Source organism: Enterococcus sp. M-BR2, assembly GCF_056612775.1.
Window position 1 is genome coordinate 1,242,501 of the sequence record NZ_CM152743.1, and the last position, 115,343, is coordinate 1,357,843.

Here is a 115,343-nt window from a genome sequence, read left to right on the forward strand (position 1 = left end):
AACCTTAGTCATTCGGTGGACAGGATTCTCACCTGTCTTTCGCTACTCATACCGGCATTCTCACTTCTAAGCGCTCCAGCAGTCCTCACGATCTGCCTTCGACGCCCTTAGAACGCTCTCCTACCAATACACCTAAAGGTGTACTCCACAGCTTCGGTAATATGTTTAGCCCCGGTACATTTTCGGCGCAGGGTCACTCGACTAGTGAGCTATTACGCACTCTTTAAATGGTGGCTGCTTCTAAGCCAACATCCTAGTTGTCTGTGCAACCCCACATCCTTTTCCACTTAACATATATTTTGGGACCTTAGCTGGTGGTCTGGGCTGTTTCCCTTTCGACTATGGATCTTATCACTCACAGTCTGACTCCCGGATATGAATGAATGGCATTCGGAGTTTATCTGAATTCGGTAACCCGAGATGGGCCCCTAGTCCAAACAGTGCTCTACCTCCATCATTCTCAATTCCGAGGCTAGCCCTAAAGCTATTTCGGAGAGAACCAGCTATCTCCAAGTTCGTTTGGAATTTCTCCGCTACCCACACCTCATCCCCGCACTTTTCAACGTACGTGGGTTCGGTCCTCCAGTGCGTTTTACCGCACCTTCAACCTGGACATGGGTAGATCACATGGTTTCGGGTCTACGACTACATACTCAAACGCCCTATTCAGACTCGCTTTCGCTGCGGCTCCGTCTCTTCAACTTAACCTCGCATGCAATCGTAACTCGCCGGTTCATTCTACAAAAGGCACGCCATCACCCATTAACGGGCTTTGACTTGTTGTAGGCACACGGTTTCAGGTTCTATTTCACTCCCCTTCCGGGGTGCTTTTCACCTTTCCCTCACGGTACTGGTTCACTATCGGTCACTAGGGAGTATTTAGCCTTGGGAGATGGTCCTCCCGGATTCCGACGGAATTTCTCGTGTTCCGCCGTACTCAGGATCCTCCTAGGTGTCTTCCACATTTCGTCTACGGGGTTTTTACCCTCTTTGACTGACTTTTCCAAGTCATTCGACTATCTGAAAGAACGACCATATTGGAGTCCTACAACCCCAACAAGCAAGCTTGTTGGTTTGGGCTTTTCCCGTTTCGCTCGCCGCTACTCAGGGAATCGAATTTTCTTTCTCTTCCTGCAGGTACTTAGATGTTTCAGTTCTCTGCGTCTACCTCGAATGTGCTATGTATTCACACAATCGTAACATCCTATTAAAGATGTTGGGTTCCCCCATTCGGAAATCTCTGGATCATAGCTTACGTACAGCTCCCCAAAGCATATCGGTGTTAGTCCCGTCCTTCATCGGCTCCTAGTGCCAAGGCATCCACCGTGCGCCCTTATTCACTTAACCTTATCAACCTTACGGTTGGGTTTTGATCCTTCTTCTAGCGATAGAAGTTAGATCAAGAAAATAAGCAATTGAACTTATTAAAAAACTCTATCCAGCTCACAAATCAGCCTGTGCGGCAAAAAGATCGATCGTCTCATAAAATCAAAGATTTCATGGTCGTCCGCCTATTTTGCTTCAGGCTAAACAATTTGTTTAGCTTTCAAATTCAACGCGGTGTTCTCGGTTTGTATTACTTACATTTACTTCAAATATCCAGTTTTCAATGAACAAATTTAACAACTAATGTTGTTAATGGAGCCTAGCGGGATCGAACCGCTGACCTCCTGCGTGCAAAGCAGGCGCTCTCCCAGCTGAGCTAAGGCCCCGTTTTAAATTGAGAGTAAACCTCTCAAAACTGAACAAAGTAAAAACAAATTGTGTAGTCTCCGTAATATTCCTTAGAAAGGAGGTGATCCAGCCGCACCTTCCGATACGGCTACCTTGTTACGACTTCACCCCAATCATCTATCCCACCTTAGGCGGCTGGCTCCAAAAAGGTTACCTCACCGACTTCGGGTGTTACAAACTCTCGTGGTGTGACGGGCGGTGTGTACAAGGCCCGGGAACGTATTCACCGCGGCGTGCTGATCCGCGATTACTAGCGATTCCGGCTTCATGCAGGCGAGTTGCAGCCTGCAATCCGAACTGAGAGAAGCTTTAAGAGATTAGCTTAGCCTCGCGACTTCGCAACTCGTTGTACTTCCCATTGTAGCACGTGTGTAGCCCAGGTCATAAGGGGCATGATGATTTGACGTCATCCCCACCTTCCTCCGGTTTGTCACCGGCAGTCTTGCTAGAGTGCCCAACTGAATGATGGCAACTAACAATAAGGGTTGCGCTCGTTGCGGGACTTAACCCAACATCTCACGACACGAGCTGACGACAACCATGCACCACCTGTCACTTTGCCCCCGAAGGGGAAGCTCTATCTCTAGAGTGGTCAAAGGATGTCAAGACCTGGTAAGGTTCTTCGCGTTGCTTCGAATTAAACCACATGCTCCACCGCTTGTGCGGGCCCCCGTCAATTCCTTTGAGTTTCAACCTTGCGGTCGTACTCCCCAGGCGGAGTGCTTAATGCGTTAGCTGCAGCACTGAAGGGCGGAAACCCTCCAACACTTAGCACTCATCGTTTACGGCGTGGACTACCAGGGTATCTAATCCTGTTTGCTCCCCACGCTTTCGAGCCTCAGCGTCAGTTACAGACCAGAGAGCCGCCTTCGCCACTGGTGTTCCTCCATATATCTACGCATTTCACCGCTACACATGGAATTCCACTCTCCTCTTCTGCACTCAAGTCTCCCAGTTTCCAATGACCCTCCCCGGTTGAGCCGGGGGCTTTCACATCAGACTTAAGAAACCGCCTGCGCTCGCTTTACGCCCAATAAATCCGGACAACGCTTGCCACCTACGTATTACCGCGGCTGCTGGCACGTAGTTAGCCGTGGCTTTCTGGTTAGATACCGTCAAGGGATGAACAGTTACTCTCATCCTTGTTCTTCTCTAACAACAGAGTTTTACGATCCGAAAACCTTCTTCACTCACGCGGCGTTGCTCGGTCAGACTTTCGTCCATTGCCGAAGATTCCCTACTGCTGCCTCCCGTAGGAGTTTGGGCCGTGTCTCAGTCCCAATGTGGCCGATCACCCTCTCAGGTCGGCTATGCATCGTGGCCTTGGTGAGCCGTTACCTCACCAACTAGCTAATGCACCGCGGGTCCATCCATCAGCGACACCCGAAAGCGCCTTTCAAATCAAAACCATGCGGTTTCGATTGTTATACGGTATTAGCACCTGTTTCCAAGTGTTATCCCCTTCTGATGGGCAGGTTACCCACGTGTTACTCACCCGTTCGCCACTCTTCTTTTTCCGGTGGAGCAAGCTCCGGTGGAAAAAGAAGCGTACGACTTGCATGTATTAGGCACGCCGCCAGCGTTCGTCCTGAGCCAGGATCAAACTCTCATAAAAAGTTCGAACAATCTTGCGATTGTTAAGCTCAATTTGTTTGCTAGCATATTGCTTGCTTGTTAAAAATGTTTGTTGTCTTGAATTGAATCAAGACGCCCTACACATTTGGTTTATCTTACTTTGTTCAGTTTTCAAAGGTCTAATCTTTTTGTTTCAACAACTCTTTAATCTTATCAGATCCAGAAGAGAATGTCAACAACTTTTTTTGTTTTTTTCTAAATACCTTTATCGCTCATTAGCAGCGACTTGATTATCATACCATTTCATTTGTTATTTGTCAATAACTTTTTTGAAGTTTGTTTCGATAAAATCAAGCTTTATAAACTTCCTCATCTAAGCGACTTCGTTATTATAACATGATATCAAAAATGCGTCAACACTATTTTTTATAATTTTTAGCGACACCTTAAAGGAATCATTTAGAACAAATAATAATATAGCAATCTCTTTATAAAATTGCAATAGAAAATTTCCTATTTTTCTTTATTATTTTTAAAGACGAATATTAAAGTATTTTTATTGTTTTTTGTTCACCTAAAAGCTATTTACAATTTACCAACGAATGTTATTCTATTTTATTGTTCGCTAAATTTCTTTATAATGACCATCCCAAATTTCTTATCTGCTTGTATTTGGCTTCTTCTTTCTTAATGGATAATATAAAAAAACAAGCAAAGCACATGCTTTACTTGTCTTCTGTTTTTGCGATAGGAATAAAAATTCTAAAGATAGTCCCTTGCCCAACTACGCTTTCTGCTAAGATACGACCTTTGTAGTTTTCAACCAATTGTTTTGCGATAGACAATCCCAGACCATTTCCGCCCTTCGTTCTAGCCCTCGCTTTATCCACACGATAAAAACGATTGAAGATCTTATTAAGGTCTTCTTTGGGTATTCCTTCACCAAAGTCCTGTATAGCAATCTCAAATTCATTCAGAGTAGAAGAAATAGAGATATGGACTTCTTTTCGTGTAGTTGAATATTTTACTGCGTTATCCAATATGATAATAATTAATTGCTCAAAGTGATTACGATAAATTTGCAGGGTCACTTCTTTTGTCAAATCATCATCTAAAGTAATCACATAGTCTGGGTATAATATCTTGAAATTATTATAAACTTGATAGGTGACTTCTTTTCCTTTAGTTGTTTCATTTGCATAATGGACATCTACTTGTTCTGCTCTAGATAAGTCTAGCATCTCTTGAACTAAGCTTTTCATGCGGCTGATTTCTTGCATGCTGGCGCTTAATGATTCTTCCAATATTTCAGGATCATCTTTCCCCCAACGTTTTAGCAGACTAAGATGCCCTTCAATGATTGCTACAGGAGTTCTTAACTCATGAGAGACGTCTTCCACGAACTGCTCTTGTTGTTCGATATACAAACGCATGCGGTCAAGCATCTCATTGAATATTTCAGCTAAATCTGCCAATTCATCATTCGTGTCGATTTCAGGCATGTGGATATCTGATTGCGGATCTTTACGTATAGTATCCATTGTATCTCTGATTACCTTGAGTGGTTTCAAGAAGTAAGAAGATAAAAAGAAACCTAAAATACTACTTAAAATCAAAGAAACGACTTCTAAAACAATAAGAGTCAATAATAGCTTATTTCGGATATCATAGAAAGAAGATAATTCATAGAAGCTTTGCGCATAACCAATCTTTTCTCTTGTTCCTTTAGAATATATAGGCTGTATAGATAAAAAGCCAGTTTTCCCTTCTAGTGTAACAATCGTTGGCACTTTACGTGTTGTTTGGATCAAGTTTCGACTGTTTTCGTGAGTTTTGAAAATCAAGTTCTCATCTAAATCATACACATAAAGATCCATCGAAGGCTGCCCTAGCTCAGCTATAAAGGAATCAATCTTCATTAAGTTTCCTTCGACCAGTGAAGTATGATCTATGACCTCATCTCCGTCATTTGTCGCTTTTGTCAGATTACGATACGTATTCACTAATGTCAGTTCTTCATCCGAGTTAGCCAAACGAGAGGCTACTTCTGAAATCGTACGTTCTACATTGTTTCTTTCTTTTGCAACAATCAGATTGATAGATGATTTATAGGTAATGACCGCAAAAATTGTAAATACGACGAATATGAAGAAAGAACTCGCAAAGGCCCACTTGATTGTCAAGGAGGGCCCTTTCAGTTCTCTTTTTTCCGATTTTTTCGGCTTTATCACGAGCGCATCACATAACCTGTTCCGCGGACAGTTTGGATATAGCTTTCCTCCCCTGGAACGTCAATTTTATTGCGAAGATAACGAATATATACATCCACTACGTTTGTTTCAACTTCCGTTTCGTATCCCCACACTTTATTTAGTAAAACATCACGTGCTAATACCACGTTCACGTTTTCCATTAAAGTAAGTAGCAATTCGTATTCTCTTTTTGTTAGTTCAATTACTTCGTTTCCGCGACGTACGACACGGTTTTCTTTTTCGATAGTCAAATCACGATAAGTAATAGTGGTTTGTTTTGCCACATTTTTGTCACCTTCAATATCGATTCGACGCAACAATGCTCGAAGACGCGCTAATAGTTCTTCGATAGCAAATGGTTTGACGATGTAGTCATCTGCTCCATGGTCAAGTCCCGATACACGATCAATTACAGAATCTCTTGCAGTCATCATAATGATTGGTGTATTTTTGACTTGGCGTACGCGTCTGCAGACTTCTAAACCGTTCAATTCTGGAAGCATCAGGTCCAACAATATGGCATCCCACTCATTATTTAATGCCGCATCTAAACCAGTACGACCGTTGTAATGGACTTCTGCGTTATACCCTTCATGCTTCAACTCTAGCTCGACAAATCGAGCTAAGTTCTTTTCATCTTCAATGATTAGAATATTACTCATTTATTATTTTATCCTTTCTATCTACTGGCTTTTTAAAAACTCTATCATTATACCGATAATCTGCTTAAAAATCTATAGTCATTTTATCATGAATAGCAGTTTTAAAAAAGAGCTGAAGTCTACTCATAACAATTGACTTCAGCTCTTTCGTCCTCTTTTTATTTTCTCATTTCCTAACAGCCGAAAGACTATTATTCTTCATGGTACCATGAGTAATGGAAGATTCCTTCTTTGTCGACACGTTCATATGTGTGTGCGCCAAAGTAATCGCGTTGGGCTTGGATTATATTTGCAGGCAGACGTTCTGCTCTGTATGAATCGAAGTAAGCGATGGCTGATGAGAAAGTTGGTACAGGTACGCCAGCTTGGACAGCCAAGGCAACGACGTCTCGGACTGATTGCTGATATTTTTTCGTGATTTCAACGAAATAATCATCTAGCAATAAATTTTCGATCTCAGGATTTTTGTCATAAGCATCCGTGATTTTTTGCAAGAATCGAGCTCGGATGATACATCCAGCGCGCCAGATTTTTGCGATTTCGCCAAATGGCAAATCCCAATCAAATTCTTTTGAAGCGACACGTAATTGAGCAAATCCTTGAGCATAACTCATGATTTTACTGAAATACAACGCTTCTCGGATTTTTTCGACCAATTCTTTTTTGTCTCCTGTGAACTCAAAATCGTTCGTGCGAGACAAAATTTTACTTGCTTGTACGCGTTCTTCTTTATAAGCAGAAATGTAACGAGCAAATACAGATTCAGTAATCAATGGAAGTGGCACGCCTAAGTCAAGCGCACTTTGGCTTGTCCATTTACCTGTTCCTTTATTTCCAGCTGCATCAAGGATCACATCTACGACTGGTTTACCTGTGCCTTCATCGTCTTTTCGAGTCAGGATGTCAGCTGTGATTTCGATCAGGTAGCTGTCTAATTCACCTTGATTCCATTCTTTAAAGATATCAGCCATTTCTTCTACTGAAAGGTCTAAAATATTCTTCATCAAGTCATAAGATTCAGCAATCAGTTGCATATCTCCATACTCAATACCGTTGTGTACCATTTTCACATAGTGTCCGGCTCCGTTTGGGCCAATATAGGTAACACATGGTGCTCCGTCTTCTGCTTTTGCAGAAATTTGCTCTAAGATTGGTGCAACTAGCTCATACGCTTCTTTTTGTCCACCAGGCATGATTGAAGGTCCTTTTAAAGCTCCTTCTTCACCGCCGGAAACGCCTGTACCGATAAAGTTAATACCAGAGTTGGCTAATTCTTCATTACGACGCATCGTATCTTTAAAGAATGTATTTCCTCCGTCAATCAGAATATCGCCTTTATCAAGGTGAGGAAGCAACTCTTGGATTGTTGCATCTGTTGCTGGTCCTGCTTTGACCATCAGAAGAATCCGACGTGGTTTTTCGATTGATTCTACAAATTCTTCGATTGTGTACGTTGCTTTGAAATTTTTATCTGGGTGTTCTTCTACTACAGCGGTTGTTTTAGCCCCTGTACGGTTGAATAAGGCCACTGAATAGCCGCGGCTTTCTATATTCAAGGCTAGATTTTTACCCATAACGGCCATACCGACAACGCCGATTTGTTGTTTTGACATATGAACTCCTCCTACATACGGGATTTCTCCCTAATCTCTTACATTATAGCTTAACACGGCTACATTGCAAACTAAAGAACAACATATTTTTTATTTACCGCTTATAAAAAAATAAACCTCAAGGCTCCATGGTTAGCCTTGAGGTTTTACATTTTCTAATTAAAATGTATTAAGCTTCTTTTGACATTACGTCCTTACCATCATAGTAACCACAATTTGCACATACGTGATGGCTTTTTTTCATTTCACCACAGTTTGGACATTCGTTTAATCCTTTGATTGTCAACTTGTAGTGTGTACGACGTTTTGCTTTTTTAGCTTTTGATGTTCTTCTAGCTGGTACTGCCATTTTGCTACACCTCCTTGTAAAGTCTTGCACCTATAATAGATACAATATATTCCAATCTTACTTGTTATCGTCGTTTTTTGATTCAGAATCAAAAAGTTCAGATAGTTTTGCAAGACGAGGATCAATTTTATTCTCGGCTTCTTCCATTTTTCTGCGTTGGTATTCTTCTTCGGAAACAACTTCCCAATCATTGCCTTTTGGAAGTTCTGTTGCTGCTTCCTCTTCTTTCGTCAATACCCGCATCGGAATCGCCAATAAGATGTTGTCTTCAATTGACTCTGCTAAATTCAATAACGGACCTTCAATCAGCAAAATCTCATCTGCAGACATTTGCTCATCTCTGCTTTGGAATTGTTCTTCTGTCATGAATACTTCGTCTACAGAAAAATCCATCGGCAGTTCAACAGGTTCTAGCGAACGTGTTGAAGGAACTGTCAAAGTCGTCTGCACAGTGTAATGAACGATATAGCCTTTCTTATCAACTGAGACCAAACCTTCGACTTCCACTGGCGCAACATCAAGTATTAAATTGTCTCGCTTCATGAGAGCGGCTTTCAAGTCGAGCGTCTCATGAAAAGTTAACGGTGTCTCCTGGTATTTTCTCAATTCCAATAAAGACCATTTCATTTTTCATCACTCCTAAGCAACAAAAGCAATTATACAGGGCAAAAACCATGTTGTCAATGAAATTTTCTTGACACCTTGCAGTTCATAAAAAAACAGAAATATCTTTAACAGAAAGCCTCTGTTTGCTATCATCTTCAGAATCATTTACAATAATCATTATTCTATCAAAGGAGCGGATGATCTTTATGAACACGAAAGATATTGAATACTACGTCCAAATCGTCAAACAAAAAAACTTTACGAAAGTGGCTAATTATTTCCGTGTGAGCCAACCTACTATTACATATGCATTACAACGTCTTGAAAAAGAGTTTGACGCCGTACTTATCACAAGAGATCGTTCGCATCACGAATTAATCGTCACACCTTCTGGAAAGCAGCTGTTTCTCCATGCACAAACTATTCTCCAAGAGATTTCTACTGCAAGGGCTGAAATCACTCAGTTACAAAAGAAAAAGCTGCGTTTTGGCTTGCCGCCTATTATCGGCAATGAGTACTTTCCAAAACTGTCAGGTTACTTTATTAAGCATGAGTTGATGAATCAGATTGAAATCACCGATGGAGGCTCTCGGGACTTATATGGAATGATCCGTCAAGGGAGGATCGATTTAGCCGTATTAGGCTCAACACAGCCAATCGTAGATCAATATTTAGAAACAGAATTGCTTTTGGATAAACGTTTCATGATCGTCGTTCCGCCTACTCACCCTCTGGCCCAGCAGAAGGCGGTCTCTTTCAAAGATATATCAGATGAACAGTTTGTGTTATTGAACGAACATTATGTCCACCCAGCAGCATTCACTAAACTTTCTAAACAAACACACACTCAACCAAAAGTTGTTTATCAAAGCAATGATTTGACGATTTTAAAGAGTATGATCCGTGAAAATGTTGGTATCGGTTTTTTGACAGAGATTGCTGTACATCCTGAAGATCATTTAGTTTGCCTCCCACTTTCAGACGAAGTTCAGCCTCGCTTCTTGATTTCATTGGCAAAACGAACACAACAGCTTGTCACACCGCTTCAAGAACAAGTAGTCCAAGTCATCCATGAATTCGTTACAGCACAAAAAAACAGCTCTTCGTAAATGAAGAGCTGTTTTTATTTTGTATTAAGCTAAATTAGATAGCTGTTGTTTCGCCACGGTAAACGATGCCGCGACGTGAATCAACAGTAATCAATTCGCCATCAGTAATTGTTGTTGTTGCGCCTTTAGCACCAACGATTACAGGAATATCTTGTGCAATTCCTACAACTGCAGCGTGAGAAGTCAATCCGCCTTCTTCAACGATAACAGCAGCTGCTTTTTCGATTGCAGGCATGTATTCTTTGTCAGTTGATGGTACAACTAGAACCATTCCGTCTTTTGCTTTTTTTACAGCTTCTTCAGCAGATGAAGCAATAACTGCATTTGCAACGACAGATTTTTGTCCAACGCCTTGAGCTTCTAATAATTTAGAACCAATCATTTGAATTTTCATCACGTTAGTTGTTCCGCGTTCGCCAACTGGTACACCAGCAGTGATCAAGATTAAATCGCCTTCTGATGCGAAACCTAATTCAACAGCTTTTTTAGCTGCTAGTTCAAACATTTCATCAGTTGTTGATGGTTTTTCAGCAACTGTTGGGTAAACACCCCAGTTTAACATCAAACCACGTTTTGTGCGTTCGTCAAAAGTAACAGCCAAGATATCTGCATCTGGGCGATATTTTGAAATCATTTTTGCAGTGTAGCCTGATTCAGTTGCAGCAACGATTGTTTTGACCCCTAGATTTTTTGCAGCACGAGCTACAGATAAACCGATTGTTTCAGTTACATCTGTTTTATCGAATTCGTTCAATTGGAATGTACCTAATTCTGATAATGCATTTTCAGCTTCTTGGTCGATACGTGCCATTGTTGAAACAGCTTCAACTGGGTAGTCTCCGTTTGCAGATTCACCAGATAACATTGTTGCATCTGTTCCGTCAAATACAGCATTGGCAACGTCAGAAGCTTCCGCACGTGTTGGACGTGGGTTTTCTTGCATTGATTCTAACATTTGTGTAGCAGTGATAACTGGGATACCAGCAGCGTTACATTTTTTGATGATACGTTTTTGAACCATTGGTACTAGTTCAGCTGGGATTTCCACACCCATATCTCCACGGGCAATCATAACACCGTCAGAAACTTTGATGATTTCGTCAATGTTGTCGATACCTTCTTGAGATTCGATTTTAGGGAAGATTTGAACATGAGTCATGTCTTTTTCTTCTAAAATTTCGCGAATATCTAGAACGTCTTGTGCTTTACGTACAAAACTTGCAGCGATAAAGTCGATATCGTTGTCTAAACCAAAACGAATATCATCAGCATCTTTTGGAGTAATACCTGGCAAACTGATAGAAACGCCTGGTGCATTTACTCCTTTACGTGATCCTAGCATACCTGCATTTTTAACTTCTACGACTAATTCACGGTTTGCTTCGTCTTTTTCAATGATTTCCATGTCGATCAAGCCATCATCGAATAAAACGTGTCCGCCTACGTGAACATCGTCAAATAATCCTGGGTAAGTAACCGCGATTTTTTCTTTTGAACCTACATGTTCAGGATCCATAGAGATGCGTGTTTGATCTCCTACTTCAAATTTGATGTATCCTGCACGACCAAAATCAGCTTCTGTTGTGCCTTGAACAGTTGTACGGATTTCAGCTCCTTTTGTATCTAAAAGAATACCGACATCTTTTCCTGTCTTTTTAACTGCTTCACGGACCATAGTCATACGTGATAATTGTTCTTCATGGTCACCATGAGAAAAGTTAAAGCGGAAGACATTTGCCCCAGATTCAATCAATTGAGAAATAATTTCTACTGAGTTACTTGCTGGTCCTAATGTACTAACGATTTTGGTTTTTTTCATTTAAAAAACTCTCCCATTCAATTTTGTTTATTTAAAGCTGTACACAGCTTAAATAGCTTGGTTTCTTTCACTCTTAAAATGAAAGTGAATTATTTAGATCATATAATGATAAGTCTGGTTTATGCTTGTTGTTTTCTAGTGTATCAATGATGTCAGCTGCAACGATTTCGTTGTCATGGATACCGACACATAATCCACCTTTTCCTTCTTGAAGCAATTCGACAGCGTAAGCACCGAATTTACTTGCTAAGACGCGGTCGCGTGCGCTTGGTGCTCCACCACGGACAACGTGTCCCAAGATAGATACACGTGTATGATAGTCGCCAAATTCTGAAAGTTTTTCAGCGAATTCATTTCCGCCCATTACACCTTCAGCCAAGATGATCAAGCAATGTTTCTTCCCACGATCACGGCCTTCTTGGATTTTTTTAGCAACTGAAGCCATATCAAAATCATGTTCTGGGATGATGATTTCATCTGCTCCGCCAGCTACACCTGACCATAAAGCGATGTCACCTGCATTGCGTCCCATTACTTCGATAACGAATGTACGAACATGAGAAGTCGCTGTGTCACGAATACGGTCAATTGATTCTAGCACTGTATTGATTGCTGTATCAAAACCGATTGTGAAGTCAGTACCAGGAATATCATTATCGATTGTTCCAGGAATACCTACTGCTGGGAATCCACGTTTTGTCAAAGCCATTGCGCCATGATAAGAACCGTCTCCTCCGATAACCACTAGACCTTCGATCCCGAATTTTTTCAATTGTTCGATTCCTTTTAATTGACCTTCTTCAGTTGCAAATTCTGGATAACGTGCAGAATACAAGAATGTACCACCACGTTGGATCTTGTCACCTACATCTGCCACATCAAGACGACGAATATCTCCAGCAACTAAACCGGCAAACCCATAATTGATCCCGTATACTTCCAGTCCTTCGTAAATACCTTTACGAACAACGGCACGAACAGCTGCATTCATTCCAGGTGCGTCTCCGCCACTGGTCAAAATTCCGATGCGTTTCATAATAAACATTCACCTCATTAAAATACTTTATCCTAAGTATAACTTAGGTTTACAACCATTTTTGCGTTAACCACGACTAACATTCTAACATTATTTTTCTCGCTTGTCTTGATTTACGGATAAAAAAATGAAAAAAAATGAAAGCAAGTAGTATTTTTTACCGTAAGTTATTTGAAAACCACATTATCTTCGCCAAGTAGAGAAACAAGTTGTCCCTTTATACTCTTGCTGTCATCCACCCAATAAGCATCTGACAGAACAACTTTTCGTTGTGTTTTTTCGTGGTACATAATTACTGGAATATATCCTGGGTGTTTCTGAAAAATCCCTTGTAATTGTTTCATTATCTCAGGGTCTTCCCGTTCTTCTGTTATACGCAAATAGCACGTTTGTGAAGGATACTGTGTTTCTAACTGACGAGGATCAGCAAAGCTTTCTCCAATCAATTGTAGTTCCTGGTTATATTTGCTGATTTCGCTACGCCCTTGAACAAAAATCACTTGATCAACTGCAAACAGGTTACGATATTTTCGATAAAGAGTTGGAAAAACCGTGACAGAAATTTCTCCGCTACTATCGGTTCCTTCCACGAAGGCCATCAGTTCGCCTTTTTTTGTCCGAATCTCTCTAACTTCCTTTATCATCAATAGTAAATTGACTGGTTGATTAGGAACGATATCTGTAATCAGCTGAACCTGTTTAGCTAAACGAAGCCGGTCAAACCCTTCTGCAGGATGTCCTGACAAATAAACACCTAAGTATTCCTCTTCCAGCTTCAGTCGTTCTTCTAGTGTATAGTCAGCAACTTCTTCTTCTTTTAATGCCATGATTCCTAGCAAATCTAGACTGCCACCGCTGTAAACGATATTTTGGATTTTTCCTTCGAGATCAAGCATCAACTGTTTCCTGTTAGGAGATAATTCATCAAAAACACCTACTGCTGTCAGTGATTGCAGTAACTCTAATTTCAGCCACCGCTTATCGATCCGTATGAGGAATTGATCTACTGACTTGAACGGACCATTTTGTTTTCTTTCATTCAATACATCTTCTACAAAATCACGTCGGATGCCTTTTATCGCTGTCAGCCCGAATCTGATTTCTTCCTTATTGACCAACTCAAAACTATAATTGCTTTGATTGATGGATGGTGAAGAAAGTTTGAGTTTATTTTTACGTGCTTCTGCAATATATTCTTTCAATTTCGTTGTGTTATGCCGAACAGAATTCATTAGACTGGTAAAGAAAGCTCCTGGATGATGAGCCTTTAGATATGCCATTTGGAATCCCACGAAGGAATAAGCAAATGCATGCGACCGATTGAATCCATAGTTTGCAAATTTTTCAATATATTCATATACAGTCACTGCTGTTTTTTCCGAATATCCTTGTTGTAATGCTCCTGATACAAAATGCGACTTTTCTTCATCTAATACGTCTTTTTTCTTTTTACTAACTGCCCGCCTCAAAATATCTGACTGTCCTAATGTAAATCCAGCCATAGTCGAGGCAATCTGCATGATTTGTTCCTGATAGACAATCACCCCGTATGTGTTTTTCAAAATCGGGATCAGTGAATCATCGGGGTAGCGAATGGCTTCTTTTCCTTTTTTTCTGGCAATGAAAGTATCGATATTTTGCATAGGACCTGGACGATACAACGCATTGACTGCGGCAATATCTTCGATGTTTTCTGGTCCTAATCTTCGTAAAACGTTTCGAATACCAGCGGATTCAAATTGAAATACTCCTGAAGTTTCGCCTCGTTGAAACAAGAGTAGCGTTTTTGCATCATTTAATGGGATCTCTTTTAATCGGATTTCCTGCCCTTCTACTCGCTTAACAGCCTTTAAAGTAAAATCAATAATCGATAAGTTACGTAGTCCTAGAAAGTCCATTTTCAAAAGACCGATGGCTTCTACCTCATTCATCGTATACTGAGTCAGAAAAGCTTCATCAGAACCGCGTTGGAGCGGTACTAATTCAAGTAGATTCCTATCGCTGATAACTACCCCTGCTGCGTGAGTCGAAACGTGTCTTGGCAATCCTTCTAAAATCACTGCGGTTTTGAATAAAAGTTGGTTTTTTTCGCTTGCCTGAACTAATTCTACTAGTTGACGCGATGTTTTGTAAGCTTGGGTCAATGTGATTTTCAGTTGGTTTGGTATTGCTTTTGACCAGCGGTTTGCTTCACTTTGTGACAGACCAAACACTCTAGCTGCATCTCTAAGAACCATTTTTGCAGCCATTGTACCAAATGTCGCGATTTGCGCCATGTGATATTGTCCATACTTTTCTCGAACATAATTCAATACTTCCTCACGTCGGTTGTCAGGAATATCCAAATCAATATCCGGCATCGTAAAACGTTCAGGATTTAAAAATCGTTCGAATAGCAAGTCATACTCTAATGGATCCACATCTGTGATTTCTAACACATAGGCTACTAATGAACCAGCAGCAGAACCACGGCCTGCACCGGTAACGATTTTATTTCTATGAGCAAAAGCCATTACATCCCATACGATCAGGAAATAATCATCGAATCCCATTTGATGGATGACAGATAACTCATAGTCCAAACGTTCTCGGTACTCCTTTGTATAATCAACGATCCGATGTTCTACTTGCGAGTAGCATAGCTCTCTTAAATATTCTCCAGCTTGTTTTCCCTGAGGGACGGGATAATGCGGGAGTAATTTCTGATGAAACTGAAATTCAAATGAAATCGATTCAGCTAAGCGCTGAGCACCTATTACAGCTTGTGAAAGACCTGCTTCTTCGAATCGTTTGATCATTTCTTGTTCTGAAATCAGGTAACCATTTGCTGATGGTAAAGGTGCAGATAAACTTTCTAAAGGCATCTGACTTCCCTCTTTGATATGCTTCATCACTTCAAGCGCAAAAAGGTCTTCTTGCTGTAAACTAGCGATTGGATGCAATGCACAAAGCGGATAATTTTCTTTTGTCACATACTGATACCATTCAGGCAATTGATTAGGCGTGTTTTCTGACAAGCCGATATAAAAATCTTTAGTAAAAACATTTTCAAGTAAAAACTGCCAATGACTGAAAAAATGTTCCTCTTTATTGAAAGCCTCAGAAACAGAATGAGTTGCCGGAACGACAAACACTAGATGGTCGGTTTCTATCATATCATCAAGTGCCATTTTTTCTTGGATAATTTTTCGACTGGAAAGTTTCATCAGTTGCTGATAACCTGTCTCATCTTTTGCGTACGCAAGCAAACCATAATTTTTTTCTTCATAAGTATAACTAAGATGTAATCCAATGATTGGCTGTATTTCTTCTTCTACACAAATACGATAGAATTCAGGTGCACCGTATAAGACATCTTTATCCGTTATGGCTAATGAAGTGTAGCCTTGTTTTTTTGCTTCTTGTACATATTCTCGAATACGGATCGTACTTTGTAAAAGAGAATAAGAAGTAATTGTATAAAGTTGTGGGAAAAACATCTTGCATTCCGCCTTTTTTTTCGTTAAAATTCACTAGCGTTAAAAGGTATGATCCTTTTACTTTCATTAAATAACAAGTGCTGAAGTTAATTGTTCTGCTTCATTTGCTTGCTTCTAGTCTATAGAAATGAGTTCTTTCACAAGAACTCGAATTTTATTGAGATTTAGTCTCGTTTCTTTACATTCAAAGAAAATCTGGTAAAATTAAGATAGAAAAGAGGTGTTCTTTATGCGATATATCGTTACATTATTCTGGGCTGTCGTTCTAGGTCAAGTAGTCGGTTATATTGGTGCTGCATTAACAAGCGGAACATATGATTTTACTTTGACAACAATCATTTCATTAATTGCGGGTGTCATTATCCTTTTGATTGGTGCAGTTGCGCCAAGAAAAGAAACCTCTGCCCATTCGTAAAAAACCAGCCAAGAGCTTGAGATATCTCAAGCTCTTTTTTATTTCCAATTTTCACCACTATTATAATCTACTGCGAAGAACTTTACGAAAATTGAATAGAGAAAGAAGAATATTTGACAGGACGAATAAACTTGTCACAATAAAAACAGCACTGTAATTATAAGCATGCGCAACTGTCGACCCCAACATGGGTCCTAGAACCTGTCCAAAGTTACTGAACATCTGATTATAGCTATAGATTCGGCTAACCCCTTCTTGTGGCGTGATTTTACTGATCAGTGTATTGACAGAAGGCATCAAAGCACCAGTTGAAAAACCTAAAATAAAACGAAGTATACCTAATTGGAGTGGTGTCGTGACAAACGCCATGGGCAAATAACAGCAAAATGATAAGATGAGTCCGCCAATTAAAACTTTTTGATTCCCAATCTTATCCCCTAGTTTTCCTAGTTTTGGTGAAGAAAAGACTGCGGAAACACCAGCTATCGAAACAATCAAGCCGCTGACAAACAGGATATTTTCTGTATTTCCGCTCAATTCACGAATATATAAGGTCAAAATAGGGCTGATCGTAGTGATCCCTATCTGTAAAATCAAGGTCGTGATGAAGAGACCAATCAAAATAGAGAGATGATCCATTTTTGAAAAAATTTCTTTGGTGCTTATCAGATCTTTTTTCTCGATTGGATGGAAATCTTCTTTGACTAAGAAGATGGTCAACACCGTTGTGATCATCAACAAAGCCCCTGTGATCAAGAATACATTTTCCATACCAAACCACTGAGCCAATGCACCGCCCATAGAAGGTCCGATCAGATTTCCCGCAATCGCTCCGGTGGATAATGTTCCTAATGCCCATCCGCTCTTTTCTCTAGGCGCTTGTGAAGCAATCATTGCTGTTGCATTTGGAATATACCCAGACAAAATCCCGTTCCAAAAACGCATGATCAAAAGCCAATACGCGTTCGGCACAAAAGCTAAAGAACCCATCGTCAACGTCATCCCAGCTGCTGCACGGATCATCATGAGTTTTCGACCTTTTCGATCAGCTAGATTTCCCCAGATTGGTGCAACCACGGCAGATGCAAAAGCAGTAACAGAGATTGCTAGTCCCGAAAACAATTCGATTTGATCTTTTGGTGTTCCTAGTTGCTCAACATAAACTGGTATGAATGGCATAACTAAACTAATACTTGCACCAGTGAAAAAACAGCCAATCCATGCAATCACTAAATTTTTTCTCCAATTAATCTTCATCTATCATCCCTCTTTCGTCTCTTTTATCATACCTATTTTCGAATAAACAAGCAACGATCTCGCCAGTAAAAAGAGAAAAATCCCGCAAAGATTATTTTATATGTAACGTTCTTTTTATGTAAAAAAAAAGAGACCGGAAAAAATGCTGTTCCAATCCCTTCTCTTTATTTAAATCGTTGCTAGAATGATGAAGTTGATGATGAATAAAATATCAACAATCCACAAAGCAACAGAAACTTCATTGAATTTTCCTTTGATTACTTTGACAATTGTATAGAAAATAAATCCTGCTGCAATCCCATAAGAAATGCTATAGCACAATCCCATAAAGATCGATGCAAAGAAGGCTGGTAAAGCTTCTTCCATATCTAGCCATTTGATGTCTGCGAAAGAAGCCATCATCATTACTCCGACCAAAATCAGTGCTGGCGCAGTTGCTTGATTTGGTACAATGGCGATCAGCGGGGAGAACAGACTACTTAATGCGAATAGCACTGCCACTACTACTGAAGTCAAACCAGTACGTCCGCCGGCCCCGATTCCAGCTGCAGATTCGACATAAGTTGTTGTATTTGATGTACCAAAGATAGCACCTACGGAAGTAGCGATTGCATCGGCAAATAGCGCTTTATCCATTTTTGTTTTGAACCCGCGACCATCTTCCAATGCAATCTCGTCCTCTTTTGAGAAAATACCTGTGCGGCGTCCTGTACCGATAAATGTTCCGATTGTATCAAATGTATCAGATAAACTGAATGCGATGATCGTCATCAATACTTGAGGGATCTTGGAAGAATCACTGAATAAAGATTGCATTCCTTCAGAACCAAATGCTGCACCGAACGTTGTTCCTAATTCTTTAAATGAATTGCCTAACGAATTCGTTTGCCAATCAATGGAACTTAAATCAACAACACCCATAAAAATCCCAAGGACTGTGGTCGCTACGATACCGATAAGAATAGCACCACGGACGTTTTTTACAACTAAAATGGCTGTCAGTACCAAACCAATCACAGCTAACAAGATAGGTGCGTTGTCAAAGTTGGCTAACGCGGGAACGATTCCGCCATTTATCGTAACATTTGTTGCTTTTCCACCTTCAACGACAGAACTCGAAATAGCAGATTGGTCTGCTGAAAAAGATAAAAATCCTGCATTTTTGATCCCGACATACGCAACGAAAATACCGATCCCGCCACCAATCGCATGTTGAAGACTTTCAGGAATCGCCCGAATGATCATCTTTCGGATATTTGTAACAGTAATAAAAATATTGATTAATCCGCAAATAAAAACCATTGCCAAGGCTTGTTGCCAAGAATAGCCAAGCCCGAAAACGACCGTAAAAGTGAAAAATGCGTTCAATCCCATACCAGGTGCCTGAGCATATGGTACATTCGCGAACAATCCCATGACTAGCGTACCAATGATTGATGCAATGATTGTGGCTAGAAATACTGCTTGGAACGGCATACCTGATGCTGATAAAATCGTCGGATTTACGAATAAGATATAGCTCATGGCAAAGAATGTCGTTACTCCCGCCATTATTTCAGTTGATACATTTGTATTGTTTTTCTTTAAACCGAAAAACTTTTCCATAAAAAGTTCCACTCCCTGAATTTTTTTCTGATGGAAAACTATAATAATAAAAAATATGCAAAATATGGCAAATCCATCGAACAATTTCAAATTATATAGACGTTTCATTCGTTTTTCAACGTTTTTTTAACAAAAAAACCGAAAACAATACTTAATGTTCGTGTTTAACTCGTATTCATTTATTTACATAGCCATAACTGTATTTTTTGTTAGGAATAACTGATTCCTCTTGTTAATTAACTAAAATATGCTAGACTAAAACAAATGCTAGTTGAGGAAGGAAGGACCTTTATTGAATAAAAAATTAATTGCCATCGATCTGGACGGAACCACCCTCAATCAAGATTCGATGATTACCTCTAAAACAAAAGAAACCCTGAAAAAAGCAATCAATGCTGGTCATCATGTCAGTATCGCTACTGGACGCCCATTTCGAATGAGCCATCAATTTTACCAACAATTAGAGTTAACAACACCGATGGTTAATTTTAACGGCGCACTGGTGCATATCCCTAATCAACATTGGGATGGCGAAAGAGAAACATTGATTAATCGTGAAATTGCTTTTGAAATCTTATCGCAAAAAAAACAATTGAATTTAGACTTTATCGCTGCTGAAAATCGGGATACTTTTTTTATCGACAGCTTTGACTTCTTTGATGAAAAAATTTTTGCTTCTTCACGTCCTGGAGAAAAAAACTTGCTTTCTCCTAAAAATCTGACGACAAATCCTACATCTTTGCTTGTCCGAACAGACAAGCGTTTTGCAGAAGCTGTATCTGCTGAATTAACACGTCAATTTGGCAGTTATGTGGATGTTCGTACGTGGGGCGGTCCTACGGCGATCTTAGAGATTGTTTCAAAAGGAATACAAAAAGCAAAAGGTGTGCAAGAGATTGCTAACTACCTATCTATTGATCAACAAGACGTGATTGCTTTTGGTGATGAGCATAACGATTTGGAGCTGCTGGATTATGCAGGCTGGGGAGTGGCTATGGCTAATGGTACTGATCAGCTCAAAGGCATCGCAAATGATGTCACTCCTTTGAGCAATCAAGAAGACGGTTTAGCTGTTTATCTGGAAAAATTACTTAAACTACAATAGAGAATTAGATTCCACTAAAAAAGGTTGTGACAATTTTTGTCACAACCTTTTTTGCCGAGTAAACGGTGCTCAATCAGCTGTCCTTCGGTATTAGCTCAAAAACAGCAAAATATGAAAATCTATTTTCCCATTTTGTTTCTCTAATACTCAGATCAGGGTGCTGATTTCACACCCTCTTGATAAATAGTGTTCAAAAGCCAGTTTCTCGGTATGAAGTCAAATTTAAGCAAAAATATGAGAAGCTATTTTCACAAAATTTTTCTTCATACTCGAAACTAAGTGGCTTTTTCACGACCTCTTTTTTATTTTGCCATGAACATATCATAATACGCGTCCATTATTTCTTTAGCAATCGTCAAGTTCATGTGGTCTTGTTCATCTAATAAGTTCGGCAAGACCACACTGATTGCGATTTCCGGATTGTCTGTTGGTCCGTATGCCACGATATTACTATTGACTGTCGTAATATCTGGGTGACCTTCCGCAACCGTTTCTGCAGTTCCTGTTTTTGCAGAAAGGTCCATTTTCGCACTGGCTAATGGTTTAGCTGTTGTGTAAGGGTCGGTACCATGAACAACCTGATGGAATCCTTCACGGAGGATTGCCATATTTTCTGCAGATATATTGACCGTATTTTCTACTGTCGTGCCAATTTCTTTTTTCACTTCACCTAAATTCCCATTTTCGTCATTGCCATAGATTGCTTTGACTAGGTGAGGCTGTACTCGTTTCCCGCCATTAGCGACTGTTGAAGCATATTGAGCTAATTGGATCGGTGTATATGTGTCAAACTGTCCAAATGCCAAATCGGTAAAGTTACCAGGAGTATACCATTCTTTGCCATTATCCGCATTGAACTTCTTCATATACTCAACAGAGCGTGAAATCCCAGGAGATTCATTCGGCAAATCAATCCCAGTCGTTGTACCAAGACCAAATTCTTTGAAAGAGTCTCTCAATTGTTGATAAGCTTTAGCTTCTTCGTCTAAACTAGGTAGTCCCATTCCAGGAGTATAGTCTAGTCCTAGCATCTTTAATGCCACTTTGATCATATACGTATTGGAAGACAATTCCAATGCTTTGACTGCATCAAGAGCAACTTGTCCGTTTCGGTTAAAGACAGAGCTTTTTTCTGAAGCACCTTGTAGACGAATCGGTTCATCAATCAACACTTGATTCCCGCTGATCGCGTTACTTGCCCAACCTGCTGTCAAAGTACCAGCCTTGACTACAGACCCTGGAGCAAAGGCGCTAGTGATCGTACCCAAAGCATTCTCGGTGATTTCCTTGGAACCTTGCTCATGACTGAAACCAGTCATGGCTAACACTTCTCCTGTCTGAGGATTCATGGCTACTGCATAAGCACCAGGCGAGTACTGTGCTTTACCATTATTGATCAATGTTTGATAATTTCTTTTTAAGATTTCTTCTACTTTTGATTGGAATTCTGCATTCATCGATAACATTAAATTAGAACCTTTTTCCCCAGAGAAGATTTCTTTTTGATTCGAAACATTGCCTTCATTATCAAGAGAAACTTCATATTGGGTTTTAGTTCCTTGTAGGACATCTTCATATTGTTTTTCCAAATAACTTTGTCCCACACGATCATTTCGAGAATAACCTTTTGCTAAATACTTCTCTGCTTCATCTGCCGGAAGTCCTTGTTTTTCAGTCGTCACACTACCTAAAATACTTTTCAGTGAATCTGCTGCGTTATATTCGCGTGTCCAGTCTGTGCCTGTCGAAACTCCTGGAAGCTCAGAAGCACGTTCCGCCACAACAGCTAATTCTTGGTCAGTAACACCAGAGTTCTTGATATAGACCGTGTTTAATTCATATGCACTGTTCATCCGTTTAAAGATGGTAGCGATCTTTAATTGTTCCTCGTTTAAGTTGATCTCATCATCTGTTACTTTATTGACCATCGCGCTGTATTGTTCGCTGTTTCCTAATTGCTTTTCTTTTGCCGAAAGTCTTTTTGTGACTTCCTTCAAATGTTCCGGATCAGCCAGCCAAAAATCTTTTTTATCTCTATCTGTCAGATTTTCATCTGCCGGCACATCAATCAGCGAGTTCAGCTTCGTTGCGATTTCAAGTAGATCTTTAGCCGTCACTTGTGTGCCCCTCGTATAGGTGATTGCCTGATTCGCTTTATTTGTGACTAACGCTTTTCCTGTGGAATCGTAGATCATTCCACGAGGGGTACTTTCTTGGACTGTAATCGTAGAAGTAGATTTCACTCGCGCTTCCATCTCTTCACCATTCACGATCTGCAAATAGCCCAATCGAGCAATCAACGCAACAAATAACGTAAATATAATGAAAAAAAGAAAATTTAAGCGAAAAGGAACATGCGACCGGCGAAACGTTTTGTTTTTAGGCTCTTGTGCCCCTTTTCTTATTTTTTCTATCCAAGAAGTATTTACTATTTTTTTCATAAAATCTTTCATCATTTCCTATCCTTCCGCCTATTTACATTCATGCTTCATTGTACCCAAAAACTTCTTAATAAAAAAGAAAAAATGAGCGGAGCAAGAAATTCTTTACCTAATTTCAAGATAAAATCAACTTTTTGTTTCACAGCAAACCTCTGAAGTTGCATATCCAACTATTTTTTTCATTAAAAACTAAACTTATTTTTGAAAATTATGCTTTCTAAAGTCGTGAAACACTTTAATAGAACATTTCTTTGTGGAAAACTATAAGTTGTTATTCTAAAAAAACTTATATCAAAAATAGTAAGGTAAATTTAGTTTTTTTATTTTGAATCCATAAAATAGTCTTGAATTGCTTCTCTTGTTTTTTTCACTTTTTCACTAAGTGATTCGTTTTTAGCCATATAAAAATAAAAAATGATATCAATCGTAGCGAATTGGGCCAAAAGTGAATTGGTTGCCGCACTTCGATTGGTGATTTCTTTTGGTCTTGATGTTTGTACGAGTACATCGGCTATCTTGCTAAGTGGGTTATTTCCAAATTGCGTCAACGCAATGATCTCGATATTCATATTTTTTGCTAGCTCAGCTAATGCAACTACATCTGCGCTTCTCCCTGAGTTCGAAACAAGCCAAAGTACTTTCTTCTTCTCATTGCTGACAAGTTGTGGGAGCAAGACATGGATATCTTTTTCAAAAATGATGGGCTTACCGACACGAGACCATTTTTGCAGAATGTCTTCTACCACTAAAGAAGAGGCACCCACACCATATAAAAAAACAGACTCAGCCGTTTCCAAACATTCTACGACTTTTTGGATCGTTTCTTCTTCCAGAATATCTACTGTTTCTTTTATCGCTACTTGCGCATTGTTCCCAAGTTTGTTTTTGATAGAGTAAAAGGACTCATTTGCTTCGATATCGCTAAATCCTTCATCGATTCCAGTCTGTAATTCTGTTGAAATCGTGATTTTGAAGTCCGTCAAACTTTGAAACCCGATTTTTTTTGAAAAACGTACAACTGTCGGCGCACTCAAACCTGAAGCCTCCGCTAATTCATTAGCTGTCATTGTGGGGACCTTCTCAATATTTCCAATAATGTAGTTGGCCAACTTTTTTTCTGCTGAAGAATAATCTTCCATCATACTTTCAATACGACTAATTACGCTCATAAGTTCCTCCATCCTTTTAATAATCGTCTATGTAAGTATACCATATCAGTTCCTTGTTAACGGTCGTGTACTGGATAAAAAAACAAAAAAACAATCCGCACAATAGGATAGCTCATTCCATCAATCCCGCAAATTCTATTGTCCATCTGTGGGATTGTGGAATATCTGTTCTCTATTATTTGGATTGTTTTTTTATTTAGTGCTTTTTTATAGATGATTTATCTATTTGTTTTCTCTGCTGTAATTTTTGACTTCTGCTTCCATAGCATCAATAAAGATATTCAAATCTTCTACAGCTGTTTCTTTGCTTCCGTAACGACGTACATTCACTGTTGCATCTTCCAATTCTTTATCACCGACAACTAATTGGTAAGGAATTTTTTGTGTTTGAGAGGCACGAATCTTATAGCCCATTTTTTCATTGCGGTCATCGACTTCTACACGTAAACCTTTCATTTGCAAGCGTTCTTTGATTTCATAAGCATAATCGCCATGTGCATCAACAGAAACAGGGATGATTGTCGCTTGTATTGGTGCTAGCCATGTTGGAAAAGCGCCTTTGTATACTTCTGTCAAATAGGCGACAAAACGTTCCATCGTAGAAACGATTCCGCGGTGGATAACCACTGGACGATGCGTATTTTCTCCATCTTCTCCAACATATGTCAAATCAAAGCGTTCCGGCAATAAGAAGTCTAATTGTATAGTTGACAATGTTTCTTCTGTCCCAAGTGCTGTTTTGACTTGGACATCTAATTTTGGTCCGTAAAAGGCTGCTTCCCCTTCTGCTTCAAAGTAATCTAGCTCTAATTCATCCATAGCAGCTTTCAGCATTGCTTGGGCTTTTTCCCACATTGCATCATCATCAAAATATTTATCTGTATTGTTTGGATCGCGGTAGCTTAAGCGGAAACGATAATCTGTAATATTGAAGTCAGCATATACCGCGACCATCAATTCAAGCGTACGCTTAAATTCATCTTTGATTTGGTCAGGACGAACAAATGTATGACCATCGTTCAACGTCATTTCTCGTACACGTTGTAAACCTGACAAAGCACCTGATTTTTCATAACGGTGCATCATTCCTAATTCAGCGATACGAATTGGTAATTCACGGTAAGAATGGATGGCGTTTTTGTAGACCATCATGTGATGAGGGCAGTTCATTGGACGAAGAACAAGCATTTCGCCATCTCCCATATCCATTGGCGGGAACATGTCTTCTTGATAATGATCCCAGTGTCCAGATGTTTTGTACAACTCAACATCTCCCATGATCGGTGTATACACATGTTGGTAACCTAGACTAACTTCTTTGTCTACGATATAACGTTCGATCGTGCGTCGGATTGTTGCCCCTTTTGGAAGCCAGAATGGCAAACCAGAACCAACTTCTGGAGAAACCATAAACAAGTCAAGTTCTTTCCCTAGTTTACGATGATCTCTTTCTTTTGCTTCTTCACGCAGACGGATATATTCTTTCAAAGCTTTTTTATCAAAAAAGGCTGTTCCGTAAACTCGTTGCATCATTTGATTGTTTGAGTTTCCACGCCAGTAAGCACCTGCCACTGATAATAATTTGAATACTTGTATACGACCAGTAGACGGAACATGTGGTCCACGGCACAAATCGATGAATTCACCTTGTTGATAGGCAGTAATCACTTCTTCTTCTGGCAATTCACTAATCAGTTCTACTTTGTACGGGTCACTTGCAAAAATTTCTAATGCTTCTTGTTTCGAAAGAACACGGCGTTCGATTGGCAGATTTTCTTTGACGATTTTCATCATCTCTGCTTCGATTGCGGGAAGATCTTCTGCAGTTACTTGATTTTGTCCATTGTCTGTATCATAGTAAAACCCTGAATCAATAGCTGGCCCAACACCAAAGTGGATATTTGGATAGAGGCGGCGCATTGCTTGAGCCATCAAATGAGCTGCTGAATGTCGGACTAATCCAAGTGCATCTTCATGGTCTGGTGTGACGATCTCAATACTTGCATCTTCCTCGATTGGACGAGTCAAATCAATAAGTTTGCCGTTCACTTTACCAGCTAAAGCTTTTTTTGCTAAGCTTTTTGAAATACTTTCAGCGATGGCCAATGTTGTTGTACCAGCCTCAAATTCTTTGACTGCACCATCTGGAAAAGTAATTTTTATCATAATAGTTTCCTCCTTGAAATGTTTTGATTGATCAGATCATCAAGCTGAAAAACAAAAAATCCTAGCATCTCTTGAAAAGAGATACTAGGACGAAAAGTTCGTGGTTCCACCTAATGTTCAAACGCACATGCGTTCCTCAAACGTTGTAACGGTCCGACCGCCCTTGCTTCAACAAGGGTTTCGAAAGTGGTCATCCTTTGGTTTTCTCCTGGAAAAGTTTCAGCCTAGCTTTTCCTCTCTTATCGAAGACTCTCAAATTCAGTTGGTTTTCTCATCAATCAATTATGTGTTTATTTAACCACTAATAAATAGAAAAATCAAGTGTGAAACCAAACTTATTTTTTCCATTCCCCATTTACACCGTATGTTCCTTTTTTCATCTCGTTGATGATAACATGGATGTGTTCTTTTGGTGCTTGCGTGTTTTTATGAACAGCTTCCGTGATATCTTTCATCATATTTTCTAATTGTTCCGGACTGCGACCTTCTACTAATTCGACATGTACGAATGGCATAATGTTCTCTCCTCTTTCTGATCGTTCTTTTTTCATCTCGATTCTATCATACTATGTTTGTCTTGGGTACTGAATCCGGAAAAATGGCTGGGTCTTTTTTTGCTCTCAGCGCACTCAGGATAGAGACCGTATCCACGACTTCTTGCAAAACAGCCCCGAATAACGCAGGAACCAGACCCGTACTTGCTATTAACATCAAAAAAATACAAATAAAGATGCCAATCAGTACAGATTGTTTCGCTATTCTCATCGTATCTTTTGAGATCACTACTGCTTTTGCTACACGCAAAAGATCATCTTTCAAGATGACCGCATCTGCACTTTCACTAGCAGCTGTAGAACCATGAGCGCCCATTGCAATGCCGATATCTGCAGCAGCAAGTGCTGGTGCGTCATTCACACCGTCTCCTATCATCGCCACAGGTCGTTGATCTTTAGGGATACGTTCTAAAATGGTCAGTTTATCTTGAGGCAAGCAATGAGCATGTACAGAATCTAATTTGACTTCCTCTGCAATCGCTTGAGCAATGGCTGATCCATCTCCGGTAATCATCATCAAATTTTTCACACCAAGATTTCTTAGCTCTTTGATTGTCCTTGCTGCTTCTGAGCGAATCTGATCCGAAAATAGGATGGTTCCTGCAAAGGATTGATCAATGGCTACATAGATTGCTGTTTCAGAAGTCTCGATTTCTTCCACTGAAACAAAAGAAGCGCGTCCAATCTTTACGTCATGATTATTGACTACTGCTTGGATTCCTTGACCTGTCACTTCTTTCAGTTGACTAACAGGATACAGTTGGCTGTTTTTCACGTTGTTCACTAACGAACGAGCTAAGATATGGCTAGATTCCTGTTCTGCACTTGCTGCATACATAAGTAGCTCTTCTTTTTTCATTCCATTGACTGGTTGAATCGCCTCTACTTCTAATATTCCTTTGGTAAGCGTTCCTGTTTTATCAAAAGCAATCGTTTTTGTACGTGCGAGCTTTTCAATCGTTGTTCCAGTTTTAACAACAATCCCGTTTTTACTTGAACGGCTCATCCCAGCAACTAAAGCGATCGGCGCAGCTAAAATCAATGGACAAGGCGATGCTACGACCAATACTTCTGCAAAACGCAAAGGATCTTTTGAGAACCACCAAGAAATACCGCCAATCAAATATGCGATCAATGTAAAGGGAACCGCATAACGATCAGCTAAACGGACGAATCGGGCAGGTTTTTCTTTTGATTCTTCGACTAATTTAATGATCATTTGATATTGGCTATCTGCAGCGCGTTTTTCAGCAATCATTTGGATTGATCCGTCTCCATTTAAAGACCCAGACATGATCTGATCTCCAGGTTTCTTTGTTTCTGGACGAGACTCTCCTGTCAAAGAAGATTCATCGACTGATGATTCTCCTTTGATCACTCGACCATCAACTGGTACAAGCTCGCCAGGCTTGACTAGCAGCTGATCATCCACATTTATTTCATCAATTACTATATCCTGCCATCTTCCTTCTTTGAATCGATGGGCGATTCTTGGGGTGTTGTCTAATAAAGATTGCAATTCTTTACCTGCTCGTTTATTCGCGTAATCTTCTAGACTATCTCCACCTGTAAGCATGATCAATATCATCAAACTAGCCCAATATTCTTTGACGGCTAATGTTGCAAGGATTGCGGTAATCGCTAATATATCTACACCATATCTTCCTGAACGCAATGTTTTGATCATTTCCAAAAACATCAAGAAGGCGAGAATCCCTCCAGTAAATGCAACAATCATAAAAGCAAGTCCCGGCTGATGGAAAACAAATTCACTTAACAAAGCTACTCCGCCAATAAATAAAGTAAGTAAAAATTTTTTAAAATGTGTCATAGTTTCTTCTCCTCTTTTTTGTGACTTAGAGGTTAGTCATCTTCAATTGCCTCTCTTTCTCTTAAGCATAGTCCTTGCTTAACACTTTTTAAAACAATAGGCCTTAATTGAAAACAACTATCACTATCAGCGTTTCCAATAGTCGCCAGTCCGACAAACGAATCTATCGAGCAAAGAGGACTTTTTTCGATTCATCCGTTAAAAAGTACCTTTTTTCGAAAAACTGTGCTATACTTTTAATTCGTTATTTACGGCGGAAGGAGCAAACATGTGATGAATGAGAAACAACTAGAACAAACGCACGTGGATGAAACGATCGAACTAATCCAGATCGAACAAAATATGCTGGATACAAAACAACGAGAATTGACTCAAGAAATGAATCATTCGACAAAAGACACAGCTAATCACAAGATTCGAGCTGGTTCCAATGAAGCTTTTTATGAATCTGCTGTTGAATATCGTCAACATGAGCAAGAATTGCTTTTAAAATATCATACTCTTGAGGCGCAGCAAAAACGCCTACAAACGTTGTCTGTTATGAAAGATAGTCCTTACTTTGCCCGTATCGATTTTAAAGAAGACCGTGAAACAGAAACATTGTATCTAGGTATCGCTTCTTTAAGAGATCTAGCAGAAGAAACAATTGTTATTGACTGGCGCGCACCAATTGCCAACCTTTATTATGAAGGTGAGATTGGTCCCGCATTTTATGAAACTGAAACAGATAGAATAGATGTCGATCTGCAGTTGAAACGACAATTTAAAATCCAAGAAGGACGTATTTTATCTATGGTAGATACGTCGGAAGTAATCAACGATGACTTTTTGCTAGAGATATTGGACGAAGCATCAAGCAACCATATGAAAAATATCGTCTCTACGATACAAAAAGCACAAAATGCAATCATTCGGGACACAACAAGTAAAGTGATGCTGATTGAAGGAATCGCCGGAAGCGGAAAAACGTCTGCTCTGCTTCAACGTATTGCTTTTCTGTTGTATCATAATCGCAAATGGCTAGAGGCAGAAAACGTGCTTCTATTTTCACCAAACCATTTGTTTTCTGATTATATCTCGACTGTATTGCCTTCATTAGGTGAAAGCGGTGTGCCTACACAAACATTCAAAAATTATATTTCACAGCTGTTGCAAGAGTTTTCTTTAGTAGACGAACAGCAACAGGAAAGTGGTTTTTTGCTAGGCGAAAAAGATCCGATACAAGTGATGAAAAGCGGATTGACCTTAGTGAATCAGATTGATCGCTATATCCAAAGCATCACAAGCTACGGTCCCTTGTTCCGTGATATGAAAATAAATGGCCGTACGATCCTATCAAAGGAATCGATTCGCCAATGGTATAAAGAAACAAATGAACAACTTCCCTTGCATCACAGACTCTCTCTATTACAAACAAAACTACTGAAAAAATTAGGCGGTCTGCAAAAAGATGAAACACGTCAGCAATGGGTCAAAGATCTCGCGGAAGAGCAGCTCCAAGAACTATACGCAACAGATCCTAATCTTGAATATACAGAACAAAAGGAGCGTTCCTTACGTAAAAAACTGGCTAACCAAATCGTACGTAAACGATTCCGTCGAATTCATCGAGGAATCATGAATTATCAATTTGTCAATATAACGAAACAATATCTCCACTTTTTACAAACTGTGCCACTTTCTCTTCTGACACGGCATAAAATCAGCGAGACCAGATGGCAAGAACATTTAGCAACTATTCGTACACATTTGCGTCAAAGAGAGTTGCCCCAAGAGGATGCTGTCCTATTCTTTTTACTGATGCGCCGAACATATCCGGTGACGGTCACACACAAAGCTCGCTATATCTTTATTGATGAAATGCAGGATTTCGCACCATCACAAGTCGCATTGTTGCAAGCCTTGTTCCCAAAAGCAAATTTGACTTTCTGTGGAGATCTAAATCAAAATGTCTTTGGAAATGAAACGATTGTGGGATCATTGGAAGAACTTTTCGTGGACCGTGAAGTTACCCGTTTCCAATTAACGACAAGCTATCGCTCCACAAAAGAAATCACTGATTTTGCTAATCACTTTATTGCAAAAGAACATCAAGTAGAGACTACAGCAAGAAAAGGCGATTTGCCTTTGCTCATCCAAGGAACAACTGATGATGACAAACTGAATTGGTTAGCAAATACCATTCGAACGACTCAGGGAAAAGCCCGGTATTGGCGTACAGCAATCATTGCTAAAACCCAAGAAGAATGCGAGACTCTTTATGCTCAACTGCCAGACGAGTTGAAACAACAAGTCCAGCTGATTTTAAATGAGAGTGATTTTATGAAGCGTTCCATTATTTTACTTCCGGCCTTTTTAGCAAAAGGTCTGGAGTTTGACCGAGTTTTCTTGTGGGATGTAGATGCAGATCATTTTTCTTCTCAACAAGACAAATTGATCCTTTACACCATGTGTACACGTGCGATGCATGAATTGACACTTTTTACCTCCAATAATGAAAGTCCTTTGTTAAACAATATAGATATTTCATCTTATGAGAAAAAAGTATTGTAACTAAAAAGACAACTGCTATCGTCAATGTTAGCAGTTGTCTTTTTAGTTACAGTAATAATTGCAGAAAAAGTAATTTCATCATTTAAGGTCATTTATTCTATATATAAATCCAAATCTGTTTCAGGATATTTTAATTTGACAAGCGAAATAATCATTTTCAGTTCTTCCATGTTTTCTGGATATTCTGGGTCAAATACCTTGCTATGACGTCCGATGCCGCCATTGTCGATCAATCGGTAAATTCGGTTCCATTCAATGAACTGATCGATTGATTGGAAATTGCTGATTGGATACCCCCCACAATCCAAAATCTCTGATACACGAAATGCTAGGTATGCACTATCGACCACTTTATTTTTTTTCGTATCTATCTTCTCATTTCTTTCGATGAGAATTTTTTCAGGATGATGCTTTAAGCTCCACTCCAATAGTAGAAAGAAAGCCTCCATCCGATACTCTTCTTCAAATAACCGAAAGGCTGAATCAGAACGACGAAAAAGTAGCGGAATCAAATATTTTTGTCTATAAATCAGCATTGGTGCGCGGTCCACCATACACTCTAAATAACGGTTCAGATACCCTGTACCGACATAGTTTCCTAATCGATAGCCTTCAACGCCGAATCTTGCGTATTTTTGCGCTAATTTTGAACAATCAGTTACGTTCACTGCTAACTCTTCTACTTTGCGGTAACCGCTTAAGATACGTTCAAAAGGTTCTAAAGTGATTTTTGCTTCCATATTCTTCCCCGTCCATCTTCCACATACTTCATATCATTTCATATGATACTTATGCTCTCATCATACCACAGGTTGAATTAGAATAGAAAATAAATCACACAAAAAAACAAGACAATCTGTTAGTGAGATTGTCCTGCTTTTTGAAAAAGACTGAATACTTTTCGTTAAAACTGATTGCTTAGTCTTCTAATGCCACATTATGGAACACGTGCTGTACATCTTCTAAATCTTCTAGCGCATCAATCATTTTTTCAAATGTTTCTTGATCTTCTGAAGATAATGTAACTTCGGTTTGAGGAATCATTTGGATCTCAGCAATTGAAAAATCAGTGATTCCTTTTTCTTTTAATGCTTCTTGGATACTATGGAAATCCGCTACTTCACCGTAAACGATGATTTGTCCATCTTCTTCCATTACGTCACGAACGTCGATGTCTTTTTCCATTAGATATTCAAGGATCTCATCAGCGTCTTCTCCTGCAAATGCAAAGATTGCTGTATTGTCAAACATATAAGAAACCGCTCCAGAAACACCCATGTTCCCGCCATTTTTCCCAAATGCTGCTCGTACGTCTGCTGCTGTTCGATTCACATTGTTTGTCAATGTATCAACGATCACCATTGAGCCGCTTGGTCCAAATCCTTCATAACGTAATTCAGAGTATGTTTCATCTCCTGCACCTTTTGCTTTTTCGATTGCTCGGTCAATAATATGTTTTGGTACATTATAAGTTTTAGCGCGATCAATGACGAAACGTAGTTTTTGGTTTGCATGCGGATCAGGATCACCTGATTTTGCTGCTGCGTAGATTTCAATCCCAAATTTTGCATAAATCCGGCTATTATTAGCATCTTTAGCAGTTTTCTTTGCTACGATATTTGCCCATTTACGTCCCATATTTTCACTTCGCTTTCTGATTTGATAGTTTCATAACGCAAAAACGTCCTGTTCCATTATACTTGTGAATCACGATTCTGTGAAGCTTTTTTTCTTTCTTCCTTCATTCTTCTCATTTTCAGTCAAAGGTCTATACTTGGATTGGGATTTGTCCGAAATTCTGTTCTGGAATATTGCCTCCCAATTGATAGATTTGATCACTTCTAACTAACAGTTCCGCTTCTTGTGCCTCTTTTTTTCCGATTCGGGAATAAATAGAAATCTCTTTTTTTTCTTTTAAGAATCTTCTTCCAGTATCGGTAAATCCAAGTAGTCGAAGATAGTTTTTATTTTGTTGGATAGGAATCTCTTGCTTTTTGATATTCAGCAAGACATAACAAGATAATCGTTGGATCCGCGTCCATGTATATCTCTTTGTTTTTACTTTTGACACAAAATCCGCAAAACCGTTAGCTGTTGCAGCTGCTGTCTTCATGCGAGTTTCTATTCCTTCGGTCATCTGATAGATATCTGTCAATTCCATCAAAGTAGAAGATAACAACCGATAACGCAAATACGGCCAATAGGATTCCCAAGTCTGTAACGAACAAGTGGAAAGATCTTCTTCTGTCTGAAATGGCACAAGTCCAGCGATCCTTTTTCCTTTTTCTAACGCATGGCGAATGGCTGTTGCACTGGCTATTGTTTGATCTTTGATTGTTTTTTCATGATAGCCTGCACTTTTACGCTGGATCGGATGTAACTCCATAGGGTGAATATACTTAGCATTTTCTTTTGCATAACTTAATCCTAAAATATGATTGGGTGAAGAAAAATCAAGCGCAATATCGGGATACAGACTGCGAAAAACTGCAGTCATTTTTTGCGGATAACTATACGTTTGATCAGACAGTTCGTGAAAAGACTCTTCTATCTTATCTTGATTCTGTTGAACAAATCGGCCGAAACTACCATAGTCAAACGAGGTCTCTTCTTCTGTTCCAAAACACAAACTGTCACAGTCCAATGCTTGCAAGATTTTCACTGCACCTTTGGCAAAATAATCAGCTGACTGAACCGCCCATTCGACAGGAAGCTCTACTACTAAATCCACACCATTTTGCAAAGCTTCATTCGCACGATGCCATTTATCGATGATAGCTGGTTCGCCTCGTTGCAAAAAATTCCCGCTCATTACAGCAATGACGACCTCTGCTCCTGTTGTTTTTCGTGCCATTTCAGCATGATAGCGATGTCCATTGTGAAATGGATTGTATTCTACGATAATCCCGCAGCTTTTCATGTACGTCCTCCTTCATAGTTTATCGATAAAAAAACACTAGAAACAAGTAAGGAAAAGTCAAAAATCAGAAAAAATACCCGAACTATATAAACTATTCTCGCAAACACAATACTTCTGCGAAGAAAAGCTGCACCGCAAGAGCAATGCCTATATCGTTCGGATATATAATTTATGTTGAAGATTTATTCTTTTTCTTGTTAACTCGAGCAGGCAAAATTGCTAGTCTTTGTATGCTACGAAGAACCAGCGCTTTGATTTCTCTGATGCTGCTTCGTCTGTAAAATCAGAAAATGCTTCGACTTTCGAAAACCCACTGTTTTCCAGCATTCTTAAATAACTTTCCAATGGATAGGTACGCTCTTCATGTAGTTCATCTTCACGGATAAATCGCCCAGATCCTTCTGGTTCCTCAACGAAAAAAGTCAGAAAATGTTCGATGCTGTGTTTCTCACTTCCTGGATAGCTATCCCACAAAAAAGCAAAATTATCCCCTTGATAATGATAGCTATATTCTGGAAAAACCTCGTCTACTTGATAGGTGGAGTGCACGTCAAATAAAAATCGGCCATTTTCTTCTAACGCTTGATAGACTTCATCAAAAACTTGCTGTACCTCTTGTCTATTTTTCATGTAGCACAACGAATCAGAAAAACAAGTAATTGCTTGATATTGACCGATTTCTGATAAATCGAGCATATTGCCTTCTACAAATTGGATCGATGCGTCTTCTTCATATGCTCGCTGGCTTGCGATCATCAACATCTCTTCTGAAAGGTCTAACCCTGTCACTTCATATCCATCTTTTGCAAAGGCAACCGCTAATGCTCCAGTACCGCACGCCAGTTCCAAAATATTTTTTGTGTCTTCTTGCAAATGACGTTTCGAAAAAGCTAACCACTGCTGGTAAAGCGTTTCGTCCATCACTTCATCGTAAATGAAAGCAAATGTTTCATAAGCCATGTTAATCCAACCATTCATTAAGATCGACTAACGGCGCATCTGACCATAGTTTTTCCAAATTATAGAAGCTTCGTTCTGGCGCATGGAAAACATGTACGATCAAATCTCCAAGGTCGATCAATACCCATTTTCCGCCTTCTTTTCCTTCAATACGTTTTACTTCATATTTGTTTTCTTCTTCTTTATCAATGATTTCTTCTGTAATTGCGTTGATTTGACGTTCACTATTTGCTGAACAGATCATGAAATAATCTGCTAACAAGGAAACATTTCGAACGTCTAAAGCGATAATGTCTTCTGCCCGTTTTGAATCTGCTGCTTTAACCGCAATTTTTAATTGTTCTTTACTATCTATGATGATTTCCTCCTAATATTGAGTGGCTTATTTTTTTGCTACCCAGTAATTATATGTTTCGATTGTTTTTGGATAAATCTGTTGTTCTTGTGCAAGTAGATGGGATAGCGTATGTTTTGTTTCAAATGCTACTGCTTCATCTAGATCAACCCATGCAATTGTCCGTGCATCTTGCACCCCAGGAAAATCCCGACCTGGTTCAATATAATCTGCTACATAAATGATTTTGTCCAGGAGACTCATTTTAGCAGCGCCAGTCGTATGCACTCGTATCGCGTGAAGAATCTCTGAATCAGTGATTCCTAATTCCCGTTCTACAAATGAAGCACCAACAAGCCCATGCCAGATAGCATTATTATAATTCAATAATTCTGGATCAAAACCGTCTCTTACGATCACCATTTTGAACTCCTCATCTGGTCGTTCTTTCGCATAATCGTGTGTCAATGCAGCGATACTAGCTTTTTCAGGAGAAGCACCGTATTTTTTGGCAAGAGCAACAGCTGTTTCTTCTACTCCAAGCACATGCTTGAAACGTTGTTCGCTCATTCTCATCTGTATTTTTTGCATCAGGTTTTCTCTAGAATAAGCAGTATATTCATTACTATAGTCCATCTTCATACAACCCTTCATTTTGGATATAATCAATTACTTTATCTGGAACAAGATAGCGGATAGAACAGCCTTCTTTGATCTTTTGACGTATTTTTGTGGAACTGATGTCGATTTCAGGTACATCTACCCAAATCACAGGATATGGCGTATCTGTTGTGTAACCTGGTCGACGTATGCCCACAAAATTGACCATCGAAGTCAACTCATCAATTTTATACCATTTTGGCAAATATTCTACCATATCCCCGCCGATAATAAAGTAATAATCTGTATCCGGATTGTTTTGTGTCAATTCCTTCATCGTATCATAGGTGTAGCTTTTCCCACCACGAGCTAATTCAATCGTTTCAATCTGCAAAAAAGGGTTGTCTTCCACCGCTAATTCCAACATGTTGAGTCGGTGTTTTGCATCAATCGTCTCTTTCTCATCAACATGAGGCGGCTGATAAGAAGGCATTAAAAATACGCGGTCAAGACCTAAATTCCGGCCAGCTTGTTCAGCCATCACTAAATGAGCAAGGTGAACGGGATTGAACGTTCCACCTAGGATCCCTACTTGCTTTTTCTTCTCTAAGAATTGAGGCATTTCTTTAGGAAATAGTTGTGAATGAACAAATGTCTTAGCTTGCGTATTCATCATGGTCACTCCTTATATTGCTTTTACTTCATTTGATAACCTTTGATACTTTTCTTTTGTAGAAGGTTTGTATAATACGATCACTCGTCCAATGATTTGGACGATTTCACAGTCGATTTCTTTTTCTAATACTTGAGCTGCTTCTTCTGCAACCTCATCTGTATTTTGAAGTAGAGATACTTTGATCAGTTCTCTTTTTTCTAAAGCTTCTTCAATTTGGACGATCATTGCTGAATTAATTCCACCTTTACCGATTTGAAAAATCGGCTGAAGATGATGCGCTTTGCTACGTAAAAAACGCTTTTGTTTTCCTCTTAAACTCATAATTTTCCTTCTTCCTTAAATCAATGCTTTGCGTTTCAATACATCTACACCCTTTGGCGCCCAGCCCGCAATTACTGCTGGCGCTGTTACAGTGATCCAGCCTAGACCGGCAAAAACGATGTCTGTTTTTTCTTTCACAGAAAACTCAAAACGAACAAGCTCCGGAAATGCCTCGACTTCATCAGGACGAGGAGGCTGTAATAATCCACCTACATGTTTTTGATAAAATTCGTCTGCTTTTTCCAGTTTCGTTCGATGAATATTTACATCATTTGACACATAAGCAATAAATGAAGCACGATTGCCGCTGATAAAATCAAATCTTGCAAGTCCACCCAAGAAAAGTGTTTGCCCTTCATTCAGCTGATAAACTTTAGGTTTGATTTCTTTTAACGGGGCAATGATCCGCAAATCTTTTTTACCTAAGTAATGCGCCATTTGATGACGATGGATGATCCCCGGTGTATCAATCAAAAAATGTCCATCATCTAAAGGAATCTCGATTTTATCCAAGGTCGTTCCGGGAAACTGTGAGGTTGTGATCACATCTTGTACTCCCGCTGTATTTTTGATGATTTGATTGATAAGCGTTGATTTCCCTACATTTGTTACTCCGACGATATAAACATCCCGTCCATCGCGGTATTCTTCAATTTTTTCTAATAGTTCCGTCATCTCATGTGATTTCTTAGCACTAGTTAGTAATACATCTACTGGACGAATCCCTGCTTCGTGAGCACGTTCCTTCATCCATTGTGTTAATTTAGGTTTTTTCAATGATTTCGGTAATATATCCACTTTGTTTCCCACTAAAAGTACTGGATTATCGCCGACAAAACGGTGTAGTCCTGGAATCAGCGAACCATTGAAGTCAAAAATATCCACCACATTGACAATCAATGCATCTTTTTGCCCTAATTCATTCAGTAAGCGTAAAAAGTCGTCATCCGTCAATGAGACATCTTGGATCTCATTATAATGGCGTAATCTGAAACAACGCTGACAATAGACTTCGCCGGAAGCTAACCCTTTTTCCAAAGCCGTTTGCGGCGTGTATCCTAATTCACCGGGTTTGCTTGTTTGTATAACGGCACCACAGCCGATACATTGTAATTCTTCTGTCATTCGATTCCACCTCGCCAGCCCATATCAGGGTATTTTGCTAATAGATAGGCCATAATTCTTTTTTCCCAAAAACGATTAAATTGTGTCTTCCAACTATCTGTTGCGATAATGGGTTTTACAAGGATGCTACGTATCCCTGCACGATTGGCTCCACGTATATCAGTCATGATTTGATCGCCTACCATTACTATCTCATCATCTGCTAAATCCAATTGTTTCTTTGCTATGTTGATCCCTCTTGCTAAAGGTTTCATTGCTCGTGCAACATACAAAAGATTAAATTTTTCAATCGCTCGCGCGACACGTTTTGAATTATTGTTTGAAACAACAACAACAGGAATTCCTGCATTTTTCATTTCTAAAATCCAAGTAAGCAACTCTTCTGTTCCATCTGGATTATTCCATGCAATCAACGTATTGTCTAAATCTGTCAATACTGCTTTGATGCCTAGATTCTTTAATTGGGCAGGTGTAATCTGATAGATGGCTTCTACCATCCATGTTGGTTTGTAATTTGAAAACATGTTGTCTCCTCATCTGCAAAAAATGAAGGAGCACATAAAGTACTCCTCAACCCCGTATTATACTGCATATCAGCAAAAAAAACTACCTCTATACTCGTCCCTCTTTCAGAAAAAGCATTTCTTTACAAAATGACCCAAAATAAAGATTGATCACAGAAAAATTTAGAAACAAAAAACAACTAAGCGAGCAAGAATCATTCTTTACTCTTTGCTTAGTTGTTAAACATCTAATATTGTCGGAACCTCTTGTATCGTTTTTCCAATAGTTCATGGTGGTCGAATCGAACAAGTTCCGTTAATTTTTCAATCAACGCTTTTTTCATGATGTGAGCGACTTTTTGCCGTGGCAACTGCTCGCCGTTGAACGTTTCAGGAATCACTCGATCCACGATCCCTAGCTCACGTAGTTCTGGTGCAGTAATTTTCATCAACTCGGCTGCTTCTGCAGCGCGACTGCCGTCTTTCCACAAAATCGAAGCAAATCCTTCTGGGGAAAGCACAGCATAGATCGTTTCTTCTAACATCCAGACTTCATCCGCTAAACCTAGAGCAAGGGCACCGCCACTTCCACCTTCACCAATGATGACGGCGATGATTGGTACTTTTAAATCAGACATTTCGAGCAGATTTTTGGCAATTGCTTCTCCCTCGCCACGCTCTTCTGCTCCTATACCGCAATAGGCACCTGCTGTATTGATCAATGTAATCACCGGTCTATTGAACTTTTCCGCTTGCTTCATCAGTCGTAAAGCTTTGCGATAGCCTTCAGGATGAGGAGAACCAAAATTTCTGCGGATATTTTCCTGCAGATCCCTTCCTTTTTGAATACCTATCACTGTTACTGGTTTGCCATCTAATCGAGCGATGCCACCAACAATCGCTTCGTCATCTGCAAATAAACGGTCACCATGGCATTCCTCGAAAGAATCGAAGATCTCTTCAAAAAAGTCCAAGCTAGTCCATCGTTCTTTAGCTCTTGCTAACTGAACGACATCATGTGCTGTTTTATCCACGATCTATCCATCCTTTCTGTGTATGCAATTCAAGAAGCGTATGGATTTTCTGCTTCAATTCCATGCGGGGAACAATCTGATCGACGAAACCATGAGACAATAAGAATTCGGCCTTTTGGAAATCTTCTGGAAGTTCCTGCTTGATCGTCTGTTCAATGACACGTCTTCCAGCAAAACCAATCAAGCTTTGGGGTTCTGCTAAAATGATATCACCTTCCATTGCAAAACTGGCAGTTACTCCTCCGGTCGTCGGGTCTGTCAAAACAGTTAGATAAAAAAGACCTTCATTATTGTGTCGTTTGACAGCAGCAGAGATTTTCGCCATCTGCATCAGAGAAAAGATGCCTTCTTGCATCCGAGCGCCTCCAGAAGCCGTGAACAAAACGACTGGAAGTTTTTCCTTTGTTGCTCGTTCGAATAACCTAGTGATTTTTTCTCCAACAATCGTGCCCATGCTTCCCATGATAAAATTGGGGTCCATCACTCCAATAATGAAGGGAATTCCCTGAATGGTTGCTTTACCAGTGAGGACTGCTTCATGAAGCCCCGTTTTGTCTTGCATTTTTTTTATTTTTTCCGTATATTCAAGAAATGCTAGCGGATCTTCGGTTACAAGATCCGTATCCCATTCTTCAAAACTTTTTTCATCAATGATCAAAGCTAGACGCTGCCATGCACCGATTCGAAAAGCGTATCCGCAATGGGGGCATACTTTTTCTTCACCGATGTCTTTCGTATAAAGGATATGTTTACAATTTGGACACTTCGCCCACATGTTATCGGGAACAGATGGCGAGTTAGCAGGTTTGCTCTCTCTATTAGGATTGATCCGAATATATTTCTTTTTCTTAAACAGAGCCATCTATGCGCCTCCTATCTCCGTTTCTGGTGTCCAATTCGGTAAAAATTCTTCTTGTAAAAATGCTGTGCTGTAATCACCTGCTATTACTGCTGGATGACTAATCAAATCCATCTGAAATTCTGCGTTCGTAATGATCCCTTCTGTGATAAATTCACTTAAGGCTCGCTGCATCTTCATCAAGGCTTCAAAACGTGTATTTCCATGGACAATAATTTTTGCAATCATTGAATCATAATATGGCGGGATCGTATAGCCTGGATAAACTGCACTGTCTACCCGCAACCCCATCCCACCTGCTGGAAGTAGCAAGTTTTGGATTTTCCCTGGTGAAGGAGCAAAATGAAAAGCGGGATTTTCTGCATTGATTCGGCACTCGATGGCGTGTCCTTGGAATACTACTTCTTCTTGACGTACATTCAAAGGCTCACCGGCTGCTATCTCCACCTGTTTTTTTACTAAATCGATTCCTGTGACCATTTCTGTTACGGGATGTTCCACTTGGATTCGAGTATTCATCTCCATGAAATAAAATTCGCCTTCTTCATCCATCAGAAACTCGATCGTTCCGGCATTTTCATAATTGACTGCTTTAGCTGCTCGAACAGCAGCGTCTCCTAGTGCTTCTCTTTTTGATTGTGAAATCACTACAGAAGGAGATTCTTCCAGTACTTTTTGATTATTACGTTGCAAAGAACAATCTCGTTCACCTAAATGAATAACATTGCCAAAATGATCACCTAAAATCTGAACTTCTATATGGCGAGCAGGATAAATGATTTTTTCCAAATACATATCATCATTTCCAAATGCCGCTGCTGCTTCTTGCTGAGCTGAAGAAAAATGCTGTGGAAGTTCTTCTTTTGATTGAACTTTTCGAATGCCTTTCCCGCCACCACCTGCAGCTGCTTTCAGCATCACTGGATAGCCGATTCTGTCTGCTATTTCCAATGCTTCTTCTACAGTAGATAATACACCAGTACTTCCTGGGATGACCGGGACATTTGCTTCTTGCATCAATTGACGCGCATTGATTTTATTTCCCATTGCATCAATTGTTGCGCTTTTAGGACCAATAAATGTGATATTGCACTCTTCACACATGGAGGCAAACCGGCTATTTTCAGATAAAAATCCAAAGCCTGGATGAATTGCTTCAGCTTTTGTTACGATTGCAGCGCTCAGTACTTCTTGAACATTCAGATATGAATCAACCGCTTTTGCCGGACCAATACAGATTGCTTCATCTGCTAGCTGTGTATGAAGTGCTTCGGCATCTGCCTCTGAATATATCGCTACGGTTTGGATCCCTAATTCGCGGCATGCACGAATGATACGCACAGCGATTTCGCCACGGTTAGCTATCAAGACTTTAGAAAACATATTTCACCTATCCAATCATAAAGGTTAATTCCGCTTCGGCTACTTTTTTACCGTCAACCTTAGCGATTCCTTTGCCTATTCCGGCTGAGGCTTTCACTTTCAATATCTCAACTTCAAGATATAAGGTATCTCCCGGTGTAACTTTCTTACGGAATTTTGCTTTGTCCAATCCGCCGAAGTAAGCCGTTTTACCCTTGAACTGTTCAAGAGAAAGTAATGCGACTGCTCCTGCTTGCGCCATTGCTTCAACAATCAGTACCCCTGGCATAACAGGTTCTTCTGGAAAATGTCCTTGAAAAAAGGGCTCGTTGATCGTTACATTTTTCTTAGCAATGATCCGTTCTCCTTCAACCATCTCTTCCACTCGATCAATCAAAAGCATTGGATAACGATGCGGAATAATTTCTTTGATTTCTTGTATGTTCATTTATTTCCCTCTTTCCTGCTTTGCTTATTTTGGCTGGATCCTAAAGAGTGGCTGCCCATATTCAACAACTGACTCGTTCTCTACAAGGATTTCTGTGATTACTCCGTCGGTCTCACTAGTTATCTCATTCATCAGTTTCATCGCTTCAATAATGCAGATAACTTCTCCTTTGGCAACTTGATCACCTACTTTTTTGAAAACTGGTTTGTCTGGTGCCGGTTGCAGATAAACGATTCCCACGATTGGCGAAACAACCTCGATTCCATCAAATACTACCGATTCTTTTTCCTTCGTTGGTTTTGGAACAGTTGTTGCTTCTTCAGGCATGGCGTTAACTGGCTCCGAAACTGGCAACGTTTCGTTTGTTTGAACCATATTCATGCCTCGACTTGTTTTATTTTTATTCATGTACAATTCAAATTGACCTTCACGCAAGTCAAATTCCGTTAGCGAAGATTGATCAAATTGACTAACTAATTCTCTAATTTCATTGATATCCAAAATTATTCCTCCCAGCGTTTCATACAAAGAACCGCATTATGTCCGCCAAACCCTAATGAATTGCTCATTGCATAAGTAAAGCTTGCAGGTTTGCTTTCGTTTTTGACAACTGTCAAATCAATCTCAGGATCTTGTTTTTCTACATTGATTGTAGGTGGGATAAATTGATGTTCCAATGCCATCAGAGTGGCTAATGCTTCGATCCCGCCGGCTGCTCCCAATAAATGTCCAGTCATTGATTTCGTACTGCTGACATAAGTATCTCTGAAATTTTCACCTAGTGCGAGTTGGATTGCTTTTGCTTCTGCCTGGTCATTAGCTGGCGTACTCGTTCCGTGCGCATTGATATATCCAACTTGCTCCGGCTGTATACCAGCTTCTTCCATCGCAAGCTTCATTGCTTTAGACGCACCAGAACCATCTGGAGTAGGGGCTGTCATATGGTAAGCATCACAATTTGCACCGTATCCAACGATTTCTCCATAGATTTTGGCACCGCGAGCCTGTGCATGCTCTAAAGATTCAAGAACTAGAACACCTGCTCCTTCACCCATCACAAAACCATTTCGATTTTCATCAAACGGGATCGAACCACGATTAGGATCAGTTGATTCCGAAAGTGCAGTTAAAGCTGCAAATCCAGCAATCCCCATCTCACAAATCGTTGCTTCTGTTCCTCCAGCAAGAATGACATCTGAATAGCCATGTTTGATGTTACGGAATGCTTCACCGATTGAATTCGTTCCGCTAGCACAAGCTGTTACGATAGCTGTACAGATGCCTTTTGCGCCTACTCGTAAAGCAATATTTCCAGCTGCCATGTTGGCAATCGCCATTGGCACGAACATTGGAGAAACTCGTTTTGCGCCTTTTTCATGCAGACGGATAACTTGATTTTCGATTGTCGGAAGACCACCGATTCCTGATCCGATGATGACACCAAACCGGTCTTGATTCATTTTTTCTTTATCTAAACCGCTTATCTCCATTGCTTCTAAAGCAGCGTAGATCCCATAGATCGAAAACATATCCATTCGTTTGCTATCTTTTTTAATAAAATATTTATCGTAAGGGAAATCTTTGACTTCACCCGCTAAGGTGATCCCTGTTTCTGAAGCATCAAATTTAGTGATCGGTGCGATGCCATTCGTACCTTCTTTCAAGCTATTCAAAAAGCTGTCTGCGTCATTTCCAATAGGTGAAGTGACTCCATAGCCAGTAATTACCACTCGATTCATTTATTTGCTCTCCTTTTCTTATCCGTGCATGACCAATCCGCCATCGACATTGATGACTTGGCCGGTGATATATGGATTTTGTGCTAAGAAAACTGCTGTTTGTGCAACATCTTCTACTTGTCCGAAACGTTGCATTGGAATTTGCTTTTCCGCTTGCTCTTTGACTTTATCTGCTAAAACTTCCGTCATATCAGTTGTGATGAATCCTGGTGCAATGGCGTTGCATGTGATACCTCTAGTCGCAGCTTCTCGTGCAACCGATTTTGTCAATCCTACGACACCAGCTTTGCTAGCTGCATAATTTGCTTGTCCGATATTTCCAATCAATCCAGATACGCTAGAGAGATTGATGATGGCCCCTTCTCGCTGCTTCATCATTTTTTTCAAAACGTGCTGCGTCATATTGAAGGTACCGATCAAATTGATATCAAGACATTTTTTGAAATCTTCTGCATCCATCCGCATCACAAGTTTGTCATTTGTGATTCCGGCATTGTTTACTAAGATATGGATCGATCCAAGCTTTTCTTCTGCTTCTTTGATCATTTGTCCTGCTTTCTCATAATTAGAGATATCGCCGGAAACTCCTACGCATTTTACACCGAATGCTTCAATTTCTTCTATCTTTTCTTTTGGAATCTCTCCGCGCCCATTCAAAATAATATTTGCTCCAGCGTTTGCAAAAGCTAAGGCCATCGCTTTGCCAATTCCTCTTGTGCTACCTGTGATAAATACATTTTTCCCTTTTACATCCATAACCTTCCTCCTTATAATTTTGCTATTGTTTCATCAAATGTCTGCTTATTTTCAACACGCAGAACTGGTATCGTTTTATCAATTTTTTTCATAAATCCGCTTAATACTTTTCCAGGACCGACTTCAATGACTTGCTCGATACCGATTGTTTTTAATTTATGGATACTCTCGTAGAAACGAACGGGTTGCATGACTTGCTGTTCGAGTAGTCCCGCAATCGTCTCTTTCTTCATTATTTCCGTTGTTGTGTTGCTGATGACTGGAAAAGAAGGGTCAGAAAATTGAATATGACTTAGATCCTTCGCCAGTTTTTTTGATGCTGGTGCTAAAATAGCTGTATGGAAAGGTCCACTGACATTTAGTGGGATCATCCTTTTGATTCCTTTTTCTTTTAAGAGCAAAACAGCTTCATCTACGGCTTTTTCTTCGCCACCAATCACGATCTGCTGAGGTGTATTGTAATTAGCAGGAGACACGATGCCGTACTTGCTTGCTTCATGACAGCTTTCCTCAATCGTCTCAATCGGCGCATTCATTACTGCGACCATTTTTCCGCTTCCAGCTGGGGCAGCTTCCGTCATATAAACGCCTCTCTTCGCTACTAGTGCAACGGCTTCAGTGAAGGATAACGCATCACTGGCTACTAATGCCGAATATTCTCCTAAACTCAGTCCTAAAGCTGCATCTGGGATGATTCCATGCTCCTTCAATAAGCGATAATACGCAATGCTGACTGTTAGAATAGCTGGCTGTGTATATTGTGTCTGATCCAAACGTTCATTTTCTGAAAAGCAGAGTTCGGCCATATCGTAGCCGAGAATCTCACTTGCTTCATCAAATGTCTGCTTTACAACGGCTTCTTCATATAAATCTTTTCCCATACCTTGATATTGTGCACCTTGGCCACTAAATAAGAATGCTGTTTTCATGTTTTTCTCCAATATATCCAGAATATATGTTTGATTCTTCTTATTCAAAAAGGCCGAGACATCCCTATTTCAGGAAATGTCCCAGCCCCCAACCTAATTTTAATGATTATGCAGTTTGTTTTTCTACGTAAGTCACTAAATCTTGAACCGTTTTGATTCCGTCTTCTGTTTCGATTTTTACATCAAACTCATCTTCAATTTCATTGATGATTTGGAATAAATCCAAGCTGTCAGCTTCTAAGTCTTCTTGGATGTCAGTAGTCAATTTGATTTCTTCAGTTTCTTTTCCTAATTCTTCTGCAATGATTTCTTGAATTTTTTCGAATACCATAATAATATATTCCTCCGATATTGTTTGCTTTTTTATTTTTATAATTTAACAGTTTACAGCTCCATGAGAATACTTCCCCACGTTAAACCTCCGCCATAGCCTGTAAATATTACTTTCTGTTGTTTTCCCAAGGTGATCTTTCCGCTAGAAACTGCTTCATCCAATAAAATAGGGATACTTGCAGCAGAGGTATTCCCGTACTTATCCATATTGGTCAGGAATTTTTCTTGCGGCATCTTTACTTTTCGGGCGATTTTCTCAATGATCCTGAGATTTGCCTGATGCAAAAGCAGATAATCAACTGGCGTGTCTTTCATGACTTCTTGGATATTGTTTGCAACATCTCGAACAGCGAAATCAAAAATATCTCTGCCGGTCATTCGCAAATAATACGAACCTTCTGAATCTTCTGAATAGAACGGGTTTTTATTTTGCTGGTAGCCAGCAGTCAGTGAGGTACTTCTGGTACCATCAGTTGCTAATTTTTCTTTCAGCAATTTTTTTTGTGGGTTTGCTTCTAAGAGAACCCCGCCTGCTCCATCACCAAATAATACAGCAGTCGTGCGATCAGACCAATCGATTAGCTTAGACAGTGTTTCACCACCAATTACCAATCCTTTAGCTGAGCCGCAGCGGATCATTTTTTCAGCCATGCTTAACGCATAAACAAATCCTGAGCATGCCGCGCTGATATCGAAAGCAATAGCATTAGCTGCTCCCAATTTTCCTTGCACTTGTGCTGCTACAGATGGTGTCGAGTAATCGGGCGACATTGTTGCTACTAAGATAAAATCCAAATCTTTAGGGTTCAGATTTTTTTGTTGCATCATTTTTTCCGCCACTAAGAGGCATAAATCAGATGTCTCCTGATTTTTTACACATCTTCGTTCACGAATACCCGTCCTTGATGAAATCCATTCATCCGAGGTATCCATCATCTTGGAAAGATCATTATTCGTAATGATCTTTTCAGGAAGGACGCTGGCTGTTGCAGTAATCATTCCAAATTGTTCCATTAAATATCCTCACTTATAGTCTTGCAAGAAGTCATGCAAGTTTTTCAGTGCATCCAGCAAGGCATGCTGTTCTTCCGTAGCCATTCCTTCTAAGATGTTCTTGACCATTTCACGATGAAAATGCTGATGGACCCGAAACAGTAACTTTCCTTTTTTCGTTAGTCCCAACTTTACAACACGACGGTCATCTTCACTGCGGATACGTTCGACATAGCCTTTTTTTACTAACTTGTTAATAGCAGTGGTCAAGGTCCCAACAGTAATTGATAGTTCTTTGGCTACTTCTGAAGTTGTTTTTTTCTTGTACATCCCGATTGCCTCGATCGTGTGCATCTCTGTGATTGACAGATCTTTGAATTGAGATTTTTTCAACTCAGATTCTTCGATTGTCAAAATATCATTGAAGACACTAACAAGATAATCATTTACTGTTTTTAAATCTGGTTCCATGTTCCACCGTCCACTAATTAGTTTGATTATCAAATCTTTTGATGTTCAAACTATATCTTAACTTTTTTCAAAATGCAACCGTAAAAGTTCATTTTTTTGTTATATGAGTTTATTTTAAGATTTTACTCATTTGAAAAAACTGATAAATCAGCATTTTTTATTTATTTTATTAGAAAAACTATTGCACTGACATATTTTGATTATCAAAGTATTTCTTGTTGATAGAATGTTCCAATTACCTAAAACTTGTCCATTATTTTAAAATTTGTTATAGTCTTTTTATTCAAAGCGTGAAAGGAGACCCTATGTTAAAAGAAAAAATAAAAAATCTCCCCATGCTGCCGGGTGTCTATCTTATGAAAAACCAAGAAGGGATGGTCATCTATGTTGGTAAAGCAAAACGGCTCAAAAATAGAGTAAGCAGCTATTTTCATCAGAATAAGCAGCATTCAAAAAAAGCATTACGTATGATTCATCATATAACAGATTTTGATTTTGTCGTAGTAGATACAGAATTAGATGCTTTGTTGCTTGAGTGTCAACTGATCCAACATTACCGTCCTTTTTATAACCGACAAATGAATTATTTCAGTAACTACAATTATGTACATATTTCCAATAAGGGATTTGTATTAACGGATACTCCTACGGCTCGAACATACGGGCCTTTTCGTCTCTATAAAAAAATGCCGTCTATTTTGCGTATAATGGAAGAAACGTATCAAATGCCTTGGTTGTCTGAAATCAGCTTATTAGCTTTGCGAGTCCAGCTTCCTGACTTACAGGAAATGACTTTTGAACAGAAAAAGAAGGAGATCCAAGGATTGTTTCAGGGTCGCAATAAAAAGCTACTGACTTACTTGAAAAAGAGACAACAACATTTCATCTATCAGCTGAATTTCGAAAAAGCTGGCATGCTTCAAAAAGATATCGAATTAGTTACTTATTTCATCAGACGGATCCAAGAACAAAAGCAGTTTTTAAGAACACCATCCCTCACATTCAGCATGCCACTGGCAGCGGACGATAGTCAGAAAAAGCACTACCTTATTTGTTACGGACAGCTTGCAGAAACAATGATTACTTCTGGGAACAATCCACCTGACTTTTATTATGAAAAAAAAGAAGCTCATTTATCTTTGAAACGCCAATTATCAAAAGAAGAAATCGATCCTGTACAAATTTTGATTAGTTACCGCAAAAAATTAGAAAAGGAACAGATTGAAATGGAGCAATTAAATAAAAAAAGAAGCTGAAAAGCAACTAAATTAGCTGCTTCTCGGCTTCTTTTAGGCATCTTCAACTTCAAATGTCAATTATCCTAAAATTTATTGGATTAAATCATAGATTTCCATCGCTACGATATCGATATTATCGAATTCGTATTGCTGATGAGTATCTGTTTCAGTTAATTCAAATGTATCGGTCGCTTTATCATAAGTTACTGTACACTTTTCTACGCCTTCTTTTTCAAAACGGCGAACTTGCAGTTCATTATCTGCTGACTCGACCATAGCCTCCAGTCGTTTTATGATTGCGACTAATTGTGAATGTGTCATCGGAGGTCCTCCTTTTCTTATTTCTGTTATATTGTATCAAAAGCATAGCCTACTTGCATTGATTTTCTCTAAAAAAACTCGTTTTTTATGATTTTTTTTCTGGTATTTTCCCTTCAGGCCACCAAAGTTTGATCAACGCTTGAGTTCCGTCATTCTCAAAACCTTTATCTGCCAACTCTTCGTATAGTTTCAACGCTTGGATGGTTGCTGGCAAGACAAGGTTCATTTTTTCTGCTTCTTCTAATGCAATCTTTAAATCTTTGATAAAATGTTTGACAAAAAAACCAGGCGTGTAATCTTCTTTCAAGATACGTGGGGAATAATTACTTAAAGACCAGTTAGCTGCACTTCCGCCTGAAAGTGTCTCAATCACTTTCTCTAAAGCGAGACCGTTTTTTTGTGCATAGACAAGCATTTCCGTCATTCCTGTCATCATGCCTGCAATCATGATTTGATTGGCCATTTTCGTATGCTGACCTTTCCCAGCAGAGCCATGCAATGTAAATGTCGTACCAAATTCCTTGAATAAAGGAAGTACTTGATCATAGACCGATTCTTCTCCGCCCACCATGATCGTCAGTGTGCCATTCTTTGCTCCTAAGTCACCGCCTGACACCGGTGCATCTAATGCATCTGCACCTTTTTCTTTTGCTGTTTTTGCAATTTTTTCTGCCAGAGTTGGTGTACTTGTAGTCAAATCAACTAAAATACGTCCTGAGACATCTGCAGAAAAAATCCCCGATTCTCCATAGTAGATTTCTTCTACATCTTTAGGATAACCTACCATTGTAAACAGAATATTACTTTGTTCTGCTACAGCCTTTGGTGTATCCGCCCAGACAGCTCCTTCTGTTACTAAAGGATCAGCTTTTGCTTTTGTCCGATTATAAACAGCGACTTCGTGACCTGCTTCTAGTAGATGGCGTACAACAGCACTTCCCATAACGCCTGTTCCGATAAAACCTAGTTTCATTCTTTCGACCTCCTAAAAATCAAAAATCCTTGCTTCTATGCTAGTATACGCTAGAAACAAGGATTTTTTTATAAAAAATGTTTGAATTTTATCTTTTAAATGAATTTAATTTGATTTTGATTCGTTCAATCGAAGCTTCTTCTTCTTTTCTTCGCATCTCTTCTTCATGGTAAACAACCATATCTTGATAAAATTCGATCATTGCTTCGCCAAAATGAGTAGACGAAATGTCATAAAGTTTGGCTTCTAAAACCTTTGGATTTCTAGGGACTTCACTGGAAATATAATCAATAAGTGCGGGTGCAAAGTCTTCGTCGGTTTCAAAAGTTTTTCCTAATGAAGGATGATCGAACAATCGGTTCAAATAAGCATTTCCTTCTACGACACAAGGCGTGCCGGCTGCCATCGCTTCGGTATAAGTAAGCCCCTGTGTCTCTGAAGTAGAAGCACTGACAAAATAATCTGCCGCTTTATAATAAAGGGCTACATCATTGTTATCCACTTCTCCTGTAAACTGCACAAATTCTTCTAACTGCAGTTCGGAAATCAATTCCTCTAACTCTTCTACATAAGGACCTTTTCCTACAATAACTAATCTGGCATTAGGGTAAGCCGAGATAACCTGAGGAAATCCATTAACCAATGCTTGGATATTTTTCTCATAAGAAATCCTGCTTAAAGAAAGAATCATCAGATGATTTTCCTGAAGTCCTAATGACTCCCTTAACTTGTTGATATCCTCCTGAGTGATATCAGAACGTTTGAACTTCTCAATGTCGATACCAGTAGGAATCACACGAAGCGGTGCTACTACACCATAGCTACGTAATGTATCAATAACACGTTCACTTGGACAGACTACACCTGTCGTATGATTAGCAAATAATCTGGATAAGTATTTTACATGGGATTGCCTGATCACTTTTCCTTTACCGATATAATGAAGGTAATCTTCATACATCGTATGGTAAGTATGGATCAGGGGTATTTTCAACTTCTTAGCTACCATCTTCCCGAGTATTCCTGCTCCGAATTCTGTATGGGTATGGATCAGATCTAATTCTAGTTCTTTGGCAACCAAATAAGCATACCACATGCCTCTAACAACAACTCTTCGATCCTTGAAAGAAATAAACGGTACACTTGGCATTCGAATCACATCTTTTTCCAACTTGTCCGCATTAGGATCGGTTGTCGTAAAGATATAGACTTCATGCCCATGTTTTTCTAATTCTTGTTTTAATGTTTTGATCGATGTAGCCACTCCGCTGACTTGCGGAAAGTAGGTATCGGTAAAAAAGCCGATTTTCATGTTTTTCGCCTCCAAACTAGTCCTTTGTCTGATGTACTTTTTTTAATTTGCTAGAGACTTTTTCATTCAGCACACTTTCATATACGTTTTTAAGTTCTTCACCGATTTTATTGATACTTCGTTCTTTTGCTGTTTGATAACCGGCTTGTGTCAAACTCGGTAGCTCTTCATTGGTAATCTGTTGAATCAGTTGGATAAACGCTTCGTTTGTCTTCCCCATATAGCAGTTCTTGCTATCTTCTAACCAGCCATTATACACTGGAATATCTCGAACAAGTACATTTTGCTTGCTTGCTAAAGCTTCTAAAACAACGATTCCTTCCGTCTCTTCATAGGAAGGAAAAAAGAATAGATCTGCACCTGAATATGCTCCTTCGATGATTTCCCCTCGTATATATCCAGGAAACAGAACATTCTCAGGATGGTCTTCTTTTACAATTTTCCGGATGTTTCGAGGAATCGAGTACATCGGAACATGACCAAACCAAATGAATGTATAGTCGGGCATCTTCTTAGCAATTTCTACGAAATCAATGATTCCTTTACGTTCGAAAAACAAACCGACACAAATGATTACTTTTTGATCCGGAGATAGTTTGAAATACTCTCTGAACTTTTGTTCTTTCATTGGATCAGGGCGATATTTCTCTAGGTCGATCCCATTGGAAATAGCTTGAATCGGTACACGGATACCATAGCTTTCCAACAACTGTTTTGAATAAGGTGTTGGCGTGATCAAATAGTCCGCTTTTTGGTACAATCCTACCAGATATTTTTTTACAATAGGAGAAAGCTTGTTCGATCCGATAAAAGAATTTCGGAAGTCTTCCTCTGTTGAATGCGCATGATAGACAACTTTTTTACCTTCTCTTCTGGCTTTATTGACCATATTATGACTATTGATTCCGTATGTATTGATGTGCAGGATGTCATAATCATCTTTGTCGTCTAGTGTATAAGAGATACCGACTTCCGTCAGAGCACGTTTTTGATGATCAAGCGCACGCCCGATTCCAGATTTTGCAAGCATCTTTTCACTTTCAAAATATAATAATACCTTCACCTTACGTCCCCCTTCATTTATATAGTATAACATAGCCTCCAAACTGTCACTCAAACTTAAGCCCTATTTTTGTCTAATCTTGTTGACAAAAACGTTTTCTTAAAAAAGAACAGAAAACAAAAAAGCTGGCGTAGCTCTTTTACAAGCTACACCAGTTTTTTTATACGTTGTTTATTTTACATATTCATGAACAAGTTCAACGACTTCTTCCATCGTATCGCATTCTTTCAATGCACGATCAGCAAGTTCAGCCATTTTCCCTGTGTCCAAGCGTTTCATTAAACTACGTGTTTTAAGAATAGATGTCGCGCTCATTGAGAACTCATCTAGACCCATACCTACTAGCAACGGAACAGCGGTTTGATCTCCAGCCATTTCTCCACACATACCTGCCCATTTTCCTTCAGCGTGTGCTGCATCAATTACATTTTTGATTAAACGTAAGATTGATGGGTTATATGGTTGGTACAAGTAAGAAACACGTTCATTCATACGGTCTGCTGCCATTGTGTATTGAATTAAATCGTTCGTACCTACTGAGAAGAAATCCACTTCTTTTGCAAACTTGTCTGCTAAGACTGCTGCTGCTGGAATCTCAATCATGATGCCGACTTGGATTGTATCTGATACTTCCTTGCCTTCACTGATCAATTTTTGTTTTTCTTCTTCAAAGATCGCTTTTGCTGCACGGAATTCTTTGAGCGTAGCTACCATAGGGAACATGATACGTAAGTTACCATGAACAGATGCACGAAGTAATGCACGCATTTGTGTGCGGAACATTTCGTCGCCTTGTTCAGATAGACTGATACGTAATGCACGATATCCTAAGAATGGATTCATTTCATGAGGTAATTGCAGATATGGTAGTTCTTTATCCCCGCCGATGTCCATTGTACGAACAACAACTGGTTTTCCTTCCATACCTTCTAATACAGCTTTGTAAGCTTCGTATTGGTCATCTTCTGTTGGGAAGTCCGGAGAATCCATATATAGGAATTCAGTACGGTACAGACCAACTGCTTCTCCACCATTGTTATGAACACCAACTAGATCTTTTGGTGTTCCGATGTTTGCAGCTAATTCAAAATGCTTGCCGTCAGCTGTGACAGTTTCTGCATTTTTTAGTTTTTCCCATTCTGCTTTTTGTGCTGCGTAATCTGCACCTGCTTTTTCAAATTCAGCTTTTTGTTCCTCTGTAGGATCGATGATTACATCGCCTTCGATCCCGTTGACAGCCAAAATATCGCCTTCTTTGACTTTAGCAGTGATTTCTTTTGTCCCAACGATTGCTGGAATTTCTAAAGAACGTGCCATGATAGCAGAATGTGAAGTACGTCCACCAATGTCTGTTACAAACGCTTTTACAAAATTGCGATCTAATTGTGCAGTATCACTTGGAGTCAAGTCATGTGCAACAACGACCACTTCTTCGTTGATCATTGACGGATTTGGTAAAGTAACGCCTAATAAGTGCGCTAAAATACGTTTAGCAACGTCACGAATATCTGCAGCACGCTCTTGCATATAAGCATTATCTTCCATTGCTTCGAACATACCGATATACATATCCGTTACTTCTTTTAGCGCTGATTCAGCATTTACGCTGTTGTCTTTAATATTTTGCTTGATTTGACCTACCATTTCTGGATCTGAAAGAACCATCAAATGGGCATCAAATACTTGCGCTTCTGCTTCACCTAAGCTTTGCGCTGCTTTTTCACGAATTTGCTGCAATTCTTCAGTAGATTTAGCTAATGCAGCATCCAAACGAGCTTCTTCAGCTGCAGTATCTTCTACTGTTGCCTTACTGAATGTTAAATCCGGTTGAACTAGCAGGTAAGCTTTTGCAACGGCAACACCGTCACTAGCGGCAATCCCTTTTAGCATTTCAACCATTATTCAGATAAGCCTTCTTTCTTCATTGTTTCAACGATTGCTGCCATTGCGTCAGCTTCGTCAGCACCTTCTGCAGTGATAGTAACATCAGAACCTTGACCTACACCTAAAGACATAACGCCCATGATTGATTTCAAGTTTACTGATTTACCTTTATACTCTAAGTTTACATCAGAGTTAAATTTGCTTGCTGTTTGTACTAATAATGTAGCTGGACGTGCGTGGATCCCAGTTTCTGCTACTACGTGAAATTCTTTCTTTTCCATATTAATCGGTCTCCTTTAAGTGAGTGTTGTTTTTATGTGAGGGTTTTCTTTTTTAGTAATTCAGAGAATCCTAACAAGTGTCACCCTTTCATCTGTAAAGATTAACATTTTTTTTCGTTAGATACAACAGTTTTCATTCAATTTCAGATAAAAGTATTCAAATTATTCCGGATTCTTTTTCATCCTTTTCTTCACATTTTATAACAAACGTGTTTATTTTCTTTTTCTTGTCGCTATCTTTTCTCCTGACGTTTATCATTCTTTCCTTTGACCTTGTTTGTTTTTATATGAAACGAATTACTTGCTTCCCTTTCGATTTTTAGTATAATAAGAATCAAAGGTCAGGAATGGTCAATAGGCATTTTACCTTTTCTACCTCATAAATCCCTAAAAAAATAGGGGTTATTCTTTTACCTCATGAAAAACGAGATGTAAAATATGGTTGTACCCATTTTTGTGAAAGGACGTGAATGATTCATGCTTTGTCAAAACTGTGGCAAGAATGAGGCAACGATTCACTTGTATGCCACTGTCAATGGTCAGCGGACACAACTTGATTATTGTCAGAGCTGTTATCAAAAAATCAAAAATCAGCAAAATGGAGGTCTAACTAATATGGCCCAAAATGATCCATTTGGATTTGGCAGTTTGGACGATCTTTTTCGTTCCATGTCTCGCCAAATGCAACAGCAAGGAAACTATGAGCAAACACCGCCAACACAATTTGGTGGAAACAACAACTTCAATGGTGGACAACCACCTCAAGGCAATACAGAAGGTTTATTGGGAGAATACGGAATCAACATCACTGAACAAGCTCGACAAGGGGATATCGACCCTGTGATCGGTCGTGATGATGAAATCAAACGTGTCATCGAAATTTTAAATCGTCGAACTAAGAACAACCCTGTCTTGATTGGTGAACCTGGTGTTGGTAAAACAGCAGTTGTAGAAGGGTTAGCACAAAAAATCGTAGATGGCGATGTCCCACAAAAATTAATGGACAAAGAAGTCATTCGTTTAGATGTCGTATCCTTAGTCCAAGGTACTGGTATACGAGGTCAATTCGAAGAACGGATGCAAAAATTGATTGAAGAAATTCGTCAAGCAGAAAATGTGATTCTATTTATAGATGAAGTGCATGAAATCGTCGGCGCTGGTTCCGCAGGCGATGGAAACATGGATGCTGGTAATATTTTAAAACCTGCTTTAGCTCGAGGAGAATTGCAGATGGTTGGTGCTACTACCTTAAACGAGTATCGCATCATCGAAAAAGATGCTGCCTTAGAGCGTCGCATGCAACCCGTACGAGTAGATGAACCAACTGTCGAAGAAACAATCAGTATCTTGAAAGGACTGCAAAAACGTTACGAAGACTATCATCATGTAAAATATACTGATGAAGCCATCGAAGCAGCCGCAACTTTATCCAATCGTTACGTCCAAGATCGCTTCTTGCCGGATAAAGCCATCGATTTGCTAGATGAAACAGGTTCTAAGAAAAACTTAACAATTCAAATCGTTGATCCTAAAACAATCGAGAAAAAACTACAAGAAGCGGAAGAACAAAAAGTTTTAGCTTCTCGAGAAGAAGATTTCGAAAAAGCGGCTTATTACCGTGACCAGATCAACAAACTTCAAAAAATGAAAGAACGCCAACTCACCGAAGAAGAAACACCTGTCATCACCGAAAAAGATATGGAAAAAATCGTTGAACAACGAACAGGTATTCCAGTGGGCGAATTAAAAGAAAAAGAACAGACACAATTGAAAAACTTAGCAGATGACTTGAAGGCTCATGTCATTGGTCAAGATAATGCTGTAGACCGTGTAGCGAAAGCGATTCGCCGAAATCGTGTTGGATTGAACAAACAGAATCGTCCAATTGGCTCCTTCTTATTTGTCGGACCAACCGGTGTAGGTAAAACAGAACTTGCCAAACAGCTTGCCTATGAATTATTCGGTTCACAAGATTCAATGATTCGTTTCGATATGTCTGAATATATGGAAAAACACAGTGTCTCTAAATTGATTGGTTCTCCCCCAGGTTATGTTGGATACGAAGAAGCTGGTCAATTAACAGAAAAAGTTCGGAGAAATCCTTACAGTCTTGTCTTATTAGATGAAGTTGAAAAAGCTCATCCAGATGTTTTGCACATGTTCTTGCAAATCTTAGATGATGGCCGATTGACGGACGCACAAGGAAGAACCGTCAGCTTTAAAGATACGATCATCATCATGACAAGTAATGCCGGTACTGGTAAAGTAGAAGCAAATGTTGGCTTTGGTGCGGCACGTGAAGGTGTTACTCGTTCGGTATTGAATCAATTGAATAATTACTTTACACCAGAGTTTCTAAATCGTTTTGACGGAATCATCGAATTCAGTGCTTTGTCAAAAGAAAACTTGATGACCATCGTTACACTGATGCTAGACGATGTCAATCAAATGCTGGCAGCACAGCAACTTCATATCGAAGTTCCTACGAATGTCAAAGAAAAATTAGTTGACTTAGGTTATGATCCATCCATGGGTGCTCGTCCCCTTCGACGAACAATCCAAGAACAAATCGAAGATGGCATCGCTGAATTTTACCTTGATCACCCTTCTATTCATGAGTTGAAAGCAAAATTGGATAAGGATGGAAAAATCATTGTGACTTCTAAACCAGAACGTTTAGCAAAAGAATCAACCGAAGAAACGGCTGAGTAAACCTAGTATGTATATAGAGGCTGGGACAGAAGCGTTTAACTCCAAGAAATAAGAAGGAATTCACGAAAATTACTTTTCAAATTTTTGTGAATTTCAGCTTATTTCCGAAGGAGTTGCTTCTGCTTCCGCTGTTTATACGTGTTTAGAGCGTGGGACAAAAGTGTTCTTTACTTTTGTCCCACGCTCTCTTTTTTCAGAAAAGTCAAAATACTGTTCATTTTATAAAAAAGAAATTATAATAAAAGAAACAAGCAATTAAAAATACATAAAAGAGGTGAGCGCCATGAAATTGGTAAATGTAACAAACAGCCATTCCCGTCTTGTATTGAACCAGCTTGAAAACACTGATGCCCATCTGGTCAAAGTCTACACAGCCGGAAATACCACTATTGTCTACACTGAAGCCCCTGAACATAATGAAATTTTGTTAATCAATGATAAACGTAAAATCCAGCCGAAAGAAATCGAAGAAGCTAAAAATTATTTCTTGGATAAAATCAAAGATGCTGTTTACCACGAGGATGAAATCAAAGTAATCGAATTGGCCGGGCTTGTTGAAATCTCTATTCCAAAACACGAATTAGATGCGACGTTAGCCGTTTAATCAACTTTTGAACATAATTAAAGAAGCAAATGAGACGATTCACGCCTCATTTGTTTCTTTTGCTTTCTGGCTCTTTATTTTTTTACGCTTCTTTTGTGTCTTTCTCTTTTCATTTTTTGATCTACTCGTATCTTTATTTTTTACTTTTTCTTCTTTCTGGATGATTGATTGCACTTCTTGTGCAATCTGCTCGTTTTTGTCCCAGTCTTTTACATCCAACAATCGACATAATCGCAACATTTCTGCTTTTTTCTGTTTTTTTCTTTGACGCCTTTGCCATTCTGTTTCCATTTCACAAACCCTCCTCTCTTTAATAGTATGTACGCAAAGTAATTTTTATATTTTTTTAGATTAGACATTTTTTATAGTTTTAAATGATAAAAAGAACCGTAACGGAAAATCCGTCACGGCTAACAACAAAGTATAAGAATGTATTTTCAAAATTTTTATTTGCACTTGAAACTGAGTGGCAGACTCATGGTTTCTTGGTAAACTGTATTCAACCAAATCCAAAACAGGAGAAGCTGTTTTTGTTTGGCTTTCCTTATTACTTGATGCAACGCAAATTTTTTATAACCTCTTTACATCAAACTTCTCAGTTTGACATCTGGATATTTATCCGCAAACCAGCGTTCCGCAAATTGGTTCTCAAATAAGAATAACGGCTGATCAAAACGATCACGCGCTAAGATATTACGGCTTGAACTCATCTTCTCATCTAAATCTTCCGGATCAATCCAGCGAGCAATTTTGTGCCCCATCGGAGACATGATGACTTCTGCGTTGTACTCATTTAACATACGATATTGGAATACTTCGAATTGCAGCTGACCAACAGCCCCAATGATATATTCTTCTGTTAGATATGTTTTATAAAGCTGAATCGCTCCTTCTTGAACCAATTGATAGATTCCTTTATGGAAGGATTTTTGTTTCATAACATTTTTAGCAGTCACTTTCATGAACAGCTCTGGAGTAAATGAAGGAAGTTCTTCATAAGCAACTTTTAGTTTGCCTTCGAACAATGTATCCCCAATCTGATAATTACCGGTATCATATACACCAATAATATCACCTGCTACTGCCTTTTCTACATTCTCTCTCGAATCTGCCATAAATTGCGTAACATTGCTTAATTTCAATTTTTTATTTGTACGTTCTAACCAGACATCCATTCCTCGCTCGAATGTTCCAGAACAGATTCGGACAAAAGCGATTCGGTCACGATGGGCTGGGTTCATATTTGCTTGTATCTTGAATACGAAACCAGAAAATTCTTCTTCATAAGGACTTACCATCTGATCATCTTGTGTTTTATGCCCATAAGGAGCTGGTGCTAATTCAACGAAAGTTTCTAAAAAAGTCTGTACACCGAAATTAGTTAATGCAGAACCAAAAAATACTGGTGTCTGATCGCCACGAGCAATTTTTTCTTGATTAAATGCATCTCCAGCTTCTTTGAGTAGTTCTACTTCTTCTAAGACTTGTTCATATAAGGAATTTTCAGTTAAAGGATGATTATCAGGAAGCAGACCATCTTCATCCAATTCTACTAAACGTTCTCCTTGATAATTTTCCGGACGATAAAACTCTACACGATTATGGTAAATATCATAAAGACCTTCTAAACCTTTTCCCATACCAATTGGCCAATTCATTGGATAAGACTCGATATCTAATAACTCTTCTAATTCTTCTAACAGTTCTAATGGTTCGCGACCATCACGATCTAGTTTGTTGATAAAAGTAAAAATCGGGATGCCACGTTTTTTAACCACTTGAAACAATTTCTTTGTCTGTGCTTCGATCCCTTTGGCACTGTCGATTACCATGACCGCACTATCCACAGCCATCAAAGTACGGTAAGTATCTTCAGAAAAATCTTCATGTCCTGGAGTGTCCAAGATATTTACTCGTTTTCCTTGATAATCAAACTGCATAACAGAACTAGTGACAGATATTCCACGTTGTTTCTCGATTTCCATCCAGTCTGATTTGGCAAAATTACCTGTTTTCTTTCCTTTTACAGTTCCGGCTTGACGAATAGCTCCACCAAACAATAGTAATTGTTCTGTAATCGTTGTTTTCCCCGCATCCGGATGGGAAATGATCGCAAACGTTCTGCGATTGTCCACTTGCTGCTTTAATTCTGGATTATTCATAACCTAACTCCATTTCTTCCATTCAATTATTTATCTTTTTCTAGACAGATTGTCTGTTCTCTTAAGGAAAGACAATTTCATATAGGGCTGTGACAAAAGCCGTGTCGCCGTCCCTTTTTCCGAGTAAACAGTGTTTAAAAGCTTGCATTGGTAATAATCCCCACCAACCCAAAAACAAGAGAAGCTGTTTTTGCTTAGCTGTTTTTATTACTTGATACAAGACAGCTTTTTCACAACTTCTGTTAATTACTACAACTGAATCAGTATAGCATGGATTCAGCGAATGAAAAAGCCACCAAATCATAAGAGTCAAATATTTTTGTCAGCTGACTAAAGAAAAGACATGTTGCTTGTTTATTCAAGCAACACGTCTTTCTTTTATAACCAAGTTTCCAATTATCTTCTTGGTTCGTCATCTTCGAATTCTTTTCTGAAGTATCTGCGTTCTTCTTCAGGTTCCGCTTCTGTTTCTTCCGGATCATGAAAAATGACACGGATTTTAAGGATTCGAGAACCTTCCATTTCTTCAGAAACCAGCGTAATATTATCGACATCAAATGATAACTTTTCGCCTTCATCCGGAATCATGCCTAATGCTGTAATCAAATAACCAGCCATTGTGTCTACATCACTCATATGCAAATCACTGTCAAAAGCTTCATTGAATTCATCAATCAGCATTCGTCCTTGGATAATATATTCGTGTTCATCGATTTTTTCATAAAGATTCTCAACTTCATCTGATTCATCATCGATTTCTCCGACGATTTCTTCTAAAAGATCTTCTAATGTTGCTAAACCAACGACACCGCCATATTCATCCAATAAAATAGCCATTTGATTCTGTGTCTTTTTCATTTCATATAATAGATCATCAATAAAGACCGTTTCAGGAACGAATAAAGGCTCCTGCATGATTTTTTTGATATCTAAATGATCAAAGCCAAATTTATGGGCTGCTTTTAGTAAATTCTTTGTATGAAGGATTCCAACTACCTTATCTTTGTCTTCATTATAGACAGGAATTCTTGAATAGTTTTCCGATAAAACTTTATTCACATTTTCTTCCACAGTGTCATTGATATCAATCATAAATGCATCCGTTCGTGGGACCATTACTTCTCGAGCAACTTTCGTATCAAGAGAAAAAACCCCTTGGAGCATTTCCAATTCTTCGTTGTTCAATACGCCTTCGTTTTCAAGCATATAACGCATTTCATCTCTGGTCATTTTTGAATCTTCATCATCAAAGGTCATCGGTGTGATACGTGCCAACAAACTTGTAGAAGCAGAAAGCAACCAGACAAAGGGCTTAGCTACTACGCCGATCAAGCGTATCAGCCCTGAAGTGAACTTTGCGACTTCTTCTGATTTATTTAAAGCAATACGTTTAGGGTACAATTCTCCAAAAACAATCGATACATAGGTCAAAATAGCCAGCACAATGATATTTGCAATATTTTTTGCCGCTGTACCGCCACCTAATACCGGAGCTAACCGTTCCGATAAAGTATTTGCTAGTGACGCACCGGACAAAATGTTGACCAAAGTGATTCCTACTTGGATTGTCGATAGGAAATTATTTGGATTCTGCAATATTTTTAAAAGCTTTTGAGATTTCACATCTCCTTCATCAGCTTTTTGCTCGATTCGATTCTTATTGATCGAAACAACAGCAATTTCGGAAGCTGCTAAAAAAGCATTGATCAATGTCAAAACGATCAATAATAAAATCTGCGCTAACAGCGACTGACTCTCAGGGTCAGCATTCATAATCGCATTCTCTCCTTATAAAATTAATTTTTAGTTTACGATAGAAAAAAACGTGGCACTATAGCCACGTTAAAATGGTATCACAAAGCAATTTTCTTTGCAATAAAAACAAGTGTACTAAAACTATCTACGAGGTCGTAGCAATTTTTTTCTTGTTTTCATTTTGTTTATCTTCCTTGATGATTTTGATTATATAGGAAATGATTGTCTTGCAGATTGCATAAAAAGGAACACCTAAGAAGATACCAAGCAATCCTGCAATGTTTCCTGCTACTAGAAGGACGATAATGATCGTTAAAGGATGGATCTTCAGTGATTTCCCAATTACATTCGGATAAATGATGTTTCCATCTAACTGTTGGACGATTAGTACAACTAAACAACAAAGCAATGCTTTTATCGGATCGTTGAAGATCGTCACTAAAAATGCAGGTGCTAGCCCTAGATAAGGTCCTAAATATGGTATCAGGTTGGTCAATCCTGCAATGACCCCAAACAAGAAAGCATAATCTACACCGATGATCATATATCCTAAAAATGTAAAAGTGCCGACGAATAGACATTCAATTGCTTGTCCACTAATATAATTAGCTAATGTTTTATTCAGCTGTCCCAATAATTCCACAATTTGATTTCTTCTTTTCTCCGGGAAAAACTGTTGGATGTTTGGCACTAGTTTTTCGCCATCTTTCAACATATAGAACAAGATGAAGGGTGCCGTAATGATCACTACGGTTGCCGAAGCAATCGTTCCAACGATCGAACCTAAACTGTTGGAAACGCCACTAAGGAATTGTTGGATGATCGTCCCGTAAGAAATATCTAATTGTTCAAAATATTTATTGATATCAACTTCCTTGAACACAGGCAATTCGGCTACCTCTTTTAACCAACTTTCCACCTGTTTGATAAAATCAGGCATACTAGATGCCAATGAGGAAATTTGCTGTACTAGACTTGGAATGACACTAAGTAAAATCCAAATAATTGCTGCAACTAAAAGGAGCAGCACAATTGCGACAGCCCATATTCTTTTGATTTTTGCTTTCATCAGCAGCTTGACGATAGGATTCAGCAAATAGTAAAGAAAGCCTGCAATCAGTACGGGTGCAAATAACGTGGAAAAAAATGTCCCGATCGGTTCAAAAATAAAATTTATTTCTGATGAAATCATGATCAGTGCAGCTATGATCAATAATTCAAGCGACCAAAACATTAGTTTAGACTGTCTAAGTTTTTCAAACAATAGATTTCCTCCTTTCTTTCTTCCTAGTATATATTATATTCACTAAAAATTCTTTTATTCTTTTTTTATTTTCGAAAACTTTCCATACTTTTTATTTATTTTATTTTCCAGTATACTATACGAAAGGAAGGTGGCTAGACCATGAAAGTTGTACAAACAAAAGATACAATGAGCAATATTTACTTAGATGCTGTAAGAATCAGACATCAAGTCTTTGTAGTCGAACAAGGTGTCCCTTTGTCTCGAGAAATAGATAAAGATGAAGCACATTGCATCCATTTCGTTCTGTACTCAGATAAAAAAGAACCGCAAGGAACTGTACGCCTTTTGCCTTTAGAAAACAGAAAAATGAAATTACAGCGAATGGCGATTCTTTCTGAATACAGACACCAAGGCTTAGGTAAACTATTGATTGAAGAAGCAGAAACCTTTGCTAAGAATCAAGGCTATAATACGATTTTATTAGGAGCGCAGTCTACAGCGGAAGCTTTTTACGAAAAGCTTGGTTACATAGCTTACGGTGAGCCTTTTGAAGACGCTGGCATGCCTCACATTTATATGAAAAAGACTTTATAAAAAATTTTTCAAAAAAAAAACAGCAAGCTTTTGAGAAAAATTTCTCACTGGCTTACTGTTCTTTTTTGCGTTTACTTACGCGACAATTGCTTGTAACGGTCATACCAAATATCAATATAGCCTTCTGAGAACGGGCCATCTCCATTATTGATCCAGTCAACCAGAATCTTCACATTTTCTTTTAGGATGAAGTCAATATCGTTCGGGTAATTCATCATTTTGCTGTGCATCTCGTACTCATCGACATCCAATAGTCGTTTCTCGCCGTCAGGAAACACCTTGATATCCAAGTCATAGTCGATATATTTCAAGGCCTCATCGTCCAGCAAAAAAGGTGAAGCTAGATTACAATAATAGGAAACCCCCTTTTCTCTGATCATTGCTATTACATTGAACCAGTATTTTTTATGAAAATACACAATCGCTGGTTCGCGCGTTACCCATCGGCGTCCGTCAGATTCAGTAACTAATGTGTGATCATTCACGCCGATCATAGAGTGTTCGCTTGTTTTCAATACCATGGTATCTCGCCACGTTCGATGCAATCTGCCGTCGTGCTTGTAACTTTGGATCGTCACAAACTCTCCTTCTTTTGGAACTCCCATAGCAACCCTTCCTTAAGCAGCATTTTGTGCTTTGTGTTTGGGTGTTCATTACACCGACATCATAATTATTATATCAATAAAAATGAGCTTTGCCTAGAAAGGATTCCTATTGTTTCGATTTTTCTCCAACTGTTCCACTAGTTTCATTTGTACCTTCGGAAAAACGACCGAATCAAATGCAGCAGGCTTCAACCACTTCGAAGTTTTGTTCTCGGTAAATTCCTGTTCTGCTTCCTCGGTTGCCCGTCCGTAAAAAAGGAGAACATGCCATTTCAGATGACTAAAAACATGAGTAACCTCTCCTAAATGACGTGTCTGCCAAATAAAAAGTTCCTGCTTTTCGAAGGGAAGCTCTTTTCCGTCTTCTGCTACTAGATCATCAAACAGATCGACTTCCTGTTTTGCTTCCCATTCTTTTTTCAATCGCTCGTACTCCTCTTGTGTCACTTCCACCATTGGAAATGTCCACATATTCGCTAGCAGTTTTTGGCTATCTCTTTCTTCAAAATAATACGCTCCCGAATGATTTTGAAGAGCCGCACTGATATAATAAACGTTTTTTGGCTTTGCTTTTTTTGTTTTTACAGGAAAACTCGTTTGGATTCCTCGTTTGTTGGCTAAACAAAAGGCTTGGATCGGACAAGCTTCACACTTTGGAGAAGTTGGTGTACAGATAGCTGATCCTAGATCCATCATTGCTTGGTTGAATTCACCTGGATACGTTTCATCAATGATTTTCCGCATCGCTTCATCAAAGATTTTCCTGCTGGAAGCTTTGGCAATATCTGCTTCAATGCAAAACAATCTGCTGACTACTCGCATCACGTTACCGTCAACTGCAGGTTCTGGAAGTCCAAATGCTATACTTGCTATCGCTCCTGTCGTATAGGGGCCTATTCCTTTCAATGAGCTGATTTCTTCAGGCGTTTGCGGCATTTTTCCGTCAAATTCAGACATGATCTGTTTAGCAGCTGCTTGGATGTTTCGGGCTCTTGAGTAATAGCCAAGCCCCTCCCAAGCTTTTAAAAGCTTTTCTTCTGGAGCAGTTGCCAATTCTTCAATTGTAGGAAACCATTCCATGAAGCGATAAAAATAATCGATCACTGTATCTACTCTGGTCTGCTGGAGCATGATCTCAGAGATCCAGATACGATAAGGATCCCGATTGTAGCGCCATGGCAGGTTTCTTTTTTCTTGTTCATACCATTGAATGAACTGATCTTGAAATTCTTTTGTTTCTTCGTCTGTCCATTTTTCCCATTCTTTATTCACTTTCCTCTTCCTTTTCCGTAATGAATCGCTGGATCATATCCAAATCAAATCCTTTTTGATATAAGCTTTGTTTTACTTTTAGGTTTCTTTTTTTAGGTTCAAACCTTGAATTTCTTCGCCATAGTTTATCCCCTTGTTTGACTAAATAATCATATTCTGTTTCCTGGTCTACTTCTTGCGGAAGATCAGCCATCGCTTGTTGGATCACTTCTTGAGAAAAACCTTTTGTCATCAGAGTTTGTTGGATTTTCCGCAATAATTCTTTTTGGCTTTTCCCATGATTTTTTCCAAATGTTTTTTCAGCTGTTTGATGTGCATTTTGAACTTGGTCTTCAACTGTATACTGGGCGAGCGCCTGTTCAATAATCTCTAGTTTTAATCCTTTTTGCTGCATTTGCTGTGACAATTTTTTTGGACCTTTGTCACTTAAGCGCATGTTCGTGCGCACATAACTTTCCCCATAGACCAAATCATTGACAAGATCCAATTCTTTTAATCGGGCTACGATTTTATTTCGGTCTTCTTGAAGGATTTCCTTTTCTTTTAAGTATGTTCGGATTTCTTTTTCCGACCGTAACTGATAGCTTAAGTAATTCATTGCTAGCTGAAATCCGAAATCAGCGCCACTGCTCTTCTTGATCTCTTGGATAGTTTCTTCGTCTAATTCCCGTCCTTTTAACAAACGATAGCGTACTAATACATCTTCAGATACTTGTAAAGCTTCTCCTTCAGATAAATCTACGCGATAGAAAGGGCCTTTGCCTTTACTGATTCTCGTAACGGTTAACATAAACATCCTCCTCGAACATATATTCTCTATCATACCATAGAAAATCCCCGTAATCAGGTATTATATGTTAGAATAAACCACAGAAAAAAGAAAAAGGGAGATACTTATGGCAGAAACAATTGTCAAAAATGGACAAACGATTCCTTTGAAAATCAAGCGTTTAGGCATAAATGGCGAAGGAATTGGTTATTTCAAACGATTGATTATATTTGTTCCGTATGCACTACCAAAAGAAGAAGTACTAGTCAAAATCACGAAAGCAACTCCTCGTTATGCAGAAGGAGAATTAATAAAAGTCAAAAAGCCAAGCAAAGATCGCGTAGTGGCGCCATGTCCTGTTTATTATGAATGCGGTGGCTGTCAATTACAACACTTAGCCTATCAAGCACAATTGGATTTTAAAAAGGATCTACTCTTGCAAGCATTGGAAAAATTCAAACCAGCAGGCTTTCGATCCTACCAGTTGTTACCGACGATTGGGATGGATGATCCATGGCATTATAGAAACAAAGCACAATTTCAATTACGAAAAAATAAACAAACGCAAAAGACCGAAGCTGGTTTATATGAAGCAAACTCGCATCAGTTAGTTCCTATAACAGACTGTTTGGTACAAGAACCCCGAACACAAAAAGTGATGAATACTGTTGTTCAACTATTGAATAAATTTGATGCACCCATCTATGATGAACGGACAAACAGTGGTATTTTCCGCACGATCATGGTCAGAATCGGTGTCAAAACTGGAGAGCTGCAAGTCGTTTTTATTACTCGCAGTAAAAAATTCCCACAAAAAAACGCAATGATTCGCGAGATCAATGAACGCCTGCCCGAAGTTGTTTCGATCATGCAAAATGTCCAAGCACAAAAAACATCTCTCGTAATGGGGGATGAAACGATCCACGTATGGGGAAAAGAAACCATTGAAGAACAAATCAATGAAGTGACTTTCGATCTTTCTCCTCGCGCCTTCTTTCAGTTGAATCCTCAGCAGACCGAACTGCTTTATGGTGAAGGAATCAAAGCATTAGGTGCCCAGCCTGATGAAACAATCGTAGATGCTTATTGCGGAGTTGGTACGATTGGTCTAAGTGTAGCAAAAAAGGTCAAAGAAGTCCGAGGAATGGATACCGTTCCTCAAGCAATCGCTGATGCAAAAAGAAATGCGGAAAGATTAGGGTATCACAATACTCGATATGAAGTCGGTACAGCCGAACAAGTTCTACCTAAATGGTTGAATGAAGGTTTTCAGCCAGATGGTATCATCGTAGATCCGCCACGTACGGGTTTGGATAACGCATTGATTCAATCGTTACTGAAATTTCCACCAAAAAAACTTGTTTATATCTCCTGTAACGTTTCTACACTTGCCAGAGATCTGGTCCATTTAAGTAAAAAGTTCAATGTTGAATATTTACAGTCTGTTGATATGTTTCCTCAGACTGCACGTTGTGAAGTTGTCGTGAAGATGACGAGACTTGCTGATTAAACGAGAGAAGGCGTGAGCCTGCCGTTCAGCTCCGAGTCATAAGGAACAATTTCAAAAAACAGCTTTTCATGTTTGGTGACTATTGTCACTTGTGACCGAGGAGTTGGCAGGCGAACACTGCTTATTCAAAAAAGGGTTGTGACACGTTTTTTGTCACAGCCCTTTTGATTATTATTGGATATTCACGTCAATCACTTGATAGAATGCATTTGTCGTATCACTGATATTCCATACTGCTAAAATCACATTGTATCCTTTGCGGTCTTGAGGAAGTGTAATTGTTTGGTTGACTGTTTTTGGTGGTACGGTTGCTTTATCGTCTATTTTTGTAATCAATTCAAAATCGCTAAATTTCAAAGGTTGATCAGGGTTCCAATTTGGCTTGGTAATGTAGTAATCCCAAGTACTTGTCCGATGTTGCGCTGTTAAATTCCAAGTAATATTCAATGTTCCTGGATTGACCATATTTTTATACCATCTGTTAGATGTCTGTTCGTCTAAAGGTTCAAATCCGCTGACTCCTGCACTGGCGATTTTTCCATCAATGAATGTATTTTTGGTAGCTTCGATACTTTGCGGTTCCCATTGTGCTCTTCCGACATTTTGGTTTAGATTTCCTGCTGCTGATGTTCCTAGATATGCACGACTTCCAGGAGAAGTAATATAACCGTGTGCGAAACCTGGAATGCTGAAACCGAACAACCCTAAACTAACTAACCCGATAAACAATAACGTACTAATCTTTTTAATGTAGAAACCTCCTTCATTTGATAAACATATTGTAAACGCTTTATTATATTAACACAAACATTATGCTTTTATAATTTTATATTGAAATAAAAAGAAACAGGAGCTAAATAAAACTCCTGTTTACATTTTTTATTTATTTTTCATATATACCTATGAATCAAGAAATCTGTCTCCAAGGTCCCCATTCTCCAGATTCACTTGGATTATTGTTTTGAGTCCAGTACTTAGCTTCATAGATGATGCCTTCGTATACAACACGATCGCCAGCCGCATAAACTTTTTCAGGATCCCATACTGGATATTCACTTTCATTGTCCGCTAATGTTGTAAACGTCAATGTTGTTTTATCCGAAATATTACCAGAACGGTCTTCTGCTGTAAGTTCCACTGTATAAGTTGTATTCGCTTTTAAATTCTCAAAAGTATACTTGATATCTATTGTACTTCTTTCAACTATTTCTTCGTTTCCAATCAATCGAAGGTTATACTTTCCAATAGAATCATTATCTGTCGCAGGTGACCAACTTAGCGCAGCACGCCTAGATGTCACCAATTCTGCTTTAAAATTCTCTGGAATAGTTGGTTTTTCTTTGTCCTCTGGAAGAGGTGTGTCATCTGTAAAACGTTGTGCCACATTTAAAAATTCATACCGGTTGTTGACTTGTCCTTGTCCTCCATCGACCTTTGAATCTCGATTCATTGACCAGTAGGAAACCATTCCAATATTTCGTTCTTTTGCATGCTGAACAACTCGATTAAACATCGTTGCTGTAAAGTATGGATGAGCTTCACTTTCAAATCCGATTGATGGAGTGGTTCCTAATTTAGCATATGCTTGTTCTGTCGTCAAAGTCGTTCCCATAAATCTTTGATAATACTCTTTTAACTGCACCATTGTATTATCCACAGCATCAAGCGACCCTTGGGCATAATCTGGTACACTGCTTCCGTAGCACATTGTCATTAGATTGATATTTGTCAAATCCACTCCTGCCTCCAGATAAGCTTGTAACACTGCTAATCCGGTCGAAATCAGGCCAGTATCCATGACTGGCAAGGTCAACGTTACTTCTACACCAGTTGCTTCTTGAACTTTCTTTACCGCTTTTGCATTTGCCAAATTCGCTTCATATCCCATCGCAGCGGCTTCTACATCATAGTCTACACGTGTCAATCCATAGCCTTGAATAACTTCCATATAGGCATCATATAAAAGTGCTTGATTTTGAGTGACCTCCCAAAATGCTCCTGAATTCAGTCCGCCAAACGAAACAGCTACATCTCCGCCATTTTGCCGTAATTCCCGGATAGATTTTTTGATTCCTTCATACTGCCATTCGTCATTATCAATCTCACTTAGACCATTAAAACCACCCCAAGCCCAATCAATTCGACCATTTCTAATACCTCTCGCCTGTAAAAAACCTAATTTAAAAAATTTCTGTCCTGTTTGTTGAGCAACAGCTGCTAAGTTCAATGCCCCATTATTAGATAGTTCTTCATCAGAAGAATAAGCAGTTATATCCACATAAGGAGCAACTACTTGTTTTGGCCACTCAATTCCTTGTCCTACTCCAAAATCGGGATTAGTCACTACTGTTTGTTCGATTGCAGATGATTCTTGTACTTGAATCAGCAATGCAGGAGAAAAAAGCATCGTGCTGAGTGCCGCCCCAGTAAGTACTTTGAGTAAACCTCTTTTCATATTTATCAACCTTCCTATGTATAATTTTTTACTTCAGCCAAGCTTTTATGTAATCGATTACAATATAGATTGTAACAGAAGTTAATAAGAAAATAACGAATTGTAAAAAACATGAGAATTATTTAATACGATCTTTTTCAAATTCATGATTCATATAAACAAATTTTTAACTTTTTTAAATAACAATATTTCTCCATTATTCTTACTTCACAAACTAAATACAGGTATTGTTGTGATTCTTCATGTAAAATATTATTATAGAAAGGAGTTAATAGAATGAAGATGATAAAAGATATTCGTTTTTGGGTTTGTGTTATAGGAATTGTCATATTAGGCTTTTTATCAGGATTGCTTAGCGGAAATCCTGGAGAATATTACTATTCTTTACAACTTCCGCCATTTGCACCACCTAGTTGGATATTTGGACCAATGTGGACCTTATTGTATATTTTGATGGGTATTTCTCTTTATTTGTTGCTTAATCACAACAACAAAAAACAGCGAAACAACCTTGTAGGTCTTTTTGTGATTCAGTTCATTTTTAATTTCATATGGACTGCTCTATTTTTTAATTTAAGAAATATCTTCGTTGCAGCAATCGATATTACACTTTTGGTTATTTTCTTGTCAGTGCTTATGTATCAATTATGGCTGCATCATCGCCTAGTCATGTGGCTCATGATTCCTTATTATTTATGGGTACTATTCGCAACTCTACTGAATTATTCGATTTATTTTTTAAACTAAGTGCTAAAAACTAAAAACTTGTTAAGAAAGTATATTTAACACATAAAAAGAGTGCCACCTAAGTTAGATTTTTTTGTCTAATTTAGGTGGCACCCTTTATTAACCAAACTATTTTTTTCTAGTACCCACTTGTTGTTCCATACCCATTATTCTGGTCATAACCATAACCATTTTGTTCCTGTCCAGCATAAGGATCATAACTTTGAGTATCTTGACTTGGTGTATAGTACTGACTTGTATCTTCTGTTTGCTGATAATAGGTATTCGGATCTTGGTACTGATCATAGGTGTTTTCTGAATAGGAAGAATAATCAGTGTATCCTTCACTATTCGACCCATCACCGGTTGTCGAATCGGCACCTTCCGAATCATCAAAGAACATCATTGAAGCATTCTCATTTTTCAAATTAGGTAATGTGTCGCTGGTTTTGATATTTAATTGTTTCTTCAGTTCATTTTGAATCGATAGGAGATCGTTTTGTCCTAAAATCTGATAGTAGATATCATTGATCATTTGACCTTCACCTTGCAACTGGTCTTGTTTAATCGTTTCGAACGCCGGCGTGTAATTCGTTGCTACATCAAGCATGTCATCCCAATCCAAATCTGTTGTCACATTGTTTTCGACTGCTTTTAAAATTTTTCTATAATTGCTTACGCCATCTAAACTTAAAACTTTATTGACGATTTTCGTCACTACTTCCCGCTGACGACGTTGTCGCCCGATATCTCCTTCTGGATCTTCGTGTCGCATTCGGGAATAGGCTAATCCTTTTTCTCCATCCAATGTTTGTTCACCTACTGGTACATGGACACCATCCAACGTAAAGTCGATTTTATTATTCACTTTGATGCCGCCGACCGCATTGATCAAATCTTCCATACCGTCCAAATTGATGGTTACATAATGATCAATAGGAATATCAAGCAGTTGTTCAATTGAATCCATGGCCATTTCGACGCCACCAAATGCATAGGCGTGATTTAATTTATCTACCGTTCCATACCCTACGATATTCGTATAAATATCTCGGTCCAAACTGATAATCGTTGATTTTTTTTGTTTCGGATTAACTGTTACTACCATCATCGTATCAGAACGCCCTTGTTCTGTTCTTCCTAATCCACCGGTATCTAAACCTAATAGCAAAACCGAAAACGGTTCTTTGTCATCAATGCTTACTTTCTCAGAACGTTTGGAAGATATTCGATTAGAGTTTTTAGATATTTTGTTTACTGTTTGGCTCGCTTCTCCCATAAATCTGATACCGTATGCTGATAATCCGGCTATCAGCAAAACGAGTATACCTAATAAGGTTAATAGAACTTTTTGCCATTGCTTCATAGTACACCTCTGTCTCACATTTTCTAAAATATTGTCTCATACAACTGTTCAATCAGCAAATTCACTTTTTAATCATAAGAAAACTTTAAAAAATAATTCTTGTATAATAACCATTCTTTTAAAAATTTTCTCAAAATTCTTAACTATCATACCACACCACGAAAAAGTTCGAAAGCCCGAATATACGCAGTTTATAAACGTTTTATCTTTTTTTATGCATTTTTTGCTAGAAAAATTGAACAACCAGGTATTTCACAAAAATAGGAGTGTGACATCGACCTGCCACACTCCTTTCCCGTCATTTTAACGATTCCTCTTTACTCTGTTCAGACTAACATGGCGTTTCCCTAATACCTTCTATAAAGTCTGACTTTTCATATTATGCTTGTTTCCGATCTGACGCACATATTTGCCGATTTCATGAAAATCACTTCCAGTAACTGATCCTTTTGCTAAAACTAAACTGTCTTCTATTAGTTTTGTTTCCAGATCATTGCATAATTCCTGAAGTGAATCGAACCATTGAAGCCGATCATCTGTTTTCTGTCCTTCTTCAAAAAGCAATTTAAAATGTTCCCCATAACCATAAATATGCGTGGCAGCCGATTGGTTTAACTCCTCTTGTACAAAGCGGTGGATTTGCTTTGTTGAATCGCCTAAATCAGCGATTTGTCCAAGTATCAAGACTTTATTTCCTTTATAAAATGGTTGTATCCCATCAAAGTAATTGATTGCATTTTTCATGGAAGGCAATGAAGCGTTATGCGTATCATCAATAAAGGTGAAGTCTGTCCCTGTTTCTGATGTATAAATCGTACGTTCCAATATCTTAGGTAGTGGTTTGAATGTCTCAAATTTTTTTATATATGGAGAGATCTCTTTTTTCAGTTCTTTTGCTACAATCAACGCAGCCAATGAATTAGCGATCATCCCTTCTGAAGAAACTGCAAGTTTCAATAAAATATCTTCTCCGAAAAAAGAAACTAGGACTTCGCAATATTCTCTTTTTTGTGAGATTTGTTTCACAAAAACATCTCTTGAAGCATCATGTAATGAATAGACCACTATTTTGCTGGTTCTTTTCTCAGCAGCGCTTACTAAAATTGAAAATTCTTCTTTTCCTATATCTCCATTGATGATGGCGATTCCATCTTGTTTCAGGCCTTCGAAAATTTTTGCTTTATGCACTGCTACTCCTTTTGTATTTTTTAAAGAACTAAGATGTGCTTCTCCAATTGAAGTCACAATAGCAATATCTTGTTGTATCAAATTAGACATCGACCCTGTATCATATGAATTCAAAGCATTGACAGAAACTTCAAGATTCAAGACATCAGGATTAGAAAGTAATTTACTCATGTATAAAGGAACAGCAAACCGAACGTTGTGATTTCCCCTGTTTTCCAAAACTTTCTCTTCTTGAAGCAAATGAGTGATCATCATTCGCGTAGAAGTCTTCCCTGCTGACCCGGTAATCGCAACAACCGGATTTACAAAACAGGAACGCAATTTCGCAGATAATTCCAATAAAAATTTCCAACTATCTTCTACGATGAACTGTGGTGTCGTCACTGACGGATCCATGATTGGTTTTTCAGTAACGATCACCCCAAACCAATTTTCTTTTCCGATGATTTGTTCATTTCCATCTCGCCATTTCACGACCTTTCGATTGACGTAACTCCTTCTTTCTGGCGAAACACAAACAAACATCGTATCAGAATAATCCATGTTTCGTTTTAAGTGGCCTGAGAAATATTCAACATCTTGGATATTTCTATCTAAATCTCTATATTTCTTTAAATAATGGCCATCCATATCAACTAATAATGAATGTATCGAAGTCATAACTCTCCTCCTGTTTTTCTTGTTTTTTTCTAGACGCCTTACCACCTGCCTCTTCTTGGCCTTGCCTGGTTTACATATCTGGAGGCATTCGGTTCGATCCTTTTCGGAGAATCATCTTGATCCACTTCCCAAGGATACAACCCTTCTTCATTTTTCTTATATTGACTTAAATCTGATTCTTTCAGATTATTTTTTTGATCATTTTTCCGACGTATTTTAAGACCTAAATAGAAAACACCAAATGCAGCTAATGTAACAAAGCGAATGAATCCAACCATTCTTCTCACTCCTTCTTTTGATCATACATTCGATAGTTAATCAATCCTGATAAAAAGTGCTCTGCATCATCGATCCTCATACGAAAACGATCATGACGTGCAAAAAAGCCATATTTTATTGTTTCTGGTTCTTTGAAGAATTGAGCAAATTCAGGGAACATGACCCCAGTAGTAATCTCATGTCTCACCCTTTTTTTCATTACTGTATTTATTCTTTCTTTTACCTTATAGAAGTCAGTTTCTTCAGCAAAAATCGTTTTTCTCCACGTGCTGAACTCCAATTTTCTCATCATTTTTGAAGCAGCGACAAGCAATTCCAGCATCGTAGGATAAGCAGTATCTCTTTTATCAATAAAGTCGATATTATCTAACGCATTTTTTATACCGAAGCGATAATATTCTTCTGTCTGGCTATGTTTCAGCATTTCATTGGTCGCATAACTTAACCAATGATCATGATATTTTTGATAGTCGTTCGCTACGAACTGGTCCATCAAACCTTGACATATAGCAAAAACTTCTTTATTGCCTAAAATCTCATATGCTCGAAGCAAAGAGAATAAAATTTCACCATCATAATAAATGATCCGAAATTTTTCTTTCGTTTCTAGTTGTGCATTAAGTACATGAATCGTTCGATGCTCATTTGTTAAAAATTTAGCGGAAACAGTTTCTATCAGACGATTTAGGATTGGAACGTATTGTTCATCACCTGTTTGTTCGATGTATTTTGAAAAAGCTAAGATTGCTGTAGCCTGTGCTCCTAGTTTATATTCGATCTCTGTGTTTAAATAATCCTTGATTAAAAAATAACCGTCAGTCTCCGAAGTCAGATTTTCAATCCCCCAATCTAAACCCTTTTCAACCTCTGAGAGCATTTTTTCATCCGAAAAGTATTCTGCTGCTTCGGCTAGCGCATATAAAGACGAAAAGTGTCTCACGGAATTGTAACCTTTAAGCAGTTGATTATAACAAGGATAATATCCGTAAATAAATTTTCCTGTAGCAGTTAGCTGGTTTTGTAGATATATACTTCCTTTTTCGATCACTAGATCTGTTATTTCTGATAAATTTTCATATGAAACTTCCCGTAAGCAATTTCCATTACCGTAATCTTGCAAAGGATAAATATGACCGCCTTCAAAATAAAAAGATTTTGTTTTAAAGTAATAGAACGCAGAACGCTCCAAGTAGCTGAGATCTGTCTCTTCACGACCATACTTGCGTTTCACATAACTGCGGTAATTTTGAGCGTCGATTCTTAAATCAGGAAGATTCTTCCCAACTTTATGTGTTTTACTAGGTTTGATGATCGCATTTGCTACCAGTTCTTCTTTTAAGAAACTTCTTTTTCTTAGCCCATCAATTCTTACATTGAAATCAATGTAATTATTTCTTCTGATTTTTTTAAGTGCTGTATAAACTGCTCATAGTTGTTTTTTTCTTCTTCAATAACAATATCAATTCTTAAATAAGTCGCCTGATCCAGCTTATTGACATGGTATGCTGTCAAAAAATTCCGCCAAATCGTATCAAAATTACTGCCGTAGAATTCAAAGATCTTTCCTCTATTCGTAAAATCTCCTGTAGAGACGATCATCAATTGTTTTGATATATTTGTTTCAATTGTTTCTATCATTTCTTTGATTGCTGGCAAATAGCTTTCTTTTGTCTTAACTAGCACTCAATCACCTCATATTAAAAAGAAGTTGCGGCAAACAAAATCTGAACATCCGTTTTTATCAAAAAATCATAGATACGGAACTGCTTGCCGCAACGGCTTCTTTCTTAATTATTTATTGTTATCTGTTTTTTTATTTTTTTTGATTTTCCAAATTCCTAAACCAGATAGTGTAGACAGAGCTGCTCCTAACCAAGAAAGTGAACTATGAAGTGTCTCAGCAGTTTTTGGCAAGGATTTCGGTGTAGATCCACCTGTAGTACTTGGTTTTGGAGTATTTGAATGACCATGTCTTATTGGCATCTGCACTGAATCTTGATCATGAGAATGCATGTCTCCCATTGGATGATTAGCATCCGCGTCGGCATCGGCATCGGCATCAGCGTCCGCATCGGCATCTGCATCAGCGTCGGCATCGGCGTCCGCATCGGCATCGGCATCAGCGTCAGAATCCGCATCGGCATCAGCGTCCGCATCGGCATCTGCATCAGCATCGGCATCAGCATCAGCATCAGCGTCGGCATCGGCATCGGCATCAGCGTCAGCATCGGCATCAGCATCGGCGTCGGCGTCCGCATCGGCATCGGCATCGGCGTCCGCATCCGCATCAGCGTCAGCATCCGCATCAGCGTCCGCATCAGCATCAGCATCGGCATCAGCGTCCGCGTCAGCATCGGCGTCCGCATCGGCATCGGCGTCAGCATCGGCATCAGCGTCCGCATCGGCATCAGCGTCCGCATCAGCATCAGCGTCGGCATCAGCATCAGCGTCCGCATCGGCATCAGCGTCCGCATCGGCATCAGCGTCCGCATCGGCATCGGCGTCCGCATCAGCGTCCGCATCAGCATCGGCATCAGCATCGGCATCGGCATCAGCATCTCCTTCATCATCATCTGGAATAATTGCTGCTGTTGGCGCACTTGCTACACCATTTTCATCATAAGCAATCAATTGGATCTGTTCTAAGGGCACAACATCTTCTGCCGAGACTGGAATAGCAAAATTACCATTTTCATCTGCTTGTCCCTCTGCAATCATATTTCCTTCATCATCATAAATACGAACTGTGGCATTGGGATCTGCCATCCCAGTCACCTCATAACCATCAGTAGAATTACCTGTAACTTCTACGTTATAAGGAGCAGTGACTTCTTCAGCTGCATAAAACACTGGAGAATAGCCATCAACATTCGAAGCAATAGAGATCGATAGAATGTCTGATTTAAGAATGGTACCGATAAATCCTGCTTCATAAGGAACAGTCATGTCGACACCTGCATTTGTTAAGTCTGCATAAGTAGGATCTTGGATCGTTGTCGGTATAGTAACAGTCGTTTCACCCAAAATACTTGCATCAGCAAGATTACCAAGGAAAGAAGAACCGACATTCACCAATGCCAAAGCGGTATTAAACGTAAGATTGAACGCTGGCTTGACTGTAACTGCTAAAGCAGTATTGATTGTTCCGGCCGCTGCATCTCCAAGAAGCCCTCCAGTTGAAGTTGCCTCGATTGCTTGAACTGCATTATTGATTCCGCTCAATATATTACTTAAATTTTCTCGTATCACGGTTTCCAAGGCACCGTCTAGCTCTCTGTAGATGTATTCATCCCCTTGCATTTGAAGCTGCAATTCTACTTCAGCAGAAGTCAGTGTACTTAGATTATTCAATAAAGCAAGTTGTTCATAAACTTCCGAAAGATTCACTGTAGCTAAAGGATTCAAATTAATCAAACCTTCTACTGCTCCTACCAAAGTAGTCACCGCTCCATCTACAATATTTAATAGAGGTGCTAAACTATTTCCTGGAAGCAAAATATCTGTGTAGAAAGTACCAGTTCCATTCGGAGTGACCAATCCTTGCATTTCTTCTGGAATAGCTAAGACAGCACGACGCGTTCCATTAATCACGCTAACATCAATACCACTATTCGCTGATATAACAAAATCAACATCCCGACTCGCCCCCTGAAGAAGAAATGGGGCAGCAGCTGTAGTCCCACTAGTATTCGTTGTACTTAAATTGTTAAACAGTTGCCCACTGATTACATCTGCATGTACTTGTTGAGAACCAATAGTAAATAATGGCGTAGCCATTGAGATTGGTGTGATCCCTAACATCACACCAGCTGCAATGGATGTACCGGCAAGCAAGATTTTTTTCGATCTACTTTTTGCCCGTGCCTTCTGGTTCATACTTTTTTTATAATCCTTTTTCATTTTTTCCTCCTGTCATCCTTCTATCGTTCATCCCCAAATTTTTGATCGTTATAAAAAAGAAAAGATTACAACACCCCTTAGCTATCATTTTTTAATCAAAAAGATATCTTTTTGTGCAGATTTTGTTTTCAACTTAAGTCAGAGGAAGTTTAACAACATCTCAATGATAAATCTATTATTAAGTTTTAATCTTTTTTTAAATAACTATCCATTTTTCACGAAAATAAAGTACAAAATAATCGATTTTCTATTTTTAGTATAAAATTATGCTTTTTTTATGAGATGAATTATAATGAAATTAAGCATAAAAGAATAAAAAATATTTTTATTTTTTTTGAAGTAAATTTATTCACAAATAAATAAAATAACAATAAAATCAATATTTTGTTTATCAAACTAAAGGTATAGCTTTTCATATAACAAACTTTTTTTATTATAAATTGTTTTTTCTGCATACATTTTCCGTTAAAAAATAACATTATTTTTTAATATCAAGATAACTTAAGTACTAATTATTGATTGGAGGAATTAAAATTCATGGATTTTTATTCATTATTGGAAAAGACCACACGTTTACAGATTACTATTCTTGATACCATCTATCATTCCAATAAAATTTGGTCTATCGAACAATTAGCTGAATTCACTGCTTGTGACAAACGTTCTGTACAAAATTATTGTGAACAAGTACGCACCCTCTCCATTAGCGATCAGTTCAGAAAGGAAGGACGTAATTATTTATTTTTAGGTACCAATTCGGATTTTCAAGAATTGATTCTGTCCATTTCGAAGCGCTCGCCTATTTTTCATCTGTTGAAAAATTTATGCCTTGACTCGAAAGTAACGATTGCGGAATTCTCTGAGGATAATAATATCAGTGAATCCATCCTTCGGCGGCACATTACTCGCATCAATCAGATACTAAAAAAATATCAACTGCAGATCAAAACAAAAAAAGGCGAGATGTATTTCAAAGGAAGTGAGATGCAAATTCGTTATTTGATTTATTTGATACTATGGCCATCCTATCGCAGTGTTGAATGGCCTTTTGCTTCAATAGAGTTTCATCAATTATTTTCAGAAGTGGAGGATTCTTTTGCTATCGTTCATCAAAAACCAAATAAGATAAAAATGATCGAATGGTCCTTTATACTAGCTGTTACTTATCTTCGTTCTCAACAAGGACACGTTATTCCAGCAAAAGAATTACCTGATTTTTCACTTGACCTTTGGAATGGCATTGAAAAAATGGCTGAAGAGTTAACAACGAATTATAAACGTATGCGTTTCAGTCTGACAGATAGCATGTTCTTGTTTCTTTGGATGCAATCTCGGGCTGCTTTTTATTTGAAAGAGGACTATCTGCAAACTGCTTTGCGTATCCATACAAAAATTGCGACTCCTGTAAAACAACTGCAGACTAGTTTTTATTCTTATATTCACTCCAATCGATTCAAGTCTGCCCAAATCCATTCAAAAAAGTCGCTGTTGAACAGTACACTGCTCGCAAATGGGATGCATGGATTGCTATTTCCTCAATTTTCGATCGTCAAACATGAAATTACCTCTTTTATCGAGATGAGTTATCCGGCATTCCACCGAGAAATCAACCGATTGACGGAACAATTTAAAAACGAATCTGAGGAACTTGATTGGTTGCATTCTTGGAATTTAGCAGAAGCGTTCATGTTGATCATTTCTCCTACTTACTTTAATAAAGAAATCAAAATCAAATTTGAGAGTGACCTTCCGATTGGTTTGGAGTTAGCATATATGGAAATTCTTCAAGAACAGCTGAGTATGTATTTAAATGTTGTGTTTACTAACGACCTTTTATTCAAGCCGGAATTGATCATCCGAACAACTGATACTTCTTTAAAAACCGTTACTTATGAAGAAGATGTACCTTGCTTGACAATTAGTTATGAAATGTCTAGTGAACAAATCTATTTACTTAGTCAAGAAATCAAAAAACTTCTTGAATAGACAAAAAGACACGACTCCCTAAGAAGTCGTGTCTTTATCCAACAAATTATTATAATTTAGTCACTTCAGCAGCTTGAGGACCGCGCGCACCTTCAACAATCGTAAATTCTACTTCTTGGCCTTCTTCTAGGCTCTTGAAGCCGTCTCCTTGAATTGCTGAGAAATGAACAAATACGTCATCTCCGCCATCTACTGTAATAAACCCAAATCCTTTTTCATTGTTGAACCATTTAACTGTTCCGTGTTCCATAAATGTATAGCCTCCAAAAAAGTTCTTGCAAGTAACCTTGCAAGAACATTATACCCAATTTAGAAAACGCTCGCAAGCTTTCGCTCGTTTATTTTCCAAATTATTTTTAAGACTGATATGATGGAGAAAATAGTTATTTTGCTGCTTCGAAACGTTTATTTACTTCGTCCCAATTAATAACATTCCAGAATGCTGCAATGTAGTCTGGACGTACATTTTTATATTTCAAATAGTAAGCATGTTCCCAAACATCTAAACCTAGAATTGGTGTCTTACCTTCCATCAATGGAGAATCTTGATTTGCAGTAGAGGTAATAGCTAATTTCCCATTCTCCATTACAAGCCAAGCCCAACCAGAACCAAAACGTCCAGCTGCTGCTTTTTTGAATTCTTCTTTAAAAGAAGAAAAATCGCCAAAAGCTTCATTAATTGCTTCTTTTATTGCCCCAGTAGGCTCGCCGCCCGCATTCGGTGCCATGATTTCCCAGAAAAATGAATGGTTAGCATGTCCACCACCATTGTTGCGTACAGCTGTTTTGATATCTGTTGGAACAGCATCCATATCAGATAATAATTCTTCTACTGTTTTTTCGCCTAATTCTGGATATTTTTCGATTGCTGCATTTAAATTCGTTACGTAAGTATTGTGATGCTTGTCATGATGCAGGTGCATCGTTTCTTCATCAATGTAAGGTTCCAATGCGTCATATGCATAAGGTAAATCTGGTAATGTGTAAGTCATAAAAAAATTCCTCCTCAATGTTTTCTTTATAATGTCTACATTACAAAGAATAACAAAGAGAAGGAAATTCTTCAATAGTTATGCCTAGTCGTCTTTTTCTCCTTGGCCTACTTCTTCTTCAAAAACCTCAGTTTCTTTGAAAATGAACAACTTGCTGAAAATGTAATTAGCTAGGATAACAATAATTTGAGTGATAATTTTTGCCACATATTCATTGCTGTTCATGACATTGATTAATAACACCATTGCTCCCATGTCCAACCCGTAAGAAAGGATGCGGTAAAAGAAGAACTTACCACATTCAATAAGTGCATGTGTAAAATTCGGTGATTTTGAATGGAATACCCAAAGTTTGTTCGTCACAAAAGCAAACAATACAGAACAAAACCATGAAATAGAATTGGATAGAGCCATACTTAAATCAAAATATTGGCGTGCGAGGGCAAAACTAACAAAGTTCACAATCGTAGCCAAACCACCAAAAAAGAGATAAACCAGTATCTCCCAATATCCCTTTGCTTCTAAATATCCTTTTATTTGTCGATACTGCTTCATGAGCCAACCTACCTTATTAGAAATTCTTATTTATCATACTCTATTTTTCAGTAACTTTCATCTTTATTTAAAAAAATTAATTTTTTTTGGTCTTTTACATGTGTCTCTGCTTGAATCGTTACATGTGTAATCCCATACTTTAATTTTAATAAAGAAGTTATACGCGGATATGCCTTTTCAATCTCGCTTAGCAGCTGATCTTCAAAATCAATATGTCCGTCGAAAATAATAATCTTTTCGCTATACTGCCAAATGTGGACATGATGAACATCTTTCACCCCTTCGATTGCTTTGATTTCTTGCTCCATTTTTTCATAGTCGATCGTAGGTGCACTTTGTATCAAAATAGCCGCAGCTTTTTTAATCACTATTATTGCTTCTAACAATATATATATCGAAATGATCAATGTAATAACTGGATCAATCCAATAGATACCGAAAAATCGAATCAAAACTGCTCCGATAATCACACTTATCGAAGACAGTGTATCGCTTAACAAATGCAGATAACTAGATTTTATATTCAAATTTTCGTCTGCTTCTTGTCTCAACAATAACGTCGAAAACAAATTCGCAAGCAATCCGATAACTGCTACTATCAGCATCAAATGACTATTTATCTTTTCTGGGGAATTGAACCGTTTAAATGCTTCAACAGCTAAAAACAAAGATAATATGATCAGTATGAATGAGTTGATGAAAGCACTCAATATTTCTAAACGCTGGTAACCGTACGTATGCCTTTCATTCGCTTCTTTTTTGGCCATTTTTTGTGCTCCATAAGAAAAAATGATTGCTAATGTATCACTAAGGTTATGAAAAGCATCTGAAACAAGAGACAAACTTCCCGACGCAACCCCTCCAATAAATTCTGATAAAGTGATCACCGCATTCAGCACCACTACCCCAAATAGCTTTTTTGATGATCTCTGTGGCTGTGTATGCACGATTCATTCCTCCATTTTATTTGTATTGAATAATCTTAAATCAAGAATAACATTTTTTTGATATTTCACCAATCATTCAGATGTTTCCTTAAAGCACTTGTATTTCACTTGATACTTCGCTAGAATTGCAAGTGATGACACTACTAGATGAGGAGTACTTATGACAACAAAACAATTAATTATCAGTTCCTTTATACGATTCAAAGACCTTAAGGAGGCGAGAAACGTTCCATTTTGGAAAGCTATTGTCTATCTTCTGATTTTGAGTGTAATTATGGCTCTGCCAATCTCTTTCCAAGTTTTTCAAGTCTTAAATAACATTCAATTGGACGGACAAAAGATTGCTACCCGCATTCCTGATTTTACAGTCCAAAACGGACAGCTTCAAACAAAAGAAAAAGAAGGTTTCATTTACCAAACAAACTCCATTATCTTTACATTTGATCCAGAGGGAAAACGTACAGAACAAGACATCTCTACTGATTTGATGGGAAATTTCGTTAGTGTCGGGATGTTAAAAGACAAACTTATCATTGCTCTTCCCAATACAGGCACTACCTCTGCTTTATTGAATAATAATCAGTTAGAACTTCCCTACACCAATGAATCTTTAAAAAGTTTAACAGGTAAGCAGCTTCGATCCTTCTTAAGTGAAGCATCTATACCGATTTGGGTAAAAGCCCTGACCTTTCTATTTTCGATTTATCCTAGTTTCTTGAATCTGCTGATCACTTTACTATTTGCCAATGTCGCTGCTTTTCTCTATGCACGCTTTCGACTAACAAAAGCTACTTTCCTTGATTGCTTGAAGACATTGATTTATTCAATCTCGTTACCGACTATCATTGCAACACTCTTGATGATCTTTCTCCCTTCTTTTGACACTAGTGCATTTATTGCTTTTGCAGGTATCTTTATTTTTGCTCAAGCTGTCAAAGGATGGTCAAAAATATCGATCAGTTAGAAATACAGACAACTTATTATTTCAACTTCAATAAACTCTTTTAGAGATTGTGGCAGAAGCTACTTCTGGAACACCGTTTATTCGGAAAAAGAGTTGTGACACATCTTTTGTCACAACTCTTTTTTATTTATACAATATTAATTTCTAAAAAAGCATGGCACTTCAAAGTTCTTCTTATATGCGCTACACTTAAAGTAAAGAAAGGCGGGTAATCAACTATGTCAGAAAGAATCATTTACGCAGATCGTCCATTTCGTGACGAATTTATCGAAGAAATCCATACTATAGCGCCTGGTTATGTCTTCAAGACAGAATTACAACCAGAGGATCTACCAAATGTAGAGATCAGTTTGGGTTGGAACTCAAACTATCAAGAAAAACTATTAGCCTCTTCTAACTTGAAATGGGTACAGTCTATCTCAGCGGGAGTTGATCAACTCCCACTTGAAGCATTTTCAAAAAAACATATCTTACTTTCAAATGGAAGTGGTATCCACAGTGAATCAATTACCGAGCACGTATTAGGAATCATTCTAGGTTATTCTCGTGGTCTTTTCCAAGCACAAAGGGCACAGAGTGAAATGAAATGGTTAGGTTCCTCAATCCATTACCAACCTATCCAAGGGAAAAAAATATTGATCATTGGAACTGGCCATATTGGAAAAATGATTGCAAAGAAAGTCAAAGCATTGGATATGATTTGCTATGGAATCAATACATCCGGTCATCCAGCAGAAGGAATGGAAAAAACTTTTTCTTTAAAGCAACTTCAGGAAGTCCTTCCTGAAGTAGATTTCGTCGTCAATATCTTACCTCTAACGGAGGAAACAACTGGTCTCTTTGATCAACACATATTTGAACACTTTGATTCAAAAGCTGTATTTATCAATGTCGGTCGTGGCGCTTCTGTTAAAACGCAAGATTTGATACAAGCATTAAACAAGCAGCAACTTTCCTTTGCGGCATTAGACGTTTTTGAGGAGGAGCCTCTCCCACCAGATCACCCTCTTTGGAAAATGGACAATGTACTGATCACGTCCCATATTGCAGGTCTGACACCTGATTTTCAAAAGAAATTAATGTCTATTTTTTTAACTAATCTAAAAAGCTACCTTGCTACTCATGACCTTCAAACCAATCAAGTCAAATTATCTGCAGGATATTGATAGCTGAATCAGCCTATTTTAAGCAAGAGGGTGTGACAACTTGTCACACCCTCTTGCTTCTATTGTTTTTTAAAGTGATAGGTTGGTTCTTCTAGTTTTGGATCATAATCTACAAGTAAATCATATCCTTTAAAAAACCATTCATCTGCATCCTCAATAAAAAACAGTGTCCCATCTATTTCCACTTTCTTGACAGGATGTTCAGGCTGTTCCACTGACATCCCAATCGAAAAACCATCATGAACTTCTGTTTTGCCGTAGACTTTTCCAAAAAAACGTATTCCGTAAGTTTCTGGCAGATCGATTTCTGATTCAAACCATTTTTGTGCTTTTGGCGTTACTGTTAATTCCATCCTAACAACCTGCTTTCTATTGATTCATCTTATCGTCTAAAATATCCACATCGCCTGTCTCACCAATCACTAGTAGATTATCGTTTTCACGAACATATTCATCTGCTGCAGGTGAAGCGATCACCGTTTGATCTACTCTGCGAATTGCAACTACTGTTAGGTCAAAACGTTGTCTGAAATTTAATTCAGATAATGTTTTATTGAAAAATTTAGGATTGGATACTCGGATTTCTGCTAAAGAATATTTATCTGACAACTCTAGGTAATCTAAAATATTCTTTGACACTAAATTATGCGCAATCCGTATTCCCATGTCTCGTTCAGGATGGACGACGCGATCAGCTCCGATCTTTTCAAGTACTCTGGCATGATACTCATTTTGGGCTTTTGCTAAAATATTTGGTACGCCCATTTCCTTTACCATCAGAGTAACTAAGATACTGGCTTGAATATCTTCTCCAATAGCGACAATTACATGATCGAAATTTCTTATGCCTAATGATCGAAGTGTCATTTCATCCTGTGCATTTGCCACAACAGCATGAGTGGCTATATTCATATATTCATTGACCCGATCTTCATTACTATCAATAGCCAGTACTTCTTGACCAGCTTCGATCAGTGTTCGGCAGATACTTCCGCCAAATCGTCCAAGACCTACAATTGCAAAATTTTGTTTCACCGTTTTCCTCCTTTAGTATCTTCTTTTCTCAGTATAACAAAGCCTTTACAAAAACAAAAGCAAGCATCATTATTGTAAAAAAGCCAAGAAAAATAATAGTTATTTTCTCAGCTTTTGATTATCCTCTTTATCATCGTTTTTATTTCACCAAACCATGTTTGAATGCATAGATAGCGGCTTGTGTACGGTCTTCCACTTCTAGCTTAGCCAATATATTGGAAACATGTGTTTTTACTGTTTTCAGTGTAATGAACAATTCGTCCGCTATTTCCTGATTACTTTTTCCTTCAGAAATCAGCATTAAAATTTCATTTTCCCGATTCGTTAGTTCTTCATGTAATACAGGCTCATTTCGCCGACTCATTTTTTCCATCATTTTTGTTGTCACTTCTGGTTCTAATACTCGCTCGCCGCGTTGCGTTGCCCTTATAGCATCAGCAATTTCATGTGCGGTAGAGGTCTTCAACAAATACCCTGCTGCACCTGCTTCAATGGCAGGATAAACTTTTTCGTCATCAATAAAACTGGTTACGATAATGATTTTAGCTTCTGGCCAATCTTTTAAGATTGCTTTTGTTGATTTGATACCATCCATTTCTTCCATGACTAAGTCCATTAAAATGACGTCCGGTCGAAGTGTCATCGCCTTCTCATAGCCTTGTCGTCCATTTTCAGCTTCTCCAATTACTTCAATGTCTTCTTGAATAGATAAATAAGAAGAGACGCCTAAGCGCACCATTTCATGGTCATCTACTAATAAAACTTTTATCATCCTTATCTATGCCTCCTTCATCAAAGGGACCTTGATTTCTACACTTGTACCTTGCCCTTTAAAACTAATGATTTTTACTGTTCCACCAATACCAGCTACTCGTTCTTTGATATTGTTCAATCCATAACTTCCCGTTTTCGTTTCATTCATATTAAACCCTGTTCCGTCGTCAATAATACGTAACAAAAGATTATTGTCTATTTTGTGCAAATATACCTCTAATTCATTGGCTTTGGCATGTCTTAATGTATTTGATAACAATTCTTGAACGATTCGGAACAAGTGATCCTCAATGGAACTAGATAGTTTTACATCTTCTACATCCCATTTCAGCGAAATCTGGATTTTATTTTGCAATTCCTTCAATAACTGCTCGATACCTTGCTTTAAACTTTTCTCTTCCAAATTGACTGGACGCAGATGAAGAAGCAGCGCACGCATCTCAGACTGGGAAGCGTTGATGATCTCTGCTACCATTTTCAACTGCTTGCGGAACATTTCTGGTGTCTCGCTTTTTTCTGCTTGCTCCGTCAATGCCGACATCATCATCATTGCTGCAAACAATTGTTGCGAAACTGAATCATGCAGCTCACGGGCTAATCGATGTCTTTCTAATTCTAAAATTTCTTCTTTGGTTTGTCCATCTACATATTGGGGACGGCTCGTTACAATTTGTAATTCACTAGATACTTCAATCATTTTTTCTTTTATCTTAGTGATTTCCTTATCAATATCTTTGATGTATAAATCGTCCGATGCACTTGGGATCGGAAGAAGCAACAATTTGGATTCATAATTGCCAGAAGAGAGTGCACGCAGCTTTTCTTCGATTTTCCCGTATTTTGTCTTTTGAATAAGTGATAATAATAGAAAGACGATTAATCCTACACCTAAGGAAATGGCTAACAAATGGAAGATAAGCGGAACATATAATAAACGTGCACGCAGTAATTCTCCCCACCAATGACTTTGATTACTGGCATAAAAATAAGTGAAAAGTGAAAATAGAATAATAAGGAAAGCCGCAATCCCCGAATAAACAGCTAGCATCGCTCTGGATATTTTTCCCATCATATTCGTATCACCTCGACATCTCCAATCAAGGTATTAGTAATAATCTTCAATCTACGAGGGTTTTCATCATAATCACTGCTGTAGATTTTGATTTGTTCATTTTTCAAAGAAAATTGCTCTTCTTCAAACAAGACATTTCCTACTAATGTCGCATGCTCTAATCGGATGGCTACGCCCAAAGGTACTAAGATCCGTGTTCTGCCTATCCCTTTTCTTACAATCACAATATTATCATCTTTTGGCAAAAGCGTATTGCCCAAATCTATGATAGTATCACCAGAAATGACGGCGATGTTGATATCGTCCCATTCATAGACGTCGTTTCCAATACGTTGGTTACCGAATAATTGCTGTCTTTTCCGCTCATTATTATGTGTTTTTAATTGCTCTGTTTGGATCATCATGATCTGTTTCTTTCGCCAAAAAGCATTTTTGGTTAAATCTATCCCTGAAATCTCTACACCTTTCAGACCAATAAATAAAACGGCAAATACAGCCATCATCCATAAAGCAGGACTGTTGACTAAGCTAAAAAAAATGACCAAACTTCCTAATATCAATTGAAAATTTTGAAATTTAGTACGAGGATGTTTGCGCATAGCTAGATATATATTGAAAATACCGAATATCACTAAAAGCAAAAGTCCAGTATTGTTTACGATTTGCCAAACAGCAAATAACAGCAGTAGTGCTTCAACTACCACAAAAAAACGCCAAGAACTATTCATCGCTCTTTCTCCCTCCTGACACATTCTCATTTCATCATACCTATTTTTTTAACTGTTGGCTATAGGACTTTAGATGTAAGATCGTTTGTTGAAATCTAAAATACACAAAGAGAAAAAGATCTAGAGTGTATCATCAGTAAGATGAACTCTCTAGATCTTTCAGTCAGACTACGCTTGTTCTACTTTGACGATTTTAACTAACATATCGCCACCTGGAGTAGCAATAGTTACTTCATCATTTATACGTTTGCCAATCAATGCTTGCGCAATAGGAGAATCATTGGAAATTTTGCCAGAAAACGGATCTGCTTCAGCGCTTCCGACAATCGTGTACTCTTCTTCTTCTCCATCTGGTAGTTCGATGAATGTAACTGTTTTACCAATTGATACCTCATCTGCATCTACACCGTCGTTATCGATGATTTGAGCAAAACGAATCATATTTTCAATTGTTGTGATTCTTCCTTCAACAAATGCTTGTTCATCTTTCGCTGATTCATATTCAGAGTTTTCGGAAAGATCTCCGAAACCGCGGGCAATTTTGATTCGTTCAATGATTTCTCCGCGTTTGACTGTTTTTAGTTCTTCTAATTCTTTTTCTAATTTTTCTTTACCTTCTAGAGTCATTGGATAAACTTTCTCTACCATGTGTAACGTCTCCTTTTTTCGATAAAATACCGCAAAAGGTAATCTTTTGAGGAATATAGTCCAAAAAAGATTACCACGCTTTTCTTCAAATGTAAATGTTTTTCTAAAAATGATCAATGTCTAGAGCCTGTTTTTCTAAGAATTATTTACATATTTTTCCACTAATTCCATATGTTCTTCATAAGTTTTAGCGAAATAAACATTTCCAGTGCTCGTATCTGCTACGAAATAATAATAGTCATTTTCTGCTGGTTCTAATACTGCCTTGATTGCCTCTTCGCTTGGATTGTCAAAAGGTCCAGGTCCATAGCCGGTATTGGTATACAAATTATATGGTGAATCTACAGCTGTATCTTCATACGTCACTAATTCTTTGTGTTCACCTAATGCGTATAAAACAGAGATATCTGACTGAAGTGGCATATTTGCTTTGATTCGGTTAAAGAAGACTTGTGCAATGTTTTTACGATCATTTTCTTTTACGCCTTCTTTTTCAACTAGAGAAGCTAGAGTTAAAACTTCTTGTACAGTCAAATTTTTCTGCTTGATAGCTGAATAATAGTTTTGCATGACCGTATTCGTCTTGTTCACCATTTCAATCACTAGATCCTTAAGCAAAGTACTCGTGTAATAATCATATGTGGCTGGGAATAAGTAACCTTCCAAACGGTATTTTGTGTTCTCAGCTTTAGATGCACTTTCCAACAGTTCTGGGAATTTTTGGTGCAACTCGTTAAAGAAAGTCTCATCATTCACTAAATCTAAAAATTCTTTCTTGTCTTTACCAGTTACCTTCGCTACCCGTTCAGCAATCTGATCGATATCGTACCCTTCTGGAATGGCAATTTTCCCATCTGCAACTTTTGTTGGCTCAGAAGTACCACCTTCTTGCAACTGTTTGCCAATCTCGTCAAGAGTCATATTAGGCGCTAACTGATAATAGCCAGCTTGAAAGCCAGTTAAATTTTTAAATTTTGTATAATAATTGAAAACAATCCCGCTTTTAATAATATTGTCCTTCTCCAAAATCTCACCAATCTGCTTGTTAGAAGAGCCACTCGGGATCTCGACTTGGACTAATTGGTCATCTGATTTATCTAAAGGCTTCAACCCGTTATCTACATAACGATACACGGTAAATCCAAGAAATCCGCCAATAATCAATAATGTAAGAGCAATCACTAAAATGATCTTCCTCACAATCTTATCTTCTTTTTTACGCAGATTTCTCCGCTTGTCGATTATATCTGCTGTAGCTGCCTTACTGGCTTCTTTTTTATCTTTACTTGGGTGTTGTTTGTTTCCTGACAAAACAACTCCTCCTTACTATCATCTTCGTAACTCTGTTTATTATACATGAAATTTCTACTGCCGTGAATTATTTTACCAAATATTATGTCAAAATTGTAAGTGGCAAATACTCTTTTTGAGGATTACAATGAAAAATAGTTAAAAATGGATAGAAAGGAATTAACATGTCAAAAGGAAAACATCGAAAAAAACAAAAAATTTCTATTTCTTTTCTTGTAATTTTATTATTGTCTGTCTGCTTCTTTTCAACAGGCATCATTATAGGAGGTCAATTAACAAAAACACCTCAGTCCCAAACTTATAAAGCGGAGCCAGCACAACTTACTTCTAATTTAACGCCCGATGAGCAAATGCTTGCTAGCAAAATTGATCAATTACTACAAAAATCAGATTATATCGGTTCGATTTATGTACGCAAAAATAATCGCGTACTATTAGAAAAAGGATATGGATATGCAAATCTGCGTGTAAAAGAATCGAATTCACCTTCTATTTACTATCAAATCGGTTCGATTCAAAAAGCAATGACTGCTTTACTGATACTAAAACAAATCCAAGCTGGTAAGTTAACTTTTGACACAAAGTTAGCTGAATTTTATCCTCAGATTCCTGGAAGTCAGCAAATCACAATCAAAAATATGCTTTATATGCGCTCTGGTCTTCATCGAACTGCTTCTCCCGACAAACCTATGTCGGATAGTGAAATCATTCAGTTCGCCCTTCATCATTTGAAACTTACTGATTATAATACGTATCATTATGAACCATTGAATTATACATTGCTTACAGGGATATTGATCAAACTAACGAATCAGCCTTATGAAACTCTTCTAAAAAAAGAAATCATTCGTCCTCTCCATCTAGAACATACAGATTTTTATGACAATATAAAAAATTCGCCTCAACATGCTGTATCTTACCAGATGTCTGCAACTGACGATTATTCAAAAGCATTGATCGAGCCTGAAACCGACATCCGAAATGAATTAGGTACAGGAAACATAAGTATGTCTGTTTATGACTTGAACAAATTCTTTACCAGTGTTCTTTCTGGCGGTATCATACCAAAAGAACTACTTTTCTCATTGTGGCAAAATAATGGTGATAAACATCCTTACAGCGGCGGTGTTTACAGTGGAAACGATTATATCCTTGCTCAGGGGAATATCAATCGATTCCATGCAGTAGTGGCGATGAAAAAAGACACTAAAGATGCCATCGTTATGGAAAGTAATATCCAATCAGATAAAAACATCAAATTGCCGGCCACTGATTTAAGAAATCAGATTTATGAACTGATGGAAGGAGTTCACTTATCAAATTAAACTTTAACATAATATTAGTTGTCATCTCTGTATAGTCAATTTAGTTAGTACTCTATCTGAAAAGTAGAAATAAATTAACAAATATTATCTGCCCTTATTATTTGTTAATTTATTTCTTATTTTACTTAAATAATTTTTGGTAATTAAACTATTATATTACAAAACAAGAAAATTTATTGATTAATTCTTCTACCCTCGCTTCAAAAAAATGATTAATAATATAAAAATATTGCTGCCCCATAAGATTAAGGGACAGCAATATTTTAGTTCATCTCTACAGCTGCTTCACTATTTATATAGCCATAGACCTTCCCATTTTTTTTCAATTTCTTAATTGTCAAATTAAGTTAGACAGATCATCAATACTTACGTAACTCAAAAATACTTCCAAAGGTGTTCGATAATCCAGTGATTTTCTAGGAATATTATTTCGTTTAGATGCGACAGATTGAATAAAAAATTCATCTACTGAATTGAAATCCATAGATTTCAATAAACCATCTCTACGTAACAATCCGTTAGAATTCTCGTTTAGGCCTCTTTGAGACGGCGTTCCTGGATCAGCGAAATAAATGGCAATATCATTGACATTACTGATCTGTTTCCAATTTGAAAATTCCTTTCCACAATCAAAAGTGATGGATTTGAATAGGTTTTTCGGTACAGATTCAAACCATTGATTTAATTTTTTTTCAATATCAATCGCTTGTCTACCACACGGTTTCAATGTGATGATAACTTTTGATAATCGTTCAACTAAGGTAATTACAGCACTTTTATGTTTCAGACCTACGATAGTGTCACCTTCAAGGTGACCAAACTCATTTGAGAATTGGCTATAATCCTTTTCACGTTCATGAATAGAGCGGCGGAAAGTTTGTTTTCCACGTCTTTCTTGATGTCCATTCGGTTTACGCTTGCCTTTCATCGGTAAGTCAGAAGAATCAAATAGCCCCTTTTTGAACATACGATAAATGGTACGAGCAGAACAACTAATAGGAAACGCTGCACGACCAACAATCACATCGGGTGTCCATCCTTGAACAACCTTTCTTTGAATATATTCTGATTGTTCCTCGGGTAAAACAAGCGGACGTCTACCACAGTTTGATTTGTTTTTCTTATACTGTTGATAATATTCTAAGGCTGATTTTCCTTGCTTGAAGAACAGATATACTTTATGGATCGTTTGTCTTGAACGATTCAAGCAATGGGCAGTTTTAGCAACAGATTGATTAATTTTGAAATAAGACTCTATTATTACAAGTTCATCCGTTGTAAGATGGGTATAGGTCATTTGTACTCACTCCTTATAATTCTTTGGTCGGAACTATTTTGAGTGTAGCACAAATGACTTTTTTAGTTGTCTAGCTTAATTTTACAATCGGCGATTCATAATAGTAAGCATTGTTGGTAAAATTATAAAATTTCCGGTCAGTGGTGTATATATCTCCTGTGTTCGATATTCCTGACTTAGTCCAAAAATTCAAGTCTCCCCACACTGTATACCCACTTTTTGTTACTTTCACGCTTTTATTCTCAAGCATAGTAATTTGAGTGTCTTCAAAGTTGTTTCCCTTATAATACCCTCGCCATTCCGTACATGTTTCATCTGTATATACTGAATAAATCGGTTGGTTATCTGCGGTATTATACGAAATACTAATGTAAAATACTCGGCCTCTTTCAGTTTTTCCTTTTGAATAATTTACATCTAAAGAAGACCAAAAATCTTCATTATTAACACTAAATGTAACATACTTATTAATCTTTGTTGTTGTAAGGTCTTTGACAGCCTCAGCATTGATATAACCATAAAATTTTCCAGATTTATAAAGCTTGTAATAGACAGCATTATTCGATACATTGGTTAACTTTAATCTAGCTGAAAATACAGACCCAATCTGAGGCTTTTCAATTTCCTTTTCCCATTGTAGATTATTCCAAATCGACCAATTTTTAGTAACAGTTACGTTTTTATTAATTTCTTCAATAGGAGTATAGGCTAAACTAACATGTGCTTTTAAATACCCTAACCATTCAGAGGAATCCTGATCTTTATAAATAGAATATAGATACTTTCCATCCCCTAAATTATATGCTCCTTTAACAAAATATATTTTATCTTTTGTAGTTTGTCCTTTACTTATAGTACACTCTAGATTTCCCCAAATTGGTTGACCACTATCTTTAGAAGTTAAATATCTGTTTATTTGAACAGAAGTCAACTCTTTAACAGCATCAAAATTAATGTATCCATATACTTTATTACTTACTAATATTTCTCCATATTTATTATTATTTTCTGGATTAGTATAAACCTTCCCTATCTTGTAATTATCTCCAATAATAGCTTTCTTAATTTCATGACTAAATTGTAAATCATTCCATATTGACCAAGCTTTTGTAACAGTTACCATTTTATTATAGTCAATATAAGGGTAGTCAGGTTCATCAGGCAAAATTCTTTTTGCAAAGCTAGGATAAAAATATTGTATGTTAACCTCTTTTACAGTTTCTCCAGGTTGCGGTGCATGAATCATTACACCGTTACCTTTATATATACCTACATGATAAGTTGCACCTCGATTGCCGTAAAATAATAAATCACCAGGCTTAAGTGAATTTAAACTTACCTCTGTACCGTATTGCTCTTGATTGGTGGTTCCCATAGGCAGTTCAATATTTACAGCTTGTTTGTAAACATATTTCACTAAACCACCACAGTCAAAAGAATTTGGTCCCGATGCTCCCCATTCGTATGGCTTTCCAATTTGCTCCATTGCTTTATTAATGACTTTGGTTTGATTAGAAGTCATAGTATAATTTACTATTCTTGTTTCACTATTTTCATTTGATAAATTTGTAGGTATTTCCATAATCTGCTTAAACTGTTCTTCACTATAACCAACTTTTAAAGCTTTTTCTTTTTCTATATTATACTGTTCTTCTGTGTAGTTTATTTGTTCTGAAAAAACAATAGTATTGTAGTACACACTCAAAACGATTGAGAAAGACATCACAAGAAATAAAGTTAATAGTTTTTTCTTCATTTTTTACCTCTTCTCCTTTTTTGCAAGCGATTGCATTTTAATATTATCATTGTTTAAGAAGATATAATATTTTTTTTAATTTGTTGAAATATTGTAATATAAAAAATATATGTTTGTTACAAACTGATCATTAAGTTTGGCTTTTATGTCATAATTGAATTTTATAAAGTTCTCTTTTTCATGTAAAATATTTAATTACATATTTCCTAAATAAAAAGTAAAACAAGAATTAAATAGTTGGTTATACAACTTTAATTCTTGTTTTACTTTTTAGAATTATTTATCCAAAGATGCAATCATTTTTTCATCAAATTTCTGTCTTTAAATACCGTTCCATTCCGCTCAATATATCAAATTTAGGCTGATAGCCTAAAGAACGAATTTTTGAAATATCCGCTAAGGAATCACGAATATCCCCTGAACGCTCCGCTTCATATTTAAGCGCTAGCTCTGTTCCTAAGATTTGATCAATTGAATGGATCAATTCAAGTAGCGTAGTGCTTTTTCCTGTACCGACATTGAATTGCTGTCCTAAAGCTTTTTCTTCCTTGGCAACAAGTAAAAGTGCTTGTATAACATCTTCTATATAAACGAAGTCTCTAGATTGGCTCCCATCACCAAATAAAGTAAATTCTGCTTTTTCTCCTGCCAATTGTTTTTTGTATCGGTCCACTAGAATCGAAATGACTCCGCTATATGGAGAGTTCGGATTTTGATTTGGACCATAAACGTTAAAAAATCGGACAGCACTTGTTGGAACATCATACAAATGATGATAATCTAAAAAATACTGCTCTGCTGCAAATTTATCGATAGCATATGGTGTTAATGGACGGATGACTGATTCTTCTTTTTTTGGCAGTGTTGGTTCATCACCATAAACTGCAGCTGAGGAACTAAATACTAATCGTTTTAAATCAGATTGATATTTTCGTGCTAATTCAAGCAATAAAAGCGCACTGTCAAAATTTACACGATGTGTTTCTACAGGCCGTTCTACAGAATCTGCCACACTAGCTACAGCAGCTAGATGGAAAATATAATCGAAACGGTATTCTTTCATGACCTTTTCCATCAAATTTTTGTCAGCGACATCCCCTTCAATAAACGTGATGTGCTTCGATTCATCCAGATTCTCTTTTTTCCCCATCGATAAGTCATCGATCACAACTACATTGTTTTCTTTTCCTAGATAATTCGCGAGCGTCGAGCCAATGAAGCCGGCGCCGCCGGGAATCAAGTAATTCAACATTTTTTCTCCTCTTTTCAAGATAAAATTTATTACTAAAAATAGCTAGAATTATTTTTGCTATTAACTCTTCCTAAAAATAGCCAAAAAACAAACGTTCCTACAGTGTTTTCATAGACTAATTCATTGTTAAGAGCTGCGTATAGTGCATAAGATAAAATAACTAAACAGTAAACAAAATGATAATCTTTACCAATGCATTTATTATAGATGATTCGATAAACATTCAGCACAAAACTCTTTATTAAAAAAGCCATGAAAGGAATTATTCCTAGAATACCTGTCGAAGTTAATACATTTAAATATGCATTATGAATGGCAATTCCTACTTTCGCAATATATCCATCTGGAATAATTGACTGTGCATAAGATACTACATTTTTCGGAGAGACTCCGATAAGCCAACTTGTTTTAAATATTTCCCATGCACTTTTCCATATAGTAATTCTAGCATTAGAAATATCTGTATTTTCAGCTACGTCTTTCCTAACAAGAGTATTATCAGGTGTTTGAGTATTATTAATATGTTGACTATTATTCATTGATTCTTTATGACGCTCTGTAAAATTAAAAAAGTTTATTTCTTTTAAATGAGGTAATAATTCTTGAAAAAGTATCTTAGTTGCATTAAACAAAGCGAATAAAATCAGAACAGAACCAATAGAAGATACTATAGCAAGGATATAGTTTTTTAAATCTTTTTTTGTTTCATTTCGTTTTAACACAATAATAAAAGATGATATGGCAACTATTATTATACTTACCACATAGGTAGATCGTGACCCACTTAATACTATATAAATAAATTGTAATGGAAGATTAATTAAAAAAATGATTTTATTTAATCCTGTCACTTTTTTATTATAAAGATAAAATAAGATTAGGACAATAACAACTAAAGATGCTATAGCAGCATTGTTAATATCAGAAAACGTCCCAAACAGTCTTGATTCTAAAAAGCCAATTCTGATCCTATGTCTAGCATTATAATATTTCTCATAGCCGAATTTACCAAAGAAAAGAACCATTGACATTGATACTAAAATAAACCAACTATAAATAAATCCCCAACTTATCCTTTTAAAAAATCGTTTATTATCGCTATTCTCAAAAGCAAACTGATAAATCAAAAAATACTGTAAGATTGCCCACATTATAGTCTTTAAGTTTTCTCCTAGACCATATTCTTTATGAACAAAACTCGTTATTACTAAAATCACCATATATGCTATCAATAAAATGTTATAAGTTACTTTTCTTTTATTAAATTTAATTATGAAATCTATCCCTAATAGCAAAACTCCTGAAATTCCTATAAGTTTAAAAAAAATACTATCAAAAGTGGACGGTAATAAACTATAAAAATTTATTGCACGAATAATCATCCCTATAAAAAAAATATATAGATACCATTCTTTCCATAAATTAAAATTTTTAATCGAAGTCCTCAATTTCTAACATCCTCATTTCCTAATTCATTTAGCAATGTTTGCCATTCACCAATTATTTTTTTTTCATTAAAATCCTTAGCTCTTTCTAAAGAGAATTTTTGATATTTTTCCATAAGTAAACGATTATTAGACAATTTTTCTATCTCATTATTCATATCTTGTACGTCAAAATTCTTAATTAAAATTCCATAATTTCCATCTTGTAATATTTCCTTAGCACCACCATGAGCAAAACTTATTACAGGTAATCCATAAGTCATTGCTTCTATCAACACTAATGGTAGTCCCTCACTTCTAGAAGTAGATATGAAAATAGAACTTTCTATATAATGATTGATTAATTCATCTCCAAATAATGCACCTGCGCAAATAATTTTATCTAACACACCATTTTTCTCAATTAATCTTTTCAGCTCTTTACGTTCTTCTTCTGTACCATCTCCAGCAATCCTTACAGCCCATCCAACAGGTAAGTTTTTAGCTACTTCACATAAATAATCAAACCCTTTAATATTTATATCGTATCTGGCAGTAAATGAAATAATTTTTTTATCAAGGTTACTTATTAAATTAGAGCCGCTTAATGTCAATGGGTTATAAATAACTTTAATATGGTTATTGTATAATGAAAGTTTTTCTTTTGTATCTTGCGAAAGACAAACAATGGAATCCACGCGTTCAAAACTTTTTCTATATTCTTTTTTATAAAATTTAGCAATATGATTTAAGCTGTAATCAGGATCAGAGTGCATCCAAGTAATTAATTTCACTGTTGGAAATTCATACTTTAGGAATTCGGAGAATAGTACACTAGGTATAAAAGTATTGAATATGACGACATCAGGTTTTTCTTTCTTTAGAACTTTTTTTAGTTGTTCTTTTTCTTTTTTTATATATCTACTAGGAACAAAGCCTCCAAACAATCTATACTCTAATATCTTATGAAATCGAGAAAAATTTTTAAATAAAAAGAATTTTTTTTCGTATAAATCATAATATTTAGATTCTACTTGTGGTTTTTCACTTTCTAAGTAAGAAACAAAAAAAACTTCATGGCCACTATCTATTAATCCTTTTGCAATTTTTGAGGCCACGATACTAGCTCCTCCCATTGAGAAAGCTGGAGATAGTATAGCTATTTTCAAATAAAACACTCCTTTATAGAAAGCTATTTTTTTAAAATATACCTAAAAAGAATTTTTTTGATAAATGTAAATTCTTCTCTTCTAAAATATAATAACAAATATAATATCGATGTTGTTACTATAGTTATTAAGGTTTTAGTTATAAATTGAAGGAACGTACTGCCTCCATTTGCTAAATATTCATTTAATAGAAAAACGACTATTGCCGAAATTATTAATTCTATAAAACTTCGCCAGAAAGTTAAAAAGAAATGAATAAAACGTTTCTCAAATACCGTTTTATATATGATAAATGCTTCATACCAAATCACAAATCCTAGAGACGATCCGATAGTCCCTATAAGTATTCCATTGATTCCCATATCAAAAACTATTAACAAAAGCAGAGATAATAACAAGTTTACACCTGCTTCAATTATAGGCTTTTTCCGTTGAGACCAATATAAACCAAATGACTCTATAAAAACGAAGGATGTATTTCTATAAACCTGTACACTATAATTTAAAACAATTAAAATAGTCGTTGACATAGGTAGCATGAATTTGGCTCCTACCCACAAGCTAATGAAGGGATTCATTAAAGTCAATAACAATATAGAAGAAAAAAAGATTAGTGAGTGGTTGATAAAAAAATGTTTTTTAAATAGCTCAAATGAATCCTTTTTTTTATTTGATACAGCAAAATTTCCTACACTTGCCGTGATAGAATTAGTAATTTGCTTACATAAATTTTGCACACTTGTGACAATCAATGAATAGTTAGAATAAATTCCTACAGCTGTTAAATTAACAAATGTAGAAATTAATATATTATCTGTCCCCATTACAATAACCCCGCCTATTTTTGAGGACATATTACCTATGACATTTTTCTTTACTTCATCTTTTGTTTGCTTATCTAGAGAAATTACATCTTTCTCTTTTAAATATGAATATCTCTTGTCAACTGTTCTGGAAATATTTATATTAGAAAATAGAGTAAACAAAATCTGCACTATTAGAAATAGAGTAAAATTAGAATAAAAGTACAAAGCAATTACTTGTACAATGTTCATAAAGAATAAAAAGGCAAAATCATTAATCGCAACCAGATAATTTTTTTGATCTGCTATTGCAAGTGATCTTTTATACGTGAAAAAATAACTAAGAACTGAATTTAATAAAAATAATACATAATATCGATACATATGTGGTATGTCTGTGCTATTTTTAATAAATAGAGGTAACAGCGGAATAATCAATACTCCTACTATGCCGATAAAAATACCAATAAATTCATATGTCTTCTTATACAAATTCATTAAAGCCTTTACTTTACTTTCATCCTTTTGGGCTAATGGTTTGTATAGGGAATAAATAATAGAAGAGCCTATGCCTAGTTCAGCCAACGACAAGAAACTAAGTATATTTGTAAATAAACCATTTAATCCTAAATATTTCGCTCCTAAGAAATAAATAAAAAAACTTCTACCTACAAATTGTATTACTATCCTTAAAATATATATAAACATTGATATAGAAGAATTTATTAAAGAATACTCTAACCTGCTTTTTTTCATCTAATTCATCCTAACTAAAGCATTAATTAACAGCCTTTACTTTCTTATACTGATATTTAACCGGTATTTTATACGCAGCAATTCCAAAAGTAAGCAATAACATAGATATTTTTCTTTGAAAAGTTAATCGTTTATTTTTTATAATAAAAAAGAAATTATCAATTAAATACTCTCTTACTTGTTTTTTTTCTTGATACAGTCCTTTTTCTTCAGTTAAAACTAATTTATCTAACACAACAAAGTAAGCCCAACAAACTCTAGTATGTACTTTATCGTACATTTGAGGATAATTTTTAATAATCCATTTTTCATTCTCATTCCATACATCAATTATATCAAAATCTTTTTTTGTAAATTTTCTACTAGTAATACTATCTCCACGATGATAATAATAATATTTTTGAGAAGTATCAACATGGATTTTATTACACTGATTGATAATTTTCAGTATTACTGCTGCGTCTTCAGCAATTTTTCCTTTTGGATATCTCACATTCTCAAATAATTCTTTTTTATATAGCTTGCTTACTGCATTAGCAACAACTAGCTTACCATCTAATACTAATTCAATTGCTTCAGATTTAGTAACCAATTGAGAAAAAGGAGTTAACTTTTTAATTTCTTTATTCTTATGGACGTCATAAATACCACACATTGATAACTCTGCATCATATTTCAATATATTGTTATATAAAAATGCATACATATCTTCATCAATGTAATCATCACTATCTATAAACCCAATAAAATCTCCCTTTGCTACCTCAATACCAATATTTCTGGCATCACTTAGACCCCCATTTTCCTTATGTATCACTTTTATTCGGTTGTCTGTTTTCGCAAGTTCATCGCATATACTTCCTGAATTATCTGTAGAACCATCATCAATTAATAATAATTCAAAATCGGTAAATGTTTGGCCTAGAATTGAATCGACACACTTTTTTAAATATTTTTCAACATTATAAACTGGAACTATTATACTTATTCTGCACATTTTAGTTTTCAATTCCTTTTCTTTTATTTACTAATTTAAACATTCTAATTTTTTTTATTTTTTTGTTCAACCAATTTCCTATACCAATCTACTCTAAAGCTCAGAGCAATAATAGCTATTTTGCGCGATTTAGTGAATCCCTTATAAGTTAATATAAAATTTCTGTTCTTCTTTAAAAATTCAATTACTGTTTTTTTACGTGGAATTTGTTGATAACTACTTGATAAAACCATTTTATCCAACACGTAAAAATATGCCCAACATAGTCGGCGATAATAGGAATCATGCAAATCTGGAAAAGCATCTAAAATCTTCTCTTTGTTATATTGCCATGCTTCTATAACATCGAAATTATTCATAGAAAAACTTTTTCCCATAATACTATCATTTCTTTGAAGATAGAAATATTTCTCTTCATTGGAAACAACAATTTTTTCTGTTTGAAATAATAGATCTATTATTATATATGCATCCTCAAATGTTTTTCCATCCAAGTAACGATTATCTTTAAAAAGTTCCTTACGATAAAGTTTATTCCATGCGTATGCATAAAATTGCGTTCCTTCTAAAACAGATTTTATTGCTTCCTTTTTATTTAATATAATTACTTTTTTTTCTTTGTTAGCTTTCTTATACTTATCGTCATGAAAAGGAATCAACTCAACAGAACTGATATCAGCATTATGGGTTTTTAAATTCTCATACAAAACTTCATACATATCTTTTTCGATATAATCATCACTGTCAACAAAGCCTAAATATTTCCCTCGTGCCACATCAATCCCGGCATTTCTTGCACTACTTAATCCACCGTTTTTTTTATGGATGACACGGACACGACTGTCTTTTGATGCATATTCATCACATATTTTACCGCTGTTGTCAGGAGAGCCGTCATCTACTAATATCACTTCGAAATCAGTAAATGTTTGCGCTAAGATTGAATCTACACATTTTCTTAAATAGGGTTCTACTTTATAAACAGGAACAATAATACTAATCTCACACATTTTGCTTCTCACCTTTAACTAATTCTACTGTGTGTATCAATGATTCTTTCAATTCAAATATTGGATACCAACCATTTTCTTTGATTTTCTTGTTATCAAGTATCGCTGTGCTAGCTTTTGAAAAACCTTTTTGTTCAATCTCATCCGGCAATTCAAAAATTACTTGTTTGCCGCTGATATCAGCTAGCTGTTGTGCTAATTCTTTTAGTCGTAAATCAAAGTTTTCTGAAGAAACATTGTACGCCTCTCCTTTTTCTCCTTCAAGCAGTAAATGAAGAATAGCAGAAACAGCATCTCCAACATAAACATACGAAAAATATTGATTTCCTTCACTTTTTAAAACAATATCCTTTTGTTCGACTGCATTTAAAATAAATTGTGAGGATGCTTTCGTATCAGATAAAAGCATTGTCGGACCAAACGTACGGCAGAGCCTTGGAATCACGATGTCGAGGTCGTGTTTTGCGATGTAGGCTTGGCATAATGATTCACTGACTCTTTTTCCTTCAGGGTAGCCTGCTCTCAGTGTATTACAATCGATATACCCGCAGTAATCTTCTGTGAATTTTTCTATATCGCCTCGATTTTCGCCATAGATTTCTACTGTTGATAAAAATAATACTCTCTCAGGCTGGGTTGCTACTGCATGTTTCAATACTTGCTCTGTACCTGCAAGATTAGTCATGATCGTACCGATTGGATCAGTTGCGTAAGCCTTAGGATGTGTGTTACTTGCACCGTGTATCAAATAGTCAGCTTGAATTTCTTTTGGTAAGGGTTCTGTGACGTCACCTTCAACAATTTCGAAAGTATCTAAGGAAAGATAACTGGCAAACCTTTTTTCAAGCTTCTGACGGTTTCTGCCCATAGCATATACTTTGATTTTGATGTCTAGTTGTTCATTAGCAGCCATCAACGTATCAATCAAAAAAGAGCCGATCATTCCCGAAGCGCCAATCATCAGCAGGGATTTGCCATGTAGCTGTTTTATTTTTGGTGTATGATTGATCACATTTGCCAAATCTTCTTGGTACATTGCTTGTTTAATCAACGTCATCATCTTTCTCCTAGTCTTTCATTTTTAAGTATGCTTTGAACAATTCTAAATCATCTGTTGTTGTCAATTTGATATTTTTATCAGAACCAGCAGCAAAATATAAAGTTTCTCCTAAATCTACCATCATGGTATTCGTATAGGAAGAATCAGTCATACCAATGTCTTCTTTCACTGCTCGGTCATATGCTGCCCGTAGTTTTCCGTATTGATAAGCTTGTGGAGTTGAGACACGCCGCAATGTGTTACGATCAACATACTGTTCCGTCGTTTCTTCTGTTTTCTTGATAAAAATTTGTTCATTGTAAGGTAGAGAGGTTACGCCATTACCAAATTCTTTACACTTAACGATTACATCTGACAATACTAGTTCGTCTACTAGTGGACGGATACCATCATGGATGATGATCGTATCATCGTCTTCAGAATAATCTTTCAAAAACTGGACACCATTATTGATCGACTCTTGTCCTTTTGATCCCCCTGTAATGACCCATTGGACTTTGCTAATGTTGAATTCTTTGATATATGCCCACATCGTTTCTTCCCAACCAGATTTGCAAACGACTAAAATCCGATCGACCTGTGGATGTTTTTGAAATGATTCTAAAGTATAGATAATAATAGGTTTACCTTCAATTGTAATGAACTGTTTTGGGATATCTTGTCCCATACGTTTACCGACACCGCCGGCAATAATAATAGCTGTAATCATTTTTTTTCTGCTCCTTTAGTTAAATAATATTTTCCTTTGTACATTTTGAATGAATGTTCTGGGTCAATATAAACTGCTTCATGGTGAGAAACCTGATCTTTTTCAGGTGGAAGCTGCATATAGTCGCCAAAAACTTGACTTAAATAATGATCATAGCCAATTGGTACTGGCATCTCTGTATCTTCGAATGGTACCCACACAGCAGATTCAAAGTCTTTTGCAGGATAAACATTTCCCATATATCGTGGACCGACACAAAGTTCTGTAACGAAATTCGTCGGGTTATCATTGTATTTGGTCATCTGCTTTTCAGCATATCTCCATATTTTATACTTCATTTTTGCGGGTACGCTATTTAACAATAACTTTCCAGCTAATTCCATTGCTTTCCCATGGTTTTGCGGCACTTGCTGACTTCGATAAATCGCATAGATCATTGCCCACATCTTTTGCTTTTTCCGTTCTGCTTGCTTTTCAGGTGCAGTATCTAACGGAAAAATATCTAATTGGATACCATGAGGGATATCTAAATCTTCTTGATACGTTTTGATAAAGGTCGTTTGGACGTTACGGATAGTTGTAAAGGAGTTCCGATCGTGATTCGTCAGAGTTGGTCTTAATAAAACAAATTTATCTTTTTGTGGACCGGTTTCCCATAATTCAGCTAAACGATCATAATCCCTTCTAGGCATGAAAAAATCTAAATCATCATCCCATGGGATAAAACCTTTATGTCGAATTGCTCCGATTGCGCCACCACCACAAAAATAACACAACAAATCGTGACTTTTACAAAAATCTACAAAGTATTGTGCCATTTCGAGATTTACTTTTTGAATTTTTTTTAATTCAGGATCTGTACTGTACATTATAGTTGCCTCAACCATTCTTTTATTAATCTTCCCTATTTTCTCATAAATAGAGGCGGTTTTCAATCTTATGCAAGTGGTTCTTTCTTTACTGACTGAAAAAGGATAGATAAACAGCTATTTTTTGTTTTTAAAAGGGTTGTGACAAAAGACAGTCACAACCCCTTATTCCGACTTTTTTAATAAACTCTCTTCAACAATGCCATGATGCTTGGCATTTTCACTTCCACAAAGCTGCCGGCTTTCACCGCAGATAATAATAGAGGAGCCGGCAAATTATACAGCCATTTTGTTACTTTTTTCGCGCTGGAATCAGTCAATGCAACCTTTTTAGCTTCTTGGATGGCTGGATCATTCAAGATATGCATAGCTTCTTCTCTTTTTTCTTTAGCAGTCCGCTCAGGATTCTCATAAATAGAAAAAATGACAGAGGTTGTTCCTTTTAAAAGAAGAGAAGCCATACCTGGTTTGTCTTTATCACTTGTCACGACATTTGCTAATTCATAAAATTCTTTAAAGGTTTCAAATTTATTCGGTTTATATTGGTTGGTTATCCCTTTTCCACCTTCAAAATGATAGATATACTCGATTCTTGGATTCAATATTACTTGCTGACAATGTTCATAATAGTTCAAATTGAAGATACGGTCTTCACAACTGCTGTAATTTTTGAATAAAATCTGTTTTTCCATCAAGATTTCCCTCTTGTAACATTTGTTCCAAACCACATACATCAACTGCTGATTCATCAGTTGATACATATCATCCACGAACTGTTCATGATTTGTATATTGGTATTCTGGAACAAGATAGTCCTTTTCCGAAATGATTTCTTCCCCGCTTAGCGTGCGGAATGTAAAAGAACTGATAAGCAAATCTGCTTCAGGATACTGTTCAAACAACTGCTGATAATCTGCCAAAATTTCTTTGACTGGCTCATCGTCTGCATCGAAAAATAATACATATTTCCCTGTAGATTGCTTGATGCCTTCATTTCGAGCAAGTCCAGGTCCTTGATTTTCGGTTGTAAAAAGTTGAAAATGACTATCTCCTTGGATAGTTGACTGAATCAGCTGCTCTGTTTTGTCAGTTGACCCATCATTGACCAAAATCACTTCATATTCTTCAAATGCCAGATTTTTTAAAACTTCTATAGTATGAACGATCGTGTCTTCGGCATTATAAACTGGAACAATTATACTAAATATCGGATGGCTCATTTCATTTCTTTCCTCCAGCTTAGCGATAAATTTTCTCTTGTGAAAAGTCGATTTCTGCTAATGAACTGATATTTTCATCTTCATCTAGTCCTTGTGAGGACATCTTGTCAAATAAGATTTTGATTGTTTGAAGTAAAATCTTTAAATCTAATAGTAAGGAATACTTTTTGATATACAACAAATCAAAACGTAGTTTACTATTATAATCTGATACATATTTTCCGTATACTTGTGCATATCCGGTAATCCCTGCACGTACATTGTGTCTTAAATAATAATAAGGATTTTCTTCATTGAACTGATCAACGAAAAATGGTCTTTCTGGACGTGGTCCGACGATCGACATATCGCCTTTCAATACATTAAAGATTTGAGGTAATTCGTCAAAACGTACGGCACGGATAAATTTGCCTACTGGTGTCACACGTGCATCATTGCTCTTTGCCAAGACTGGGCCTGATTTTGCTTCAGCTGTTGCACTCATGGAACGAAATTTATAGATTGAAAATTCCTTTTGATTTTTCGTAATACGTACTTGTTTATAAATAATTGGTCCAGGTGAAGTTGTTTTTACCAAAATCGCTGTGATTAGCATAAAAGGTGAAGCGAGGATCAGTAAAATAAGCGAAACGATGATATCAAAGAGACGTTTGAATAATTCATATTCCGGCTGAATTTTGAAACCGGAAGCTTCAATGATACTTTCATCTTCAAAATTCATGATGTTCGGATTGATCATCGTTAAATTTTCAAAAGTTGTATTTAAAAACAGCTTCTTCTCTTTTTTTGTCACTAATTGATAAATATTGATTTTTTCATCTTCTGGGATTTTTGAAGCCAAGTAGACAATATCGATGTCATCAATCAATTTTTTTGTGTTTTCGTAATAATTGTCGATGACTACTGCTTCAACCTTATGTTTGTTGTTTTTCTTAGATTGAAAGTTTTGGATCGCTGGTGCGACATCTTTCTCCAAACCTACGATAAATACTTTCTTATCACGACTGACTCTTAAGTATAGTTTATAAACGACTATCCGATAAACGCTAAGTAATATCGTGCCAAGTATAAACGAGAGCACGATGACGCCACGCGGAAATGCAAACCAACGTCCAGCAAAAGTAACCACCATGATCCCCAATGCTATCAGCACCTGTCCAATAACAGTAATGAAGACGATATCACTGATCATTCGGTTATAGAATACATAAGCTCCTAACAAAATATTCAACGCAATAAAGATAATGGAAATAAAAACTGCTGAATGCTGAAAGGTCTCTAAGTTTCTTGCTGGGACTTCTCCTTGGAACTTCAGCAAAAAGCTAAGATAGATCGACACATTCAATACAAGTACATCCATGATGATAATGAATATCCTGCGTGCTGCATTCCACTCCCCATTTTTATTCATATATACACTCCTAACCATAAAATAATGCCTCTATCATCTTACCATAGCAAAGTTTAAAAACCTAGTGAATAACCAAATTGTAAAATAAATTAAAAGAAAAATTCTTGTCTTTTAATAAGAATTGTTGTAGATACCTATACAATATTGCATAAGTAAAAAACTATTTCACCATCTATTTAGATGACGAAACAGTTTTTTATTTTTAGTCAGGTCTCAACGAAAAATCGCCGATTCCTTCTTTAGTTAGATTATCGTTATAAAATGGGTCATGAGCAATATAAGAAGGCCACTTATCTTGCATTTTTTTGATTTCCCCAGCAAAACGTCTTTGTTTTTCTGGTGTATCTTCATAACCTCTTGATTTAGATTCGAAATGGTACAATTCCGCTTGATGTGCATAGACATTGTAACGACCCAGTTCATAAACTTTCAAGCACAAGTCAACATCGTTGAATGCTACTTCTAATGTTTCATCAAACCCGTTAACAGCATTGAAGTCAGCTGCCTTGACCATCATACAAGCTGCAGTGACTGCTAAGTAATTGACGTCAATGACCAATCGGCCGAAATAACCACAATGTGTTCGATCATAGTTATTCAATGCATGCCCTGCAACACCACCGATTCCTAATAATACTCCTGCATGTTGCGTCGTATCATCTGGATAAAACAATTTTGCTCCTACACAGCCGATTCGATCAAACTGTGCATAAGAAACCATCGCCGTCATCCAATCTGGCTCAATCACTTCTGTATCGTTATTCAAGAATAAAAAGTATTTGCCGTTTGCTTTTTCTGCTGCTAAATTGTTGATTCGAGAATAATTGAATGGAATGTCAATCAATTCTACGATAAAGCGGTCTTTCAGCTGATGCTTGTATTCTGCAAATAATTCTTGCATTTTTGGATCTGTACTTCCATTATCCGCAATAATGATTTCATAATTTGAATAAGACGTTTTTTCGATGATCGAATCTACACAAGTTTTTAGATCTTCATAGCCATTCTTCGTTGGAATGATCACACTGACCAAATCCTCTTGCAAGACGTCATAAGTAATCTCATAAAATCCAGAAATTCTGCCAGGACGTATGCTTCCTTTGATATTCCTTCTAGACAGGGCATCTGTCAATGCTTTCACTCCGGAATCATAGATATAACTTTTGGCTTCACCATTACTTGCAGTTGATCCTGGGATCGTCCGCCAATGATACAAGACTCGGTCAATGTGGTAAATATGATCTGCAGGGATTTGTTCTGTCACACGAAGGACCAAATCATAATCTTGAGAACCTTCATAGCCTTTACGGAAACCGCCAAGTTCTTTAACAATGCTTGTTCGATATACGCCTAAGTGAGAGATATAATTATTTCCCATCAATGTATCAGGCGACCAGTCTGCTTTGAAATGCGGATCAAAGCGATTGCCATCTGCATCGATTTTATCTTCGTCACTGTAGATCACATCCAGTTCTGGATGTACGTTTAGCACTTTTGCCACTTCATATAATGCAAATGGCGGTAATTCATCATCATTATCTAAGAGTGCTATAAATTCTCCTTCTGCTATTTCCAATGCAGAATTAGTTGCCAGACTGATGTGTCCATTTTCTTTTCGGAAAACGACTTTGATTCTATCATCTTTTGCTTGATAGGATTCCAGACACTTTCGGATAGCTGGATCAGTAGAAGCATCATCACTGATACATAGTTCCCAATGATCATACGTTTGATCCAGTACCGAATCAATGCATTTTTCGAGCCATTTGATTTCAACGTTATAGACAGGCATAAGTATGGAAATCAATGGACGGTACGCAAATCCTTGTGCTTCTTTCCTTTGCTCTTTCAAATCTGGTTTCTCATGACGACTGATCCACTCTACATAGTCGATCGATCCTGGCTTCAATTCCAATTTGACCCGACGGATCGCTTTTTTTACGCCATGAGTCCTTGCATAATTTATCCCTTTTTTCAGTAATCTTTTTTTTCTTTCCCATGAAGATTCAATGCCGTCATCATAAGGGTATTTACCGTTTAATTTCACAGCTATGCCATTTTGATGTCTCGCTGTTTGGAAGTCTAAGATGGCTTTTCCTCTCATTTTCCCTGATAAACGTACCTTAAAACCGCTTTGGGTCTTAACATCAAGATTATATAAATGATTGATATCCAATCTTACGACATGTGTTGCTTCAGCAATCACATTTTCTTTTTCTACCTTTATCGTAGGGATTTCTTTGGTCACTTCATCAATTGCCCAGCCCACAATAAGCAAATCGCCAGTGGCCCGTTCACGAGTGATTTGATCGATAAATACGGCAATTTCTTTTTTTTGCACGATTCGTTTACTCCTTATCTTTATAAGTTAATCATTATTTACATTTCAATGATCCATGATTGGCCATTTTGAGCTACTGCTTCCACTAAGAATGAACGTTCTTGCTCGCAAAGGATTCGTAACTCAAATCCCGCTTCTGTTCCTTTTGCGAGCTGTTCTGCTTGATTGACTTCTTCTCGTGAAACAGGAATTGCTTCGAAAAATGGCGATTGGTCAGCTGATAACTTATAGGACAAGGGCTGGCGATCCGAATTAGCGATTCCCCATCCGATGATTTTTAATATTTTTGTTTCTGCATCCCAGATTTTCTCGTCAATACATATAGAAAGTTCTTTTTCTTGGATTTTTTTCGAAGTTTCTTTCTTACGTCGTCCTAGTCTATGTTTTATTGTCCATTCATCACTTTCCAAAAATGTGCAATAGCGATTTGTGGTTGTTTTTAACGTATGGTCTAGTCTTGTATTTTCCTCAAGAAGATGATGATTTTCTCTTTCTAATTCGTCATTTTTCTCAGAAAGCTGCTTTGTGACTTCAGCCATGGGACGAATCGTTTCCAACAATTCTTTCATTGTTGGTGTCAATTCCCCGATAAAGCGATAGTGACAATGGATAGTCACTTCTTTCCCAGAAATATCCGTTAGAACGAACTCTGGTAATTCTTTCCCATCAAACAAATAACAATCATTTACTGTTTTGACTACAGCATTCGAATCGATAAATGTTAGTTTTTCTCCGGCAGCTTCTGCGCTGAATTCGATAAAGCTAGGTTGTTGCGCGAAGCGAAACACCATTCTTTCTGTTGTTTCTGATACGGGGAAACTTAGTGTCTCATTTTCCCCTGTGAAATTATTGAATGGTATTTGTTGGATTGTTTCATCTTGTTTCGTTTGCTGGGTTACTTCTAACACTTTTACATAATTAGAATTTTGTGGCTCTGCAATGGAACTTTGTGCTACTGGATGTTTCATCAATGAGAAAAAGTATTGGTAGACTTCACCAAATGGTCGCATTTTGAAATCATAGCGTACAGCTTCCGGCAATTCTTCATAAGTTGATTTTAATTCTGTATCACCTACAGCTAAGTACAAATAATCTTCAATATTAATGAATAATCCCGCTTTTTCAAAAACTTTTTGGAAGCCATCATGAGTATAAAAAGAATTATGGGTTTCATCTAGGAGACCATAAGAAGCCCACGGCAATTGGTTATTGAACAAATCGATCATGACAGAATTATGCGCCAAGTTAGGGAATGTAATCAGGATCTCTCCTTCTTCATTCAAAAATTCTCTGACTTTCTTCAATGTTTTTCCAGGATCTACCAAATGTTCTAAAACATCCGCAAACAAGACGTAATCAAATGTCTGTCCAGCATAATAGTTTGCCCACTCAAAACTTTCGATATCACCATAAAATCCATCTTGAGCAAATTCGCTGACAAAATCGAACAATTCCTTATCTAACTCAACAATGCTCACTTCACATTGTTTTGCTCCGATTAAATGTTTCGTTAATCGGCCGTTTCCGGGACCAAACTCTAAAACTTTACTTCCTGGTTTGATCTGTGCGGCAATTTTTCCCACACTGCTTTGTTCATCAAGGTCCATTTCAAAATCATATTTCATTGCTATGAGTTCCTTCTTCCCATTTATGGTCTAAGACCACGATGCCTTCTCCGATATAAGAACCGCTGACAAACAAGTTCATGTACTTTGTCTTATATACCAAAGGAACCGTTGCATTTTCTTCAAAGACCGCAACGTCAAAATAATATTCACCAGCTAACAAACCTAACTTTTCATACTCCAGATAAAAGATATTCTCTCCTTTTTTCCAAGGAATCTTGATACCATCTAGTAGAGTATTAAGTCCGCATACATAAAAATTGTCGACTGTTCGTAGCGCAATTCCTAAAACCGGATTTTTGATTGTATCATCTTTTACTTCATAAGTTACTTTAACGTATAGTTTTTCTCCTTGTTCCAGCATATCCACCGGATTTTTGTCTTTATCCAACAATTCCGCTTTCGTCACGTCGACGATATCTGGAGCGGCGAACCGTTCTACTTGGTTTTTATTCCGATCCACTGTTTTAACTGATTTTTTCTTTAAAAAGTTTTCATAATTCGTCGTTACTTCCATCGTATCGCCATATTCGACGACTTCTCCGTTTTTCAACCAATAGGAACGATCACAAAAACGACGAATCGAACTGATATCATGAGAAACGAATAAAATCGTCTTTCCCGAGTTCTTGATTTCTGTAAATTTTTCCATACATTTTAGTTGAAATTCAAGATCGCCTACTGCCAATGCTTCATCCACAATCAAAATATCGGGATTCACATTGATTGCTACAGCAAAAGCTAGACGAACGAACATCCCGCTTGAATAAGTTTTTACAGGTTGATAAATATGGTCTCCGATGTCAGCAAATTCAATGATATCATCGACCATTTCATCGACTTCTTCTCTTGAAAAGCCTAGTACCATTCCATTTAAATAGATATTTTCATAGCCAGAATACTCAGGATTGAATCCTGAACCTAGTTCTAGCAAAGCAGAGATTTTCCCTTCGATTTCCATCGTACCGGATGTTGGTGTCAGTACCCCTGTAATGATTTTCAACATCGTAGATTTTCCGGATCCGTTTTCTCCAACGAAACCGATCATCTCACCTTTTTTTATTTCTACATTCACGTTTTTCAACGCATAAAACACATCATGATAGGATTTCTTAAAAGGATTAAGAGCTTCACGAAATCGATCCGACGGTTTTGCGTACATATTATAAGATTTTGTGATATCTTTTAGTCTAATTGCATATTCTGTCATAGCTATTCTCCTTACAGCACATCTGAAAAATGTGGTTTCAATCTACGGAACACTGCAGAGCCGATTACGAACATTACTAACGTGAACACCCAGAAATACAAAGTATATGTTCCATGCTCCCAGAACCAAGCTTCACTTAAAAACGACTCACGATAGCCTTGAACAACATAGTACAGCGGATTTAATTTCAATATGCTTACAAGACCTGAGTCAAACTGGTTCGGGCTCCATAATATCGGCAATGTCCACATAATCAACTGCAGGACGATCGTAATCAATTGCATGATGTCTGGTAAAAATGGTTGGATGGATGCTGTCAGCCAAGTCAATCCTGTCAAGAAAGCACACATGCAAAATAGATAGTAAATCAGCTGTAAAGACATGGCTGAAGGATATATACCATTTATAAGCGCAACAGCTATGCCAATCAGAATGAAGAATAAATGGGTGTACAGATTAGATAGGATTTTCGTCGTGGGCAAGATACGAATATTGAATACGACTTTCTTTACTAAATAAGTATATTCCCGAAAAACAACCGTAGTTGATGCAAAGGCATCAGAGAAGAAGAACCAAGGAATCATCCCTGTAACTAAATATACGATAAATGGGTATTTTGCATCGATCATTTGTGCTTTCAATCCAACGCCAAATACCAGCCAATAAATCAATACAGTAAATAACGGATTGATAAACGCCCATAAGATTCCTAAAAACGATCCTGCATATCTTGATTTGAAGTCATTGATCGAAAACTGTAGCAGTAATTTTCTGTTCTGATAAATGTCCTTCATAAATAAATACAAATCTTTAAACATTTGTGTTCCTCCAAGCGATTTCAGTGAATTACAGTCAAGTGCCATTTTACCATATTTTTGGTACCGAGCTGCGTTCTTATTTATTTCTTAATTTTCTATGATACAAGATTTTCTCTAACGTTTCTATTTTACAGAAGATGCTAGACAATTGCAATAAACCAAAAAAGGCTGCGACGGTTGTCACAGCCTCTCTCGTATTTTGCGCCTATCAATGATAGCGTTGGATCCTGGAAGAATGAGCGCTATCTGGTTGTTCCTCATAACTTGGATCTCCAGCATTCATGTCGTCATATGGCTCTTCTATGTCATAGTATTCTTCCATAACTTTCGTTTCGTCATAGCGATGAACGGCCATAGCCAACAGGATATAAATAATCGGAACCCACGGGTATGAAGTCAATGTATCCTCCATAAATGACTGCATCATCACCGCAAAAAAGGCCCAGATAAAAGTCATCTGCCCGTTGGATAAATCTGCTTTCAACGTTAAGCGACCAATAAAAAGGATAAGCAGCAAAGCAGCAATTCCAAACCCTATTAACCCATAGATATTCAAAATAGAATTATAACTATTGTGGTTTCCTAAAAATTGGTTTCCTCGTTGGAAGATGAATGTTTTCATCCCAAGTAAAACTTGCTCAGATTTTTCTCCTAGCGTCTGATAGAATTTATGCCAAATATCTTCTCGACCGGTAAACAAATTGACTTTTTCGGAAACAGCGGCTAGATAAGAAATCGGTAAAGCTAAAAGAATCGTAGCCGTATAGGCAATAAACGGCGCACGAATGACACGCATCAATGATTTAGGGAAAAGATCCAATATCGCAAAAACAATCAATGCAACTAATGCGCCTCTTGATTGACAGACCCAAATGCCTAAAAAGGCTGCAACGACTGCTATCGCACCGATGATACGAACATACCACCGTTCAAAAGAACTGGCAAATCCGCTGATCAATAAAGCAAGAGTCATCAAAGAACTTCCGATTGTATTCGTATTGATCCAAATATCAGAAAGCGAATTGCCTGGAGTCCAGATGCTTTGTCCTTCTGGTACTTGGATCTCTGTAAATACACGATATAATGTGATTCCGAGGAAGACCGTAAAGACAAGCAGATAAATACCGCGATCCCATTTTGTCCACTCAATCCATTTAATTACTAAACAAAATAAAATAATCAAAGGAAACAGTAAATCTCCAAATAAAGACTCATTTCTTAATTCCCGAAAGTAAGAAAAGAAAATGAAAAGTGCAAGCGCAACACCTAGATAAAGAAAATCGACGCCTTTTGCTTTATAAACATTTAAAATGAGCAAAATAGCCACACTAAAAGTGATAAGTAGCGAACTGTTGTTATATATAAACAAAGTGGTTGGGAAGCTTAATCCTGCTGTCCAAACAGAAAAGACCAGCGTCAGCAACAAAAGCAAGAAACCAGCACTCATTTTGTTGACAAATTTTTGTACGATTGCTTGAATTATCTCCACTCTCCTTTCTAATAATACTTCAGGGTTATTCTCAGCTAGCCCATTACTGTAAGACT

98 protein-coding genes, 1 tRNA gene, 2 rRNA genes and 2 pseudogenes (2 of these 103 cut by a window edge) are annotated in these 115,343 nt (G+C 37.4%); 14 read left to right on the forward strand and 89 right to left on the reverse strand.

All coding sequences use genetic code 11. From position 1 onward, the window contains the following. The 8 genes from AC1F25_RS06090 to AC1F25_RS06125 form a co-directional block, all read right to left on the reverse strand. Positions 1-1,347: ribosomal RNA gene (locus tag AC1F25_RS06090) — 23S ribosomal RNA — on the reverse strand; it reaches 1,568 nt to the left of the window's first position. A 292-nt stretch (positions 1,348-1,639) separates the two neighbouring features. Beyond that, a tRNA-Ala gene (locus AC1F25_RS06095) sits at positions 1,640-1,712 on the reverse strand. A 76-nt stretch (positions 1,713-1,788) separates the two neighbouring features. Next, positions 1,789-3,349: ribosomal RNA gene (locus AC1F25_RS06100) — 16S ribosomal RNA — on the reverse strand. Together the 16S and 23S rRNA genes with 1 tRNA gene alongside form the textbook arrangement of a ribosomal RNA operon. A 685-nt stretch (positions 3,350-4,034) precedes the next feature. Continuing rightward, positions 4,035-5,540 (reverse strand): HAMP domain-containing sensor histidine kinase, encoded by a 1,506-nt coding sequence (locus AC1F25_RS06105; protein WP_151668675.1) that lies wholly within the window; start codon positions 5,538-5,540, stop codon positions 4,035-4,037. Beyond that, positions 5,537-6,223: a response regulator transcription factor gene (locus AC1F25_RS06110; RefSeq protein ID WP_002290973.1), complete on the reverse strand. Its 687-nt coding sequence runs from the start codon at positions 6,221-6,223 to the stop codon at positions 5,537-5,539. The genes AC1F25_RS06105 and AC1F25_RS06110 overlap by 4 nt, the downstream gene beginning before the upstream one ends. Before the next feature lie 191 nt (positions 6,224-6,414). Next, positions 6,415-7,836 (reverse strand): NADP-dependent phosphogluconate dehydrogenase, encoded by a 1,422-nt coding sequence (gndA, locus tag AC1F25_RS06115; protein ID WP_002290971.1) that lies wholly within the window; start codon positions 7,834-7,836, stop codon positions 6,415-6,417. A 169-nt stretch (positions 7,837-8,005) separates the two neighbouring features. Beyond that, positions 8,006-8,185, reverse strand: a complete 180-nt coding sequence (gene rpmF / locus AC1F25_RS06120) for a 50S ribosomal protein L32 (protein ID WP_002290970.1) — start codon at positions 8,183-8,185, stop codon at positions 8,006-8,008. A gap of 57 nt (positions 8,186-8,242) precedes the next feature. Next, a complete protein-coding gene (locus AC1F25_RS06125; protein ID WP_002290967.1) occupies positions 8,243-8,812 on the reverse strand; it encodes a YceD family protein in 570 nt (189 codons plus the stop codon). Between the two features lie 185 nt (positions 8,813-8,997). Here AC1F25_RS06125 and AC1F25_RS06130 point away from each other — a divergent pair, with 185 nt between their 5' ends. Next, positions 8,998-9,900 (forward strand): LysR substrate-binding domain-containing protein, encoded by a 903-nt coding sequence (locus AC1F25_RS06130; protein ID WP_002310396.1) that lies wholly within the window; start codon positions 8,998-9,000, stop codon positions 9,898-9,900. A 34-nt stretch (positions 9,901-9,934) separates the two neighbouring features. On the opposite strand, the gene pyk is transcribed toward AC1F25_RS06130, so the two are convergent. The 3 genes from pyk to dnaE all read right to left on the reverse strand — a co-directional run bounded on the left by pyk (position 9,935) and on the right by dnaE (position 16,234). Continuing rightward, positions 9,935-11,719 (reverse strand): pyruvate kinase, encoded by a 1,785-nt coding sequence (pyk, locus tag AC1F25_RS06135; protein ID WP_002290965.1) that lies wholly within the window; start codon positions 11,717-11,719, stop codon positions 9,935-9,937. Between the two features lie 73 nt (positions 11,720-11,792). Beyond that, positions 11,793-12,755, reverse strand: coding sequence for a 6-phosphofructokinase (gene pfkA / locus AC1F25_RS06140; protein WP_002310395.1), 963 nt, complete (start codon positions 12,753-12,755; stop codon positions 11,793-11,795). Between the two features lie 167 nt (positions 12,756-12,922). Further along, on the reverse strand, positions 12,923-16,234 hold the full coding sequence (dnaE, locus tag AC1F25_RS06145) for a DNA polymerase III subunit alpha (RefSeq protein ID WP_479994333.1): 3,312 nt from the start codon (positions 16,232-16,234) through the stop codon (positions 12,923-12,925). A 229-nt stretch (positions 16,235-16,463) separates the two neighbouring features. Here dnaE and AC1F25_RS06150 point away from each other — a divergent pair, with 229 nt between their 5' ends. Further along, positions 16,464-16,649: a YjzD family protein gene (locus AC1F25_RS06150; protein WP_002290959.1), complete on the forward strand. Its 186-nt coding sequence runs from the start codon at positions 16,464-16,466 to the stop codon at positions 16,647-16,649. Between the two features lie 60 nt (positions 16,650-16,709). On the opposite strand, the gene AC1F25_RS06155 is transcribed toward AC1F25_RS06150, so the two are convergent. Together AC1F25_RS06155 and AC1F25_RS06160 are read right to left on the reverse strand one after the other, a co-directional pair. Next, on the reverse strand, positions 16,710-17,906 hold the full coding sequence (locus AC1F25_RS06155) for a multidrug efflux MFS transporter (RefSeq protein ID WP_002310392.1): 1,197 nt from the start codon (positions 17,904-17,906) through the stop codon (positions 16,710-16,712). A gap of 168 nt (positions 17,907-18,074) precedes the next feature. Then, on the reverse strand, positions 18,075-19,511 hold the full coding sequence (locus AC1F25_RS06160; RefSeq protein ID WP_002310391.1) for an NCS2 family permease: 1,437 nt from the start codon (positions 19,509-19,511) through the stop codon (positions 18,075-18,077). A 292-nt stretch (positions 19,512-19,803) separates the two neighbouring features. Here AC1F25_RS06160 and AC1F25_RS06165 point away from each other — a divergent pair, with 292 nt between their 5' ends. Beyond that, on the forward strand, positions 19,804-20,616 hold the full coding sequence (locus AC1F25_RS06165) for a Cof-type HAD-IIB family hydrolase (RefSeq protein ID WP_002314169.1): 813 nt from the start codon (positions 19,804-19,806) through the stop codon (positions 20,614-20,616). 302 nt (positions 20,617-20,918) lie between these two features. Here AC1F25_RS06165 and AC1F25_RS06170 read toward each other — a convergent pair whose 3' ends face one another. The 5 genes from AC1F25_RS06170 to AC1F25_RS06190 form a co-directional block, all read right to left on the reverse strand. Then, the gene (locus tag AC1F25_RS06170) at positions 20,919-23,072 is read right to left on the reverse strand and encodes a peptidoglycan D,D-transpeptidase FtsI family protein (RefSeq protein WP_002334653.1); all 2,154 of its coding nucleotides are present in this window, start codon (positions 23,070-23,072) and stop codon (positions 20,919-20,921) included. Between the two features lie 305 nt (positions 23,073-23,377). Continuing rightward, positions 23,378-24,226 carry a MurR/RpiR family transcriptional regulator gene (locus AC1F25_RS06175; protein ID WP_002310387.1) on the reverse strand — a complete coding sequence of 283 codons (849 nt, stop codon included), beginning with the start codon at positions 24,224-24,226 and terminating at the stop codon, positions 23,378-23,380. 222 nt (positions 24,227-24,448) lie between these two features. After that, the gene (thrS, locus tag AC1F25_RS06180; RefSeq protein WP_002290867.1) at positions 24,449-26,392 is read right to left on the reverse strand and encodes a threonine--tRNA ligase; all 1,944 of its coding nucleotides are present in this window, start codon (positions 26,390-26,392) and stop codon (positions 24,449-24,451) included. 335 nt (positions 26,393-26,727) lie between these two features. Next, positions 26,728-26,907: a 2-hydroxymuconate tautomerase gene (locus AC1F25_RS06185; RefSeq protein WP_002287649.1), complete on the reverse strand. Its 180-nt coding sequence runs from the start codon at positions 26,905-26,907 to the stop codon at positions 26,728-26,730. 46 nt (positions 26,908-26,953) lie between these two features. Beyond that, on the reverse strand, positions 26,954-28,777 hold the full coding sequence (locus AC1F25_RS06190; RefSeq protein ID WP_002290865.1) for a heavy metal translocating P-type ATPase: 1,824 nt from the start codon (positions 28,775-28,777) through the stop codon (positions 26,954-26,956). Between the two features lie 273 nt (positions 28,778-29,050). Between AC1F25_RS06190 and helD the strand changes: the two genes are divergently transcribed. After that, the gene (helD, locus tag AC1F25_RS06195; RefSeq protein ID WP_151668676.1) at positions 29,051-31,330 is read left to right on the forward strand and encodes an RNA polymerase recycling motor HelD; all 2,280 of its coding nucleotides are present in this window, start codon (positions 29,051-29,053) and stop codon (positions 31,328-31,330) included. Positions 31,331-31,422: 92 nt separating this feature from the next. Here the strand turns inward: helD and AC1F25_RS06200 are convergent, their stop codons facing one another. The 21 genes from AC1F25_RS06200 to fabT all read right to left on the reverse strand — a co-directional run bounded on the left by AC1F25_RS06200 (position 31,423) and on the right by fabT (position 47,693). Next, the gene (locus AC1F25_RS06200) at positions 31,423-32,070 is read right to left on the reverse strand and encodes a hypothetical protein (protein ID WP_002290861.1); all 648 of its coding nucleotides are present in this window, start codon (positions 32,068-32,070) and stop codon (positions 31,423-31,425) included. Positions 32,071-32,248: 178 nt separating this feature from the next. Further along, complete coding sequence (locus tag AC1F25_RS06205) at positions 32,249-32,968, reverse strand: YebC/PmpR family DNA-binding transcriptional regulator (RefSeq protein ID WP_002290860.1); 720 nt, start codon at positions 32,966-32,968, stop codon at positions 32,249-32,251. A 130-nt stretch (positions 32,969-33,098) separates the two neighbouring features. Beyond that, positions 33,099-34,250, reverse strand: coding sequence for a nucleotidyltransferase (locus AC1F25_RS06210; protein ID WP_479993975.1), 1,152 nt, complete (start codon positions 34,248-34,250; stop codon positions 33,099-33,101). A 219-nt stretch (positions 34,251-34,469) separates the two neighbouring features. Next, positions 34,470-35,210 carry a class I SAM-dependent DNA methyltransferase gene (locus AC1F25_RS06215; protein WP_002314175.1) on the reverse strand — a complete coding sequence of 247 codons (741 nt, stop codon included), beginning with the start codon at positions 35,208-35,210 and terminating at the stop codon, positions 34,470-34,472. Between the two features lies 1 nt (position 35,211). Next, positions 35,212-35,571, reverse strand: a complete 360-nt coding sequence (rsfS, locus tag AC1F25_RS06220) for a ribosome silencing factor (protein WP_079997869.1) — start codon at positions 35,569-35,571, stop codon at positions 35,212-35,214. 21 nt (positions 35,572-35,592) lie between these two features. After that, positions 35,593-36,186, reverse strand: a complete 594-nt coding sequence (yqeK, locus tag AC1F25_RS06225; RefSeq protein ID WP_002314176.1) for a bis(5'-nucleosyl)-tetraphosphatase (symmetrical) YqeK — start codon at positions 36,184-36,186, stop codon at positions 35,593-35,595. Continuing rightward, on the reverse strand, positions 36,170-36,820 hold the full coding sequence (locus AC1F25_RS06230) for a nicotinate-nucleotide adenylyltransferase (protein ID WP_002316969.1): 651 nt from the start codon (positions 36,818-36,820) through the stop codon (positions 36,170-36,172). Before AC1F25_RS06230 ends, yqeK begins: the two co-directional genes overlap by 17 nt. 9 nt (positions 36,821-36,829) lie before the next feature. After that, on the reverse strand, positions 36,830-37,141 hold the full coding sequence (yhbY, locus tag AC1F25_RS06235; RefSeq protein WP_002315279.1) for a ribosome assembly RNA-binding protein YhbY: 312 nt from the start codon (positions 37,139-37,141) through the stop codon (positions 36,830-36,832). Positions 37,142-37,156: 15 nt separating this feature from the next. Continuing rightward, positions 37,157-38,266 (reverse strand): ribosome biogenesis GTPase YqeH, encoded by a 1,110-nt coding sequence (gene yqeH, locus AC1F25_RS06240; protein ID WP_002310374.1) that lies wholly within the window; start codon positions 38,264-38,266, stop codon positions 37,157-37,159. Next, positions 38,263-38,790 (reverse strand): YqeG family HAD IIIA-type phosphatase, encoded by a 528-nt coding sequence (locus tag AC1F25_RS06245; RefSeq protein WP_479993976.1) that lies wholly within the window; start codon positions 38,788-38,790, stop codon positions 38,263-38,265. The genes yqeH and AC1F25_RS06245 overlap by 4 nt, the downstream gene beginning before the upstream one ends. A gap of 227 nt (positions 38,791-39,017) precedes the next feature. Then, entirely contained in the window at positions 39,018-39,803 is a 786-nt protein-coding gene (locus tag AC1F25_RS06250; protein WP_002314178.1) for an acetyl-CoA carboxylase carboxyl transferase subunit alpha, read from the reverse strand. Further along, on the reverse strand, positions 39,796-40,665 hold the full coding sequence (accD, locus tag AC1F25_RS06255) for an acetyl-CoA carboxylase, carboxyltransferase subunit beta (protein WP_479993977.1): 870 nt from the start codon (positions 40,663-40,665) through the stop codon (positions 39,796-39,798). Before accD ends, AC1F25_RS06250 begins: the two co-directional genes overlap by 8 nt. Beyond that, the gene (locus AC1F25_RS06260) at positions 40,666-42,045 is read right to left on the reverse strand and encodes an acetyl-CoA carboxylase biotin carboxylase subunit (RefSeq protein ID WP_002314179.1); all 1,380 of its coding nucleotides are present in this window, start codon (positions 42,043-42,045) and stop codon (positions 40,666-40,668) included. A gap of 7 nt (positions 42,046-42,052) precedes the next feature. Further along, positions 42,053-42,472: a 3-hydroxyacyl-ACP dehydratase FabZ gene (gene fabZ, locus AC1F25_RS06265; protein ID WP_002310367.1), complete on the reverse strand. Its 420-nt coding sequence runs from the start codon at positions 42,470-42,472 to the stop codon at positions 42,053-42,055. Between the two features lie 24 nt (positions 42,473-42,496). Beyond that, positions 42,497-42,973: an acetyl-CoA carboxylase biotin carboxyl carrier protein gene (gene accB, locus AC1F25_RS06270; protein WP_002314180.1), complete on the reverse strand. Its 477-nt coding sequence runs from the start codon at positions 42,971-42,973 to the stop codon at positions 42,497-42,499. A gap of 2 nt (positions 42,974-42,975) precedes the next feature. Continuing rightward, complete coding sequence (gene fabF / locus AC1F25_RS06275; protein ID WP_002290843.1) at positions 42,976-44,211, reverse strand: beta-ketoacyl-ACP synthase II; 1,236 nt, start codon at positions 44,209-44,211, stop codon at positions 42,976-42,978. 18 nt (positions 44,212-44,229) lie between these two features. Beyond that, a complete protein-coding gene (fabG, locus tag AC1F25_RS06280; RefSeq protein ID WP_087063843.1) occupies positions 44,230-44,967 on the reverse strand; it encodes a 3-oxoacyl-[acyl-carrier-protein] reductase in 738 nt (245 codons plus the stop codon). Positions 44,968-44,978: 11 nt separating this feature from the next. Then, on the reverse strand, positions 44,979-45,896 hold the full coding sequence (fabD, locus tag AC1F25_RS06285; RefSeq protein ID WP_002290841.1) for an ACP S-malonyltransferase: 918 nt from the start codon (positions 45,894-45,896) through the stop codon (positions 44,979-44,981). Between the two features lie 106 nt (positions 45,897-46,002). Next, positions 46,003-46,227, reverse strand: coding sequence for an acyl carrier protein (locus tag AC1F25_RS06290; RefSeq protein WP_002287614.1), 225 nt, complete (start codon positions 46,225-46,227; stop codon positions 46,003-46,005). A 53-nt stretch (positions 46,228-46,280) separates the two neighbouring features. Next, positions 46,281-47,243 (reverse strand): beta-ketoacyl-ACP synthase III, encoded by a 963-nt coding sequence (locus tag AC1F25_RS06295; RefSeq protein ID WP_479993978.1) that lies wholly within the window; start codon positions 47,241-47,243, stop codon positions 46,281-46,283. Between the two features lie 9 nt (positions 47,244-47,252). Beyond that, positions 47,253-47,693, reverse strand: a complete 441-nt coding sequence (fabT, locus tag AC1F25_RS06300; protein ID WP_002310362.1) for a fatty acid biosynthesis transcriptional regulator FabT — start codon at positions 47,691-47,693, stop codon at positions 47,253-47,255. Between the two features lie 305 nt (positions 47,694-47,998). On the opposite strand from fabT, the pseudogene AC1F25_RS06305 reads away from it, so the two are divergent. After that, a pseudogene (locus tag AC1F25_RS06305) lies at positions 47,999-48,965 on the forward strand (GIY-YIG nuclease family protein). A 56-nt stretch (positions 48,966-49,021) separates the two neighbouring features. Here the strand turns inward: AC1F25_RS06305 and AC1F25_RS06310 are convergent. From AC1F25_RS06310 to AC1F25_RS06335, 6 genes are all read right to left on the reverse strand, one after another. Then, the gene (locus AC1F25_RS06310) at positions 49,022-49,252 is read right to left on the reverse strand and encodes a YkuJ family protein (protein WP_002287607.1); all 231 of its coding nucleotides are present in this window, start codon (positions 49,250-49,252) and stop codon (positions 49,022-49,024) included. A gap of 85 nt (positions 49,253-49,337) precedes the next feature. Next, entirely contained in the window at positions 49,338-50,225 is an 888-nt protein-coding gene (locus tag AC1F25_RS06315) for an NAD(P)-dependent oxidoreductase (RefSeq protein ID WP_479993979.1), read from the reverse strand. 88 nt (positions 50,226-50,313) lie between these two features. Then, entirely contained in the window at positions 50,314-51,537 is a 1,224-nt protein-coding gene (locus tag AC1F25_RS06320) for a glycosyltransferase family 4 protein (protein WP_002290830.1), read from the reverse strand. A 16-nt stretch (positions 51,538-51,553) separates the two neighbouring features. Further along, complete coding sequence (locus tag AC1F25_RS06325) at positions 51,554-52,600, reverse strand: LTA glycolipid anchor biosynthesis glycosyltransferase, IagA/BgsA family (RefSeq protein WP_002310358.1); 1,047 nt, start codon at positions 52,598-52,600, stop codon at positions 51,554-51,556. A 171-nt stretch (positions 52,601-52,771) separates the two neighbouring features. After that, positions 52,772-54,499, reverse strand: coding sequence for a phosphoenolpyruvate--protein phosphotransferase (gene ptsP / locus AC1F25_RS06330; RefSeq protein ID WP_002310355.1), 1,728 nt, complete (start codon positions 54,497-54,499; stop codon positions 52,772-52,774). Further along, a complete protein-coding gene (locus AC1F25_RS06335) occupies positions 54,499-54,765 on the reverse strand; it encodes a phosphocarrier protein HPr (protein WP_002287602.1) in 267 nt (88 codons plus the stop codon). Before AC1F25_RS06335 ends, ptsP begins: the two co-directional genes overlap by 1 nt. A gap of 477 nt (positions 54,766-55,242) precedes the next feature. Here AC1F25_RS06335 and AC1F25_RS06340 point away from each other — a divergent pair, with 477 nt between their 5' ends. Beyond that, positions 55,243-57,477 (forward strand): ATP-dependent Clp protease ATP-binding subunit, encoded by a 2,235-nt coding sequence (locus AC1F25_RS06340; RefSeq protein ID WP_002310354.1) that lies wholly within the window; start codon positions 55,243-55,245, stop codon positions 57,475-57,477. A gap of 283 nt (positions 57,478-57,760) precedes the next feature. Further along, the gene (locus tag AC1F25_RS06345; RefSeq protein ID WP_002310352.1) at positions 57,761-58,081 is read left to right on the forward strand and encodes a DUF1827 family protein; all 321 of its coding nucleotides are present in this window, start codon (positions 57,761-57,763) and stop codon (positions 58,079-58,081) included. Between the two features lie 39 nt (positions 58,082-58,120). On the opposite strand, the gene AC1F25_RS06350 is transcribed toward AC1F25_RS06345, so the two are convergent. From AC1F25_RS06350 to AC1F25_RS06365, 4 genes are all read right to left on the reverse strand, one after another. After that, entirely contained in the window at positions 58,121-58,372 is a 252-nt protein-coding gene (locus AC1F25_RS06350; protein ID WP_002310351.1) for a hypothetical protein, read from the reverse strand. A gap of 290 nt (positions 58,373-58,662) precedes the next feature. Beyond that, on the reverse strand, positions 58,663-60,243 hold the full coding sequence (locus AC1F25_RS06355) for a peptide chain release factor 3 (RefSeq protein WP_002316963.1): 1,581 nt from the start codon (positions 60,241-60,243) through the stop codon (positions 58,663-58,665). Between the two features lie 396 nt (positions 60,244-60,639). After that, the gene (locus AC1F25_RS06360; RefSeq protein ID WP_002310348.1) at positions 60,640-62,016 is read right to left on the reverse strand and encodes a hemolysin family protein; all 1,377 of its coding nucleotides are present in this window, start codon (positions 62,014-62,016) and stop codon (positions 60,640-60,642) included. 127 nt (positions 62,017-62,143) lie between these two features. Then, positions 62,144-63,262 carry an AI-2E family transporter gene (locus tag AC1F25_RS06365; RefSeq protein ID WP_002310347.1) on the reverse strand — a complete coding sequence of 373 codons (1,119 nt, stop codon included), beginning with the start codon at positions 63,260-63,262 and terminating at the stop codon, positions 62,144-62,146. Positions 63,263-63,403: 141 nt separating this feature from the next. Here AC1F25_RS06365 and AC1F25_RS06370 point away from each other — a divergent pair, with 141 nt between their 5' ends. Beyond that, positions 63,404-63,838, forward strand: coding sequence for a GNAT family N-acetyltransferase (locus AC1F25_RS06370; RefSeq protein ID WP_151668682.1), 435 nt, complete (start codon positions 63,404-63,406; stop codon positions 63,836-63,838). A gap of 71 nt (positions 63,839-63,909) precedes the next feature. Here AC1F25_RS06370 and ntdP read toward each other — a convergent pair whose 3' ends face one another. The 3 genes from ntdP to recX form a co-directional block, all read right to left on the reverse strand. Beyond that, on the reverse strand, positions 63,910-64,443 hold the full coding sequence (gene ntdP, locus AC1F25_RS06375; protein WP_002310342.1) for a nucleoside tri-diphosphate phosphatase: 534 nt from the start codon (positions 64,441-64,443) through the stop codon (positions 63,910-63,912). A gap of 93 nt (positions 64,444-64,536) precedes the next feature. Further along, on the reverse strand, positions 64,537-65,715 hold the full coding sequence (gene mutY, locus AC1F25_RS06380) for an A/G-specific adenine glycosylase (RefSeq protein WP_002316961.1): 1,179 nt from the start codon (positions 65,713-65,715) through the stop codon (positions 64,537-64,539). Next, positions 65,708-66,505, reverse strand: a complete 798-nt coding sequence (recX, locus tag AC1F25_RS06385) for a recombination regulator RecX (protein WP_002320426.1) — start codon at positions 66,503-66,505, stop codon at positions 65,708-65,710. Before recX ends, mutY begins: the two co-directional genes overlap by 8 nt. A 106-nt stretch (positions 66,506-66,611) precedes the next feature. Here recX and rlmD point away from each other — a divergent pair, with 106 nt between their 5' ends. Further along, entirely contained in the window at positions 66,612-67,994 is a 1,383-nt protein-coding gene (gene rlmD / locus AC1F25_RS06390; protein WP_479993980.1) for a 23S rRNA (uracil(1939)-C(5))-methyltransferase RlmD, read from the forward strand. Positions 67,995-68,165: 171 nt separating this feature from the next. On the opposite strand, the gene AC1F25_RS06395 is transcribed toward rlmD, so the two are convergent. Both AC1F25_RS06395 and AC1F25_RS06400 read right to left on the reverse strand, forming a co-directional pair. Continuing rightward, entirely contained in the window at positions 68,166-68,744 is a 579-nt protein-coding gene (locus AC1F25_RS06395; protein WP_002310335.1) for a lytic polysaccharide monooxygenase auxiliary activity family 9 protein, read from the reverse strand. Between the two features lie 157 nt (positions 68,745-68,901). Continuing rightward, entirely contained in the window at positions 68,902-70,449 is a 1,548-nt protein-coding gene (locus AC1F25_RS06400) for a carbohydrate-binding protein (protein WP_002320427.1), read from the reverse strand. 276 nt (positions 70,450-70,725) lie between these two features. Here AC1F25_RS06400 and AC1F25_RS06405 point away from each other — a divergent pair, with 276 nt between their 5' ends. Beyond that, positions 70,726-71,196, forward strand: a complete 471-nt coding sequence (locus AC1F25_RS06405; RefSeq protein ID WP_002310332.1) for a TspO/MBR family protein — start codon at positions 70,726-70,728, stop codon at positions 71,194-71,196. Positions 71,197-71,314: 118 nt separating this feature from the next. Here the strand turns inward: AC1F25_RS06405 and AC1F25_RS06410 are convergent, their stop codons facing one another. The 5 genes and pseudogenes from AC1F25_RS06410 to AC1F25_RS06430 all read right to left on the reverse strand — a co-directional run bounded on the left by AC1F25_RS06410 (position 71,315) and on the right by AC1F25_RS06430 (position 78,568). Continuing rightward, positions 71,315-72,541: an LCP family glycopolymer transferase gene (locus tag AC1F25_RS06410; protein ID WP_002334662.1), complete on the reverse strand. Its 1,227-nt coding sequence runs from the start codon at positions 72,539-72,541 to the stop codon at positions 71,315-71,317. Positions 72,542-72,898: 357 nt separating this feature from the next. After that, positions 72,899-74,389 (reverse strand): Mur ligase family protein, encoded by a 1,491-nt coding sequence (locus tag AC1F25_RS06415; RefSeq protein WP_025476959.1) that lies wholly within the window; start codon positions 74,387-74,389, stop codon positions 72,899-72,901. Between the two features lie 38 nt (positions 74,390-74,427). Next, complete coding sequence (locus AC1F25_RS06420; RefSeq protein WP_002316958.1) at positions 74,428-74,667, reverse strand: hypothetical protein; 240 nt, start codon at positions 74,665-74,667, stop codon at positions 74,428-74,430. Positions 74,668-74,672: 5 nt separating this feature from the next. After that, a pseudogene (locus AC1F25_RS06425) lies at positions 74,673-76,351 on the reverse strand (hypothetical protein). A 108-nt stretch (positions 76,352-76,459) separates the two neighbouring features. Further along, entirely contained in the window at positions 76,460-78,568 is a 2,109-nt protein-coding gene (locus tag AC1F25_RS06430; RefSeq protein WP_479993981.1) for an adhesive domain-containing protein, read from the reverse strand. A 537-nt stretch (positions 78,569-79,105) separates the two neighbouring features. Between AC1F25_RS06430 and AC1F25_RS06435 the strand changes: the two genes are divergently transcribed. Then, positions 79,106-80,554 (forward strand): AcpB/EbpR/MafR family transcriptional regulator, encoded by a 1,449-nt coding sequence (locus AC1F25_RS06435; RefSeq protein WP_479993982.1) that lies wholly within the window; start codon positions 79,106-79,108, stop codon positions 80,552-80,554. A 49-nt stretch (positions 80,555-80,603) separates the two neighbouring features. Here the strand turns inward: AC1F25_RS06435 and AC1F25_RS06440 are convergent, their stop codons facing one another. The 4 genes from AC1F25_RS06440 to AC1F25_RS06455 all read right to left on the reverse strand — a co-directional run bounded on the left by AC1F25_RS06440 (position 80,604) and on the right by AC1F25_RS06455 (position 83,048). Then, on the reverse strand, positions 80,604-80,804 hold the full coding sequence (locus tag AC1F25_RS06440) for a cold-shock protein (RefSeq protein WP_002292860.1): 201 nt from the start codon (positions 80,802-80,804) through the stop codon (positions 80,604-80,606). A gap of 133 nt (positions 80,805-80,937) precedes the next feature. Continuing rightward, a complete protein-coding gene (locus AC1F25_RS06445; protein ID WP_002310320.1) occupies positions 80,938-81,546 on the reverse strand; it encodes a superoxide dismutase in 609 nt (202 codons plus the stop codon). A gap of 84 nt (positions 81,547-81,630) precedes the next feature. Next, positions 81,631-82,101 (reverse strand): GtrA family protein, encoded by a 471-nt coding sequence (locus tag AC1F25_RS06450; RefSeq protein ID WP_002310319.1) that lies wholly within the window; start codon positions 82,099-82,101, stop codon positions 81,631-81,633. Positions 82,102-82,148: 47 nt separating this feature from the next. After that, complete coding sequence (locus tag AC1F25_RS06455) at positions 82,149-83,048, reverse strand: cation diffusion facilitator family transporter (protein ID WP_479993983.1); 900 nt, start codon at positions 83,046-83,048, stop codon at positions 82,149-82,151. Positions 83,049-83,208: 160 nt separating this feature from the next. On the opposite strand from AC1F25_RS06455, the gene AC1F25_RS06460 reads away from it, so the two are divergent. Continuing rightward, the gene (locus AC1F25_RS06460) at positions 83,209-84,012 is read left to right on the forward strand and encodes a DUF1189 domain-containing protein (RefSeq protein ID WP_151668686.1); all 804 of its coding nucleotides are present in this window, start codon (positions 83,209-83,211) and stop codon (positions 84,010-84,012) included. 218 nt (positions 84,013-84,230) lie between these two features. Beyond that, positions 84,231-85,178 (forward strand): phosphoglycerate dehydrogenase, encoded by a 948-nt coding sequence (locus AC1F25_RS06465; protein WP_151668687.1) that lies wholly within the window; start codon positions 84,231-84,233, stop codon positions 85,176-85,178. A 59-nt stretch (positions 85,179-85,237) separates the two neighbouring features. Here the strand turns inward: AC1F25_RS06465 and AC1F25_RS06470 are convergent, their stop codons facing one another. The 7 genes from AC1F25_RS06470 to mltG all read right to left on the reverse strand — a co-directional run bounded on the left by AC1F25_RS06470 (position 85,238) and on the right by mltG (position 90,746). After that, complete coding sequence (locus AC1F25_RS06470) at positions 85,238-85,531, reverse strand: HesB/YadR/YfhF family protein (RefSeq protein ID WP_002292868.1); 294 nt, start codon at positions 85,529-85,531, stop codon at positions 85,238-85,240. A 16-nt stretch (positions 85,532-85,547) separates the two neighbouring features. Continuing rightward, positions 85,548-86,213, reverse strand: a complete 666-nt coding sequence (locus AC1F25_RS06475; RefSeq protein WP_002292869.1) for a potassium channel family protein — start codon at positions 86,211-86,213, stop codon at positions 85,548-85,550. Between the two features lie 139 nt (positions 86,214-86,352). Next, complete coding sequence (locus tag AC1F25_RS06480) at positions 86,353-86,985, reverse strand: response regulator transcription factor (RefSeq protein ID WP_151668688.1); 633 nt, start codon at positions 86,983-86,985, stop codon at positions 86,353-86,355. Between the two features lie 6 nt (positions 86,986-86,991). Next, the gene (liaS, locus tag AC1F25_RS06485) at positions 86,992-88,059 is read right to left on the reverse strand and encodes a two-component system sensor histidine kinase LiaS (RefSeq protein WP_002289154.1); all 1,068 of its coding nucleotides are present in this window, start codon (positions 88,057-88,059) and stop codon (positions 86,992-86,994) included. Then, complete coding sequence (gene liaF / locus AC1F25_RS06490) at positions 88,056-88,787, reverse strand: cell wall-active antibiotics response protein LiaF (protein WP_002292871.1); 732 nt, start codon at positions 88,785-88,787, stop codon at positions 88,056-88,058. Before liaF ends, liaS begins: the two co-directional genes overlap by 4 nt. Before the next feature lie 168 nt (positions 88,788-88,955). Next, positions 88,956-89,435, reverse strand: a complete 480-nt coding sequence (gene greA, locus AC1F25_RS06495) for a transcription elongation factor GreA (protein ID WP_479993984.1) — start codon at positions 89,433-89,435, stop codon at positions 88,956-88,958. Positions 89,436-89,570: 135 nt separating this feature from the next. Then, positions 89,571-90,746, reverse strand: coding sequence for an endolytic transglycosylase MltG (mltG, locus tag AC1F25_RS06500; protein WP_479993985.1), 1,176 nt, complete (start codon positions 90,744-90,746; stop codon positions 89,571-89,573). Between the two features lie 164 nt (positions 90,747-90,910). Between mltG and AC1F25_RS06505 the strand changes: the two genes are divergently transcribed. Beyond that, positions 90,911-92,071 carry a serine hydrolase domain-containing protein gene (locus tag AC1F25_RS06505; RefSeq protein WP_119365081.1) on the forward strand — a complete coding sequence of 387 codons (1,161 nt, stop codon included), beginning with the start codon at positions 90,911-90,913 and terminating at the stop codon, positions 92,069-92,071. A 337-nt stretch (positions 92,072-92,408) separates the two neighbouring features. On the opposite strand, the gene AC1F25_RS06510 is transcribed toward AC1F25_RS06505, so the two are convergent. The 19 genes from AC1F25_RS06510 to AC1F25_RS06600 all read right to left on the reverse strand — a co-directional run. Then, positions 92,409-93,368 carry an IS30 family transposase gene (locus tag AC1F25_RS06510; RefSeq protein ID WP_002336308.1) on the reverse strand — a complete coding sequence of 320 codons (960 nt, stop codon included), beginning with the start codon at positions 93,366-93,368 and terminating at the stop codon, positions 92,409-92,411. Between the two features lie 70 nt (positions 93,369-93,438). Further along, positions 93,439-95,124, reverse strand: a complete 1,686-nt coding sequence (locus AC1F25_RS06515) for a C40 family peptidase (protein WP_479993986.1) — start codon at positions 95,122-95,124, stop codon at positions 93,439-93,441. 307 nt (positions 95,125-95,431) lie between these two features. Then, positions 95,432-96,376, reverse strand: coding sequence for an NAD-dependent epimerase/dehydratase family protein (locus AC1F25_RS06520; RefSeq protein ID WP_115256039.1), 945 nt, complete (start codon positions 96,374-96,376; stop codon positions 95,432-95,434). A gap of 32 nt (positions 96,377-96,408) precedes the next feature. Further along, positions 96,409-97,824, reverse strand: coding sequence for an O-antigen ligase family protein (locus tag AC1F25_RS06525; protein ID WP_115256041.1), 1,416 nt, complete (start codon positions 97,822-97,824; stop codon positions 96,409-96,411). Beyond that, positions 97,821-98,936: a glycosyltransferase gene (locus AC1F25_RS06530; RefSeq protein ID WP_115256122.1), complete on the reverse strand. Its 1,116-nt coding sequence runs from the start codon at positions 98,934-98,936 to the stop codon at positions 97,821-97,823. Before AC1F25_RS06530 ends, AC1F25_RS06525 begins: the two co-directional genes overlap by 4 nt. A 56-nt stretch (positions 98,937-98,992) precedes the next feature. Beyond that, a complete protein-coding gene (locus tag AC1F25_RS06535; RefSeq protein WP_172966957.1) occupies positions 98,993-100,528 on the reverse strand; it encodes a lipopolysaccharide biosynthesis protein in 1,536 nt (511 codons plus the stop codon). Between the two features lie 22 nt (positions 100,529-100,550). Continuing rightward, complete coding sequence (locus AC1F25_RS06540) at positions 100,551-101,525, reverse strand: glycosyltransferase family 2 protein (protein WP_002331237.1); 975 nt, start codon at positions 101,523-101,525, stop codon at positions 100,551-100,553. A gap of 44 nt (positions 101,526-101,569) precedes the next feature. Further along, a complete protein-coding gene (locus AC1F25_RS06545; RefSeq protein ID WP_151668654.1) occupies positions 101,570-102,535 on the reverse strand; it encodes a glycosyltransferase family 2 protein in 966 nt (321 codons plus the stop codon). Then, a complete protein-coding gene (locus tag AC1F25_RS06550; RefSeq protein ID WP_025476957.1) occupies positions 102,528-103,595 on the reverse strand; it encodes an NAD-dependent epimerase/dehydratase family protein in 1,068 nt (355 codons plus the stop codon). Before AC1F25_RS06550 ends, AC1F25_RS06545 begins: the two co-directional genes overlap by 8 nt. Before the next feature lie 7 nt (positions 103,596-103,602). Next, positions 103,603-104,304: an IspD/TarI family cytidylyltransferase gene (locus AC1F25_RS06555; RefSeq protein ID WP_002310302.1), complete on the reverse strand. Its 702-nt coding sequence runs from the start codon at positions 104,302-104,304 to the stop codon at positions 103,603-103,605. Next, positions 104,301-105,173: a LicD family protein gene (locus AC1F25_RS06560; RefSeq protein ID WP_151668653.1), complete on the reverse strand. Its 873-nt coding sequence runs from the start codon at positions 105,171-105,173 to the stop codon at positions 104,301-104,303. Before AC1F25_RS06560 ends, AC1F25_RS06555 begins: the two co-directional genes overlap by 4 nt. Before the next feature lie 179 nt (positions 105,174-105,352). Then, positions 105,353-106,393, reverse strand: coding sequence for a glycosyltransferase family 2 protein (locus tag AC1F25_RS06565; RefSeq protein WP_151668652.1), 1,041 nt, complete (start codon positions 106,391-106,393; stop codon positions 105,353-105,355). 19 nt (positions 106,394-106,412) lie between these two features. Beyond that, positions 106,413-107,804, reverse strand: coding sequence for a sugar transferase (locus AC1F25_RS06570; protein WP_123830655.1), 1,392 nt, complete (start codon positions 107,802-107,804; stop codon positions 106,413-106,415). A gap of 202 nt (positions 107,805-108,006) precedes the next feature. Then, a complete protein-coding gene (locus AC1F25_RS06575; protein WP_151668651.1) occupies positions 108,007-110,145 on the reverse strand; it encodes a glycosyltransferase family 2 protein in 2,139 nt (712 codons plus the stop codon). Positions 110,146-110,183: 38 nt separating this feature from the next. After that, on the reverse strand, positions 110,184-111,770 hold the full coding sequence (locus AC1F25_RS06580; RefSeq protein WP_479993987.1) for a class I SAM-dependent methyltransferase: 1,587 nt from the start codon (positions 111,768-111,770) through the stop codon (positions 110,184-110,186). After that, entirely contained in the window at positions 111,760-112,980 is a 1,221-nt protein-coding gene (locus AC1F25_RS06585) for an ABC transporter ATP-binding protein (RefSeq protein ID WP_002289079.1), read from the reverse strand. Before AC1F25_RS06585 ends, AC1F25_RS06580 begins: the two co-directional genes overlap by 11 nt. 11 nt (positions 112,981-112,991) lie before the next feature. Further along, positions 112,992-113,798, reverse strand: a complete 807-nt coding sequence (locus AC1F25_RS06590; RefSeq protein ID WP_002289081.1) for an ABC transporter permease — start codon at positions 113,796-113,798, stop codon at positions 112,992-112,994. Between the two features lie 208 nt (positions 113,799-114,006). After that, on the reverse strand, positions 114,007-115,287 hold the full coding sequence (locus AC1F25_RS06595; protein ID WP_002292878.1) for an EpaQ family protein: 1,281 nt from the start codon (positions 115,285-115,287) through the stop codon (positions 114,007-114,009). Between the two features lie 43 nt (positions 115,288-115,330). Beyond that, positions 115,331-115,343, reverse strand: partial view of a DUF7657 domain-containing protein gene (locus tag AC1F25_RS06600; protein WP_002320026.1) — the 3' portion only. The gene runs 2,021 nt beyond the window's last position; only the last 13 of its 2,034 coding nucleotides appear in the window; its start codon lies off the right edge, out of view; it ends in the stop codon at positions 115,331-115,333.

Bases quoted from the DNA above. Each gene is read 5' to 3' on its own strand.
- AC1F25_RS06110 (WP_002290973.1), bottom strand. From the start codon at position 6,223: ATGAGTAATATTCTAATCATTGAAGATGAAAAGAACTTAGCTCGATTT.
- gndA (WP_002290971.1), bottom strand. From the start codon at position 7,836: ATGTCAAAACAACAAATCGGCGTTGTCGGTATGGCCGTTATGGGTAAA.
- rpmF (WP_002290970.1), bottom strand. From the start codon at position 8,185: ATGGCAGTACCAGCTAGAAGAACATCAAAAGCTAAAAAAGCAAAACGT.
- AC1F25_RS06125 (WP_002290967.1), bottom strand. From the start codon at position 8,812: ATGAAATGGTCTTTATTGGAATTGAGAAAATACCAGGAGACACCGTTA.
- AC1F25_RS06130 (WP_002310396.1), top strand. From the start codon at position 8,998: ATGAACACGAAAGATATTGAATACTACGTCCAAATCGTCAAACAAAAA.
- pyk (WP_002290965.1), bottom strand. From the start codon at position 11,719: ATGAAAAAAACCAAAATCGTTAGTACATTAGGACCAGCAAGTAACTCA.
- pfkA (WP_002310395.1), bottom strand. From the start codon at position 12,755: ATGAAACGCATCGGAATTTTGACCAGTGGCGGAGACGCACCTGGAATG.
- dnaE (WP_479994333.1), bottom strand. From the start codon at position 16,234: ATGTTTTTCCCACAACTTTATACAATTACTTCTTATTCTCTTTTACAA.
- AC1F25_RS06150 (WP_002290959.1), top strand. From the start codon at position 16,464: ATGCGATATATCGTTACATTATTCTGGGCTGTCGTTCTAGGTCAAGTA.
- AC1F25_RS06155 (WP_002310392.1), bottom strand. From the start codon at position 17,906: ATGAAGATTAATTGGAGAAAAAATTTAGTGATTGCATGGATTGGCTGT.
- AC1F25_RS06160 (WP_002310391.1), bottom strand. From the start codon at position 19,511: ATGGAAAAGTTTTTCGGTTTAAAGAAAAACAATACAAATGTATCAACT.
- AC1F25_RS06170 (WP_002334653.1), bottom strand. From the start codon at position 23,072: ATGATGAAAGATTTTATGAAAAAAATAGTAAATACTTCTTGGATAGAA.
- AC1F25_RS06175 (WP_002310387.1), bottom strand. From the start codon at position 24,226: ATGAGCGTAATTAGTCGTATTGAAAGTATGATGGAAGATTATTCTTCA.
- thrS (WP_002290867.1), bottom strand. From the start codon at position 26,392: ATGATAAAAATTACTTTTCCAGATGGTGCAGTCAAAGAATTTGAGGCT.
- AC1F25_RS06185 (WP_002287649.1), bottom strand. From the start codon at position 26,907: ATGCCATTCGTACATGTCGAATTAGTAGAAGGTCGCAGTCCGGAACAA.
- AC1F25_RS06190 (WP_002290865.1), bottom strand. From the start codon at position 28,777: ATGACACATTTTAAAAAATTTTTACTTACTTTATTTATTGGCGGAGTA.
- helD (WP_151668676.1), top strand. From the start codon at position 29,051: ATGAATGAGAAACAACTAGAACAAACGCACGTGGATGAAACGATCGAA.
- AC1F25_RS06200 (WP_002290861.1), bottom strand. From the start codon at position 32,070: ATGGAAGCAAAAATCACTTTAGAACCTTTTGAACGTATCTTAAGCGGT.
- AC1F25_RS06205 (WP_002290860.1), bottom strand. From the start codon at position 32,968: ATGGGACGTAAATGGGCAAATATCGTAGCAAAGAAAACTGCTAAAGAT.
- AC1F25_RS06210 (WP_479993975.1), bottom strand. From the start codon at position 34,250: ATGAAAAGCTGCGGGATTATCGTAGAATACAATCCATTTCACAATGGA.
- AC1F25_RS06215 (WP_002314175.1), bottom strand. From the start codon at position 35,210: ATGGCTTATGAAACATTTGCTTTCATTTACGATGAAGTGATGGACGAA.
- yqeK (WP_002314176.1), bottom strand. From the start codon at position 36,186: ATGAAGATGGACTATAGTAATGAATATACTGCTTATTCTAGAGAAAAC.
- AC1F25_RS06230 (WP_002316969.1), bottom strand. From the start codon at position 36,820: ATGATGAATACGCAAGCTAAGACATTTGTTCATTCACAACTATTTCCT.
- yhbY (WP_002315279.1), bottom strand. From the start codon at position 37,141: ATGAGTTTAAGAGGAAAACAAAAGCGTTTTTTACGTAGCAAAGCGCAT.
- yqeH (WP_002310374.1), bottom strand. From the start codon at position 38,266: ATGACAGAAGAATTACAATGTATCGGCTGTGGTGCCGTTATACAAACA.
- AC1F25_RS06245 (WP_479993976.1), bottom strand. From the start codon at position 38,790: ATGTTTTCAAATTACAAACCAACATGGATGGTAGAAGCCATCTATCAG.
- accD (WP_479993977.1), bottom strand. From the start codon at position 40,665: ATGGCTCTGTTTAAGAAAAAGAAATATATTCGGATCAATCCTAATAGA.
- AC1F25_RS06260 (WP_002314179.1), bottom strand. From the start codon at position 42,045: ATGTTTTCTAAAGTCTTGATAGCTAACCGTGGCGAAATCGCTGTGCGT.
- fabZ (WP_002310367.1), bottom strand. From the start codon at position 42,472: ATGAACATACAAGAAATCAAAGAAATTATTCCGCATCGTTATCCAATG.
- fabF (WP_002290843.1), bottom strand. From the start codon at position 44,211: ATGAATCGAGTGGTAATTACTGGCTATGGAGTCACTTCACCTATTGGA.
- fabG (WP_087063843.1), bottom strand. From the start codon at position 44,967: ATGGATGTAAAAGGGAAAAATGTATTTATCACAGGTAGCACAAGAGGA.
- fabD (WP_002290841.1), bottom strand. From the start codon at position 45,896: ATGAAAACAGCATTCTTATTTAGTGGCCAAGGTGCACAATATCAAGGT.
- AC1F25_RS06290 (WP_002287614.1), bottom strand. From the start codon at position 46,227: ATGGTATTCGAAAAAATTCAAGAAATCATTGCAGAAGAATTAGGAAAA.
- AC1F25_RS06295 (WP_479993978.1), bottom strand. From the start codon at position 47,243: ATGGAACAATTTGGAATGATTACTGCAACAGCCAGCGTCCTTCCTGAA.
- fabT (WP_002310362.1), bottom strand. From the start codon at position 47,693: ATGGAACCAGATTTAAAAACAGTAAATGATTATCTTGTTAGTGTCTTC.
- AC1F25_RS06310 (WP_002287607.1), bottom strand. From the start codon at position 49,252: ATGACACATTCACAATTAGTCGCAATCATAAAACGACTGGAGGCTATG.
- AC1F25_RS06315 (WP_479993979.1), bottom strand. From the start codon at position 50,225: ATGAAACTAGGTTTTATCGGAACAGGCGTTATGGGAAGTGCTGTTGTA.
- AC1F25_RS06320 (WP_002290830.1), bottom strand. From the start codon at position 51,537: ATGAAAATCGGCTTTTTTACCGATACCTACTTTCCGCAAGTCAGCGGA.
- ptsP (WP_002310355.1), bottom strand. From the start codon at position 54,499: ATGGTTGAAATGCTAAAAGGGATTGCCGCTAGTGACGGTGTTGCCGTT.
- AC1F25_RS06335 (WP_002287602.1), bottom strand. From the start codon at position 54,765: ATGGAAAAGAAAGAATTTCACGTAGTAGCAGAAACTGGGATCCACGCA.
- AC1F25_RS06340 (WP_002310354.1), top strand. From the start codon at position 55,243: ATGCTTTGTCAAAACTGTGGCAAGAATGAGGCAACGATTCACTTGTAT.
- AC1F25_RS06345 (WP_002310352.1), top strand. From the start codon at position 57,761: ATGAAATTGGTAAATGTAACAAACAGCCATTCCCGTCTTGTATTGAAC.
- AC1F25_RS06350 (WP_002310351.1), bottom strand. From the start codon at position 58,372: ATGGAAACAGAATGGCAAAGGCGTCAAAGAAAAAAACAGAAAAAAGCA.
- AC1F25_RS06355 (WP_002316963.1), bottom strand. From the start codon at position 60,243: ATGAATAATCCAGAATTAAAGCAGCAAGTGGACAATCGCAGAACGTTT.
- AC1F25_RS06360 (WP_002310348.1), bottom strand. From the start codon at position 62,016: ATGAATGCTGACCCTGAGAGTCAGTCGCTGTTAGCGCAGATTTTATTA.
- AC1F25_RS06370 (WP_151668682.1), top strand. From the start codon at position 63,404: ATGAAAGTTGTACAAACAAAAGATACAATGAGCAATATTTACTTAGAT.
- ntdP (WP_002310342.1), bottom strand. From the start codon at position 64,443: ATGGGAGTTCCAAAAGAAGGAGAGTTTGTGACGATCCAAAGTTACAAG.
- recX (WP_002320426.1), bottom strand. From the start codon at position 66,505: ATGTTAACCGTTACGAGAATCAGTAAAGGCAAAGGCCCTTTCTATCGC.
- rlmD (WP_479993980.1), top strand. From the start codon at position 66,612: ATGGCAGAAACAATTGTCAAAAATGGACAAACGATTCCTTTGAAAATC.
- AC1F25_RS06400 (WP_002320427.1), bottom strand. From the start codon at position 70,449: ATGAAAAGAGGTTTACTCAAAGTACTTACTGGGGCGGCACTCAGCACG.
- AC1F25_RS06405 (WP_002310332.1), top strand. From the start codon at position 70,726: ATGAAGATGATAAAAGATATTCGTTTTTGGGTTTGTGTTATAGGAATT.
- AC1F25_RS06410 (WP_002334662.1), bottom strand. From the start codon at position 72,541: ATGAAGCAATGGCAAAAAGTTCTATTAACCTTATTAGGTATACTCGTT.
- AC1F25_RS06415 (WP_025476959.1), bottom strand. From the start codon at position 74,389: ATGACTTCGATACATTCATTATTAGTTGATATGGATGGCCATTATTTA.
- AC1F25_RS06420 (WP_002316958.1), bottom strand. From the start codon at position 74,667: ATGGTTGGATTCATTCGCTTTGTTACATTAGCTGCATTTGGTGTTTTC.
- AC1F25_RS06430 (WP_479993981.1), bottom strand. From the start codon at position 78,568: ATGAAAAAGGATTATAAAAAAAGTATGAACCAGAAGGCACGGGCAAAA.
- AC1F25_RS06435 (WP_479993982.1), top strand. From the start codon at position 79,106: ATGGATTTTTATTCATTATTGGAAAAGACCACACGTTTACAGATTACT.
- AC1F25_RS06440 (WP_002292860.1), bottom strand. From the start codon at position 80,804: ATGGAACACGGAACAGTTAAATGGTTCAACAATGAAAAAGGATTTGGG.
- AC1F25_RS06445 (WP_002310320.1), bottom strand. From the start codon at position 81,546: ATGACTTACACATTACCAGATTTACCTTATGCATATGACGCATTGGAA.
- AC1F25_RS06450 (WP_002310319.1), bottom strand. From the start codon at position 82,101: ATGAAGCAGTATCGACAAATAAAAGGATATTTAGAAGCAAAGGGATAT.
- AC1F25_RS06460 (WP_151668686.1), top strand. From the start codon at position 83,209: ATGACAACAAAACAATTAATTATCAGTTCCTTTATACGATTCAAAGAC.
- AC1F25_RS06465 (WP_151668687.1), top strand. From the start codon at position 84,231: ATGTCAGAAAGAATCATTTACGCAGATCGTCCATTTCGTGACGAATTT.
- AC1F25_RS06470 (WP_002292868.1), bottom strand. From the start codon at position 85,531: ATGGAATTAACAGTAACGCCAAAAGCACAAAAATGGTTTGAATCAGAA.
- AC1F25_RS06480 (WP_151668688.1), bottom strand. From the start codon at position 86,985: ATGATAAAAGTTTTATTAGTAGATGACCATGAAATGGTGCGCTTAGGC.
- liaS (WP_002289154.1), bottom strand. From the start codon at position 88,059: ATGATGGGAAAAATATCCAGAGCGATGCTAGCTGTTTATTCGGGGATT.
- liaF (WP_002292871.1), bottom strand. From the start codon at position 88,787: ATGAATAGTTCTTGGCGTTTTTTTGTGGTAGTTGAAGCACTACTGCTG.
- greA (WP_479993984.1), bottom strand. From the start codon at position 89,435: ATGGTAGAGAAAGTTTATCCAATGACTCTAGAAGGTAAAGAAAAATTA.
- AC1F25_RS06505 (WP_119365081.1), top strand. From the start codon at position 90,911: ATGTCAAAAGGAAAACATCGAAAAAAACAAAAAATTTCTATTTCTTTT.
- AC1F25_RS06510 (WP_002336308.1), bottom strand. From the start codon at position 93,368: ATGACCTATACCCATCTTACAACGGATGAACTTGTAATAATAGAGTCT.
- AC1F25_RS06515 (WP_479993986.1), bottom strand. From the start codon at position 95,124: ATGAAGAAAAAACTATTAACTTTATTTCTTGTGATGTCTTTCTCAATC.
- AC1F25_RS06520 (WP_115256039.1), bottom strand. From the start codon at position 96,376: ATGTTGAATTACTTGATTCCCGGCGGCGCCGGCTTCATTGGCTCGACG.
- AC1F25_RS06530 (WP_115256122.1), bottom strand. From the start codon at position 98,936: ATGGGAGGAGCTAGTATCGTGGCCTCAAAAATTGCAAAAGGATTAATA.
- AC1F25_RS06535 (WP_172966957.1), bottom strand. From the start codon at position 100,528: ATGAAAAAAAGCAGGTTAGAGTATTCTTTAATAAATTCTTCTATATCA.
- AC1F25_RS06540 (WP_002331237.1), bottom strand. From the start codon at position 101,525: ATGTGCAGAATAAGTATAATAGTTCCAGTTTATAATGTTGAAAAATAT.
- AC1F25_RS06545 (WP_151668654.1), bottom strand. From the start codon at position 102,535: ATGTGTGAGATTAGTATTATTGTTCCTGTTTATAAAGTAGAACCCTAT.
- AC1F25_RS06550 (WP_025476957.1), bottom strand. From the start codon at position 103,595: ATGATGACGTTGATTAAACAAGCAATGTACCAAGAAGATTTGGCAAAT.
- AC1F25_RS06555 (WP_002310302.1), bottom strand. From the start codon at position 104,304: ATGATTACAGCTATTATTATTGCCGGCGGTGTCGGTAAACGTATGGGA.
- AC1F25_RS06560 (WP_151668653.1), bottom strand. From the start codon at position 105,173: ATGTACAGTACAGATCCTGAATTAAAAAAAATTCAAAAAGTAAATCTC.
- AC1F25_RS06565 (WP_151668652.1), bottom strand. From the start codon at position 106,393: ATGAGCCATCCGATATTTAGTATAATTGTTCCAGTTTATAATGCCGAA.
- AC1F25_RS06570 (WP_123830655.1), bottom strand. From the start codon at position 107,804: ATGAATAAAAATGGGGAGTGGAATGCAGCACGCAGGATATTCATTATC.
- AC1F25_RS06580 (WP_479993987.1), bottom strand. From the start codon at position 111,770: ATGAAATATGATTTTGAAATGGACCTTGATGAACAAAGCAGTGTGGGA.
- AC1F25_RS06585 (WP_002289079.1), bottom strand. From the start codon at position 112,980: ATGACAGAATATGCAATTAGACTAAAAGATATCACAAAATCTTATAAT.
- AC1F25_RS06590 (WP_002289081.1), bottom strand. From the start codon at position 113,798: ATGTTTAAAGATTTGTATTTATTTATGAAGGACATTTATCAGAACAGA.